General features: G+C 56.5%; 104 protein-coding genes and 1 tRNA gene (1 of these 105 running past the window's edge). 52 read left to right on the forward strand and 53 right to left on the reverse strand.

Features of this window, described 5'->3' with window-relative positions:
- On the forward strand, positions 1-319 hold the end of the coding sequence (locus GOX75_RS17760; RefSeq protein WP_171125324.1) for a hypothetical protein. Its footprint begins 356 nt before the window's first position; 319 of the gene's 675 nt are visible here — the last part of the coding sequence; the start codon falls outside the window, past its left edge; the stop codon is at positions 317-319.
- 83 nt (positions 320-402) lie between these two features.
- Here the strand turns inward: GOX75_RS17760 and GOX75_RS17765 are convergent, their stop codons facing one another.
- From GOX75_RS17765 to GOX75_RS17785, 5 genes are all read right to left on the reverse strand, one after another.
- Entirely contained in the window at positions 403-963 is a 561-nt protein-coding gene (locus GOX75_RS17765) for a F0F1 ATP synthase subunit B (RefSeq protein ID WP_171125325.1), read from the reverse strand.
- Between the two features lie 5 nt (positions 964-968).
- Complete coding sequence (locus GOX75_RS17770; protein WP_171125327.1) at positions 969-1,520, reverse strand: F0F1 ATP synthase subunit B'; 552 nt, start codon at positions 1,518-1,520, stop codon at positions 969-971.
- Positions 1,521-1,606: 86 nt separating this feature from the next.
- Positions 1,607-1,831, reverse strand: a complete 225-nt coding sequence (locus tag GOX75_RS17775; RefSeq protein WP_005981269.1) for a F0F1 ATP synthase subunit C — start codon at positions 1,829-1,831, stop codon at positions 1,607-1,609.
- Between the two features lie 48 nt (positions 1,832-1,879).
- Positions 1,880-2,638, reverse strand: a complete 759-nt coding sequence (locus tag GOX75_RS17780) for a F0F1 ATP synthase subunit A (RefSeq protein WP_171125329.1) — start codon at positions 2,636-2,638, stop codon at positions 1,880-1,882.
- Positions 2,639-2,640: 2 nt separating this feature from the next.
- The gene (locus GOX75_RS17785) at positions 2,641-2,973 is read right to left on the reverse strand and encodes an AtpZ/AtpI family protein (protein ID WP_171125331.1); all 333 of its coding nucleotides are present in this window, start codon (positions 2,971-2,973) and stop codon (positions 2,641-2,643) included.
- 231 nt (positions 2,974-3,204) lie between these two features.
- Here GOX75_RS17785 and GOX75_RS17790 point away from each other — a divergent pair, with 231 nt between their 5' ends.
- Positions 3,205-3,537 carry a metalloregulator ArsR/SmtB family transcription factor gene (locus GOX75_RS17790; RefSeq protein WP_171125509.1) on the forward strand — a complete coding sequence of 111 codons (333 nt, stop codon included), beginning with the start codon at positions 3,205-3,207 and terminating at the stop codon, positions 3,535-3,537.
- Between the two features lie 5 nt (positions 3,538-3,542).
- Here GOX75_RS17790 and GOX75_RS17795 read toward each other — a convergent pair whose 3' ends face one another.
- The 3 genes from GOX75_RS17795 to GOX75_RS17805 are packed head-to-tail and all read right to left on the reverse strand — an operon-like array spanning position 3,543 to position 5,795.
- On the reverse strand, positions 3,543-3,956 hold the full coding sequence (locus GOX75_RS17795; protein ID WP_171125333.1) for a universal stress protein: 414 nt from the start codon (positions 3,954-3,956) through the stop codon (positions 3,543-3,545).
- 43 nt (positions 3,957-3,999) lie between these two features.
- A complete protein-coding gene (locus GOX75_RS17800) occupies positions 4,000-4,920 on the reverse strand; it encodes a DMT family transporter (protein WP_171125335.1) in 921 nt (306 codons plus the stop codon).
- Positions 4,917-5,795, reverse strand: a complete 879-nt coding sequence (locus GOX75_RS17805; protein ID WP_171125337.1) for a LysR family transcriptional regulator — start codon at positions 5,793-5,795, stop codon at positions 4,917-4,919. The genes GOX75_RS17800 and GOX75_RS17805 overlap by 4 nt, the downstream gene beginning before the upstream one ends.
- A gap of 121 nt (positions 5,796-5,916) precedes the next feature.
- Between GOX75_RS17805 and GOX75_RS17810 the strand changes: the two genes are divergently transcribed.
- Positions 5,917-6,498, forward strand: coding sequence for an FMN-dependent NADH-azoreductase (locus GOX75_RS17810; RefSeq protein WP_171125338.1), 582 nt, complete (start codon positions 5,917-5,919; stop codon positions 6,496-6,498).
- 73 nt (positions 6,499-6,571) lie between these two features.
- Positions 6,572-7,312, forward strand: a complete 741-nt coding sequence (locus GOX75_RS17815; protein WP_171125340.1) for an aspartate/glutamate racemase family protein — start codon at positions 6,572-6,574, stop codon at positions 7,310-7,312.
- Here GOX75_RS17815 and GOX75_RS17820 read toward each other — a convergent pair whose 3' ends face one another.
- Positions 7,313-7,843 (reverse strand): prolyl-tRNA synthetase associated domain-containing protein, encoded by a 531-nt coding sequence (locus GOX75_RS17820; RefSeq protein ID WP_171125342.1) that lies wholly within the window; start codon positions 7,841-7,843, stop codon positions 7,313-7,315. It lies immediately after the preceding gene.
- Positions 7,844-7,933: 90 nt separating this feature from the next.
- Here GOX75_RS17820 and GOX75_RS17825 point away from each other — a divergent pair, with 90 nt between their 5' ends.
- The 11 genes from GOX75_RS17825 (at position 7,934) to trmD (ending at position 14,926) form a co-directional block, all read left to right on the forward strand.
- Entirely contained in the window at positions 7,934-8,443 is a 510-nt protein-coding gene (locus GOX75_RS17825) for a hypothetical protein (protein ID WP_171125344.1), read from the forward strand.
- A gap of 208 nt (positions 8,444-8,651) precedes the next feature.
- Positions 8,652-10,157, forward strand: coding sequence for a signal recognition particle protein (gene ffh, locus GOX75_RS17830; protein ID WP_170418150.1), 1,506 nt, complete (start codon positions 8,652-8,654; stop codon positions 10,155-10,157).
- Positions 10,158-10,160: 3 nt separating this feature from the next.
- On the forward strand, positions 10,161-10,697 hold the full coding sequence (locus tag GOX75_RS17835; RefSeq protein WP_171125346.1) for a GNAT family N-acetyltransferase: 537 nt from the start codon (positions 10,161-10,163) through the stop codon (positions 10,695-10,697).
- Positions 10,694-11,245, forward strand: coding sequence for a GNAT family N-acetyltransferase (locus tag GOX75_RS17840; RefSeq protein ID WP_171125348.1), 552 nt, complete (start codon positions 10,694-10,696; stop codon positions 11,243-11,245). Before GOX75_RS17835 ends, GOX75_RS17840 begins: the two co-directional genes overlap by 4 nt.
- A complete protein-coding gene (locus GOX75_RS17845) occupies positions 11,242-11,538 on the forward strand; it encodes a chorismate mutase (RefSeq protein WP_170380494.1) in 297 nt (98 codons plus the stop codon). Before GOX75_RS17840 ends, GOX75_RS17845 begins: the two co-directional genes overlap by 4 nt.
- Before the next feature lie 94 nt (positions 11,539-11,632).
- The gene (gene rpsP, locus GOX75_RS17850; RefSeq protein WP_170350323.1) at positions 11,633-12,022 is read left to right on the forward strand and encodes a 30S ribosomal protein S16; all 390 of its coding nucleotides are present in this window, start codon (positions 11,633-11,635) and stop codon (positions 12,020-12,022) included.
- A 12-nt stretch (positions 12,023-12,034) separates the two neighbouring features.
- Positions 12,035-12,670 carry a 5,6-dimethylbenzimidazole synthase gene (gene bluB, locus GOX75_RS17855; RefSeq protein ID WP_171125350.1) on the forward strand — a complete coding sequence of 212 codons (636 nt, stop codon included), beginning with the start codon at positions 12,035-12,037 and terminating at the stop codon, positions 12,668-12,670.
- Positions 12,671-12,674: 4 nt separating this feature from the next.
- A complete protein-coding gene (locus GOX75_RS17860; protein WP_171125351.1) occupies positions 12,675-12,821 on the forward strand; it encodes a hypothetical protein in 147 nt (48 codons plus the stop codon).
- Positions 12,814-13,317 (forward strand): ribosome maturation factor RimM, encoded by a 504-nt coding sequence (rimM, locus tag GOX75_RS17865; RefSeq protein WP_171125353.1) that lies wholly within the window; start codon positions 12,814-12,816, stop codon positions 13,315-13,317. Before GOX75_RS17860 ends, rimM begins: the two co-directional genes overlap by 8 nt.
- Positions 13,317-14,132: a hypothetical protein gene (locus GOX75_RS17870; RefSeq protein ID WP_171125355.1), complete on the forward strand. Its 816-nt coding sequence runs from the start codon at positions 13,317-13,319 to the stop codon at positions 14,130-14,132. The genes rimM and GOX75_RS17870 overlap by 1 nt, the downstream gene beginning before the upstream one ends.
- Positions 14,129-14,926, forward strand: coding sequence for a tRNA (guanosine(37)-N1)-methyltransferase TrmD (gene trmD, locus GOX75_RS17875; protein WP_171125357.1), 798 nt, complete (start codon positions 14,129-14,131; stop codon positions 14,924-14,926). The genes GOX75_RS17870 and trmD overlap by 4 nt, the downstream gene beginning before the upstream one ends.
- Here the strand turns inward: trmD and GOX75_RS17880 are convergent.
- Positions 14,923-15,720 carry a GH25 family lysozyme gene (locus GOX75_RS17880; RefSeq protein ID WP_171125359.1) on the reverse strand — a complete coding sequence of 266 codons (798 nt, stop codon included), beginning with the start codon at positions 15,718-15,720 and terminating at the stop codon, positions 14,923-14,925. The two genes, trmD and GOX75_RS17880, sit on opposite strands and share 4 nt — an antisense overlap.
- Before the next feature lie 380 nt (positions 15,721-16,100).
- On the opposite strand from GOX75_RS17880, the gene rplS reads away from it, so the two are divergent.
- Both rplS and rpmE read left to right on the forward strand, forming a co-directional pair.
- Positions 16,101-16,484, forward strand: a complete 384-nt coding sequence (rplS, locus tag GOX75_RS17885) for a 50S ribosomal protein L19 (protein WP_039541573.1) — start codon at positions 16,101-16,103, stop codon at positions 16,482-16,484.
- A gap of 11 nt (positions 16,485-16,495) precedes the next feature.
- Complete coding sequence (gene rpmE / locus GOX75_RS17890; RefSeq protein ID WP_170388151.1) at positions 16,496-16,717, forward strand: 50S ribosomal protein L31; 222 nt, start codon at positions 16,496-16,498, stop codon at positions 16,715-16,717.
- 152 nt (positions 16,718-16,869) lie between these two features.
- Here the strand turns inward: rpmE and GOX75_RS17895 are convergent, their stop codons facing one another.
- Complete coding sequence (locus GOX75_RS17895) at positions 16,870-18,453, reverse strand: MFS transporter (RefSeq protein WP_171125361.1); 1,584 nt, start codon at positions 18,451-18,453, stop codon at positions 16,870-16,872.
- Between the two features lie 78 nt (positions 18,454-18,531).
- The gene (locus GOX75_RS17900) at positions 18,532-19,419 is read right to left on the reverse strand and encodes an AEC family transporter (protein ID WP_171125362.1); all 888 of its coding nucleotides are present in this window, start codon (positions 19,417-19,419) and stop codon (positions 18,532-18,534) included.
- A gap of 210 nt (positions 19,420-19,629) precedes the next feature.
- Here GOX75_RS17900 and GOX75_RS17905 point away from each other — a divergent pair, with 210 nt between their 5' ends.
- Complete coding sequence (locus GOX75_RS17905) at positions 19,630-20,439, forward strand: division plane positioning ATPase MipZ (protein WP_171125364.1); 810 nt, start codon at positions 19,630-19,632, stop codon at positions 20,437-20,439.
- Here the strand turns inward: GOX75_RS17905 and GOX75_RS17910 are convergent.
- Both GOX75_RS17910 and GOX75_RS17915 read right to left on the reverse strand, forming a co-directional pair.
- Positions 20,436-21,665, reverse strand: coding sequence for an adenylate/guanylate cyclase domain-containing protein (locus tag GOX75_RS17910; RefSeq protein WP_171125366.1), 1,230 nt, complete (start codon positions 21,663-21,665; stop codon positions 20,436-20,438). The two genes, GOX75_RS17905 and GOX75_RS17910, sit on opposite strands and share 4 nt — an antisense overlap.
- Before the next feature lie 61 nt (positions 21,666-21,726).
- Entirely contained in the window at positions 21,727-22,179 is a 453-nt protein-coding gene (locus GOX75_RS17915) for a MarR family winged helix-turn-helix transcriptional regulator (protein WP_171125368.1), read from the reverse strand.
- Between the two features lie 57 nt (positions 22,180-22,236).
- On the opposite strand from GOX75_RS17915, the gene hmgA reads away from it, so the two are divergent.
- The 9 genes from hmgA (at position 22,237) to GOX75_RS17960 (ending at position 30,020) form a co-directional block, all read left to right on the forward strand.
- Complete coding sequence (hmgA, locus tag GOX75_RS17920; protein WP_171125370.1) at positions 22,237-23,592, forward strand: homogentisate 1,2-dioxygenase; 1,356 nt, start codon at positions 22,237-22,239, stop codon at positions 23,590-23,592.
- Entirely contained in the window at positions 23,592-24,212 is a 621-nt protein-coding gene (locus GOX75_RS17925) for a LysE family translocator (RefSeq protein ID WP_171125372.1), read from the forward strand. The genes hmgA and GOX75_RS17925 overlap by 1 nt, the downstream gene beginning before the upstream one ends.
- 24 nt (positions 24,213-24,236) lie before the next feature.
- Positions 24,237-25,493 (forward strand): fumarylacetoacetase, encoded by a 1,257-nt coding sequence (gene fahA, locus GOX75_RS17930; protein ID WP_171125374.1) that lies wholly within the window; start codon positions 24,237-24,239, stop codon positions 25,491-25,493.
- A gap of 3 nt (positions 25,494-25,496) precedes the next feature.
- Positions 25,497-26,033, forward strand: a complete 537-nt coding sequence (locus tag GOX75_RS17935) for a dihydrofolate reductase family protein (protein ID WP_171125376.1) — start codon at positions 25,497-25,499, stop codon at positions 26,031-26,033.
- Positions 26,034-26,036: 3 nt separating this feature from the next.
- Complete coding sequence (locus GOX75_RS17940) at positions 26,037-26,987, forward strand: MBL fold metallo-hydrolase (RefSeq protein WP_171125378.1); 951 nt, start codon at positions 26,037-26,039, stop codon at positions 26,985-26,987.
- A gap of 136 nt (positions 26,988-27,123) precedes the next feature.
- Positions 27,124-28,734, forward strand: a complete 1,611-nt coding sequence (locus GOX75_RS17945; RefSeq protein WP_171125380.1) for an FAD-dependent oxidoreductase — start codon at positions 27,124-27,126, stop codon at positions 28,732-28,734.
- A gap of 5 nt (positions 28,735-28,739) precedes the next feature.
- The gene (locus tag GOX75_RS17950; protein WP_171125382.1) at positions 28,740-28,937 is read left to right on the forward strand and encodes a DUF2783 domain-containing protein; all 198 of its coding nucleotides are present in this window, start codon (positions 28,740-28,742) and stop codon (positions 28,935-28,937) included.
- Between the two features lie 18 nt (positions 28,938-28,955).
- Entirely contained in the window at positions 28,956-29,591 is a 636-nt protein-coding gene (gene maiA / locus GOX75_RS17955) for a maleylacetoacetate isomerase (RefSeq protein WP_171125383.1), read from the forward strand.
- A gap of 87 nt (positions 29,592-29,678) precedes the next feature.
- Positions 29,679-30,020, forward strand: coding sequence for a DOPA 4,5-dioxygenase family protein (locus GOX75_RS17960; protein ID WP_171125385.1), 342 nt, complete (start codon positions 29,679-29,681; stop codon positions 30,018-30,020).
- On the opposite strand, the gene GOX75_RS17965 is transcribed toward GOX75_RS17960, so the two are convergent.
- Positions 30,017-31,645 carry an acyl-CoA synthetase gene (locus GOX75_RS17965; RefSeq protein WP_171125387.1) on the reverse strand — a complete coding sequence of 543 codons (1,629 nt, stop codon included), beginning with the start codon at positions 31,643-31,645 and terminating at the stop codon, positions 30,017-30,019. The two genes, GOX75_RS17960 and GOX75_RS17965, sit on opposite strands and share 4 nt — an antisense overlap.
- Before the next feature lie 221 nt (positions 31,646-31,866).
- Here GOX75_RS17965 and GOX75_RS17970 point away from each other — a divergent pair, with 221 nt between their 5' ends.
- Both GOX75_RS17970 and GOX75_RS17975 read left to right on the forward strand, forming a co-directional pair.
- A complete protein-coding gene (locus GOX75_RS17970; protein WP_171125388.1) occupies positions 31,867-33,258 on the forward strand; it encodes an aspartate aminotransferase family protein in 1,392 nt (463 codons plus the stop codon).
- A gap of 181 nt (positions 33,259-33,439) precedes the next feature.
- Entirely contained in the window at positions 33,440-34,213 is a 774-nt protein-coding gene (locus GOX75_RS17975; RefSeq protein ID WP_171125390.1) for an ankyrin repeat domain-containing protein, read from the forward strand.
- A 116-nt stretch (positions 34,214-34,329) separates the two neighbouring features.
- On the opposite strand, the gene rplT is transcribed toward GOX75_RS17975, so the two are convergent.
- The 5 genes from rplT to pyk form a co-directional block, all read right to left on the reverse strand.
- Complete coding sequence (gene rplT / locus GOX75_RS17980) at positions 34,330-34,695, reverse strand: 50S ribosomal protein L20 (protein ID WP_008756009.1); 366 nt, start codon at positions 34,693-34,695, stop codon at positions 34,330-34,332.
- Between the two features lie 14 nt (positions 34,696-34,709).
- A complete protein-coding gene (gene rpmI / locus GOX75_RS17985) occupies positions 34,710-34,910 on the reverse strand; it encodes a 50S ribosomal protein L35 (RefSeq protein WP_010443552.1) in 201 nt (66 codons plus the stop codon).
- Between the two features lie 182 nt (positions 34,911-35,092).
- On the reverse strand, positions 35,093-36,643 hold the full coding sequence (locus tag GOX75_RS17990) for a sodium:alanine symporter family protein (protein WP_171125392.1): 1,551 nt from the start codon (positions 36,641-36,643) through the stop codon (positions 35,093-35,095).
- 13 nt (positions 36,644-36,656) lie between these two features.
- On the reverse strand, positions 36,657-37,094 hold the full coding sequence (locus tag GOX75_RS17995) for a universal stress protein (protein WP_171125394.1): 438 nt from the start codon (positions 37,092-37,094) through the stop codon (positions 36,657-36,659).
- 234 nt (positions 37,095-37,328) lie between these two features.
- Positions 37,329-38,774, reverse strand: a complete 1,446-nt coding sequence (gene pyk, locus GOX75_RS18000; RefSeq protein WP_171125396.1) for a pyruvate kinase — start codon at positions 38,772-38,774, stop codon at positions 37,329-37,331.
- Positions 38,775-38,907: 133 nt separating this feature from the next.
- On the opposite strand from pyk, the gene GOX75_RS18005 reads away from it, so the two are divergent.
- The 3 genes from GOX75_RS18005 to GOX75_RS18015 all read left to right on the forward strand — a co-directional run bounded on the left by GOX75_RS18005 (position 38,908) and on the right by GOX75_RS18015 (position 40,333).
- Positions 38,908-39,645, forward strand: coding sequence for an N-formylglutamate amidohydrolase (locus GOX75_RS18005; protein WP_171125398.1), 738 nt, complete (start codon positions 38,908-38,910; stop codon positions 39,643-39,645).
- A 59-nt stretch (positions 39,646-39,704) separates the two neighbouring features.
- Complete coding sequence (locus tag GOX75_RS18010; protein WP_171125401.1) at positions 39,705-39,944, forward strand: DUF6868 family protein; 240 nt, start codon at positions 39,705-39,707, stop codon at positions 39,942-39,944.
- Positions 39,945-40,018: 74 nt separating this feature from the next.
- Entirely contained in the window at positions 40,019-40,333 is a 315-nt protein-coding gene (locus GOX75_RS18015) for a DUF1244 domain-containing protein (protein ID WP_171125403.1), read from the forward strand.
- A 44-nt stretch (positions 40,334-40,377) separates the two neighbouring features.
- On the opposite strand, the gene GOX75_RS18020 is transcribed toward GOX75_RS18015, so the two are convergent.
- The 3 genes from GOX75_RS18020 to dgcN all read right to left on the reverse strand — a co-directional run bounded on the left by GOX75_RS18020 (position 40,378) and on the right by dgcN (position 43,281).
- A complete protein-coding gene (locus GOX75_RS18020) occupies positions 40,378-41,238 on the reverse strand; it encodes a D-amino-acid transaminase (protein ID WP_171125405.1) in 861 nt (286 codons plus the stop codon).
- Positions 41,239-41,248: 10 nt separating this feature from the next.
- Positions 41,249-42,214, reverse strand: a complete 966-nt coding sequence (dgcA, locus tag GOX75_RS18025) for an N-acetyl-D-Glu racemase DgcA (protein ID WP_171125407.1) — start codon at positions 42,212-42,214, stop codon at positions 41,249-41,251.
- 65 nt (positions 42,215-42,279) lie between these two features.
- Positions 42,280-43,281: an N-acetyltransferase DgcN gene (gene dgcN / locus GOX75_RS18030; protein WP_171125408.1), complete on the reverse strand. Its 1,002-nt coding sequence runs from the start codon at positions 43,279-43,281 to the stop codon at positions 42,280-42,282.
- 295 nt (positions 43,282-43,576) lie between these two features.
- On the opposite strand from dgcN, the gene GOX75_RS18035 reads away from it, so the two are divergent.
- On the forward strand, positions 43,577-44,539 hold the full coding sequence (locus GOX75_RS18035) for an L-malyl-CoA/beta-methylmalyl-CoA lyase (RefSeq protein ID WP_171125410.1): 963 nt from the start codon (positions 43,577-43,579) through the stop codon (positions 44,537-44,539).
- 33 nt (positions 44,540-44,572) lie between these two features.
- Here the strand turns inward: GOX75_RS18035 and GOX75_RS18040 are convergent, their stop codons facing one another.
- Together GOX75_RS18040 and GOX75_RS18045 are read right to left on the reverse strand one after the other, a co-directional pair.
- Positions 44,573-45,151, reverse strand: a complete 579-nt coding sequence (locus tag GOX75_RS18040; protein WP_171125412.1) for a PA14 domain-containing protein — start codon at positions 45,149-45,151, stop codon at positions 44,573-44,575.
- Between the two features lie 116 nt (positions 45,152-45,267).
- Entirely contained in the window at positions 45,268-45,720 is a 453-nt protein-coding gene (locus GOX75_RS18045) for an Lrp/AsnC family transcriptional regulator (protein ID WP_171125414.1), read from the reverse strand.
- Positions 45,721-45,793: 73 nt separating this feature from the next.
- Between GOX75_RS18045 and GOX75_RS18050 the strand changes: the two genes are divergently transcribed.
- Both GOX75_RS18050 and GOX75_RS18055 read left to right on the forward strand, forming a co-directional pair.
- A complete protein-coding gene (locus GOX75_RS18050; protein WP_171125416.1) occupies positions 45,794-46,390 on the forward strand; it encodes a LysE family translocator in 597 nt (198 codons plus the stop codon).
- A 112-nt stretch (positions 46,391-46,502) separates the two neighbouring features.
- Complete coding sequence (locus GOX75_RS18055) at positions 46,503-47,465, forward strand: acetyl-CoA carboxylase carboxyltransferase subunit alpha (protein ID WP_171125418.1); 963 nt, start codon at positions 46,503-46,505, stop codon at positions 47,463-47,465.
- Between the two features lie 5 nt (positions 47,466-47,470).
- On the opposite strand, the gene GOX75_RS18060 is transcribed toward GOX75_RS18055, so the two are convergent.
- From GOX75_RS18060 to GOX75_RS18070, 3 genes are all read right to left on the reverse strand, one after another.
- Entirely contained in the window at positions 47,471-48,598 is a 1,128-nt protein-coding gene (locus GOX75_RS18060) for a lytic murein transglycosylase (RefSeq protein WP_171125420.1), read from the reverse strand.
- Positions 48,599-48,709: 111 nt separating this feature from the next.
- On the reverse strand, positions 48,710-49,357 hold the full coding sequence (locus tag GOX75_RS18065) for a GntR family transcriptional regulator (protein ID WP_171125422.1): 648 nt from the start codon (positions 49,355-49,357) through the stop codon (positions 48,710-48,712).
- A gap of 30 nt (positions 49,358-49,387) precedes the next feature.
- Positions 49,388-50,083, reverse strand: coding sequence for a M48 family metallopeptidase (locus GOX75_RS18070; protein WP_171125423.1), 696 nt, complete (start codon positions 50,081-50,083; stop codon positions 49,388-49,390).
- A 100-nt stretch (positions 50,084-50,183) separates the two neighbouring features.
- Between GOX75_RS18070 and GOX75_RS18075 the strand changes: the two genes are divergently transcribed.
- Both GOX75_RS18075 and GOX75_RS18080 read left to right on the forward strand, forming a co-directional pair.
- Entirely contained in the window at positions 50,184-50,510 is a 327-nt protein-coding gene (locus tag GOX75_RS18075; RefSeq protein ID WP_170350278.1) for a TIGR02300 family protein, read from the forward strand.
- Between the two features lie 143 nt (positions 50,511-50,653).
- A tRNA-Ala gene (locus GOX75_RS18080) sits at positions 50,654-50,729 on the forward strand.
- 220 nt (positions 50,730-50,949) lie between these two features.
- Here the strand turns inward: GOX75_RS18080 and GOX75_RS18085 are convergent.
- Both GOX75_RS18085 and GOX75_RS18090 read right to left on the reverse strand, forming a co-directional pair.
- Complete coding sequence (locus GOX75_RS18085; protein ID WP_058283652.1) at positions 50,950-51,153, reverse strand: hypothetical protein; 204 nt, start codon at positions 51,151-51,153, stop codon at positions 50,950-50,952.
- A 236-nt stretch (positions 51,154-51,389) separates the two neighbouring features.
- Positions 51,390-52,157 carry a helix-turn-helix transcriptional regulator gene (locus GOX75_RS18090; RefSeq protein WP_371808137.1) on the reverse strand — a complete coding sequence of 256 codons (768 nt, stop codon included), beginning with the start codon at positions 52,155-52,157 and terminating at the stop codon, positions 51,390-51,392.
- 153 nt (positions 52,158-52,310) lie between these two features.
- Between GOX75_RS18090 and GOX75_RS18095 the strand changes: the two genes are divergently transcribed.
- From GOX75_RS18095 to GOX75_RS18120, 6 genes are all read left to right on the forward strand, one after another.
- Positions 52,311-53,411 (forward strand): ABC transporter ATP-binding protein, encoded by a 1,101-nt coding sequence (locus tag GOX75_RS18095; RefSeq protein WP_254428694.1) that lies wholly within the window; start codon positions 52,311-52,313, stop codon positions 53,409-53,411.
- 34 nt (positions 53,412-53,445) lie between these two features.
- Positions 53,446-54,609: a PotD/PotF family extracellular solute-binding protein gene (locus tag GOX75_RS18100; protein WP_171125426.1), complete on the forward strand. Its 1,164-nt coding sequence runs from the start codon at positions 53,446-53,448 to the stop codon at positions 54,607-54,609.
- A gap of 38 nt (positions 54,610-54,647) precedes the next feature.
- Positions 54,648-55,499, forward strand: a complete 852-nt coding sequence (locus GOX75_RS18105; protein WP_171125429.1) for an ABC transporter permease — start codon at positions 54,648-54,650, stop codon at positions 55,497-55,499.
- Between the two features lie 7 nt (positions 55,500-55,506).
- Positions 55,507-56,328 (forward strand): ABC transporter permease, encoded by an 822-nt coding sequence (locus GOX75_RS18110; RefSeq protein WP_171125431.1) that lies wholly within the window; start codon positions 55,507-55,509, stop codon positions 56,326-56,328.
- Between the two features lie 18 nt (positions 56,329-56,346).
- On the forward strand, positions 56,347-57,105 hold the full coding sequence (locus GOX75_RS18115; RefSeq protein ID WP_171125433.1) for an SDR family NAD(P)-dependent oxidoreductase: 759 nt from the start codon (positions 56,347-56,349) through the stop codon (positions 57,103-57,105).
- Positions 57,106-57,702: 597 nt separating this feature from the next.
- Positions 57,703-58,701, forward strand: a complete 999-nt coding sequence (locus tag GOX75_RS18120) for a LacI family DNA-binding transcriptional regulator (RefSeq protein WP_171125435.1) — start codon at positions 57,703-57,705, stop codon at positions 58,699-58,701.
- On the opposite strand, the gene GOX75_RS18125 is transcribed toward GOX75_RS18120, so the two are convergent.
- Both GOX75_RS18125 and GOX75_RS18130 read right to left on the reverse strand, forming a co-directional pair.
- On the reverse strand, positions 58,702-59,835 hold the full coding sequence (locus GOX75_RS18125) for a Gfo/Idh/MocA family protein (protein WP_171125436.1): 1,134 nt from the start codon (positions 59,833-59,835) through the stop codon (positions 58,702-58,704).
- Between the two features lie 40 nt (positions 59,836-59,875).
- Positions 59,876-60,979, reverse strand: a complete 1,104-nt coding sequence (locus tag GOX75_RS18130) for a Gfo/Idh/MocA family protein (RefSeq protein ID WP_171125438.1) — start codon at positions 60,977-60,979, stop codon at positions 59,876-59,878.
- Positions 60,980-61,094: 115 nt separating this feature from the next.
- Between GOX75_RS18130 and iolC the strand changes: the two genes are divergently transcribed.
- The 3 genes from iolC to GOX75_RS18145 are packed head-to-tail and all read left to right on the forward strand — an operon-like array spanning position 61,095 to position 63,757.
- Positions 61,095-62,075, forward strand: coding sequence for a 5-dehydro-2-deoxygluconokinase (gene iolC / locus GOX75_RS18135; RefSeq protein ID WP_171125440.1), 981 nt, complete (start codon positions 61,095-61,097; stop codon positions 62,073-62,075).
- 9 nt (positions 62,076-62,084) lie between these two features.
- Positions 62,085-62,921: a 5-deoxy-glucuronate isomerase gene (locus tag GOX75_RS18140; protein WP_171125442.1), complete on the forward strand. Its 837-nt coding sequence runs from the start codon at positions 62,085-62,087 to the stop codon at positions 62,919-62,921.
- A complete protein-coding gene (locus GOX75_RS18145) occupies positions 62,918-63,757 on the forward strand; it encodes a class II fructose-bisphosphate aldolase (RefSeq protein ID WP_171125444.1) in 840 nt (279 codons plus the stop codon). The genes GOX75_RS18140 and GOX75_RS18145 overlap by 4 nt, the downstream gene beginning before the upstream one ends.
- 24 nt (positions 63,758-63,781) lie before the next feature.
- Here GOX75_RS18145 and iolB read toward each other — a convergent pair whose 3' ends face one another.
- From iolB to iolG, 8 genes are all read right to left on the reverse strand, one after another.
- Entirely contained in the window at positions 63,782-64,588 is an 807-nt protein-coding gene (iolB, locus tag GOX75_RS18150) for a 5-deoxy-glucuronate isomerase (RefSeq protein ID WP_171125446.1), read from the reverse strand.
- Positions 64,589-64,635: 47 nt separating this feature from the next.
- A complete protein-coding gene (locus GOX75_RS18155; protein WP_171125448.1) occupies positions 64,636-65,817 on the reverse strand; it encodes a phytanoyl-CoA dioxygenase family protein in 1,182 nt (393 codons plus the stop codon).
- A 50-nt stretch (positions 65,818-65,867) separates the two neighbouring features.
- Positions 65,868-66,767, reverse strand: a complete 900-nt coding sequence (gene iolE / locus GOX75_RS18160) for a myo-inosose-2 dehydratase (RefSeq protein WP_171125449.1) — start codon at positions 66,765-66,767, stop codon at positions 65,868-65,870.
- A complete protein-coding gene (gene iolD / locus GOX75_RS18165) occupies positions 66,764-68,596 on the reverse strand; it encodes a 3D-(3,5/4)-trihydroxycyclohexane-1,2-dione acylhydrolase (decyclizing) (protein ID WP_171125451.1) in 1,833 nt (610 codons plus the stop codon). Before iolD ends, iolE begins: the two co-directional genes overlap by 4 nt.
- Positions 68,597-68,680: 84 nt before the next feature.
- Entirely contained in the window at positions 68,681-69,499 is an 819-nt protein-coding gene (locus GOX75_RS18170) for an ATP-binding cassette domain-containing protein (RefSeq protein ID WP_171125453.1), read from the reverse strand.
- A 1-nt stretch (position 69,500) separates the two neighbouring features.
- Positions 69,501-70,625, reverse strand: a complete 1,125-nt coding sequence (locus GOX75_RS18175) for an ABC transporter permease (RefSeq protein ID WP_171125455.1) — start codon at positions 70,623-70,625, stop codon at positions 69,501-69,503.
- An 81-nt stretch (positions 70,626-70,706) separates the two neighbouring features.
- On the reverse strand, positions 70,707-71,648 hold the full coding sequence (locus GOX75_RS18180; RefSeq protein WP_170427125.1) for a sugar ABC transporter substrate-binding protein: 942 nt from the start codon (positions 71,646-71,648) through the stop codon (positions 70,707-70,709).
- 124 nt (positions 71,649-71,772) lie between these two features.
- Positions 71,773-72,786 (reverse strand): inositol 2-dehydrogenase, encoded by a 1,014-nt coding sequence (gene iolG / locus GOX75_RS18185; protein ID WP_171125457.1) that lies wholly within the window; start codon positions 72,784-72,786, stop codon positions 71,773-71,775.
- Between the two features lie 379 nt (positions 72,787-73,165).
- Here iolG and GOX75_RS18190 point away from each other — a divergent pair, with 379 nt between their 5' ends.
- The 4 genes from GOX75_RS18190 (at position 73,166) to GOX75_RS18205 (ending at position 76,400) form a co-directional block, all read left to right on the forward strand.
- Positions 73,166-73,756: a hypothetical protein gene (locus GOX75_RS18190; RefSeq protein ID WP_217354448.1), complete on the forward strand. Its 591-nt coding sequence runs from the start codon at positions 73,166-73,168 to the stop codon at positions 73,754-73,756.
- Positions 73,757-73,934: 178 nt separating this feature from the next.
- The gene (locus GOX75_RS18195) at positions 73,935-74,201 is read left to right on the forward strand and encodes a hypothetical protein (protein ID WP_171125461.1); all 267 of its coding nucleotides are present in this window, start codon (positions 73,935-73,937) and stop codon (positions 74,199-74,201) included.
- A 194-nt stretch (positions 74,202-74,395) separates the two neighbouring features.
- Positions 74,396-75,742, forward strand: coding sequence for a guanitoxin biosynthesis MBL fold metallo-hydrolase GntH (gntH, locus tag GOX75_RS18200; protein WP_171125467.1), 1,347 nt, complete (start codon positions 74,396-74,398; stop codon positions 75,740-75,742).
- A gap of 28 nt (positions 75,743-75,770) precedes the next feature.
- Positions 75,771-76,400: a DUF3299 domain-containing protein gene (locus GOX75_RS18205; protein ID WP_217354449.1), complete on the forward strand. Its 630-nt coding sequence runs from the start codon at positions 75,771-75,773 to the stop codon at positions 76,398-76,400.
- Positions 76,401-76,558: 158 nt separating this feature from the next.
- Here GOX75_RS18205 and GOX75_RS18210 read toward each other — a convergent pair whose 3' ends face one another.
- From GOX75_RS18210 to GOX75_RS18240, 7 genes are all read right to left on the reverse strand, one after another.
- Positions 76,559-78,070: a mannitol dehydrogenase family protein gene (locus GOX75_RS18210; RefSeq protein WP_171125472.1), complete on the reverse strand. Its 1,512-nt coding sequence runs from the start codon at positions 78,068-78,070 to the stop codon at positions 76,559-76,561.
- A complete protein-coding gene (locus GOX75_RS18215; RefSeq protein WP_171125475.1) occupies positions 78,070-78,843 on the reverse strand; it encodes an L-iditol 2-dehydrogenase in 774 nt (257 codons plus the stop codon). The genes GOX75_RS18210 and GOX75_RS18215 overlap by 1 nt, the downstream gene beginning before the upstream one ends.
- Entirely contained in the window at positions 78,840-79,844 is a 1,005-nt protein-coding gene (locus GOX75_RS18220; protein WP_171125477.1) for an ABC transporter ATP-binding protein, read from the reverse strand. The genes GOX75_RS18215 and GOX75_RS18220 overlap by 4 nt, the downstream gene beginning before the upstream one ends.
- A gap of 12 nt (positions 79,845-79,856) precedes the next feature.
- Positions 79,857-80,687, reverse strand: a complete 831-nt coding sequence (locus tag GOX75_RS18225) for a carbohydrate ABC transporter permease (RefSeq protein ID WP_170448185.1) — start codon at positions 80,685-80,687, stop codon at positions 79,857-79,859.
- A gap of 12 nt (positions 80,688-80,699) precedes the next feature.
- Positions 80,700-81,566 carry a carbohydrate ABC transporter permease gene (locus GOX75_RS18230; protein WP_171125479.1) on the reverse strand — a complete coding sequence of 289 codons (867 nt, stop codon included), beginning with the start codon at positions 81,564-81,566 and terminating at the stop codon, positions 80,700-80,702.
- 108 nt (positions 81,567-81,674) lie between these two features.
- Positions 81,675-82,976 (reverse strand): sugar ABC transporter substrate-binding protein, encoded by a 1,302-nt coding sequence (locus tag GOX75_RS18235; RefSeq protein ID WP_171125480.1) that lies wholly within the window; start codon positions 82,974-82,976, stop codon positions 81,675-81,677.
- Between the two features lie 95 nt (positions 82,977-83,071).
- On the reverse strand, positions 83,072-84,097 hold the full coding sequence (locus GOX75_RS18240) for a LacI family DNA-binding transcriptional regulator (protein ID WP_171125482.1): 1,026 nt from the start codon (positions 84,095-84,097) through the stop codon (positions 83,072-83,074).
- Between the two features lie 121 nt (positions 84,098-84,218).
- Between GOX75_RS18240 and xylB the strand changes: the two genes are divergently transcribed.
- The gene (xylB, locus tag GOX75_RS18245; protein WP_171125484.1) at positions 84,219-85,655 is read left to right on the forward strand and encodes a xylulokinase; all 1,437 of its coding nucleotides are present in this window, start codon (positions 84,219-84,221) and stop codon (positions 85,653-85,655) included.
- A gap of 278 nt (positions 85,656-85,933) precedes the next feature.
- Here the strand turns inward: xylB and GOX75_RS18250 are convergent, their stop codons facing one another.
- The 5 genes from GOX75_RS18250 to GOX75_RS18270 all read right to left on the reverse strand — a co-directional run bounded on the left by GOX75_RS18250 (position 85,934) and on the right by GOX75_RS18270 (position 95,466).
- The gene (locus tag GOX75_RS18250; RefSeq protein ID WP_171125486.1) at positions 85,934-87,706 is read right to left on the reverse strand and encodes a DUF4422 domain-containing protein; all 1,773 of its coding nucleotides are present in this window, start codon (positions 87,704-87,706) and stop codon (positions 85,934-85,936) included.
- A 179-nt stretch (positions 87,707-87,885) separates the two neighbouring features.
- The gene (locus GOX75_RS18255; RefSeq protein ID WP_171125488.1) at positions 87,886-88,467 is read right to left on the reverse strand and encodes a sulfotransferase family 2 domain-containing protein; all 582 of its coding nucleotides are present in this window, start codon (positions 88,465-88,467) and stop codon (positions 87,886-87,888) included.
- Positions 88,468-88,677: 210 nt separating this feature from the next.
- Positions 88,678-89,757, reverse strand: coding sequence for a hypothetical protein (locus GOX75_RS18260; protein WP_171125490.1), 1,080 nt, complete (start codon positions 89,755-89,757; stop codon positions 88,678-88,680).
- Between the two features lie 2 nt (positions 89,758-89,759).
- Positions 89,760-93,548: a glycosyltransferase gene (locus GOX75_RS18265; RefSeq protein ID WP_371808332.1), complete on the reverse strand. Its 3,789-nt coding sequence runs from the start codon at positions 93,546-93,548 to the stop codon at positions 89,760-89,762.
- A 31-nt stretch (positions 93,549-93,579) separates the two neighbouring features.
- The gene (locus GOX75_RS18270) at positions 93,580-95,466 is read right to left on the reverse strand and encodes a glycosyltransferase (protein ID WP_171125494.1); all 1,887 of its coding nucleotides are present in this window, start codon (positions 95,464-95,466) and stop codon (positions 93,580-93,582) included.
- Between the two features lie 383 nt (positions 95,467-95,849).
- On the opposite strand from GOX75_RS18270, the gene GOX75_RS18275 reads away from it, so the two are divergent.
- The gene (locus GOX75_RS18275; RefSeq protein ID WP_171125495.1) at positions 95,850-97,190 is read left to right on the forward strand and encodes an amidohydrolase family protein; all 1,341 of its coding nucleotides are present in this window, start codon (positions 95,850-95,852) and stop codon (positions 97,188-97,190) included.
- Between the two features lie 126 nt (positions 97,191-97,316).
- On the opposite strand, the gene GOX75_RS18280 is transcribed toward GOX75_RS18275, so the two are convergent.
- Complete coding sequence (locus GOX75_RS18280; protein WP_171125497.1) at positions 97,317-99,230, reverse strand: DUF3604 domain-containing protein; 1,914 nt, start codon at positions 99,228-99,230, stop codon at positions 97,317-97,319.
- Positions 99,231-99,782: the final 552 nt, after the last annotated feature.

Here is a 99,782-nt window from a genome sequence, read left to right on the forward strand (position 1 = left end):
GACATTCGATGATCTGTTCGAATTTGATGTTCTCAATCAGGTCGAACAGATGAGGCGATGGGGCACGTTTCAGGATGTCCCTGTTCTGTGCATCAGCTACGATGCGATCTGGCGCAGACAAGAAGATGTCCAAGATTTTCTGGGATTGAAGTTCACTTTGCCAGAGCGGGCTGAACGGGCGCGCAAGTCTATCCCTGACGAAGTTTTGGCGAAGGCTGCTCAGGTTTATGACCCCATCGACAGGGCACTGGCGGATTTGCCGGAATTGTTTGTGGCCTCGCCGGATTACGAAAGCGCCCTCAGCAGGTTGCCGGGGTAATGAGTGGCAATACCCCATCCGAACTGTGACAAACAAAAAACCCGGCTCAACGGCCGGGTTTCTTGTTCGGATTGCGCAACAGCTTAGTGCAGCTTTTCGCCCACATCGGCGATTGCCGCGTCGATAAGCTTGTTGGCTTGCGTGGCAGTCATCTGTTTGGCCAGAACCGTGTTTGCTGCGGAAACTGCAACGGTGATGGCCTGATCACGGACTTCTTTCACAGCCGAAGCCTCAGCCGATGCAATCTGATCCTGCGCAGCCGCCAGGCGGCGTGCGATGGATTTTTCCAGATCGACCTTGGCTTGTTCAGCAGCCAGAGCCGCGTCGTCCTTGGCCGCCGCAACGATAGCGTCTGCCTGCGTTTGCACTTCACGCTGCTTACGCTCATACGAGGCAAGCAGGCTGCGCGCTTCTTCATGCAGGGCGCGGGCTTCGTCCAGTTCGGACTTGATGCCCTCGGCACGGTTGTCCAACGCGCCACCGATCATGCCGGGGACCTTGAAATAGAACAGGACCGCGATGAACACGATGAAGCCCAGAAGGACCACAAAATCCGTGTTGCCAAGCGAGAAGAACGGACCTTTGGCCGCAAACGCCGGGCTAGCTGCACCGACGGTCAGGATAAGGGCAAGAGTATTCCGCATGTCACTTATCCTTTCGTCTGCGCGTCAATTGCACTGTCGATGGCTTTGGCATCCGCCTCGCCGCCCAGTGCAGTAACCAGTTCAGCCGCCGTATCCTTGGCAACCACTTGAATGCTTTCCAGCGCACCTGCACGGATTTCGGCGATTGCCTTTTCCGATTCAGCCGCCTTTGCAGCGATTTCCGCGTCCGCCTTGGCAATCGCGTCATCCAGACCGGACTGAATTTCAGCACGGGCTTCCGCTGCGATACGCTGTGCCTCAGAACGGGCATCGGCCAGCGCCTTGTTATAGGCCTCTTCGGCCTCGACCGCCTTGGCCTTCAGATCTTCGGCCGCAGCCAGGTCATTTGTAATGGTCCCCTGACGTTCAGCCAGGATTGCCGCGATGCGGGGCAGAGCCACGCGAGACAGGACCAGAAAGATGACGACCAGCGTAATGACCAGCCAGAAAATCTGGTTGGGGAACCAATCGAAGCAGAGCTGCGGCATCCCGATGGCAGAGCCATAGGAGTCGACGCACGAGCCAGCTACCTCTTTTGTAAGGGGTTCAGTCGCCATGATATCCTCCGTCGGAAACTTGTCTTTACAACAGGTGGACCGCTATGGCTTGGGCCCACCTGCGCGTAAGGATCAGGTTCCGCAGATTATACGGCGAACATCAGCAGCAGCGAGACCAGGAATGCGAAGATCCCCAGGGCTTCTGCGAATGCGATACCGATGAAGAGGGTTGCGGTCTGCGAAGCAGCCGCCGAAGGGTTGCGCAGGGCGCCGGCCAGGAAGTTGCCTGCTACGTTGCCCACCCCGATTGCGGCTGCGCCGGAACCGATTGCTGCCAGGCCTGCGCCGATGTGTGCGAGATCGCCTTCCATGATGTATCTCCTTACGAATTGGAAGTTTCGATGTTGGGTGTTCGGACCTTAGTGCGACGGATGCAGCGCATCTTTCAGATAAACACAGGTCAGAATGGTGAAAACGTAGGCCTGAATGAAGGCCACCAGGACCTCGAGGCCATACATTGCGGTGATCGCCAGAACGGACACGGGTGAGATCACGGTGACCGCAGCGAAGCCTGCGAACACCTTGATCACCGCGTGGCCTGCCATGACGTTACCGGCAAGACGAATGGAGTGGCTGACGGGGCGCACGAAGTACGAGATCAGCTCGATGATCGCCAGGATCGGGCGCAGCGCCAGAGGCGCACTGGAGACCCAGAACAGGCCCAGGAACGCGGCACCGTTTTTGACAAAGCCCAGAACGGTCACGGTCAGGAACACGGCCAGCGCCAGCGGGATAGTGACCGCGAAATGCGAGGTTGTGGTGAACGAGGTCGGGATCAGGCCCAGGAAGTTGGCGCAGACAATGAACATGAACAGGGTCATGACATAAGGGAAGAACTTGACGCCTTCCTTGCCGCAGATGTCTTCCAGCATCTTGTAGACGAAACCGTAGGTCAATTCTGCGACTGACTGCATACGTGTCGGAACAATCGCGCGCTTTGATGTCGGCAGAACCAGCAGCAGAACAACCGCGGCGATCGCAAAGAACAGCCACAGGGTCACGTTGGTGATCGTGAACATACCAACAGCGCCATCGCCAAACAGCGGTTTGACGATGAACTGATCCATCGGGTGGAATACCAGGCTGCTGCCTTCTGCTGCGGTGGTCTCAGTTGCCACGTTCAGTCCCTCTCGTCCTTCTCGGCAGCCGTCGCCGCCGCTTGTTTCTCTTGGACCTCTTTCGCGCTGCGGAGCATAACCTTCACGCCCGCGACAAGGCCCAGCAATGTGAACAGCACCAGAAAGATCGGGATCGTCCCGAGCAGGCTGTCCAGCCCGTATCCGATGCCAAATCCGATCCCCAGACCGGATACCATTTCGATGACCATCCTCCAGGCAAGCTCGCCGCCGGATATGTCACTGTCTGCGCGCTTGGGTGGCTCTTTGGCCTTTTTCGCCGCTTCGATCTTGGCCTCAAGCTGCGCCATACGCTGCTTTTGGTCATCATCAGTCACGGGCGTTTCCTTCGCACAGTCTTGGGTAGGGTGCTAAGGGGCACGGCGCGCAGAGTCAACGGCATTGAACGCTCGGATAAGATCAATTTAAGTATTTGTTTTTAATTCATTTTCCTTCACGCCACCAGCCTGACACGTCAGCCGCACCGGACGACTTGCGCTCAAAACCGCTGAAATCGCATATTCAACCAAATGGTTGACCAAACCCGGGCGCTGTGGTTCAGCGGAACCATGTCCAACGATCTCGATACAGTCTTTGCCGCCCTCGCCGACCCCACCCGCCGCACCATCCTTGCGATGTTGCTTGAGGACGACATGGCCGTGACCGACGTAGCCGAACCGTTCGAGATGTCCTTAGCGGCGATCTCGAAACATCTGGTGATCCTGACCAAGGCCGGGTTGATCAGTCAGGAAAAACGCGGGCGGGTAAAGTGGTGTAAGCTTGAGCCCGACGCGCTGAGGGCCGCGTCGGTCTGGATGCAAGGGTTTGGACAGTTCGAGCCGGTAAACCTAGACGCGTTCGAACGGTTCCTCGAAGTCGAGCTACCGACTGCAGAAGAATAACGCAGTCACCGCACGACAAAGACGGAAACGCGGGCGTGCTTGGCCAGATACCCGGCGTGGCTTGATAGGATATAATCCATGATACGGGGCGCATGTGTGCCGACCACGATCAGGTCCGCACCGATGTCTTCCGCTGCCTTGGCCAGATCTGCGTCCACCTCGACCGCGACGTCAACCGAATGGATATTTTGAAAGGCGACTTCTGTGCCGCTGTTCTTGGCCAGATGATCCGCAAATTCCCGTAGGTTATCGCCGATTGTGGCGTCTGTTTGGACGGGGTCACCGGGCTGGGTTCCCGTGACGCTCACAACTGTGATCTTGGCACCTTGCCACTTGGCAATTTCGGCGGCGACATTTGCGGCCTTGCGAACCTCGGGCGGCAAATGCAGGTCAACCGGAAACATGATGTGGTTATACATGGTGCAACCCTCCTTGGCCCGAGCATAGGAAAACCCGCATGTATCAGCTTTGATCTGCCTCAAGAGCGGGCTTTGCATCAGGTACCTCGTCCGGACGCAACAGCATGAGCAACGCGGCACAGGTCAGAACGACACCAACCAGGATCAATGCAGCCGGGACACCATTTCCAAGCGCAATTTCCCACAGGATCACCCAACTGGGCAAAAGATACGTGTAGGCCATCACTTTAGCGGACGGCAGGCGCAGGGCCGAGAACTGAACCAGCACAAAACTAGCCGCCGTGGCAAAAATCGAGACGTACAGCAATCCGGCCCAAACGATCATTGGCAGGTTTGCCCAATCGGTTGCACGAATGTCGGACCAGCCATACAGCGCCAGCATCAGGCACCCTGCCAATATCGTACCAAATGCAAACACGACCGCCGGTTCACCGCGGTTGAGCTTGCGCACCATAGGTGTGTAGATCGCATGCGCGACGCACCCCCAGAAATAGATGATTTCTCCGGTCCCGATCTGGAAGGCCGTAAATGCCTGCCAATCCGCCCTGAAAATAACCCACAGCGCGCCGACTGCCCCGATGGTAAGCGCCAACGCCATTCGGGGTGTGGTCACTTGTCGAAGCAAAACCCAGCCCGCCACGGCGGACAGAACCGGCGTCAGGGTAAAGACGGCTGCGGCACTGACAGGTGGGGCTGTTTTCAGGCCATGGAACATAAGAACGAAATAGGTGGCAAATAGCCCGCCCAGCACCAGATAGCGCCAGGGCGCTCGTGCTGCGCTGCGCGGCAGACCGGTTGTCAAAAGCGCAGCAACCCCGATCACTACCGCAGCAATTGCGAACCGTGCCGCCGTAACCACCTCGGGGGCAATTTTGTTGGCGATCATGGAACCCAATGAGAAACTGCCCGCCACCAACGCTGAAAAAATAAGCATGGCCAAATGGCCACGGGCTTGCGGGCTCATGGCAACCAACTTTTGGATTGTTCTTTCAAAAAGGTCAGGAACGCCTGCACCTTGGTCGTGCGATGCAGGTCAACATGAGTGACTAGCCACAAATTGCCGAACCATTCCGGCATCGGCTTAATGACCTCGACCAGACTCGGATCGCGGGCGGCCTCCCACCGGGCCATGAAACCTATACCTGCGCCGGACAGCACTGCCTCGCGAATGCAAAAGTTGTTCGTGCAGCGGAACGTGATCCGTTCGACCGGCACTGTCTGACGTAACCAGCGTGAAAACGGAGCGCGGCTGTTTTCATCATCCGTGCTGACGAAGTAGTGGTTTGCAAATTCCTCGATGGTCGCCGGCTTGCCGTACCGGTCAATATAATCCCTACTGGCATAGAGACCGACTTCTTGCGTGATGAAAGGTTGCACAACATTGTCTGGCTGATCAGGGGCCGATCCCGCACGGATGGCCACATGCGCCTCGCCGTATTCCAATCGAAACAACCTGTCGCCCGTCAGGTAGCGTACGATCAGGTCCGGGTGCACGCGTTGAAACTCGCTCAGGACCGGAACGACCAAGGGTGCCAAAGAAGACAGTGACGTTACAACCAACTCGCCCGACACATCATCCCCGCGACCTTTCATGCGCCCGACCAGTTGGTTGAACTGATCTTCGGTTGCCTGCGCGACGCGCAGCAGGTCTTCCCCGGCCTCAGTGGGGGTGTAGCCGCGCGCATGACGCTGGAACAGTTTGACCCCCAACCGCGCCTCGATTGCATCGATATGCCGGATGACCGTGGCATGATGCACACCCAGTATTTCGGCCGCGCCGCTGACCGTACCCATTCGCGCGACCTGATAGGCGGTTCTCACCTCATCCCAATTGTCCATTGCATCGGTTCCATTGTGCAAATTTCAACATTCACTGTTGGAGTATCAGAGTTTTGTTCGTAGACGCAACAATCATATTGGGATCAGAGCGAAAAACCTTACTCAATCAGGACTGAACCCAATGACCAAGACCATCCTGCATATAGACGCCTCGGCCCGCCGCGAAGGATCTACCACCCGTGACTTGTCCGACCGGATCGTGAAACACCTGAACGCCGGACGTATCATTCGCCGTGATCTGGCGACTCCGCTGCCGCTTTTGACCGAGGACTGGATTGCTGCGAACTTTACCCCAGCCGATCAGCGCGACGAAGTTCAGCGTGACCAACTTTCCCTGTCTGACGAACTGGTAGCAGAGTTGCAGCAGGCGGATACGATCGTCATCGGCCTACCGATCTATAACTTCTCGGTCCCGGCGGCCTTCAAAGCTTGGATAGACCTTGTTGCCAGGGTTGGATTGACCTTTTCCTATACCGAGAACGGCCCCAAAGGCCTATTGGAAGGCAAACGCGCTGTACTGGCCATCGCGTCGGGCGGAACGGCTGTGGGGTCAGACATAGACTTTGCCACTGACTATGCCAAACACGTGCTGGGCTTTATCGGCATTCACACTGTCGATGTTATTGCCGCTGATCAGATGGCACTGGACGCCGAAGCCACGCTGGACAACGCGCGTCAGGCTGTTTCAGAACTGGCCGCCTGATTGACCTCTGGTCTTTGCATATTCAAACGTCCAGTCTGCAATTGAACACGATTGCGCAGACTGGACGTTTATTATGAAGAAAATCGGAATTTTGGGCGGTGTGGGCTGGGCCTCAACCGTTGATTATTACAGGGCCATCGCGCAAGGCGCCGGGCAGTATTTTGCAGAGCGTGGTCATGGATCCCCCCTGCCGATCCCGCCCATGACAATCGAATCTGTCACACAGGCCAAGACCCGCTCATTGAGAGGCGTCGCCGGGGATGAGGAAAGCTGGGCCACCTTTGACGCCGTCTTTCGCGATGCCTTGCTGACACTGGAACATGCGGGTTGCGATTTCGGCATTATCGCCTCCAACACGCCGCACATGCGCCTGCACGCGATCCGGCAGGGCGTTTCCATGCCGATCCTCAGTATCTTCGACGCCGCAGCCGAAGCAACCGCCGCAACCGAAGCCACGCAGGCCCTGGTTCTGGGCACGACTGTTACGATGCAGGCATCGAACTATGCCGATAGGTTGGCCAAGGCCCAGATTAATGCCAACGCGCCCCTGCCGGACGCCGAGATTGCCGAGATGCAGAATATGATCGACACTGTTTTCTACGGCGGCGCATCAGAAACGGCGCGGGCCCGGCTGGTGGCCTATTGCAACAAACACGCCAAGCCCGGAACCGCGATCCTACTGGCCTGCACCGAACTGCCGCTGGCCTTCCCCGACAATCTGGACGACGCCGTGTTCGAGGCGGACGGGCATCTATTCGTCAATCCCTCGGCAGCGCATGTCGCAGCAGCGTTAAAAGAGGCACTTGAATCCTGATCAGGGCAGCCAAGTCACGTCACAGCCGATCCGGTCGAAAAACGCCATCAGGTCCCCGCGCGCCATTGCGATGGTGCGGTCGTTGACCAGCGGGTGCATATAGATCACGTCGGCCTGCTGCCCCGCTGCATCCATAAAGAACCGGACGTTGTTTTCCACACCGTTTATCATCGCCAGCGGGCTGACCGCGCCGGGCCGAATTCCAAGGTTCTGCATCAGCCGATCCGCCGAACCGAACGAAAGGTTCCCGACGCCCAGTTCCGCGCCCAACGCCTTAAGGTCTATGTCTCGGCTTTGTTCCAACGTCACCAGATAGTTCCGCTTTTTCTTATCGCGCAGATAAAGGTTTTTCAGGCGCAGCGCGTTCTCACCGGGGACCATGAACTGATCTTCAACCGCCTTTGACTCCTCCACCGTGCGCAGAGGGACATGGGTGTGCAGCCTGTAGGCCAGCCCCCACTCATCCAATTTGGCCAGCAACGCGTCAGAGCTGAGCGGCAATGTATCCTGAAAGGCAGATGAGGCGTCCATGATACTCTCCTGAATTTTTTGCGCTCATCGCGTACCGTGGCGGTAATTTCAAGCCACGACAGCATGGGATTTCAATGTTAGCGTCCGGCCATGAAAGTGACGCGCAAGACACCAAACCAACTGATCCTGTCCAACAGGCCGTGGCTGATTGGCATTATGCTGGCCTTCTTCATTCTCTGCTTTGTCGGGGCTGGCCTGTCGATGATTGCCGAAGGCGACTGGTCCGGCATTTTCGTCGCGCTGTTTGGCGGCGGCTTGGGATTTATTGCGTTCTGCGTATTTGTTCGCCGCGTGCAGGTCATTCTGGACCGCAACACCGACAGCATTCTGATCCGACGGCAATCCATCTTTGGCTATGAAACGGTCCGGCATGTTTTGTCCAACCTTTCACATGCCGAGGTCGAGACCACTACGTCGAACGGCAACAACGGCTCCAGCACGATGCACCGGCCCGTCTTGATCCTCGACCAAGGCATGAGCGCGGGACGCCACCCCATCGTCAGCGCCTATGTCAGCGGGCACGGGTCTCATCGGATGGTCGATGCCGTCAATGATTGGCTTCCAGCACGCGCGGTTGACTCTGACGATCAATCGGCCTAAAGCCCCATCCAAACATCCGGAAGCGTCTGACCTTCCGGTCCCTTGAGTCGTTCAGGGATCGCCCCCCACCAGCGAGTTTCGCCCGTGGGGGCAATGCCATTTGGCATTACCCCCACGTCTAATTCAGTGGGAGGGGGCAATTGTGCATTTAACCCGTGCTTCTTATCTGAGAAGCGCCACCAGATAACCGGCTAAGGAGGCCGAAGGCATGTTTGAAAATCTATCCGAACGCCTTTCTGGCGTCTTTGACCGGCTGACCAAACAGGGCGCGCTGTCTGAAGAAGACGTCAAGACCGCCCTGCGCGAAGTTCGCGTTGCGCTTCTTGAGGCCGATGTCTCGCTGCCGGTTGCACGTGAATTCGTCAAGAAGGTACAGGAACAGGCAACCGGTCAGGCCGTCACCAAGTCGATCACCCCCGGTCAGCAGGTCGTCAAGATCGTACATGACGCGCTGGTCGATACCCTGCGTGGCGAAGAAGACCCCGGCAAACTGAAGATCGACAACCCGCCCGCCCCGATCCTGATGGTCGGCCTGCAAGGCTCGGGTAAGACGACCACCACCGGTAAGCTGGCCAAGCGCCTGAAAGAGAAAGAGGGCAAGAAGGTCCTGATGGCCTCGCTCGACGTCTATCGCCCGGCGGCGATGGATCAGTTGGCCGTTCTGGGCACGCAGGTCGGCGTCGATACCCTGCCAATCGTGCCGGGCCAGAAACCCGTCGACATTGCCAAGCGTGCCAAACAGCAGGCGACGCTGGGCGGCTATGACGTCTACATGCTGGACACCGCGGGTCGACTGCATATCGACGAAGTCCTGATGGACGAGGTCGAGCAGGTCCGCAACGCGGTCGATCCGCGCGAGACCTTGCTGGTCGTCGACGGTCTGACCGGTCAGGTCGCCGTTGAAGTCGCCGAAGAGTTCGACGCCAAGGTCGGCATCTCGGGCGTGGTCCTGACCCGTATGGACGGCGACGGGCGCGGTGGTGCGGCGCTGTCGATGCGCGCGGTCACTGGCAAGCCCATTCGCTTTGTCGGCCTGGGCGAAAAAATGGACGCGCTCGAAACCTTCGAGCCGGACCGGATCGCCGGTCGTATTCTGGGCATGGGCGACATCGTTGCCTTGGTCGAAAAGGCCCAGGAAACGATGGAGATGGAACAGACCGAGCGCATGATGAAGCGCATGGTCAAGGGTCAGTTCAACATGAACGACCTGAAAATGCAGCTAGAGCAGATGATCCAGATGGGCGGCATGCAGGGAATGATGGGCATGATGCCGGGCATGGGCAAAATGGCCAAGCAGGTCGAAGAAGCAGGCATGGACGACAAGGTGCTCAAGCGCCAGATCGCCATGATCCAGTCGATGACCAAACGCGAGCGCGCCAATCCGCAGCTATTGCAGGCCAGCCGCAAAAAGCGGATCGCGGCGGGTTCGGGGATGGAAGTCAGCGACCTCAACAAGCTGCTCAAGATGCACCGGCAGATGTCGGACATGATGAAAAAGATGGGCAAGATGGGCAAAGGCAAGATGCTGAAACAGGCCATGAAAGGCATGTTCGGCAAAGGCGGCCCGTCGCCCGAGGAAATGGCTGCGGGCATGGACCCCAAGGCACTGGAACAGGCGGCAAAGGCGATGGGCAAGATGCCCGGCGGCATGCCCGGAATGGGTGGCGGCATGGCGCTGCCTCCGGGCCTCAGCGGCTTTGGGAAGAAGAAGTAAACTGTGACCGTCGCCCCCACGATAACCACTGCGCGCCTGACGCTGCGCCATCATCGGCTTGAGGATTTCAAACCAATGGCTGCGCTATTCGCGTCGGAGTGGGCAAAGTATATGGGTGGGCCCATTTCAGATGACGAATTGTGGCGTTGGCTGGGTGCGGAAGTCACCAGTTGGCAATGGCTGGGCTATGGCAGTTGGGCCGTAGATCTGACCGAAACTGGCGAACTCATTGGGCAGGTTGGCGTCAACAAACCGCCGCGTTTCCCCGAAGTGGAATTGGGGTGGTGCATCTTCCCAGGCTTTGAGGGTCAAGGACTAGCGTTTGAGGCGGCTTGCGCGGCACGCGATTGGGCCTTTGAAACTACAGGGCTTAGCACGTTGGTCAGCTATATCGACTACGACAACGCGCGCTCGATTGCTTTGGCAAAACGTTTGGGTGCGATCGAAGACAAATCCTCAGCGCGCCCGGACCCTGCGGATGTTGTGTATCGCCATCCTCACCCGGATGAGCTGCAAGGCGGGATGGAGGCTTACGCATGACCTCTTTCACCATCCCCACTGTCGAGACCGATAATCTGATCCTGCGCGCCCCTCATCAAGACGATTTGCCTGCGATGACAGCATTCTTTGCATCCGAACGCAGCCGCATGGTCGGCGGCCCCAAAACGGCGCTGGAAACATGGCGTTCGTTCATGGGGCGGTTCGGGCACTGGGCGGTGCTGGGTTATGGCGGCTGGCATATCGTCGAGAAGGCCAGCAACGCGTTTGCGGGCTGGACCGGTATGATCAACGCGCCGGGCTGGGACGAACCCGAACTGGGTTGGGTCGTCATGGACGGGTTCGAAGGCAAAGGCATCGCTTTTGAAGCCGCAAAAGCAGCCCGCGCCTATGCCGCACGCCATCAGGGTTTGAACGCTCCGATCTCGTATATCGCTCATGACAATGACCGCTCGCGCGCGCTTGCGGAACGTCTTGGTGCCACGTACGAGCGCGAAGGCGAGGTTGTCGGCACCCCTTGCCAGGTTTGGCGGCACCCTAAACTCGATATTTCCGACCCTGCTTTGACGCCTGAGAGGACCGCCCAATGACCAACCCCGTGACACAGGCTGCCACGCTGTTGAAAGAGCATCGCGAAAGCATCGACCGGCTGGATGCGATCCTTGTCTATACGCTGGGCGAGCGGTTCAAGCACACGCAGGCCGTTGGCAAGCTCAAGGCCGAACACGACCTTCCCCCGTCCGATCCTACGCGCGAAGCCGCGCAGATCGCTCGGTTAGAAGACCTGGCGAAAGAGGCCGATCTGGACCCTGACTTCGCCAAGGCTTTTCTGAATTTCATCATTCAGGAAGTCATCCGACACCACCGGAAACATCAGGAATAACCCGTTTCCACAAATACCAAGAATAGCCGGAAAAGACCCCGGTCTTTAAAAAATACACGCCTCTGGCGTGATGCCATTCAAAGGAGATACCACCATGGCAATGAAAATTCGTCTCGCCCGCGGCGGCTCGAAAAAGCGTCCTTTCTACCGCATCGTGGCAGCCGACAGCCGTATGCCCCGCGACGGCCGTTTCATCGAGAAGCTGGGCACTTACAACCCGCTGCTGCCCAAAGACAGCGAAGAGCGCGTGAAAATGAACATGGAGCGCATCCAGTACTGGCTGGATCAGGGCGCCCAGCCCACCGACCGGATCGCACGTATGCTGGAAGCTGCCGGCACCCGTGACAAAGCCGAGCGCAACAACCCCAACAAGGGTACCCCGGGCAAGAAAGCCCAAGAGCGCGCCGAAGAAAAAGCGGCCAAGGCTGCTGAAGCGGCAGAAGCTGCTGCTGCACCGGCTGAAGAAGCGGCTGCAGAAGAATAAGCAGGCGGGCGCGTGCGGGATCAGACGTTCACCGACGATTTTCGCACGCAGTTTGACCTGTTGCTGCGGCTCCGGCGTGATGTGCGCCGGTTCCGCACCGACGCCATTGACGAGGCAGTGCTGACGCGCTGCCTCGACGCGTTTCGGTTGGCCCCTTCGGTGGGGCTGAGCGAACCCTGGCGCGTGATCCGCGTCGAAAGTCAGCCCGCGCGCGACGCGGCGCTGCGAAATTTTCAAACCGCCAACGCACAGGCGTTAGAAGGCTATTCTGGCGAAAAGGCGCAGCTATACAGCCGCCTGAAACTGTCGGGGATGCAAGAGGCCCCGGTGCAACTGGCCGTGTTCTGCGACGACGCCACCGACAAGGGGCAAGGTCTGGGCGCAGGCACAATGCCCGAGATGCGGCGCTATTCCGTAGTTTCAGCCATAACCCTGTTCTGGCTGGCTTTGCGGGCTGAGGGGCTGGGGCTGGGCTGGGTGTCCATTCTTGACCCTGACCAGATGGCGCGCGATCTGGATGTGCCTGATGATTGGCGGCTGATCGGTTATTTCTGCGTTGGATATCCCAAAGACGTATCGGACACGCCCGAACTGGAGCAAGTCGGATGGGAAAACCGCAACGACAGCCTGCCTGTCGAGGTGCGCTAAGCAGATGTTCGGATTGTTACGCCTTCCCATTCTGATGATGATCGCCTTTATTGTCGGCGTGTTCTTCGAACGCTCGAACCAGCGCGAGGTGTGCGAAACACGCGGGCAATGGGAAGACGGGCTATGTGTGACGGATGGGACAAATGAGTGATCTGATCTGCGTCGGCAGTATTGCCGGGTCGTATGGCGTGCGCGGCGAGGTGCGGCTGAAAAGCTACTGCGCCGTCCCCGAAGATATCGAAGCCTATTCGCCCCTGACCAACGAGGCGGGCGACGAGCGGTACCCTCTGGTCCTGACCCGTTCGATCAAGAATGGTTTCGCTGCCCGGTTGGGCGGCATCGAGACCAAGGAACAGGCTGATGCGCTGAAGGGTCTGCGCCTGTTTGCGCGCCGTTATCAATTGCCTTCATTGCCGGATGATGAGTTCTATCATACCGACCTGATCGGGCTTGAGGTCTATGACACCGGCGGCACCCTGCTGGGCCGGGTAAAGTCGGTGCAAAACCACGGCGCCGCTGATTTGTTGGAATTGCACGGGTCGGGGCTGAAATCCACCGTCCTGCTGCCTTTCACGCTTGAGGCCGTTCCGACCGTTGACCTTGAAAAAGGCCGTATCGTCGCCGATCCCCCTGAAGGTTTGATCTGATGCGGCGAATCCTGCTGCATTTGGGTTTACATAAAACAGGCACTACAGCTGCACAGTCTTTTCTTTTCGAAAACCGCGAACTGATCTGGCCCCACTTTGCGCTGGTGCTTCCTTACCGCACGCGCAATTCCGGTCTTTCACGGGCCGCCACCAATCATTCTGTCTATGGGCTGGCCGGGACTCTTTCAGAGTTCGAACGCCAGATATCGGCCTTTCTGGATACGCTCGATTTCGGTGAAAAGCGCGGGTTGATTGTCAGCGAAGAGAATTTCGCGGGCCTCCGTCCCAGCCGTAATCTGGAACAAGGTTACGCCGCCGCGCCCGAGCTTGCGGCCAGCCTTGTGAACGCTGTCCGGCATAGGTTTTCCGGGCAAGAGGTCGAGATTACCGTCTACCTGTCCCTTCGGCAGCGCGGAAGCTGGCTGCGCAGCCTTTGGGCGCACGATCTGCAACGTATGCGTCAAGTGCAGGATTTCGAAACATATTGCGAAAGCATGGAACCCCTCGCCCCGCTGCAAGCCACAGTGGACCGTATTAGCGAAGCGCTTCCGAATGTCACGGTTCTGTCCGAGTGGCTGGAAGATTTGCAAAAGCTGCGGTTTGGCCCGGGTGCGCCTTTTGCAGATTTTCTGGACCTGCACCAAGAAAAAGCCAACCTGCTGGCCCCGCCTGCACACTCCAACCCCAGACTGCCAAAGGACGTTCTGGCAGAATTGCTGGACCTGAATCGTTCTCGTCTGGACGAGGCCGCTCTGGTCGCGCAAAAGAAGGCCATCGTCGAACACGCGCAAAAGGCTCTGATTGGCACGATATGACTGACAAACCTTCAAAGTCCCACGGTCGCAAGGCGATCCGACCGACCCTGATACCGCGTGAACTGCTGACCCCAACACCGGACCTGCACGGCGTGTGGAAAGCAAAGATCATCACGCTGTTCCCGTCGGCCTTTCCCGGTGTGCTGGGCGAAAGTCTGACTGGCAAAGCATTGCAAGAAGGGTTGTGGCAGCTAGAGACAATCGACCTGCGTCAGTTCGGCGTTGGCAAGCACCGCAATGTGGACGACACCCCAGCCGGAGGCGGCGCAGGAATGGTTCTGCGCGCCGATGTTTTGGGCGAGGCGATTGAACATACGATGGCGGGGGTGCGTGGGAATTGGCCGTTGATCTATCTCAGCCCGCGCGGACGCCGGATGGACCAGCGCATGATGCAGAACCTTGCGCGTTGTGACGGCATGACCCTGCTTTGCGGTCGGTTTGAGGGCGTGGATGAGCGTGTGCTTGAGCATTACGGCGTTCAGGAGGTCTCGTTGGGCGATTTTGTCATGACAGGCGGCGAAATCGCCGCTCAGGCGCTGATTGACGCAACGGTGCGTCTGATCCCCGGCGTTTTGGGCAACCAAGCCTCAGCCGAGGAGGAAAGCTTTTCTTCCGGGCTGTTGGAACACCCGCAATATACCCGCCCTGCCGAATGGAAGGGGCGTCCGATCCCCGATATCCTGATGTCCGGTCACCACGGTCGCATCGCTGAATGGCGGCACGACATGTCCGAGCAGATCACCCGCGAACGCCGGCCCGACCTGTGGGACGCCTATCGCAAGTCGCGCGACTAACCTGCTTTCCACCGCGTCCAGATATCGGGCGGGCCATTGAACGTATTGATATCCACCGGCCCATCTACGCCGGGAACCAGCCCGGTTCCGGTGTACTGCCAAAACCGCCAGACCGCTTTGGGATAAACGGTGCGCGGATGCCCCGCGACAGACCGCAGCCAGAATTCGGTCTTTGGCAGGCGGCCGATTTCTGTATCGCCATAGAAATCCACGGTCGTATAGACGATCGGACGGCGCCCATAGTGACGTTCCAAAATATCAAGGAACCGCTGTGCCTCGGCCCGAACGGTTGCGCCATCGGGGCGCAAAGTGCAGGTCTTGGAATGCGGCGTCCACTCCATGTCCAGCACATGCGGCAGGTCTGATCCTCGGGGCACGTTCTGGATGAACCAGCGTGCCTGCTCATGGGCGGGGCGGCAGAAATAGTAATAGTGATACGCGCCCCATGGCACCCCAGCCGCGCGCGCGCCGACGCGATGCGCTTCAAACATTGGGTCTGCGACGTCTCCGCCCTCGGTGGCCTTGATGAATACGAAACTGACACCTGACGCCTTGGCACGCCGCCAGTCGATTGGCCCCTGCCACCGCGACACGTCCAGCCCGTGCACCGGGTATTGACCGGGATGCCGCCCCTCCCAGTCATGGGGGTCGGCATCGCCAAAGGATGGGAAGACCACCGAAGGCGACGTTGTATCCAGAAAGGCTTTGGCCTCGACCTGCTGCGGCGGAGGGCTGTTGCGACCGCAAGACAGGGTCGCAAAGGCAATGAATGCCAGCATCAGAGCTGTGCGCATGATCTGTTCCTGTATAAATTTCTGCTCGTATAATTGCCTTCCAGAATGCCTGATCGACCCCGTAAGGCAACGGTGTTGTTTTCGGGCGGCGAAAACTCACCAACCGGCCCTGTAAAATATGACGATTTGGGCTTGATCCCTGCGTTCAAAGCCCTTAAACGACCGCAATCCGGTGCCGCATTTGCGCGACTCCGGTGTTTTGGTTTGGTCCATGTCGTGACGCCCGGCTTTCTTCGGCCCCGGCGCGGCGGAACAAACCGCACCAAGGAACATTCGATCTGACCTCTGGCGGGCTGTACGCAGGACCCGGTGAAGACCAAGAGCTCTCAGCCCGTGCCCAAACTTCGTGGACCAACCACGAGCAGATAGGAGTGAATGCGATGGACTTGATCGCACAGCTTGAGGCGGAACAGATTGCCGCCCTGGGGAAAGATATCCCCGATTTCAAAGCCGGTGACACCATCCGTGTCGGCTTTAAAGTGACCGAAGGGTCGCGTACCCGTGTGCAGAACTACGAAGGTGTCTGCATCGCGCGCAAAGGTGGCAGCGGCATCGCCGGTTCGTTCACCGTCCGCAAAATTTCGTTCGGCGAAGGCGTGGAGCGTGTGTTCCCGCTGCATTCGACCAACATCGACAGCATCACCGTTGTCCGCCGCGGTCGCGTCCGTCGCGCCAAACTGTACTATCTGCGCACCCGTCGCGGTAAATCCGCACGTATCGCAGAGGTCACCAACTACAAGCCCAAGGCTGGCGCCGAGGCGTAAGGAGCGGAAAGATGAAAAAAGACATCCATCCCGACTACCACATCATCGACGTCAAACTGACCGATGGCACCGTGGTTCAGATGAAATCCACCTGGGGCGCCGAAGGCGACCAGTTGGCCTTGGAAATCGACCCCTCCGTGCACCCCGCATGGACCGGTGGCGGCGCGCGCCTGATGGACGCCGGCGGCCGCGTGTCGAAGTTCAAGAAGAAATACGAAGGTCTGGGCTTCTAAGCCTAACCCGGTTCAATTGCAAAAGGCCGTCCCTTCGGGCGGCCTTTTTCTTTTTCCGACACAGCAAGGGTCTTTGGACGCTGCTATCTGCACAAAGAACTTTAGTGTCAGCGCAGGCGACGAAAAAACCCGAGGAGGCATCCAGAGCCTGCTTACTGCGCCTTACGCGTTAACTCGGCCGCGCTGTGCAATGGCGGCACCGGCCCACGCAGCAGCAGCAGCGCCAGCACCATTCCAATCAGTGCAGCAATGGCCGTGATCATCATCGCGCTGTCAAAGGCGTTGTCCTGCAAATCCCGCAAGGCTTTGGCCAATGCCGTTCCACTTTGCGAATCCATCCCGGCGATCAACTGCTGAATCTGGTTGGGCGTACCGTGCGTCAGCGCATGGGCCAGATCTTCGCGCTGCGTCGAGCCTGCGGGCAAGGCGTTAATCACCTCAGACAGGCCGCGACGGGTGGTGATCGCTTCGGCAAGTCCGCACACGACCGCCCCCAGAGTTGCCCCAAAATAGAGACATGCGTTTATCACGCCCGACCCCTGCCCCACATGCTCTTCCGGCAGCAGTCGCAGGCCGAGGCGCGGCAAAAGCGAGAAACAGATGCCCAGCCCGATCCCAACGACCATTAGCTTCCACCAGATTTCGCCATACTGCGTGTTATTCGTTGTGGCCATCAGCAACAGGAACCCGCACGCCATCGCCCCCAATCCGATGACAACGGGCCACCGGAAGCTGTAGGGGGCCAGAAACCGCGGTGCCGTGACCGAAATCACGAACATGCTAAGGCTGAGCGGCATGATCGCAAGCCCGGCGCCTACGGAGGAATACCCAAAGGCGTCCGGCGACTGTACGAAAGTGTTAAAATAGACAAAGAACCCAAACAGCGTGAAGCCGGTGAAAAACATCCCTGCCGCGGCCATGAAATAGCGTGGATGGCGAAAATACCTCAGCTCGATCAGCGGATCATCACTGCGGCGCGCTGCGAGAACAATACCGACAGTTGCCAGCGCTGCGACGGCCAGCGGCACCAGCGTCATGGGCGTGCCCCAACCGTTGCTTTCCCCGTTGCTGAGCGCAAAAGACAACGGCCCCAGAAACAGCAGGATTGCAATGGCCCCCAGAAAATCGAACCGCGCCCCGGCCAGACGCGTATCCGGGACATATTTTTGCTTGCTGACGTTCAAACCGATGACAAACGCGATCACCAAAAGGATCAGATCGGTTGCAAACACGGCGCGCCAACTGACGTAATGGGCAAAGGCACCACCAACAATTGGACCAACGCCAATTGCCAAGCCTACGATGGCGCCCCAGGCTCCGGTCACGCTGGCGCGTTGTTCCTCGGGCGTCGCCGCAGTCAACAACGACAGAGAAGTGCCAAACAACGCCGCAGCGCCCGCCCCTTGTGCGCCGCGCCCAAGCAAAAGCATCGTGCCATCTTGGGCGAAAAGAACAAGAGAGGACCCAACCGCGAAGACGACCATGCCAAAGAAGAACACGCCCATCTTGCCCGTGATATCCCCCAACCGACTGACGATAGTCACCAAGGTGGCGCTGGCGACGGTGTAAGTCGCCATAACCCATTGCAGGCCCGACGGGGTCAGGTCGAACTCGGCCTTGAGGTTGGGCAGGATGGTCGCGACTGCCGTGGTGTTGAACCCAACAACCATCATGCAGATCGCGGTCATAGCCAGAACAACCCGTGCGCCATTGGGATGTGAATTCGTCTGTGACATCGCTCCGCCCTCAAACCCACCTGACGTCTTTGGGACGCCACATCAACACCTTAGCAGGTTTCTGCCCAGCGCACAGCCTCAGATCCAATAGGACAGGGCCAACGGCAAAACGACGATCGTTGCCAGTGTGGATACCAGAATAAATCCGGCCACGTCCGGGCCGTATTCCGGCATGTGCTGATCAATAAACAGGTAGGTCGCCACCGATGACGGCATCAGACAGCAAAGGATAACCGCCCCGCGCTCTGCCCCGGTAAAGCCGAATGCCCAAACCAAAGCGGTTGCTATCACAGTCGCCATAATTAGGTGCAACACGGTCAGGATCACAGCGCGGCCGAGGCGGTGCACCTGAAGGCTTGCCAGCGTGTGACCAAGTGTCAAAAGCATCAGCGGGATGGAAAGACCGCCGAGAATATCAAACGACTTGGCCACAGGTTGCGGCAGGCTGTACCCCGTCGCCATCAGCGCCAGTGAAACAATAACCGCGTAGATGATCGGGGACGTGGCCAGTTTCTTCGCGGAAAATTCACCTGCTGGAATCCACATACCCACGGTGAAGATGCTGATCAGGACGACCACCACAAATCCCATCGAATAGGCCATCCCAGCGTCGCCTAGCGCCAAAAGCGTAATCGGCAGACCGATATTGCCGACATTGCCGTGCATCAAGGGCGTCAGAAACGCGCGAACCGGCAGGCGAATGGCCTTGAGCGCCACAAACCCCAATGCGCCAAAGCCTGCAATCGCCAGCGCCGCCGCAGCCATCACGTCCAAGAACGTGGCCACTGCGATCTTTGTCGTAGAAAGGTGCGAGATGATCAGCGTCGGATACCCGACCCGAGACACAATCCCACCGATGACCTTGTTGTCGAACGGGGCTTTGAACAACGCCAGGCTGTACCCGATCCCGGTGCAGATCAGCACGGGAAGGACCACGTTCAGCACATTCAGAAACAGATGGTCCACTGCAAGCCCCTGATCCAAATTCGTAATTTCGACAGTGGAACAGGTGGCAATGTTTGGCAAGCGCGCGACCAAATCCACCCTGAGATTTCAGCAACAGCGAATTTTATTGCGCGCTGACAGTGTTTCGGGTTCTTCCCTTCCCCGTTTCCACAACATATAGTGGTTTTCAACAACGTGTGGTCAAACACGGCGGGATGTGGGAATACAGGCATGGCACATATCATCGTAGTGGGGAACGAAAAGGGCGGCGCAGGCAAGTCGACCGTTTCGATGCACGTCGCCACAGCACTGGCACGGTTGGGCCATAAGGTCAGCACGCTAGACCTTGATCTTCGGCAGCGCAGCCTGGGGCGTTATTTCGAAAATCGCTCTAATTTCCTTAAAAATTCGGACCTGACCCTGCCGACACCGCGTCACCACGACCTGCCCGAGATCGACGCGACCAAATTGAAGCCGGGCGAGAACATCTATGACCACCGCCTGTCTGCCGCAGTTGCCGAGTTGGAAAGCGACAGCGATTTCATCCTGATTGACTGCCCCGGCTCGCATACACGTCTTAGCCAAGTGGCGCATTCGCTGGCCGATACGCTGATCACGCCGCTGAATGACAGCTTCATCGACTTTGACCTGCTGGCGCGGATTGATTCAAAGGGCGAGAAAATCCTCGGCCCGTCGGTCTATTCCGAGATGGTCTGGAACGCACGTCAGTTGCGCGCGCAGGCGGGTTTGAAACCGATCGACTGGGTTGTTGTGCGCAACCGTGTGGGCACGCAGCGAATGGTCAACAAGGAAAAGATGCAACGCGCGATCGAGATGCTATCGCAGCGCATTGGCTTTCGCGTCGCCTCGGGCTTTTCCGAACGCGTGATTTTCCGCGAGTTGTTCCCACGTGGCCTGACCTTGCTGGACCTCAAGGATATCGGGGTCAAGCAGCTCAACATCTCGAACATCGCCGCGCGTCAGGAACTGCGTGACATGATGAAAGAGCTGAACCTGCCGGGCGTCGAGATCGACTTTTAACCGTTGTACACGGTAAACAGCTCTTTTGGTTCCGCCACGCCGCGCAGCATGTAACGCCCGACCGAGATCAAATCCTGACTGCAGGGCATCGCCGCTTGCGCCACATCGTCAGAAATCAGAATGCGCTGACCCAGCGAACGGTGCATACCTGCGATCCTTGCCGTCTGATTTACCGCAGGCCCGATCACAGTGAAATCAAGGCGGCTTTCCGACCCGATGTTGCCGTACAAAATCTCACCCGCGTGAAGGGCCAGCGTGAAATTGGCAACCGGAAGGCCAGCGGCGCTGCGCTCTTCGTTCAGCGTCCTGATGCGTTCCTGCAGCATAGGCACGGCCTTCAAGGCCGCACGGGCGTCTTCGTCAATTTCGCCCACGTCGAACATGGCCATCAGCCCGTCGCCCATAAACTTCAGGATGTTTCCGTCATTGTCATGCACCACTCCGACGGCCACAGCCAGGTAGTCATTCAGCATGTCGATAATTTCGCTGCCCGGCAATTCTTCGGACAGGCTGGTGAACCCCTCCAGATCAAAGTTCCAGATCACGGCATCAATCTGCTGCAAAGACCCTCGCCGTATTTCGCCCGAAAGAACACGACGACCGGCTTCGCGCCCCAGATAGACACGCATCAGGTCCTTTGGTACCCGCGCATTCGACGCCGATTTCAGGGCCAACCCCAAATGGGGCAACGCGGTATTTATCAACTCCAGATCGCCGTCACGGAACCCTTCTGGAGCGTTGGACGTCCAGGACAGCAACACCCCATCCACAGGCTTCTTGGCGTCCCGCGGCGCGTTATGGGTCGGGACATCAAACGTCACCCCACGCGCGTAATATTCGGTCGCCCCACTCTCTCTGAGATCATTGATCAGGGGAAACCGGCTGGGTTCGTTCTGATCCACCATGCGTTCATGCACAACCTCGACATCTTCGTTGAGAATGGCAAAAAGCGGGCTTTGCTGCCAATCCTCGCTGACATCTTCCGAGTACTCGAACTTTTGATAATCCCCGCCGCGCCCCTGGTACCAGCTATAGCCTGTACCGCCATAAACCGGGTGCAACGCGGATTGCGCCGCGTGAAACCGCATCAGCGGCACTCCCATATCGACAAGGCGCGTACAGTACCCGTCCAGAAGCTCTTCCTTTTCGGCACCAGCTAGGCCGCGCGATACCAGCCAATTGATAAGATCGTTCGTTTTCGCCGCGTTGGGGTCCGGGGCTGTCATGTCTAAATCCTGCGTCCACTCAGGGTTTCATCTGGGGTCATCACGAACAGATTACCAGTCCTCACATCATATCCGCCAGTCGCTGCAGCATTTGGCGCAACAGGGTAACCTCGTCCGCACTGAACATCCCCGCCAGCTTTGCGTCGTATCGCTGGGCAATATCGCATAATTCGCGATAAACCGTTTGCCCGGCGGCTGTCAGCGTCAGTATTTCAACCCTGCGATCTGTGTCGCTTCGTTTGCGTACCAGATATCTGCGCTGTTCAAGCCTGCTGACCGCACGACTGATCTTAGTCTTGTGGATCCGCGCGCGCTCACCAATCTCTTTCGCGGTCATTTCGCCGTAATTGCCCAGATGGAACAAAACGCGCCACTCGGTTCGCAACATCCCATACCGGTCCTTATAGGCGCGCTGAAACTCCAACGAACTTTCCTCGGCCGCCCGGTTCAGCAGATAGGGCAGGAAAACCCGCAGATCAAATTCATCTTTTTTGTCGGAATCCGCGCTAGTCATGCTTGTTAGTTACAAAATCAACTATTATCGGACAAGTAGCAAATGGAGGAACACGGGATGAATCGTCCGACTGATCCGCACAGCCTGACACAAGCCAGCAGCCCGGTAGGGACGCACGAAGGCTATATGCCCGGCTTTGGCAACGACTTCGAAACCGAGGCCCTGCCCGGCGCTTTGCCCCAAGGGATGAACAGCCCGCAGCGCTGCAATTACGGATTGTATGGTGAGCAACTCAGCGGCACCGCCTTTACGGCCAACCCGCCCGAGCGGACGTGGTGCTATCGTATCCGGCCTTCGGTAAAACATTCGCATCGCTACGAAAAGATCGACCTGCCCTATTGGAAATCTGCACCTTCTGTTGATCCGGATGTGATCAGTCTGGGCCAGTACCGCTGGGACGCGGTGGCCCACTCGGACGAAGGGCTGACATGGCTGACTGGGATGCGCACCATGACCACGGCTGGCGACGTGAACACGCAGGTGGGCATGGCCAGCCATATCTATCTGGTCACCGAATCCATGGTGGATGACTACTTCTTCTCAGCCGATTCCGAGCTGCTGGTTGTGCCGCAGGAAGGCCGCCTGCGCTTTGCGACCGAATTGGGGATCATCGACCTCGAGCCGAAAGAGATCGCCATCATCCCGCGCGGTCTGGTGTACCGGGTGGAGGTTCTGGAAGGTCCCGCGCGCGGGTTTGTCTGCGAAAACTACGGACAAAAGTTCGAATTGCCCGGCCGCGGTCCAATCGGGGCCAATTGCATGGCCAATCCGCGCGACTTCAAAGCCCCTGTCGCTGCGTTTGAGGACCGTGAAGTTCCCTCGACCGTCACTGTCAAATGGTGTGGTCAGTTCCATACGACGAAGATCGGTCAAAGCCCGCTGGACGTGGTGGCATGGCACGGCAATTACGCGCCCTATAAATACGACCTACGCACGTATTGCCCGGTCGGAGCGATCCTGTTCGATCACCCCGATCCGTCAATCTTTACCGTGCTGACAGCCCCATCAGGTCAGCCGGGTACGGCCAATATCGACTTTGTCCTATTCCGAGAACGCTGGATGGTGGCCGAAGACACGTTCCGTCCGCCGTGGTACCATAAGAACATCATGTCCGAGCTGATGGGCAACATCTACGGCCAGTACGACGCCAAACCTCAGGGCTTTGTTCCCGGTGGAATGAGCCTACACAACATGATGCTGCCGCACGGCCCCGACCGCGAGGCGTTCGACAACGCGTCAAACTCCAACCTTGGGCCGGACAAGCTGGACAACACCATGTCCTTCATGTTCGAAACCCGGTTCCCTCAGCATTTGACCCGATTTGCAGCAAGTGAAGCCCCGCTGCAGGATGACTACATTGACTGCTGGACCTCTCTTGAGAAAAAGTTTGACGGTACGCCGGGGAAAAAGTGATGAGCTTCGATATCTGGATCACCTATATCGCAACAGTGCTGCTGTTGATGAGTACACCGGGCCCCAGCCAGTTGCTGATGCTGTCGAATTCGGCGGCCAACGGGTTGAAGCGCGGCCTATTCACAGCGACAGGCGATCTGACGGCGAACCTGCTGCAGATGCTGGCGGCTGGACTGGGCCTTGCCGCAATCATCGCAGCGTCGGGCACAGCGCTGGCGGTGATCAAATGGCTGGGCGTTGCTTATCTGGTTTATCTTGGACTTCGCATGATTGTGAAAACCGGAGGGAAGCAGACCCAATCGGCGCGACCTGCCAGTCGCAAAGCGCTCTGGACGCAGGGCTTTGTCACCTCGGCCGCGAACCCCAAGGCCGTGGTTTTTTTCGCGGCGCTGTTTCCCCTGTTCATCGACGGGGCGCTTCCGTTCTGGCCACAATTCGCAATCCTCTCGGCCACATACCTGACACTCGATGGGCTATTCCTGACCGCATATGGCGGCAGCGCCAGTTGGCTGGCCACGCGCTTGAGAGGGTCCGCCCGGCTGTGGTTGGATCGGGCCGGTGGCAGCTTCATGATATTGGCGGCCCTTCTGCTGGGCCTGAAATCCCTGCGAGATGCTTAAAAAATCAGAAAACAAGGATCACAGATGCCTTTAAAGACATCCTGGGTGGCTTCGGCCAATGACGCCCACCACCCATTTCCGCTGAACAACCTGCCTTATGGCGTATTCTCGACCGAAGGCGATGAACCGCGCTGCGGCGTGGCGATCGGTGACATGATCTTTGATGTCACCGCCGCCGAAGCCGAAGGTTTGATCCAATTGGCGGACGAGCCGCTGTTCGACCTGCCCTTCTGGAACCCGCTGATGGAACAAGGCCCAGCGGTCTGGGCTGCGCTGCGGGACCGGCTGACAGACCTTCTGGCCGAGGGCAGCGAGACACGGTCCGACATTGAACACCTGCTGGTCGCCCAAAGCGACGCCGAGATGCACATGCCTGTCGCGGTCAGCGAATACACCGATTTTTACGCCGGACGGCATCACGCGCAGAATGTCGGCACCATGTTCCGTGGCCCCGATAACGCCCTGCCGCCGAACTGGTTGCACATTCCGATTGGCTATAACGGTCGCGCGTCTTCGGTGGTGGTTTCCGGCACCGATATTCGCCGCCCTTGGGGTCAGTTGAAATCGCCCGACCACGACCGCCCGGCCTTTTTGCCCAGCCGTCGTTTCGACATAGAACTGGAAATGGGCGCGCTCGTGGGCACGCCTTCGGATGGGCCCATCACGGTGCAAGAAGCCGACAATAATATCTTTGGCTATGTCCTGCTGAACGATTGGTCCGCGCGTGACATTCAGGCGTGGGAATATCAGCCGCTTGGACCCTTTCAAGCCAAGGCCACAGCGACATCCATCAGCCCCTGGATTGTCACCAAGGCGGCACTGGAACCGTTCCGATGCGACACCCCTGCGCGCGAATTCGAGTTGCTGGATCACCTGAAAGACTGCGGCCCGATGCTTTATGACATTGATCTGTCGGTAACAATGGCACCCGAAGGGAAGCCCGCCACAACAATCGCCAGAACGAATTACAAAGAGATGTACTATTCCTCGGCGCAGCAACTGGCCCATCACTCGACCTCGGGCTGCCCGATGAACACAGGCGATCTGCTGGGGTCCGGCACAATATCGGGGCCAACAAAGCCCGAGCGCGGCTCGCTTCTGGAACTGAGCTGGGGCGGGAAAGAACCGCTTACTCTGGACACGGGCGAATCCCGTACCTTTATCGAAGACGGCGATACCCTGACCCTGACCGGTGAGGCGAAGGGCGAAGGCTACACAATCGGGTTTGGTGACTGCGTGGGCACGGTCCTGCCTGCCCTGCAAGACCCTTACGGGCGCTAACCCATGACGGCGAACCCCACGTATGTCGGATACATCGCGATGAGCCTGGACGGATTCATCGCTGATCCCGACGGCAGTGTCGATTGGCTGAACCCGTTCAACGAAGCCCTGGCCTCGGACGGGGGCGACGGGGGCTATGGAGAATTCATATCGTCCATCGACGCGCTGATCATGGGTCGCGCGACTTATGATCAGGTTCTTGGATGGGGCTGGCCATATGGCGAACGGCCCGCCTATGTGTTGACCCGGCAGACCAAGATCAAAGGCGCACACATCGCCGCTGCGGGCAGCATAGAGTCCCTGAAAACTGCCATTTTGGAAGCCGGGCATAAGAAGGTCTGGATTCTTGGCGGTGGCAAAACACAGCGCGCAGCGATTGACGCCGGTATGTTCGACACGCTTCGTGTTTTTATCATGCCAACCCTGCTTGGTCAGGGACTGCCCTGTTTTGCCCCCGGAAAACAGCACGATCTGACGCTGCTGGACGTTACGAAACAGCCGGGCGGCATACTGCAAAACGACTACAAAATAAAAGGTTGAACGATGGCAAAAGCTTTCGCGTCCCAAGGGGATATGTCTGAAAAGAACATCTCGTTTACTGAGGTAGGCGAAGGACTATACGCCTTCACCGCCGAAGGGGATCCGAATTCTGGTGTCATCATCGGCGACGACAGCGTGATGATTGTCGAGGCACAGGCAACGCCGCGTCTGGCAAACAAGGTCATCGAATGCGTGCGTTCGGTTACGGACAAACCAATTACCCACGTCGCGCTGACCCACTATCACGCTGTACGGGTGCTGGGTGCCAGCGCCTTTGGTGCGCAACAGATCATAATGTCCGACATGGCCCGAGCCATGGTCGCGGAACGCGGGCAGGAAGACTGGGACAGCGAATTCCAACGCTTCCCTCGGCTGTTCGAAGGACACGAAAGCATCCCCGGCCTGACATGGCCCACCTCCACCTTCAGCGACACAATGACCGTCTATCTAGGCAACCGCCGGGTTGATCTGATGCATCTGGGCCGCGCGCACACGGCAGGCGATATCGTGATCCACGTGCCCGATCAGAACGTTATGTTTACCGGTGACATCGTCGAATATCACTCGGCCTGCTACTGCGGTGATGGTCATTTCAGCGATTGGGGCGACACGCTGGACGAAATCAAGTGGTTCGATGTCGATGCAATTGCACCGGGACGCGGGGACGCGTTGGTTGGCAAAAGCATGGTGAATGCCGCGATTGAAAACACACGCGACTTTGTGGAAAGCACCTATCGTCCGGCGGCCAGGGTTGCCGCACGTGGCGGTTCATTGAAACAAGCTTGGGATGCCGTTCGCGCCGAATGCGATTCCAAATTCTCGGGCTACGCAATCTACGAACATTGCCTGCCATTCAACGTCGCCCGCGCCTATGACGAAGCGCGCGGCATCGACACTCCGCGCATTTGGACCGCGCAGCGCGATCTTGAAATGTGGGAGGCATTGCAGGGCTAGGGACATACCGTCGCATTTGATCCAGATCGTTTTGCGCCGGAAAAATCAGTGAAATCATCGTGTATGACCTCCGGCATGGCAATGCCCAGGGACCAGAGTTTTGCGCCAATCGCGCTAAAGCATCGGGGGAGAACCCATGAACAAGATTTTCGAAACGCCGCTTTACGCCTATGACCGCAGCCCCGATCAGGATGCGTCTACCCCGGTGCGCCACAAGGTAATCGTCATCGGGGCCGGACCCATCGGGCTTGCCGCGGCAATCGACCTTGCGCAACAAGGGGTTGAGGTCGTGGTGCTGGACGAAAACGACAAGGTCAGTTTTGGCAGTCGGGCCATCTGTTTCTCGCAGCGCACGCTGGACATTGCCGATCGCTTGGGCGGCGGCAAACCCATGGTTGATACCGGCGTCCAGTGGGACGCGGGCAAAGTGTTCTTTGACAATCGCAAGGTATACGAGTTCAACCTTCAACCTGAGAAAGGCTATGGAAACCCTGCCTTCATCAACCTTCAGCAATATCATCTGGAGCGCATACTGGTCGATCGCATCCGAGATCTTCAGGCTGAGGGTGCGCCCGTGGAAATTCGTGGCCGCAACAAGGTCGAGGCCATCGGCACCCATGACGACCACGTCAAGCTTGAGGTTGAAACGCCGGAAGGTCCCTACAATTTCGAAGCCGACTGGCTGATCGCCTGTGACGGTGCGCACTCTCCGACCCGCCGGATGCTGGGGCTGGACTTTGACGGGCGTGTGTTCGAGGACAATTTCCTGATCGCCGATGTGGTGATGGAGGCCGATTTTCCGACCGAACGCTGGTTCTGGTTCGACCCACCCTTCAACCGCGGCCAATCCGCATTGCTGCACAAACAGCCAGACAATGTCTGGCGTATTGACCTGCAACTGGGTTGGGACATCGACAAAGAGCGTGAGAAACGGCCGGAAAACGTTATCCCGCGCCTCAAACAAATGCTGGGTGAAGATGTTGAGTTCGATCTGGAATGGGTCTCTATCTACACCTTCCAATGCCGCCGGATGGAGCGTTTCCGCTATGGTCGCGTCCTCTTTGCCGGGGACAGCGCCCATCAGGTCAGCCCGTTTGGTGCGCGTGGTGCCAATTCCGGCATTCAGGACACGGACAACCTGTGCTGGAAACTGAAGCTGGTGATTGACGGGCAGGCACCCGAATTGCTGCTGGACAGCTACAGCCGCGAACGCGTGCAGGCAGCGGATGAGAATATCAGCATGTCCACGCGCTCAACCGATTTCATCACGCCCAAGTCCGAGATGTCGCGCCTGTTGCGAGATGCGGTTCTGGACCTCAGCGAACACTATGACTTTGCCCGCCCGCTGGTAAATTCCGGACGTCTGAGCACCCCTTGCACCTACACGGGGTCTTCCCTGAACTCGGCTGATGCCCTGAACGGGCCTGACATCACACGACCCGGCTCGGCCTGTCCCGATGCACCGCTGGGCGATGCGTTCCTGCTGCCCAAGCTTGCGGGCAAGTTCACCCTGCTGACGATTGATGCCGACGCACCGGACAGCCTGGAAGAAGACGGCGTCGTGGCCACGCGGCTTGCGTTGTCTGTAAAGGATGATCCGACACTGGATTTGAAACGCCGATATCTGGGTGACGCGACCAGCGGCGTCTACTTGATCCGTCCGGACCAGCATGTCGCGGCCCGGCGCGACAACTTCGAAGAAAACGCTTTCCGCCAGGCAATCCGCCGGGCAACCGGTAAGGAGTAAGCGAAATGACCGATTTGATCCTCACCCCCAATCTGGACAGTGCCGATGATTTCTATGCGAGTCTGTTGACGGCCCATGAAGAGTTAGACAGGGCCGAAAGCGACGCCCTGAACGCGCGGCTGGTTTTGGTACTGGCCAATCATATCGGGGATGCCCAAGTGTTGTCCCAAGCGTTGAAAGCCGCCAGACTGCAAGGCAACTGACCCGGACAGGAGGTCCGAATGAGCGCGGTTCTGTATGATTATTGGCGGTCTTCAGCCAGCTACCGGGTGCGGATCGCGTTGAATCTAGCCGGGATCGCCTATCAGCCGGTTTCCATTGATCTGGTCGCAGGTGATCACAAATCCGGCGATCATCTGGCGCGCAATCCACAGGGTCTGGTGCCGGTCCTCGAGATTGACGGCCTACGGCTAACACAATCACTGGCAATAATTGACTATCTGGATCAGACGCGCGGCATGGGCCTGCTGCCAGCGGAACCCGCCGCCCGCGCTCGGGCACTTGCGCTGGCGCATTCCATCGCCATCGACTTGCACCCGGTCTGCAACCTTTCGGTCGCGCGCCATGCAACAGAACTGAGCGGAAATGCCGAAGGGATGCCGGACGATTGGATGCGCCACTTCATCCGCCCCGGCCTGTTGGCGTTCGAGGCGCTTTTGGGCGGATTCGAACAGGTCCCTTATTGCACCGGGCCGCAACCAGGCCTGGCCGATCTGTGCCTGATGCCGCAGATGTATAACGCGCGTCGCTGGGGCGTTGATCTGACCGACCTGCCCCGCATTCTGAGCGTCGAGGCCGCCTGCGCGGTACACCCCGCCTTTGCCGAGGCTCACCCCGACCGGCATGTACCCGCCTGATCTGCTGCACAGGGTCTGTGTGCACATGGCCATAGGCATCCGGGCGGCACAGACCTACCTTCACCATACCAAATGATGGAGGCCCCCATGCCCGAGATCACCGGCTATCACGCCCATGTCTATTTCAACGCCGACACGCAAGAGACCGCCCAGCAGCTCTGTAAAGACGCCGCGCGCCTGTACCCAGTTGAGATGGGTCGGATGCATGCAAAGAATGTCGGTCCCCATCCGCGTTGGAGTTGCCAGTTAGCCTTTGCTGCAGACGCCTTTGATCAGGTCATCCCCTGGCTAATGCTGAACCGGCAGGGGCTTACCATCTTCACCCACCCCGAAACCGGGCAACATCTTGAGGATCATCGAGACCGCGCCATCTGGATGGGCGAGACGCTTGCGCTGGACCTGTCAATCTTTGACAGGATGGGGCGCTAGCCCAGTTCCCGTGCCTGATCCCGCAGTTTGAACTTCTGAATCTTGCCGGTTGATGTCTTGGGCAACGGGCCAAACACCACAGTCTTGGGCGCCTTGAAATGCGCCATATTATCCCGGCAGAAGGCTATGATCTCGGCGTCTGTCGCCTGCGCATCCGGCTTTAGCTCGACAAAGGCGCAGGGCGTCTCGCCCCATTTCTCATCCGGGCGGGCAACGACTGCGGCCTCCATCACGGCCGGGTGCTTATAAAGGATATTTTCCACCTCGACCGACGAGATATTCTCGCCGCCCGAGATGATAATGTCCTTTGACCGATCCTTTAGCGCGACATAGCCGTCCGGGTGCATGACCCCCAGATCGCCAGAGGCGAACCAACCGCCTTTGAACGCCTTGTCCGTGGCATCCGGGTTCTTGAGATACCCTTTCATCACCACATTACCCTGCATGAAAATCTCGCCCATCGTCTTACCATCGGCGGGCACCGGTTCCAGCGTTTCTGGATCGGCCACCATCAAACCCGACAAAGCGGTATAGCGAACCCCCTGCCGGACCTTCAGCGCGGCGCGATCATCAGCGGGTTTGTCATTCCATTCGTCCTTCCATGCACAGACAACCGATGGGCCGTAGGTTTCGGTCAGACCGTATACATGAGTGACCTCGATCCCCATCCCCTCCATATTCGCGATCACGGCGGCTGGTGGCGGGGCACCTGCAGTCATCACTTTGATCTGGTGATCGAAATCCTTGAGGTGATCCGGCGCGTTCGCCAGCATGTTCAGGACAATCGGCGCGCCACAGAAATGCGTGACCTTTTCGTCGCTGAAGGCGGCATAGATCGGTTCCGCCCGCACGGCGCGCAGGCAGACCGACACCCCGGCATTCGCCGCCATCGCCCATGGGAAACACCAGCCATTGCAGTGGAACATCGGCAAGGTCCACAGATAGACCGAGTGTTTGGGCATATCCCAGTCCAACAGGTCCGACTGCGCATTCAGCGCGGCACCTCGGTGATGATACACAACGCCCTTGGGATTGCCGGTCGTGCCCGAGGTATAGTTCAGCGTAATCGCGTCCCACTCGTCATCCGGCAAAGACCAAGAATGGTCTGGATCGCCCTCGGACAGAAGCGCTTCGTAGGTCAGGGACCCCAGCTTTTCCCCGCCATCAAAACTGGCATCTTCAATATCTATGACCAGCAGATCATGATCGACCTGCTTCAATGCCTCTTTCACCGCGCCCGAAAACTCAGGGTCGACAAGCAGTATCTTGGATTCAGCGTGGTTGAGGATGAAGGCAATGATCGGCGCATCCAGCCGTGTGTTGATCGCGTTCAACACCGCACCGGTCATCGGGACACCAAAATGGGCCTCGTACATCTCAGGGATATTGGCGGCGATGATCGAGACCGTGTCGCCTTTGCCAATGCCACGCGCAGCAAGTGCCCCCGCCAGACGCCGACACCGGGCATATGTTTCGGCCCAGGTATATCTGCGTTCGCCATACACGACGGACGGGTAATCGGGGTAAACCTGCGCCGTCCGCTCAAGGAAACTGAGCGGTGATAGCGGCGTATGGTTCGCGCGGCATTGATCCAGATGACGTTCATAAATGTTGGCGACAGTCATCGGTTTCCCCTCCCTTTGTCTGATCGCGCGACTTGATCACAAAGTTGCCCGGCTGACAAACCCGTAGAAATACGGCGCAGGTCTGGACTGGCAATATGCGATGATGCAATCTGGCCCTATCTACCGATGGTCTTTCGCGGTGATCTGAGCCATCTAAAACACACGGGCCGGGATTAAGCTCCGGCATCCTGCGCACCCAAGAAATTCTGAAAGGACATGTCATGGACGGCACGTTCAACGAAAACGATCTTTCCCGCGTGGTCGAGGCAGACCGCGCCCATATCTGGCATCACCTGATCCAACATAAACCCTTTGAAACCAACGACCCGCGCATCATTGTCGAAGGCAAAGGCATGCGCGTCTGGGATCAGAACGGCAAGGAACATCTGGATGCGGTCTCGGGCGGGGTCTGGACTGTCAACGTGGGCTATGGCCGCGAATCGATCTGCAAGGCTGTCTATGACCAGTTGATGAAGCTGTGCTATTTCGCAAACTCGGCCGGGTCCATTCCGGGCTCGATCTTTGCGGAAAAGCTGATCAGCAAGATGCCGGGGATGAGCCGCGTCTATTATATGAACTCGGGCTCTGAGGCGAATGAGAAAGCCTTTAAGATGGTCCGCCAGATCGCCCACAAGAAATACGGCGGCAAGAAGACCAAGATCCTGTATCGCGACCGCGATTATCACGGATCAACTCTGGCGGCGATGTCGGCGGGTGGTCAGGACGAGCGCAACGCGCAATACGGCCCATTCGCACCCGATTTCGTGCGCGTCCCGCATTGCATGGACTACCGCAAGCATGAGCTGGACGGCGCCCCCGAAGAGAATTTCGGCGAATGGGCGGCTGATCAAATCGAAGAAGTCATCCTGCGTGAAGGCCCCGACACCGTGGGCGCCCTGTGCCTTGAGCCTGTGACCGCAGGTGGCGGCGTGATTGAAGCCCCTGAGGGCTACTGGCAGCGCGTGCAGGAGATTTGCGACAAATACGACATCCTTCTGCATATTGATGAGGTCGTCTGTGGTGTCGGCCGCACCGGCACTTGGTTTGGCTATCAGCAATACGGGGTGAAGCCTGATTTCGTGACCATGGCCAAGGGTGTCGCCTCGGGCTATGCGGCGATTGCCTGCATGGTCACGACCGAGGAAATCTTTGACATGTTCAAGGACAACGCGGACGACCCGATGAACTATTTCCGCGATATCTCGACCTTTGGTGGCTGCACCGCTGGTCCGGCGGCGGCGATCGAAAACATGCGGATCATCGAGGATGAGAACCTGCTGCAGAACTGCACCGACATGGGCGCGCGCATGATGGGCAACCTGCAAGAGCTGATGGAGAAGCACAAGGTCATCGGTGACGTGCGCGGCAAGGGTCTGTTTCTTGGGGCCGAGCTGGTGTCGGACCGCTCAAGCCGTGAGCCTGTGAATGAGAAACTGGCACAGGCCGTTGTGGCGGACTGTATGGCGCAGGGGGTTATCATCGGCGTGACCAACCGTTCGGTGCCAGGCAAGAATAACACGCTGTGCTTCTCGCCCGCACTGATCGCGACAGCGGACGATATCGACCAGATCACCGACGCGGTCGACGGTGCGCTGGGGCGTGTGTTTGGTTGATCCTTACCGCGGTGAAGTAACAAAACCGGCGCTTCATTGCGCCGGTTTTCTTGTGTTTTGACTATATTTCGTAGCACCGGGAACAATTCTACCGAAAATGCACAATCGAATAAGAGCGCAAATATAAGCGCTTTGTTTTTCCCCCTTAAATTCGCCATACTCCGCGCTAGACTGCCGCACCATGGATATCCTTTCTATTCAGCAGCGAATTTCCGACTTTCTCATTAGCCAAATCACCGACGGATCAGGCAACACCGAGGACGCAAAGGCTTTACGGGCGGAACTTGACGCGGCGATTGCCAAATATGGTGACACCATTCCAGAGTTAGGGCAGTTGGCCGCTCAGTTTGACTTGCTAAACGAGAAATCGTTCAGCCAAGACCTCGCAAACCAATTCGCTGAAAAAGCAGTAAAAGAGCATGTACCGGAGCCACTGATTTTTGATGCAATCAGCGACGGCGATCTCGGGGCCGTCGCGGACGCATTGGACCATTGGGAAATCAACGCGACCCACGGAGAATTAGAAGCAACAGCGCTTTATATGGCGATGTCTTGCATGTTTGGCGTGTCGCTGGAGGTCGTTCGCCTTCTTCTGGATCGGGGCGCTGATCCGAAGCTCGGGTTGGGGTCGGACTACAATGTTCTGCACGGACTTGGTTTCGGCAATTGTGACGCAATCGAACCGAATGAACTGACTGAAGTGATCAAACGATGCATGGCCTTGGGCGCAGATATCGAGCAGCGGTCAAAAAATCTGCAATGGACGCCTCTGATCACAGCCGCCTCGGAATGGAACCCGGTGGTCGTCGAAGCACTTATCTTGGCCGGCGCTGACATTCATTCCCGCTCAGGCAAGGTTTCAGATGTTTGCCTGGCGGGTGAAACCGGGCGGTCCTTCGCTGAAGGGCATGCTCCAACACTGGCCGTCTTTGACCGCTACATGACCGAGACCTGATACTCGACGAGCACTGCAACCTTATTTCTCTCAAACCCGCCCGACACGCTAATGCCCCCAAGAAAAAAGCCGCCCCAAATGGGACGGCCTTTCTTTCACTGTCTCTTTTCAGAGGATCAGGCAGCCAGAGCGGCCTGAGCTTTGGCGACGATCGCACCGAACGCTTCCGGTTCGTGTACGGCCAGATCAGCCAGAACTTTGCGGTCCACTTCGATACCGGCCAGGTTCAGACCGTTGATGAAGCGGGAATATGTCAGTGCCTCGTCATGCGAACGGACAGCGGCGTTGATACGCTGGATCCACAGCGCGCGGAAGTTGCGCTTGCGGTTCTTACGGTCGCGGGTTGCATACTGGTTGGCCTTGTCGACGGCCTGACGTGCAACTTTGAAGGTGCTTTTGCGGCGGCCATAGTAACCTTTGGCGGCCTTGATGACCTTCTTGTGACGGGCGTGAGTTACGGTTCCACCTTTAACGCGGGACATCTCTTAATCTCCTCTTAGCGGTCGTAGGGCATGTAGCCCTTGACGATCTTGGCGTCGGGGGCGGACAGGGTGGTGTTGCCACGGGCGTCGCGGATAAACTTTTTGGTCCGCTTAATCATGCCGTGCCGTTTGCCGGCCTGGCCAGCAAGGACCTTACCGGTCGCAGTCACCTTAAAGCGCTTCTTGGCGCTCGACTTGGTCTTCATCTTAGGCATTTCCGTCTCCTTTTTCGGGTTCGGTACAAAACGCGACTCGGCATGCCATCCGGCCGGTCACGCGATCAGAAGCGCCGTTTACGCAAGTTCGATCATACTGGCAAGGGGGTTTTGACCAGAATCTGCGCTTTTCGGAGGGCGGTCAGGTACCGGGGCGACACGCGCCGCCCCGGTAGAAAGGCTTAATGGCCGAATTTGCGGATTTCGCCGCTCTTCAACCGGGCTGCGTAGCTAGCCAGTTCCTCGCGCACCACTTTCATCAGGAAGTAGAGCGCAAAGACGTTCACAACCGCCATTGCAAAGATCGCTGCATCCGAGAAGTCGATAACCGGGCCAAGGTTGGCCGCCGCACCGATAACCACGAAGACGCAGAAGATGATCTTGAAGATCAGCTCTTTGGTGTGACCTTCGCCGAACAGGTAGGTCCAGGCCTTGAGGCCGTAGTAGGACCAACTGATCATGGTCGAGAAGGCGAACAGAACCACAGCGATGGCCAACACATAGGGGAACCACCCAAAGGCGCTGGCAAAGGCCGCCGAGGTCAGGCTGACGCCCGAGTTTCCATCGACCGTCGCAATGGCGTTGCCCGCTTCGTTCAGCATGTAGTTGCCGGTTGCCGGATCAATGATCAGCTGCTGGGTGATGATGATCACCAGCGCGGTCATCGTACAGATCACAACGGTGTCGATGAACGGCTCCAGCAGGGACACAAAGCCCTCGGTGATCGGCTCTTTCGTCCGCACCGCCGAGTGCGCAATCGCCGCAGAACCAACGCCCGCTTCGTTCGAGAACGCCGCGCGGCGGAAGCCCTGGATCAGCGCGCCGACCATACCGCCAGCAACGCCAAGACCGGTAAAGGCACCCGCGAAGATCTGACCAAAGGCCCATCCGATCTGATCTGCGTGCATGATGATGATGACCAGCGCGGCCAATACATACATGACGCCCATGAAAGGTACGACCTTTTCAGTCACACGCGCGATGGACTTCAGGCCACCGACGATCACAGCAAACACGATACCCGCAAAGACCAGACCAGTGATCCACCCCGGATAGTCGCCGACGATGCCCGCGATCTGCTGATGCGCCTGGTTCGCCTGGAACATATTGCCACCGCCCAGCGCACCAAGGATACAGAAGATCGAGAACAAAACCGCAAGGATTTTACCACCGGGCAGACCCAATTCGGCAAAGCCCTTGGACATGTAGTACATCGGACCACCCGAAACCGTGCCGTCCTCGTATTCATTGCGGTATTTGACGCCCAGCGTACATTCGGTGAATTTCGACGCCATACCCAAAAGGCCCGCAACGATCATCCAGAATGTGGCTCCCGGTCCGCCGATCCCGACAGCCACCGCCACACCAGCGATGTTACCAAGACCAACCGTCCCGGACAGAGCCGTTGCCAGCGCTTGAAAGTGGCTGACCTCACCCGCGTCGTTGGGGTCGGAATAGTCGCCTTTGACCAGGCTGATCGAATGGCCGAAGAACCGAAGCTGAACAAAGGCAAAATACAGCGTGAAAACCGTTGCCGCGACGACCAGCCACCCCACGATCCAAGGGAACCCGGTGCCCGGGAAGGGCGCAAAGATAAAGCTGACAAACGGCCCGGTGAAATCGGCGAAAGCCTGGTTGATTTTGTCGTCCAGCCCCGGTGCATCTTGCGCCAGAGCGGGGCTAGCAAGGAACATGGCAGCTATGGCCAGACCCAAGTGTTTCAACATGTTCATAATCGTCACCCCCTCAATTCACTACAGTGACCGGAACATCGGCATGCATCACAAGGTTCTGCGTTGAACTGCCAAACAGCCGTTTCTTGAACCCATCAGCCGACGCGCGGCCAACGATGATCTGCGTCCCGCCATTTTCAACTGTGATTGCATTCAGCGTTTCTGCCACATCGCCGTGACGCACGATGCCATGCGCCGAGAATCCGGCAGCGGTCAGTGCATCCACGGCCGGACTTACGATCCGCGTCGTCGCCAAGTCGACCTCTTCTTCGCGCCGCTTGTGCCGCAACGCGTTTTCTTCAGGTGTTTGGAAAGTGAAAGGGGACCATTCGATAACGTAAACCACCAGCAACTCACACGTTCCGATCCGTTCAGCCAAATCCTTGGCAAAAGCGATCGCACGCTCTCCGGTTTCTGTCCCGTCCAGTCCAATGACAATTTTGGTTGTCATGACGTTCCTCCGATTTTGTTGATTATACCGGGGCCCGTGCCCCCGGCCGGGCAGCCGGAACCTGGAACTTATTGAGTAGACCGCCCTTGCGGATCAGTATCCAAGAAAAACACCAAAAAATAGAGGGGAAACTGAAAGATTCACCCTCCATTTAGATATACTGTTGCTTTATATATACTTTTTTTGCCCACTTTTTAGGCTATGGGCATTGACTGGGGATCGCTCCCGCTTGGTTCAACCCGGATCAGTGTTGTAGATCAACCGCTCGTCGCAGGGCGCGATACGCAAGATGTTGGTCGTACCCGGCACGTTGAAGGGCACACCCGCCGTGACAACGATCTGGTCCGCTTCGGCTGCAAACCCCCCGGAACGGGCGGCTCGGGCTGCGTTCACCACCGCGCCCTTGAACCGCTCAAGCTCGGGCGTCATCACGCAATGACACCCCCATGTCAGGCACAGGCGGCGGGCCGTACCCGTAGCTGGTGTCAACGCAAGGATCGGAACGGCCGGACGCTCGCGTGCGGTCAGCAAGGCGGTCGTTCCACTTTGCGTAAAGCAGCAGATCGCCTTGATTTCAGTTTTTTCTGCGATCTCTCGCGCGGCGGCAACAATGCCGTCGGCCACAGACGTACCCTTGGCCGAGCGCGAAGACGCTATGATCTGAGAATAAGTTGGGTCTGCCTCAACCTCGATGGCGACTTTATTCATCGTCTGAACCGCCTCGATCGGGTAAGAGCCCGCAGCGGATTCAGCGCTGAGCATGATAGCGTCGGTGCCCTCGTAAATTGCGGTGGCCACGTCCGACACCTCGGCGCGCGTTGGCATTGGGCTTTCGATCATGCTCTCCAGCATTTGCGTCGCCACAATTACCGGCTTGGCCGCACCACGGCATTTCCGAACCAGACGTTTTTGGATCGGCGGCACGGCTGACACCGGCAGCTCGACGCCCAGATCACCCCGCGCGACCATGATACCGTCAGACGCATCAAGGATATCGTCAAATGCTTCAACCGCCGCCGGTTTTTCGATCTTGGACAGGATAGACGCGCGGCCATCAGCCAATGCGCGAGCCTCAAACACGTCCTTCGCGCGCTGCACAAAGCTCAGCGCCAGCCAGTCGACACCCAACTGGCAGACAAATTCCAAATCGTCGCGATCTTTGGCGGACAATGCCGCAAGCGGCAGCACGACGTCGGGTACGTTCACACCCTTGCGGTTTGAAATCGTCCCGCCCACTTCGACAGAGCAGTTAGCGAAGTCCTGCCCACAATCCTGCACGACCAGACGGATTTTACCGTCGTTCACCAAAAGACGCGCACCTGGCTCCAGCGCGGCAAAAATCTCGGGATGAGGCAAGCATACGCGGCTGATATCCCCAGGCTTTGGATCAAGGTCCAGCCGGAAAGCTGCTCCCTCAACCAGTTCTTCCGCATCGTTGGCAAAGACGCCCACGCGCAGTTTCGGGCCCTGAAGGTCGGCAAGGATCGCAATCGGGCTGTCCAGATCCTTCTCTACCTGCCGAATGATTTGATGACGTTCGCGAATTTCATCATGACTGCCATGGCTCATGTTCAGGCGGAACACATCCGCCCCGGCCTCGTGCAGGGCACGAATGGTATTATAATCGTTGGACGCCGGTCCCAGCGTCGCCACGATCTTTACACTTCTCAGGCGTCGCATTGGTCTTGCTCTCCTCACGTCGTCTTTTGGCTTCGCGAAAATGTTATCGCAAACATTGCCGCAGGCTGCTTATTGCGCAATTCCCTTTTCAAAGCAACTGCCCTACACCTGCGACAAACTAGATGACAGGCTTATGACGTATTCTCCGTTTTTTATCCACGGCGCTGATCGCCCGTCGCGCTGGCTGATCACATGCGACCACGCAACCAACATCGTTCCGCCCGATATCAACGGCGGGGACCTCGGCCTGCCGCGCGAGGATATGGAACGTCACATCGCCTATGACGTTGGCGCCTATGAGGTGTCCAAGCATCTGGGCGAGATCCTAAACGCACCCGTCATTGCCGCCAATTTCTCGCGCCTTGTGATCGACCCCAACCGGGGTGAGGATGACCCGACCTTGCTGATGAAGCTCTATGATGGCTCGATCATTCCCAGCAACCGCCACGCCGACAACGCCGAGCGCGAACGCCGCTTGAACATGTGCTATCGCCCATATCACAATGCGCTGGCTGAATTAGCCGCCCTGCCCCACGCGGTGATTGTGTCGATGCATTCATTCACCCGGCAGCTTCGCGGCCGTGATCCGCGCCCGTGGCATGTGGGCGTCCTGCACACCCCGGACGAACGTTTTGCGCGCCCGTTGATCAACCGACTGCAGTCCGAGGACGATCTGTGCGTTGGCATCAACGAACCCTATACCGGAGTGCTGCCCGGTGACGCGATCGACAAGCACTGCACGGGATTTGGCCGCCCTAATGCGTTGATCGAATTACGCAACGACCTGATCGCCGATCACACAGGGCAGCGCACATGGGCTGAACGGTTGGCAGTCGTCCTGAAGGACGCTTTGGAGGACAGCGACCTTTAAGCGCACGACATTGTGAGGTTCGCCGCCAACCCATATATATCGTGGGAAAGGGGGCGACTATGACTCAGGAATTTCTCACCTCCGTCTTTGGTTGGATGGCCGTGCTCAATATCGCGGTATTGCTGTTTACCACAGCAATGGTCCTGCTTTTGCAGGACTGGATTGCCGGTATCCACGGCAGGATGTTCCAGATGGAACGCCCGGACGTGAAACGGGCCTATTTCAGATATCTCGCCAACTACAAGATGCTGACATTAATCTTCTGCATCGTCCCGTGGCTGGCGTTGAAGCTGGCGTGACGTCCTGTTTGTTGAAACATCGCCACCGGACCGCTAGGTCATAGAAAACAAGAGTGTTTACCCGGAGCCAGACCATGGACAAGCAAACCGAAATCGAACTTCAGGCCGCCGCTTTCCGCCGCTTGCAAAAGCACCTGATGGAAGACCGTACCGACGTCCAGAACATCGACATGATGAATCTGGCCGGGTTCTGCCGCAACTGCCTGTCGCGGTGGTATCAGGAAGCCGCCAATGAAAAAGGCATTGAGATGGGCAAGGACGAGGCCCGCCAGATTTTCTACGGTATGACAATGGATGAATGGAAAGCCAATTATCAGACCGGGGCCAGCCCTCAAAAACAGGCCGCCTTCGAGGTCGCCTTCGAAGAAAACGTCGGCAAGAAAGGCTGAGGACATATAGCTAAAAGGCCCGCCATTCCAGCGAGCCTTTTAAATCAGATCGCCGCTTTGCGGCTTTCGTCCAAGTAGATCTCGCGCAGACGCTTTGCAATCGGCCCCGGCGTGCCATCGCCCAGAGCAATCCCGTCGATCTCAACCACTGGCATCACGAAAGCGCTGGCCGAAGTGGTAAAGGCCTCATTTGCCTCTTTCGCCTCGTCAATGGTGAACAGACGTTCCTCGACCTCCATCTGCGCCTCAGCCGCCATGCGCAGCACGGCCTTGCGGGTGATGCCGTGCAGGATGTCGTTGGACAAAGGGCGGGTGACGATCTTACCGTTTTTCACGAAGTAAGCATTGTTGCTGGTTCCTTCGGTAACATACCCATCTTCGACCATCCACGCATCATCGCATCCAGCGGCCTTGGCCATCATCTTGCCCAAGGACGGATACAGCAATTGCGTTGTCTTGATGTCGCGACGGCCCCAACGGATATCATCGATCGAGATGATCTTGGCCCCCTTCTGCGCCGCAGGGCTGTCAGCCAGTCCCGGCTTGTTCTGCGTGAACAGAACCAGCGTTGGTTTGGTGTCGGCCGCAGGGAACACAAAATCCCGGTCGCCATCGCTGCCGCGTGTGACCTGTAAATAGACCAAACCCTCAACGATCCCGTTCAGCTCGACCAGCTTGCGGTGAATTTCCAGCAATTCATCTTTGCTGCATGGCTCGGCCATCTGCAATTCGTCCAGCGACCGTTTCAGACGCACCGCATGGCCTTCAAAGTCGATCAGCTTGCCATCCAGCACGCTGGTCACCTCGTAAACAGCGTCGGCCATCAGGAAACCACGGTCAAAGATCGAGACTTTGGCCTCGGTCTCGGGCAGGTATTCTCCGTTCACGTAAACGGTGCGGGTCATGTTGTTCTCCTCAGCCCCAGAGCGCGCTTGAAGGCGGATGCACTCCGGCGTCATCAAAAATCAGCGGGTTGGTTCGGTCTTCGGCCAGAAGAAGCGGGCCGTCAAGGTCCGTTACCATCGCACCCCGCGCCAATAAGGTCGCAGGGGCCATCGCAAGCGAGCTGCCGACCATACAACCAACCATGACCTTATAGCCTTGGGCCAGCGCCTGATCACGCAGGGCCAGCGCCTCGGTCAGGCCGCCGCTTTTGTCGAGCTTTATGTTGACCACGTCGTATTTACCCTTAAGGCCGGGCAGGCTGGCGCGGTCATGACAGGATTCGTCAGCACAGACCGGCACCGGACGCTCCATCCCGATCAACGCGTCATCTTCACCTGCGGGCAAGGGCTGCTCGACCAACGCAACACCCAGACGCACCAGATGCGGGGCCAGATCGGCATAGACGGTGGCAGACCAGCCCTCATTCGCGTCGACAATGATCTGCGCGCCAGGCGCGCCTGCGCGAACAGCCTCCAGCCGGGGCATGTCGTCCGGCGTGCCCAGCTTTATCTTCAGCAACGGGCGATGCGCGTTTTGCGCCGCTTGCGCCTGCATCGCCTCGGGCGTGTCCAGCGAAAGGGTATAGGCGGTAATCTCTGGCCCCGGAACCGGCAGACCAGCAAGGTCCCAGGCACGTCTCCCTGCGCGTTTGCATTCCAGATCCCACAGAGCGCAATCCACAGCATTTCGTGCAGCCCCGGCGGGCAACAAGTCCATCAGCGACTGGCGTGTAAATTCGGCTGGCAGGCCCGCAATCTCGGCCTCGACGGACTCCAGCGTTTCGTCATAACGCGCGTAAGGAACACATTCGCCCCAGCCCTGATGCACGCCATCCGACAACCGGACCGTCAGAACCTTCGCCTCGGTCCGCGACCCGCGCGAAATGGTGAACACCTGCGCCAGCCGAAACACATCACGAGAGACCTCTATCTGCACGCGCCTACCCTTTCAGTTTAGTGTCGAAAAGGCCGGCAACAAACGCCACCGGCCCAGCGCTTAGATCACAGCGCGGCTAGCGCATCCACCAATTTACCCGCACCAAACCGATAGGGATCAGTGGCGGACAGGCCCATCTCGGCCTCAACCTCGGCGATATAGGCCAAAGCGTCCTCTTCGCTTAGGTTCTGCGTGTTGATCGACACCCCGACAACCTGACAGGCCGGATTCGCGATCCGGGCCATCGGAAGGGCGGCGTCGCGCAGTTCAGGCAGCGTCGGCAAAGAATATTCCGGCAAGCCGCGCATATGGGTCCGGGTGGGTTCGTGGCACAGGATCAGCGCATCCGGTTGGCCGCCATGGATCAGCGCCATGGTCACGCCGGAATAAGATACATGATAAAGCGAACCCTGCCCTTCGATGTGATCCCAGTGATCTGCGTCATTCTCGGGCGTTAGGTATTCAACCGCACCCGCCATGAAATCGGCCACGACCGCGTCCAGTGGAACGCCCTGCCCGGTGATCAGAATGCCCGTCTGCCCCGTGGCACGGAAGGTCGACTTCATCCCCCGCTTGCGCATCTCGGCATCCATCGACATGGCGGTATACATCTTGCCCGCGGAACAATCGGTGCCCACGGCCAGACAGCGCTTGCCTGCGCGCTTACGACCATTTGCAATCGGATACCCAACGGTCGGCACCCGCACATCATGCAACGTGCAACCATGAGTCTGAGCAGCCGCGACCAGATCGCCCTCATCACGCAGCAGGTTGTGCAGGCCGGACGCCAGATCATAGCCCATCTCCAGCGCTTCGATCAGCACCTTCTTCCACGCTGCGCTGATCACACCGCCGCGATTGGCAACGCCGATCACCAACGTCTTTGCCCCGGCGGCCTTGGCTTCGGCAAGCGTCATATCCGTCATGCCAAGATCGGCCTTACAGCCGTCCATGCGGTATTGACCCACGGCGTTTTCCGGTCGCCAGTCGCGGATTCCGATGGCAACCTTTGCCGCCAACTGGTCGGGCGCATCGCCCAAAAACAACAGATACGGTGTCTCGATCATTGCGGTGCACTCCTTTGATTCCGGCGCAGATTATTGAAGCACCCGAACGAGTGTTTCGCGTTTTCCCGCAAGGACGCCGGGTCGCGAGGGATAATTTTGCGTAATTTTTACCTGACGCGCAAAATTATCCCAAGTTTTCAAAGCGATTAAACTTTAACCTCCAGCGACGCAGCGTATTACGGTGAATGCTGCGATTGCATTGCCGCATCTGCACAAAGACGCTTGCGCAGCACCGCGCAATTTAATACCTCAAGAAGCAAGAAAATCGCAATTTCCTTTCTCGCACGAGGTCCAGATGAGCTTTCGCATCCAACCCGCCGCCCCCGCGCGCCCCAACCGCTGCCAATTGTTCGGGCCGGGATCAAACACCAAACTGTTCCCGAAAATGGCCGCGTCTGCAGCCGATGTGATCAATCTGGACCTTGAGGACTCGGTCGCACCTAGTGACAAGGGTGCAGCCCGCGCCAATGTAATCGAAGCGCTGAACACCATCGACTGGGGCGGCAAGTATATGTCCGTCCGCATCAACGGGCTGGACACACCTTACTGGTACCGTGACGTGGTTGATCTGCTGGAACAGGCAGGCGATCGTCTGGACCAGATCATGATCCCTAAAGTCGGATGCGCAGCAGATGTCTACGCTGTAGACGCGCTGGTCACAGCGATCGAGCGCGCCAAGGGCCGCGCCAAGCCCGTCAGCTTTGAGGTGATCATCGAATCCGCCGCAGGCATCGCCCATGTCGAGGAAATTGCGGCCTCTTCGCCCCGAATGCAGGCCATGAGCCTTGGTGCTGCGGACTTTGCCGCCTCGATGGGGATGCAGACCACCGGCATCGGTGGCACGCAGGAAAACTATTACATGCTGCGCGAGGGCGAAAAGCACTGGTCTGATCCGTGGCACTGGGCGCAGGCCGCCATCGTCGCCGCTTGCCGCACCCATGGCGTGTTGCCCGTGGATGGGCCGTTCGGCGATTTCTCGGATGACGAAGGCTATATCGCGCAGGCCAAACGCTCGGCCACTTTGGGCATGGTCGGCAAATGGGCGATCCATCCCAAGCAGATCGCGCTGGCCAATCAGGTCTTCACCCCGTCGGAAGAGGCCGTGTCCGAGGCCCGCGAAATCCTTGCTGCGATGGAACAGGCAAAGGCCAACGGCGAAGGCGCAACGGTTTACAAGGGGCGTCTGGTAGACATCGCGTCGATCAAACAGGCCGAGGTCATCGTGGCGCAGGCTGAATTGATCGCCGCAAACGGTTGAAACTGAAAAGGCGCCCCGAAGGGCGCCTTTTTCTTAACGGCCAAAGACGTCGTTGGGGGTCCAGGTGAACCGCTCGCCTTTCTTGCCCCATTTCATCATCAGGCAAGACGTTCCGTATTTCTGAAAATACTTGATCTTCAGGGGGTACCATCCAGCCTGCGGGACTTCGACCTCGGTCCTCTGGTTTGCATCGCAACCCTGACGACCATTGAAATACCCGATCTGCTGCCCGCCGACCCAAGCGTCGATCCCGTCATTGGACCATGTCTCAAGCTCGTAGACACCGGGCGCGTTGAACTTGATATAACCGGTGATCTCAGCCGCGACGTTGAACGCTTCGTTGAACGTCAGCACCGGGTCGCCTTCTGACGTATCGCGGTAGTCCAACCCGCGCAACGGCTGACCCGGCTTGGCCTTTTTCAGCAAAAAATCGACCTTGGACAGGTTCTGGATCTTGCGTGGAGGATTACCCTCCCATGCATACTTCACGTTAAGCCCCGCTTTTGGACTGGGCTGGGGGCTGGCAGGTTGCAGCTTGAGCGGCGCTGTCATGGCCGCACCGGCAATCATCGCGAATACTGCGACGAGCGCCCCTGTTCTGAAGAGTTTCATTTTCTCCTCCCTGAGAGTCATCCCGCGGGGTATGTTCCCCGTCAAATTAGGTCATTAACTGACACTAGGGTGTGAAAATTAACCCCGCAAGACGGTTAAACATCACAATCGCAAGGCTAAGCACGCATATCTTTGGGCGAATCCATGACGACATAAGACGTAATCGACGTGACATGGGGCAGCGTTCCCAGCACATCCGTATGAAAGGTCTTATATGCCGGAAGGTCTGCGCATTCGACGCGCAGCAGGTATTCTATGGTGCCAGTGATGTTGTGACACTCAACCACTTCGGGGGCACGCTGAAGGGCGCGCTCGAACCCTTCCTGCGCGGCTTTGGTATGTTCACCCAGCCCCACGCCGATATAGGCCACAAACCCCACACCAACCGCCGCCGGGTTCAACACCGCGCGATATCCGGCGATCACCCCTGAACGCTCCAGCTCTTGCACACGGCGCAGGCAGGCAGACGGGGAAAGCCCGACACGTTCGGCCAGATCCAGATTGCTGATCCGTCCATCACGCGAAAGCTCGTGCAATATTTGCTGATTTATTTGATCTATCTTGGTCATTGATTGCAAAACTATGACAATCACGCACAAAAACGCAATTTCATTTGCCCTATGCGCAGTAATTATCCCATTCATGACATATGAGATTCTTCTGGCCCTGATCACGTTTGCCTTTGTTTCGTCCATTACACCGGGACCAAACAACCTGATGCTGATGGCATCGGGTGCGAACTTTGGCTTTCGCCGGACAGTCCCGCACATGTTGGGGATCGGATTGGGCTTTACGGTGATGGTTCTGCTTGTCGGGGCCGGTTTGGTGCAGGTCTTTGATCGGTTCCCAATCAGCTATACGATCCTGAAAACCGCCTCGGTCCTTTATCTGCTGTTTCTTGCCTGGAAAGTCGCTCATGCGGCGCCGGCCAAGGCGGGGGCGACCTCGGGCACGCCGATGACCTTTTTACAGGCCGCAGCTTTTCAATGGGTCAACCCTAAGGCATGGGTCATGGCACTGACCGCCACAACCGCCTACACGCCCGAGCAGACTCTGAACGCCATCGTTGTCGTTGCGTTGGTCTTTGGCGCGGTGAACCTGCCCTCGGTCAGTACGTGGACGGTTCTGGGGCAGCAGATGGCGCGCGTGTTGACTAACCCGAAACGGTTGTCGGTGTTCAACTGGACCATGGCGATATTGCTGGTGGCCTCGCTGTACCCCGTTCTATGGCCGACGTAACCGGCTTCTTGGCGAAGAAATCTGACGGCAACAAAGGCCGATCGCATTGCCCGAGTTGCATCCGGCGCGACGTCAGGTCATATAGCAGGGAAATTCCGCGTTGAGAGGCGTCATGACCCAGTATCTGGATTTCGAAAAACCCCTGGCCGAGATTGAAGGCAAGGCCGAGGAATTGCGCGCGCTGGCCCGCGCCAACGAAGAGATGGACGTGGCCGAAGAAGCCGCCGCACTGGACGCCAAGGCCGCCAAGCTGCTGGACGAGCTTTACGCGGATCTGACCCCGTGGCGCAAATGTCAGGTGGCACGGCACCCTGAACGCCCACATTGTCAAGACTACGTCAAGGAACTGTTCACCGAATTCACTCCGCTGGCCGGGGACAGAAACTTTGCCGACGATCTGGCCGTGATAGGTGGTCTAGCGCGCTTCAACGACCAGCCGGTCATGGTGATCGGGCACGAAAAAGGCTCGGACACCAAGTCACGGATCGAGCGGAATTTCGGCATGGCGCGGCCCGAAGGATACCGCAAAGCCGTCCGACTGATGGAAATGGCAGGGCGGTTTGGGCTGCCGGTCATCACCCTTATCGACACGGCTGGGGCCTACCCCGGCAAAGGCGCGGAAGAGCGCGGCCAGTCCGAAGCGATCGCCCGCTCAACCGAGATGTGCCTGAAAATCGGCGTACCTTTGGTTTCGGTCATCATAGGCGAAGGCGGCTCGGGCGGGGCGGTGGCGTTTGCCACGGCAAACCGCGTGGCGATGCTGGAGCATTCGGTTTACTCGGTCATCTCGCCCGAAGGCTGCGCGTCGATTCTGTGGAAAGATTCGGAAAAGATGCGCGAAGCGGCAGAGGCCCTGCGCCTGACCGCGCAAGACCTTTACAAACTGGGCGTCTGCGACCGTATCATTACCGAACCTAAAGGTGGCGCTCATCGTGATCGCGCCTCTGCGGTTGACTCGGTTCGCGCAGCGATTGCCGCAATGCTGAACGAACTGGACGGCAAAGACGCGGCCGCTCTGATCCGCGACCGCCGTCAAAAATTCCTCGATATCGGTTCCAAAGGGCTGGCCGCGTAACGCGCCTAGCCCCCCAACTGCCGCAACAGCGCCACCGAGGGTTCGCCCGTCACTGGCAGGCCCTTGGCGCCCTGATAGGCGCTGATGGCGGATTTCGTGTTATTCCCGATCACACCGTCTGCGCCCTGCGTATCATACCCGGCGGCAGTCAATCGGCGTTGCAGTTCCTTGCGATCTTCCAGCGTCAAACCCGTGGCATCCGGCCCGAACGATGCCTGGAACGGCGCACCGCCAGCGATCCGGTCGGACAAGTGCCCGACGCCAATCGCATAGCTGTCCGAATTATTATACCGCTTGATCACCTGAAAATTGCGGAAAACAGCAATACTTGGCCCCGGCTTTTGCGGCTGCAGAACCGCGACCGGCGTGCCCGAGACTGTTCCAACCTCGCCACCCCAAGGCTGCCCGCGCACCCATCCCGCGCGGGCCAGATATGCCGCTGTAGACGCAAGTGAATCTGTTGGGTCATCAGACCAGATATCACGCCGTCCATCGCCGGTGAAATCCACCGCATAGGCAAGGTACGAGGTCGGAATGAACTGGGTGTGGCCCATTGCGCCTGCCCAGCTTCCAGTCATCTTGTCGGGCGTCGTGTCGCCCTCCTGAATGATCTGCAGGGCCGCAATCAATTGCTTTTCAAAGAATGCACCCCGCCGCCCGTCATAAGCCAGTGTCGAGGTCGCCGAGATCACGGGCACATCACCACGGCGGGCACCATAGCGGCTTTCAAGTCCCCAGACCGCAACGATAACCTCTTTGTCGACACCGTATTGCGCTTCAATCTTGGACAACGTCGCGGCGTGGCGGACCATCATCTGTTGACCCGTCTCAATCCGCTCATCCGAGGCGGCGATAGCCAGATAGTCTTCGAGCGAGCGCTTGAACTCAACCTGATTGCGATCGCGTTCGATCACGTCAGGCAAATAACCCGCCCCCTGAAGGGCCCGATTGATTGTGGATTGCGAAATGCCCTGCGCGGCCGCGCGGCCTTTGAAACCGGCCACCCAGGCATCCCAGCCCGAGTTCGGAACGGCACGCATTCGCGATGCAGGTGCATTGGACTGCGTCCCTGCGGAACATGCAGTCAAAAGGGCGGACCCGAGGCCGACAGAAAATACTCGACGATTGATCATGGCTGAAATCTGCTCTTGTTGTGATTTGGTCCAGAGTACAACAGAGCCGCGCCCTAAACCAGAACGACGAACCAGGTCAGAGCAGACGCAGGGCGCTCGGCGACAAGTCGCCTAGCTGACCAGCATCCTCAGACCCTGCGTGACATCCGAACGCACCGCGAGACGCAAACCGGGTTCATCCCCGGCCTTGAGCGCGGCAATGATCAACTTGTGGTAATGCGGTGGCTCGGTCCGACGCAGACGGCCATACAAAGCGCGCATCGTCGGTCCCAATTGCAGCCAGACGGTTTCGGCTATGGCCAGCATCGCGGGTGCCTGCGCCCTCAGGTAAAGGGTCCGGTGAAACTCAAGATTGGTCCGGATATAGCCGACAGCATCGCGTTTGGTGACCATTTCAGCCACGTTCATGTTGATGCTTTGAAGCCGGTCGATCAAAGCCATATGCGCCCGAGGCAAAGCGCGGCTTGCCAGTTCAACCTCAAGCAGGGCGCGCAGGGCCGCCAGCTCTTCGATCCGGTCATTCGTCAACTCGGGCGTCGAGACACGGCCGGATGAGGACAGAAACAGCGCGCCTTCGGCTGCCAGACGCCGCACCGCTTCGCGCGCCGGGGTCATCGAAACACCAAACTCTTTGCCGATCCCGCGCAAAGTCAGGGCCTGACCCGGCGAAATCTCACCGTGCATGATACGGGCGCGCAGGGCACGGTAAACCCGGTCATGTGTTGCTGTTTGGGTTTCTGAAGGACGAGCGCTTAACATGCCCCCATGTGATCACAAACTGACCTGCGGTCAACTCATGGCAGTATCGAATCTATACTGATGAAGCTGCGCCCCGTTGTCGCGCAGCCACCGTCTTTGGTCTTTGTAGTCCCCGAAAATGCGCTCAACCTGCGCCCAAAACGCGGGCGAGTGGTTCATTTCTGCCAAATGCGCAACCTCATGCGCCGCGACGTAATGCAGGATATCGGACGGGGCCAATATCAACCGCCAAGAAAACATCAAACCACCTGTCGAACTGCACGACCCCCAGCGAGACCGCGTATCCCGGATCGTCAGGCTGGAATACGGACGTCCCAACATGGCCGCATAATCATCGCACGCCCCGGTAAGACGATCCCGCGCCAGTTCCTTGAGAAATCTGCCCAAACGTCGCGCCTCGGCGCCCTTTGGGACTGCGATTTCATCAGTGCCCATCTGCACACGACGTCCGCTGGCGGGAACGATTCGCCGTGCGACGCCCTCGACCGGGATACTTTGACCAAACTGGACAACCGACAGCTCCGGTCTGTCCTCAAGATGTTGCCGGATCCAGTCTTCTTTCATACGTGCAAAGTTCAGCGCCTCGGCCTCAGGCACGCCTTGCGGGTAAGTCAGTGTAACGCGCCCGTCCAATTGGGAAATTCGCAGGCTGATCCGTCGCGCCCGTGCTGACTTGCGCAATGTCAGCGGCACCGGAGGCGTCCCGGGCAGTGCGTGTTCTCCCATATGCCTGTTTCTCCTGCTCAAAGGCTTTGACAGTACCCGCCGCATGTGGCACGTGACCTGAATCGTTGATACAACTCACCTGATATCAAGGGGAATTGACATGCCCAAGGAAGAATGGGGTGTAAAGCGCGTTTGCCCGACAACCGGTAAGCGGTTTTATGACCTGAACAAGGACCCGATCGTTAGCCCCTATACCGGCGAGATCGTGGAGCTTGAAACCGGCAAAAGCCGGATGATCGCCGCAGATGCGGAAGACGCAGCATCGGCCAAAGCGCGTGAGAACGCGTCGGATGAAGATATTGTTCTGGATGATGACGACAACGTCGACGTTGAACTGGACGACGATCTGCTGGACGATGATGACGACGACAATGATAACGTCTCGCTGGACGACATCACTGACATGTCGTCTGAGGACGAAAACTAATTCCGGTCAGAGGCGGCCCCGCGCCGCCTCGAACCGTCCCGGACGGCGGGCTGAAAGTTTTTGGTCACTCAGCCTGTTTTTGGACTTGCGCTAACCGCCACTGTCTCATAAACGTCCGTCCACTGCTTCGGCAGTACTTGTATGGGGCCTTAGCTCAGTTGGGAGAGCGCTTGCATGGCATGCAAGAGGTCAGGGGTTCGACTCCCCTAGGCTCCACCAAAACCTAACAATACAACTGGATAGTATGCACTAGAGCGGTGTGACACACAGGTGTGACACAAAATGAAGCTGTATGCGAAAGAATAGTTGTCTTCACTTACGGAAGCATAGTGTCTCAATTGGCACCCTTATTACACGCTAAGCAGGACGTTATGGCTCACGGGCGTCCAGATACTCTCGGGTTAAGCCCTTTTGAGTGTCAGATGGTATCGTCCCAAAATTAGGTTGTTGGTTGTTCGGGTGCGTCACCCAGAGCCAGCAGCAAAAGAATAGCCAAAAGGGGTGATCCAACCAGACCGATCAGGAACCAGATCAAACCAGACCGGTTGCGCCGCCCTGCCATCGTGATCGGCAGGATATAAAGCCAGATCACGACAACCAGCAAGATGAGCATAAAAATCAACTGGATAACTGGTGCGTCCATGAAATTTTGCCTTTCGTATCTTGACGCCATTTTTAAAACGGCTGATCCGGCAAGATAGACAATGGCCCGAAAGCGTTTTCGGGTATTAATTTAGCTCGACATGGGTCCCGGGCGTCCCAACCCTCTCCCTTTGGGTTCCTTGGCTATCAGACAGTGCCGTCCAAATGGTTGGTGCTTTCCGGGTCACAAGGTAGCAAGGTCGGCAAAACGGATAAAGTGGGTGTTTAAGGAAACTTTTAAAGCGCCTTTTCAATGAACTTTGAAAAAAGCTCACCCTGCGAGTTGATCCTAAGTTTCGCGTAAATGTTGCGTCTGTGGATGCGGACTGTGCCTGGAGAGATGCCGAGAATTGTGCCAACAGCTTCTGCCGAATGGCCCTTCAATGTGAACTCAACGACTTCTCGTTCTCGTGGCGTCAGAACGCCATCGCCAAATGCCTGGAATGCTAGATCGACGCGACGACTAACGCCATTCGCGGCGGCGCCGCGGGCCATCGTTGGAAAGTCACGCCAATGTTTGCAACAGGCTGCCCGAACGAGCGGCCATAGAGCGTGCAAATGACGAATTTCCTTGGCGGAAAAAGGCTTCTCTGCTCGCATGAGCGAGACCACAACCATCCCAGTGCTCGGGATATCGATAAAGTAGCCAATCTCCTCCGCTAACCCAGTCCTTTTGTAATAGCTGCGATAGTATTCGCCCTGATAGAACCTGTCCGGTGCGATATCGCGCATGCGGTACAGACCCGGTGTAATTGGTTTTGTCGCGGCCAAAAAAAATGGATCAAGTACGTACGGCCCGGCTTGGTAGTCCTCAACAAAAATACGCCGTTTGCCTTTGGGGAAATCGTCGTGAAGGTCTATTGGTGCTTCGGTTCCGACATGACCAAACACCACCGTAAAATCGAATGGTGCGACCTGCCGTAAGCCATCTGCCAAAGCACATGGAAATTCTGGGGTTCCGATCTTCTCCACGACCCTGCCGGCCTCTTCCATCCAATCGTACACACGCCGCTCCAGATTTTCGAAAAGCACCTCTATACCCCAATTGTGGTATATACAGTTATTCCGAGTTATTGTTACTTTTTCCTTGTTTGAGTGGTATGCCAACAAATGCCAAAAAATCAAGCAAAAGGAAAACGGCAGTATATGAGCTTTGACATGAGCGTCACCATGCAGACGATTGCGGAACTCCGAGGAGTGACCAAGACCTTCGGGAATGTGGTCGCCGCCAAAGACCTGAATCTTTCCATTGGGAAAGGAGAGTTCCTGTCGTTTTTAGGCCCATCTGGTTGCGGCAAAACCACTGCGCTTAGAATGTTGGCAGGTTTCGAGAAGCCAACCGAAGGTCGGGTGTTGCTCGATGGAGAAGTCGTCAACGACTTGGATGCGCACCATCGCCCAGTCAACATGGTGTTTCAGCACTATGCTCTTTTTCCTCACCTAAGCGTGTTCGACAACATCGCGTACGGCCTGCGCCAACAACGACCACGCGTAGACAAACAAACAATCACGACAAAGGTTGAGCAAGCGCTGGAAACTGTCCGTCTTGGCGGGTTTGGCCCACGTCGCATCTGGGAGATGTCTGGTGGTCAGCAGCAACGCGTCGCTTTGGCGCGTGCGATCGTAAACGAGCCCAAGCTTTTGCTGCTTGATGAACCAATGGCTGCTCTGGATCGAAAGCTTCGAAAAGAAATGCAGTTTGAACTGCAGAACCTGCAACGACAACTGGGAATAACTTTTGTCCTCGTCACGCACGACCAAGAAGAAGCGCTTTCAATGTCCGACCGAATTTGTGTGATGGAAGGCGGCAGTATTGTGCAGGTTGGCAGCCCACGCGAACTCTATGACATGCCCCGCAGCCGCTACGTGGCTGGATTTGTAGGCACCTCAAATTTCTTTGATGCAACTGTGACTGACTCAGCAGCCGACCAAATCACCGTGCGTTTAGCGAGTGGCCAAAGGGTGCACGGAACTCCGGAGATTCCAATAGATGCAGGGCAGGAAGTGTGCGTTAGTATCCGCCCTGAACAGATCACGCTGACCCGCGAGCTACCCGCAGCTGAAATCGCTCTGCCAGTTACCATTCAAAATCGGATCTTCCTTGGGGAGCACACAGAATACCTTGCGCGCAACGAAGCACTGGGTGATTTCCACGTACTTGTGCCAAGGCAAGCGGAATTGAACGAGGGGACGTTCAATGCAGGAGAGCAGGCCTTTGTTTCATGGGGCGAAGGCGCACTGCTGATCCTGGAAAAATAACAAATCCCGCAATCCAACAACAGAGAGGTTCACAATGACCAAGGATAATGGGACTATTTCCAAGCAAAAGTTCATGGAAGAGCTTCGCCGGTACCAAAAGGGTTCGGTTACACGGCGACATTTCTTAGGCGTGACAGGTCTTGGGATGGCAACGGCCGTTCTGGGCACGGCCATGCCTGGGTTGCGTCCACGCCCGGCATTTGCTGCCGGAGACATTGGCGACCGAGTGATCCTCGCCACGTGGCCGAACTATCATGACGAGATGAACTTCGAAGCCTTCACGGAAGCCACTGGCGCCCATGTTCAGGTCAATGTTTTTGGCTCGAACGAAGAGATGTTGGCAAAACTACAGGCTGGAGGGTCTGGCTGGGACGTTTTCGTTCCAACTAACTACACGATCACTACGTATGTGGGTGAAGATCTGATCATCCCGCTCGATACGTCCAAACTGCCAAACTACGACGCAGGTTCATTCGAACAGCGCTTTTCGGATGCCGGTTCTGTCGATGGCCAGCTTTACGCGGTGCCAAAAAACTGGGGCACAACTGGCTTTGCAGTGAATACCAGCAAGCTTGACGGCGCTCCGACTCCGACCACATGGAAAGAGTTCTGGGACCTGACTATGGCGGGTTACTCAGGCCGGACAATGGTGCATGATTACCAACTAACCACCATCGGTAATGCCCTGAAATACTTCGGCTACTCCTTCAACTCGGTCGATGAGAAGGAACTGGCGGATGCCGAGAAATTGTTGCTGGATGCCAAACCACATCTGTTTGCAATCTCGTCGGATTATCAGCCACCGATGCGTAACGGTGACGCCTGGATGACGATGTGCTGGACAGGTGACGGTAAGCAGATGAATGTCGACATGCCTGAAATCGCCTACGTTCTGGGAACTGAGGGCGGTGAACTCTGGTCCGACTACTACGCTATTCCTAAGGGTGCACCCCATATGGATGCCGCTTATGCCTTGATCGACTTCCTGCTGAACCCGGAAGTTAATGCGAAGGAAGTCCTCGCTCATGGCTATCCATCGGCTGATGCTCGCACCAATGCGTTGCTGCCGAAGGAACTGCTGGAAGATCCGATCCTTTATCCGGCAGCTGACCTTCTGAATGCGCTCGAGTTCGGCGCAGCGGCTACGCTGACCGATCCAAACCGTGCCGAGTTGCTCGCCCGCTTCAAGTCGGCCTAAGCGGCAAGGCCGCCAATATCGGAAAAGACGAGGACAATATGACCGAACGAGGCAGAAAAGCACTGTTGCTGGCTCCAGCAGGAATATGGCTTTTGGTAATGCTTGCCCTTCCTCTGCTGGTCGTCTTCGTCTTTTCCTTTGGCGAACGGGGTGCCGCCGGAGGCTACGTACCAGCGTTTACGTTGGAACAATATGCCAACCTTCCTGCGCGATGGACGGCGTTTAAGAACACTTTGATCCTTGCACCTCTGGGAACCATCGCTGCGTTGGTAATTGCCTACCCGCTCGCCTACTTTCTTGCGGTGCGTTGTTCACCAAAGTGGAGAACTTCACTGTTGATCCTGGTGATCGTGCCGTTCTGGACATCGATCCTGATCCGGTCATACGCCTGGATTTTCATCCTTGGGGGGCGTGGCTTGCCCGCTTTACTGGAGTCGATCGGCATCGACGATGTGCGCCTGATAAATACGCCGTTCGCTGTGCTTGTGGGAATTGTCTATGGGTATCTACCTCTGATGGTTTTCCCGATTTTTGTAAGCTTGGACAAACTGGATAAACGCCTTCTGGAAGCATCGGCTGATCTCGGCTCTTCCCCATGGCGTACGTTCCGTCAGGTGACACTTCCTTTGTCGGTACCTGGTATCGCAACTGGCTGCATGCTGGTCTTCATCTTGCTGATGGGCGAGTTTCTGATCCCAGCGATCTTGGGCGGCGGAAAGGTCTTTTTCGTCGGAAATGCGCTGGTGGACCTGTTCCTGCAGTCTCGGAACTGGGCGTACGGATCGGCGGTCGCAATGACTCTGGTTGTCGTGATGCTTGTCACTGTCTCAATTTACATGAAATTCATCTCGCGCCTGGGTGGCCAGCGCGAAGATGTCTCGCTGATGTGAGGGTCCGATGCGCTTATACGCGATTTGCGTCTACCTTTTTCTCTATATTCCAATCGGCATCATCGCGCTTTTCAGCTTTAATGCCGGACGACACGCAAGCCAGTTTATGGGGTTCTCGACCCAATGGTATGGTAAAGCGCTTAACAACCCATTTGTTATGGACGCGCTCGAGACCAGTCTGCTTGCGGCATTCATAACTGCGTGCCTCGCATCCACTCTCGGAACCATGGCGGCCATCGCTTTACAAGGGGTTACGGGATGGCTCCGAACTTTGTTTGATGCGATGATTTATATTGCGATAATGATACCTGGTATCGTCATCGGCATCGCGACACTCATTGCCCTCGTCACCGTATTCGGTTGGCTAAACCCGCTTCTTGCAAGCCTATGGCCCGATGGAGCAAATCCCCCGCAACTTTCCATGGGGATGCCCACGCTTGTCGCCGCACACACCATGTTCACAATGGCGCTGGTCATAATCATCGTACGTGCAAGGCTATCGGGTATGGACCGCGCGCTCATGGAAGCTTCGGCTGACCTCTTTGCGACGCCCTGGGGCACCTTTCGACAGGTGACCCTGCCGTTGATAGCACCGGCAATTTTGGCAGGCTTCCTGCTCAGCTTCACTTTCTCATTTGATGATTTCATCATCGCGTTCTTCGTAGCTGGCTCAGAAACAACCCTGCCAATCTACATATTCTCATCCATCCGGCGCGGCGTAACGCCCGAGATCAATGCCATCGGCACTATGGTTATGGGCGCGTCGCTCTTGTTGCTCATTGCAGCGCAGCTGCTTTTGCGCCGAGGCGCCTCAAAATCGAATGATTAAATAAAGGAGCCAAGTGACATGCGGCTTGCAGGTAAGGTCGCGCTCGTGACGGGCGCGGGATCAGGAATTGGTCGGGCGGGTTCAATGGCAATGGCACAAGAGGGTGCGCATGTTGTGGTAACCGATCGCGATGCAACACTTGCTGAAGCCACTGTGGCCGCGATCGTTGCACAGGGAAATCAAGCATCTGCCATACAGCTTGATGTGACCGACGACGATGCCCTTACCAGAACCATAGACGAAGCAGTTAAAAACTTCGGTCGTCTTGACGTGTTGCACTCTCACGCTGGGTTGCAGATCGAAGGAACGCTGGAAGAAGTGGAACCAGATGGAATGGATGCTTCTTGGGCATTGAATGTCCGCGCTCACTTCATTGCCGCGCGTGCAGCCGTCCCCCATATGAAATCACACGGTGGAGGCAGCGTGATCGTCACGGCCTCCAATTCTGGGGTTCAATATGACCGGGGTATGATCGCCTATGCGACTACAAAGCACGCTGCTGTTGCGATGGTCCGGCAGATGGCAGCCGACTACGCTGCCCATGCAATCCGTTTCAATGCCCTATGTCCAGGATTTGTAGACACCCCTTTCAATGCAGGCTTCGAAAAGCAGATGGGTGGCCGGGCCAAACTGGAAAGCTACATCGAGCAGGCGATCCCCATGAGTCGATGGGCGACAGTTGAAGAGATTGGCCATGGGATCGTCTATTTAGCTTCAGATGAATCCGCTTTTATGACGGGGCAAGCCCTGGTTATCGATGGCGGTGAATGCATTTAGTGATGGTTTAGACCGCTCAAGAGAATGTCTATCGCCGCAATTCATTTTGGCGAGCACATTTCAGTCCGCTTTGGGCTCGGTGCGGTCATTCGATGCGGATCATACAAAAGCCCGCTTAGATCTAACGTAGATTTGCAGCACATTTTTTTGGGACGGTATCTAAACGCACTTTGTAACCAGTTGCCACCATACCCCCGTCAGCGGGTAGCGACCGCTGCGCCTCCGCTGCAAACGCTACTGCATTTTCTGAATTACAGGGTTTAATTTGGGGCAAAACACACTTGCAGCGTTGCAGGACCTTATCGACTGTGTGAGTGTCAAGCTACTGGCAACGCAAGACATCTTTCAAAAGGATGGTGGCGGCGGCAGTGGAATACAACACCTTGATGTACGAGCGGGTTGGAATAGATCGCATCGTTTGCAACTAAGATGTCGGGAGTTCGAGTCTTTCATCACCCACCTGTCTCCCAATGAACAACGGTACCCAGCGTCATTGCGCCAACGCATTGCAACCGATTGCAAGTCCGATGCAATAGTGCATAGTGCTTTCACCATGAATTCACGAGTTAGCCTTACCCTGAACCGAGGGTGCCAATCATGGCTGTGACCCTAAAGGACGTGGCCGCATTGGCCGGTGTTTCGCGGTCCGCCGTTTCCAGAACATTCACTGAAGGTGCGTCCGTTTCCGCCAAGACACGCAGCAAGGTTGAAAAGGCCGCGAATGAGCTGGGGTACAGCCCAAATGCGCTGGCCTCCTCGCTCACGACTGGGCGCACTAAACTGATCGGCTTGATTTCCAATAACTTTCACAACCCGATCTTCCTTGAAGTGTTCGACCAGTTCACGCGTGCTTTGCAGGAACGAGGTCTGCGCCCCCTCATCGTGAATTTGACCGATGAAACGGAACCGGCCAATTCGGTCCGGATGCTGCGGCAATATTCGGTCGATGCCGCGATCGTTGCTTCGTCCACTTTGCCTCCCAGTTTTGCCAAGGCCTTTCACGACGCCGGAGTTCCCGTCGTCCACACATTTGGGCGCTCGGCGACCTCACCCGAGGTGCATGTGGTTGGGATCGACAACGTCGAATGCGGTCGTATGGCTGCCCGCGAACTGCGCGCGCGCGGCTACAAGCGGATCGGATATCTGGGCGGACCCAAAGATGCGACCTCGGCGATGGACCGATTTCGCGGCTTCATGGAAGAGGTCGAGAGACACCCTGTTCTGGAAGTATCTCACTCGTTCGCAGGCGCATATTCATTTGAGGCCGGACGTGAGGAGATGCTGAAGCTGTTGAAGGATGATCCGGCAGAAGGGTACTTCTGCGGTGATGACATTCTGTCCATCGGCGCCTTGTCCGCATTGTCGGATCATGGCCTGAAGCCCGGCAAGGACGTCGGAATAATCGGCTTGAACGACATGGAGATGTCCCGATGGGAAAGCGTGAACCTGACGACGATTCACCAGCCGATCAAACAAATCATCACATCGTCGGTCGATCTGGTCGAAGAGATGCTGAAAGACCCACAGCGCTATCCCGAGGCGCGGATTTTTCCCTGTCGTTTGATCGAGCGAGGCACTCTGCGGCCCCGCCTCTGATCAACGGAATATCGGCGGGCGGGCGTCCGTCCAGGCTCCGTCTGCCTTGGACGAGGCGACCGCGGCATGGACCGCCGCAATGGAACGAACCCCATCGGACGGCGTGGGCAGACTGTCCCGGACCTTTCCCACAATCGCGTCGGCCAAATCGCAATAGATATTTGCAACCGCCAGAGGGAACCCTTCAGGATGCGCGATAGCGACCCGGGACAGGCGCTGCGCTTCGTCATGCAACCCGCCTTCGCCTTTTTCGATGATCTGCGTTCGGCCACCCACCGGGGTATAGATCAACTGATTGGGCTGCTCGGACGCCCAGCGAAGGCCGCCGATTTCACCAAACACCTGAATGTCAAAGCCGTGCTGGCGGCCGATAGCCACTGACGAAGTCCACAACCGTCCCACCGCGCCGCCTTCGGTGCGGAAGTTGACCATCGCGTCATCTTCCAGTTCGCGGCTTGAGATTGTCGATGCCATGTCGGCGGACAGGCTTTTGACTTCGTCATCACTGATAAAGCTCGCCATGTGCAGCGCGTGAATACCGCAATCGGCGAACTGTCCCGACACGCCCGCCATGGCGGGATCGTAGCGCCAACGGACACGAGGATTGTCCGCATCGGTGGCGTCGCCGTGATGGCCGTGGCTGAAATTGGTCACGACCAGTCGGACTTTACCGATATCCCCTGCTCGCACCATTGCTCGGGCCTGTCGGACCATCGGATAAGCGGAATAGCAGTAGTTCACCGCGCAAATCTTGCCTGAGGTTTCTGCCACGCGCACGATCTCTTCCCCCTCTTCTACCGTCATGGTCATGGGTTTTTCGCACAGGACGTTGAACCCGGCTTCAAGAAACGCCTTTGTGATTTCGAAATGGGTCGAATTCGGCGTGGCGATCGTCACCAGATCAATTCGGTCCGCCCGGTCCTTTTCACCCACCAGCATTTCTTGCCAGTCGCCATAGGCACGATCCGCAGCGACGCCTAGCCTTTGGGCGTATTCGCGACCGACATCGGGCCGATGATCCAGCGCGCCAGCAGCGAATTCGAACATCCCATCGGCCAGTGCGCCCAAACGGTGCGCAGGTCCGATCTGGCTGCCTTCGCCACCACCAATCATTCCCCATTTCAGCTTTGCCATGGTTCTCATCTCTCTTTGGTGTTTTTGTAGTTTTCAGCGCTCAGAAGTCGCCGATTTGTTTCCATTGCCGCTGCTCGGATGATGCCAAAGCCGCGGCCAGAACGCGGTTGACCTCATGCCCGTCGCGGAACGTTGGCCAAATAGCTTTTCCGGTATGAATTGCCTCAAGGAAATCCTTGGCCTCGATGATGATCTGGTCCTGATACCCGGTTCCATGTCCAGGTCCTTGACAGAACGGCTCATAGTCCGGATGGGCGGGGCCTGTCAGGATCTTGGTAAAACCTCTTTCCGCCTCAGGCCCTTCTCGACGATAGAGCCACAGGGCATTCTGATCCTCCTGATCGAACCGGATAGCTCCTTTTGTACCTGATATTTCATAGGCATAGCCCATCTTGCGGCCCGTTGAAATCCGACTGACGTAAATATTCCCCATCGCGCCATTTGCGAAACGGCACATGATCTGAGCGTGGTCATCATTTGTCACAAGACCGCCAGGACGCTCGTGGTGAACGGTTTCGACCTCGGCCATAACCTCGACAATCGGCCCGATCAGGGCCATGGTGCCGTTGACCATGTGAGGGGCCAAATCGCCGATTGTTCCGTTGGCCATTCCGGTCGTGCGCCACGTCGCCGGAGCCTCGGGATCGGCATAAAAATCCTCGGTATGCTCGCCGCGGAACCAGGTGATGTCCCCCAGCTCTCCCTGCGCAATCAGCTGGCGCGCGAACTGAGTTGCCGGGGTCCGGACATAGTTGAACCCGACCATGTTGGTGACACCTGCTGCCTCGGCCGCTGCGACCATGGCTTGACCATCTTCCAGCGACGAGCCAAGTGGTTTTTCACACAGAACCGGCTTGCCCAATGCGAACGCCGCCTCGGCAATCTGACGATGCGTCGTTTGCGGCGAGGCAATCACGACGGCCTCGACCGCCGGGTCATTGACCAGCGTGCGCCAATCCTCGGTCGACCGTCGGAAACCATAGGCTGTACGATACCGCTCGGCGCTTTCCGGGCTGGACGCGCAAATCATCTCAAGGCGCGGTCGAAGCGCAGTGTTGAACACTGCGCCGACGGCAGACATCGCGACCGAATGAGCCTTGCCCATATAGCCGCCACCAACGATTCCAATTCCGATTTCAGGCATCCGTCACGGCTCCGAACAATGTATTTGCAACCGGTTGCAAAATCAGTATCGTGTGAATCGATTCAACGCAAGGACCAACGATCCTCGCCAGCCCCTTTTTGCCGGAGGTAACGACGTGAACGCTTTGATAGACGGTATCAAAGGAAACCGGTTTGCGGTCTTTGGCCGTGCTGGCATGGACCTTTATGCCGATCCTGTTGGCGTCAAAAGCGAAGACGCGAACACGTTTCACGCGGATCTGGGCGGGTCATCGGCGAACATCTGCGCCGGGCTGGTCAAACTGGGCAGCCAGGCGTCGCTGATCACGTCGGTCTCAGATGATGCCGTGGGCCGGTTCTGTTTGAACAAGCTGGCGCATTACGGCGTCGATACGTCCTACATCCGGGTCGTAGGTGGCGAATACCGCATGTCGCTGGCCGTCTACGAAAGCCGGATCGAGAATTTCCAGAATGTCATCTACCGAAACGGTGCCGTCGACTTTCAGGTGACCGAAGATGATATGGATGAGGTCGACTACGGTAAGTTCTCGGCGGTGATCTCTGCCGGAACGGTGTTCGCCTCGGAACCGTCGCGCAGCGCCACGTTTCGCGCGTTCGACAATGCTCGCAAGGCAGATTTGCCGGTCATTTTCGACATTGACTACCGCCCGTATAGCTGGCCATCCCCGGAGGTCGCCGCTGAGGTTCTATCGCGCGCAGGTGAAGCCAGCGACCTGATCGTCGGTAATGACGAAGAGTTCGGGTTCATGGCCGGAGGCATCGACAAGGGCTTGGACAAGGCAAAGGAACTGGCCGCAAAACCGGGCCGGATCGTCATTTACAAGATGGGCGAAAAAGGCGCAGTCACATTTGCTGACGGGCAAGAAATCGAAACCGGCATCTATCCGGTTACGGCCGTGAAACCCAATGGCGCAGGTGACAGCTTTATGGCTGGCTTGTTGGCCTCAATTGCAGCGGGCAGCGAGCTGGAAGAAGCCGTTATGCGCGGCTCGGCCTGTGCATCAATCGTCGTATCAAAACCCGGGTGTGCCCCGGCTATGCCAACATCGCCGGAACTGGACGCGTTTCTCGCCTCTCACCCCGGCCCTACGACATAGGAGACTTCCATGCATATCGCGCCCTATGACAATCAGAACAAACCCATCGTCGACGCCGATGACCCTACTGTACCGCTGAATTACTTTAACATCGTCAAACTGAGAAACGGCGAGGCGTTCGAGTATCAGGTGCCGGGCTATGAGACCTGCATCGTTCCAGCCACCGGCAGTGTCGACGTTGACGTTGAGGGCGTACAATTCGCCAAGCTGGGCAACCGGGGCGAAGACGTTTGGGACGGTGAGCCGGAAGGCGTTTACGTTCCTGTCGGTGCCAAGGTCCAATTGGTCTGCGTGTCGGACGAGACTGAAGTGTTCGTTGCAGGAGCCAAATACGACAAGGTGCTGGACCCTTTCGACGTGCGCGAACATGACTTGGTTCAATACGGCAGCGACGACACTAAAACTCATCGAAAGATCAAGCACATCCTCGGCCAGAAACAGCACGACAAGGTTGGCCGTCTACTGGTCAGTGAACTCTTCACCGTTGGCCAAGGCGGCTGGTCCGGCTTCCCCAGCCATAAGCACGACACCAATCGTCTGCCGGACGAGACCCGGCACGACGAGACATACAACTTCCGCTTCAAACCCAACTGGGGCTCGGGCCTGCAAATGTTGCAACGCGAGGACAACGAGCCGGGTGACGCCTATCACATCGTCGACGGCTCAACGATCTGCATCGACAAGGGCTACCACCCCTGCTGCGTGCTACCCGGGTACGAGATGTATTATTTCACCATTCTCGGCGGTCTGACACAACGTTCTCTGGTCCAGTTTTTTCAACCCACCCATGCCTATCAGATCGAAACGATCCCGGGCATCAAAGACATGATTGCCAAGTTCAAATGACACTGGCCACCCTGAAAGACGTTCTGATCCCGGCGTATGAACAAGGTTATGCTGTGGGTGGCCTTGTCACCCTTGGGTGGGAAGACATGCGCGCCTATGTGGCCGCAGCTGAAGCCGAAAACGCGCCGGTGATCCTGCAGGCGGGCCCAAGCTGCCGCGAGCATTCTCCGCTGCCCATTCTGGGTAAGATGTTCCGCCACCTGGCCGAGAACGCTTCGGTCCCGGTCGTAGCGCATCTGGATCATGGTTACACGTTCGAGGAGTGCAAGATCGCGTTGGACAGCGGATTTACGTCGCTGATGTTCGACGGCTCGCGCAAGCCCCTGCAACAGAATATCGACGAAACCACCGCAATAGCCGAGATGGCGCATGCGGCCGGTATATCTTGTGAGGGCGAGATCGGGTTCGTGGGCTATTCCGGTGGCGAAGGGTCGAACGGCACAGACCCGGCCGAGGCCGCAAATTTCGCCCGCGAAAGTGGTGTGGACGCGATGGCAATCTCGGTCGGCAACGTCCACCTGCAGCAAAACAAAGAGGGCGGGTTGGACGAAGAGCGCATTGCGGAAATCGACGCCGCGACCGAGGTACCTTTGGTCATTCACGGCGGCTCAGGCGTGCCGGTCGAACAGCGCAGCCGGTTGGCGCGAGAAACGTCGATCTGCAAGTTCAACATCGGAACAGAACTGCGTATGGCATTCGGCCACGCCTTGCGCGAGGCGATTAATCGCGACCCGGAACGGTTCGATCGCGTGACGATTCTGAAAGAAACCCATGACCCGGTCGAGGCCGCAGCGAGAATGGTGATCCGCGCCTTCGGAGCCCCGCCGCAAAGGTAAAGCCCGGGGCGGGGTTGGTACAGATTATCCGTCCCGCTCCATGATCCATTCGACCTCAGGGGCCGGGACGAACCGCCATTTCCGCAGCGGTCCCGCCATGACGTTCAGATAGTACATCTCGAACCCATAAGGCGCGCCGCAGGGATGATGGCCGCGCGGGACGGTCACAACATCCCCGTCCGAAACGGCCATGGTTTCATCCAACTGACCGTCATCGGTATAGACCCGCTGAATGCCAAAACCGTTGGCCGGATTCAGTCGGTGGTAATAGGTCTCTTCCAGATAGGTGATACGTGGATAGTCGTCCTCGTCATGGCGGTGGCTGGGGTAAGACGACCAGTGGCCGTTGGGTGTGAAAACTTCGGTCACCAGCAGACTGTCGGCGTAATCCTCGGTCTCCATCGCGATGTTGTTGATATAGCGCGTATTCACGCCCTTTCCCCGTTCCGTCAGGGTGATACCGTCCGGCCCGATCCGGCGCGCTTCGTGACCACCTTTGCCTGGCGCGGAACACGCAGCGATTACGCAATCGGTTTCAGCCACAGCCGCCCAATCAGTACCATTCGGAAGGTACAGGCAATGCGGCGGCGTCTTCTCGAACACGTTCATCCGATCGCCCAGTACACCCCAATCCTGCCCTGCCCCAGTAATGCTGGCCTTGCCCTCAACCATGACCAGAATGACCTCACGATCGCCGGTTGCCTCGCTGACCCTATCCCCTGCCCGCAGATGGTAAAGACCAAACCCGACATAGCGCCACCCGGCACTGGCCGGAGTTATGTCATGCACTTTTCCTCTGCGCCCAAAGGGCTTTTTCAGCAGGTCCGACATGTGTTCTCTCCGTATTAGGCGGGCTTGACGGGCCCGCCTGTAGTTCCTCAGGCAGCTTGCCTTGTTTGTAGGGCCGAGAACGCCTCGGCCAGTTGTCCTTCGCTCCATCCTTCTGCCACCGCACGACGTAGAATATCGGCCTGACTTTCCGGAGCGTTGCCATTGATTGGTGGATCTGTGTCCAGATTGGTCGGGAATGGATAGCCCTCTGCCGTGGCTGCAATAGTAGCGTCCAGCGCGCGACCACTCAGTTCACCACGTTGTTTCAAGGCGACAAGCGAGGGGAACACCGCCTCGGACATGGATCGCCGATCGATGGCCTCCATCGCGCGTCCAAAAGCGGATGAGATTTGCAACAGGTTGGCCATCCGGTCGATATCCGCACTGCGGTTTTCGCCCGCCGCGTGAAACAGCGCGGGGTTGAAGAATACGGCATCTCCCTTGTCCAGCGGCAACTGAATGCAGGTTTCCTCGAAATGGGTCCGGTGGCTCTCGTCGTGGAACGCAAGATAGCCCGGCGGATACAACTGGGAAAAGGGCAACAGCTTGGTTGGTCCGCTTTCCACCGGCATATCGCAATGGGCGACCGCGCCCTGCAATGTCAGCGATGCCGCGACCAGATGAGCGTGCGCGGGATAATTCGCTGCTCTTTCCGCGCTCTGAAACCCCAGGTGGTAGTCCCTATGCGCCTGTTGTGCCTTGCCGCCCGGACGCACCTGATTGATCTGAGCGGTAACCTGAAAATTTGGTCCCAACCACGCCTCGCACGCCGCCGCAATCGCCGTATTCCTGAAATAGAGCGCAAAACCTTCAGGGTCGCGCAGGCACTGTTTTTGCAGAGCGTTCCAGATCCGGTCATTCGCGCCAGAGGCGGCGAAGTGATCACCTTCGCCAGCACCGCTTTGACGTTCCTCTACGATGATCTGGCGGAAAACATCGCTGGCACGGTCGATGACGGATGTATCAGCGAACGCTCCTTTCAGAGCGATCACTCCGGCCGATTTACCCAAAACATAGCCCCACTCGGCCAACAGAGCTTTGCGCTTGCCTGCGTTCTCCAGCACCGGGCGCAATGCGTGCATGTCGTAGATCGGAACATTCTTTTTAATCGAGGCGGCATGGGGCACCGCGTCGGCTGCCAGACTCTGCGAGGTCAACAACTTGAATTCATCCAGATCACAGGATTCACGGTCGAAGTAACCAACAAAACCCAGTTCCTGATTTACCATGAGACATCTCCCTTTTTCATGGCTTCGGTGTCGCCCCGCGGGGTCGATCGTTACGCTTGGACCTCCAATCCTGCTTTCGCGCAGACCTTGAGAATATGCTCGTAGCCCTTCTTAGAGTATTCGTAGGGCGGTGCCTTGGCCGGGTCTTGCTCGGCCTCGACCACGATCCAGCCGTCGTAGTCCATGGATTTCAAAGCGTTCGCCACCGCCTGAAAATCGATGCACCCGTCACCCGGGACAGTGAACGCACCGGCAACAACGGCATCCAGAAAACTGCGGTCGTTTTCACGCACATCCTGAACAACCGTTGGACGGATGTCCTTAAAATGAACATGATGGACCCGGTCCCCCCAACGGTTCAAGGTCGCCATGACATCGCCACCGCCGAACAGCAGGTGGCCAGTGTCAAAGCACAGTTTTACCTCAGGTCCTGATCCTTCCATAAGCCAGTTCACGTCATCCTCGGTCTCGATGATCGTGCCCATGTGGTGGTGGTAGGCCATCGGCATCCCCTGATCGCCCATCCATTTGGCCAGTTCGGTGATCTTGTCGGCATAGACCAGAACCTCGTCCTTGGACAGTTTGGGTCGGTTATTGACCGGGATCTCAGCCTGCCCCTGAACGGTGTTCGAACACTCGGCATAGACGATGCACGGGCTATTCAGGGCAACAAACTGCTCAACCTGTTCGCGCACCGCTTCGCGCTCTGTCGCGAAATCGTTGACCAGCGACGCGCCCGAGCACCACCCGCCGCACAGCGCGATGTTATTGCCTTCGAGATAGGCGCGTAACCCTCCGGTATCACTGGGCATACGCTGGCCGCGTTCGACACCGACATAACCGATCTCACGCGCTTCCTTCAGTGCTTGTTCCATCGTGTAAGCCGCCGTCAGGTCCGGCAAATCATCATTCTGCCAGGCGATCGGAGAAATCCCGATTTTCACGCTCATTTCGTGTTTCTTTCCTTAATCGCCAGCTCATAGGCTGCGCGTTTTTCGTTCACTTCGGGGCGGATGCTGACTTCCGGAACTGCCACTTCCCACCACGTACCGCCGTATTCGGTCGAGGGGTACGGATCAGTGTCGATGACAACCACATAGGGCCCTTTGACATCGCCCCGTTTGGCAAGCGCGCCTTCCAGTTCAGCAACCGAGCTAACCTTTACGGATGTCGCCCCCATCGCCGCCGCGTGGGCCGCGAAATCAATGGCCGAGGGGTTCTCATGCGCTGCATGGTCCAGAAGGTTGTTAAACTCGGCTCCGCCAGTGCCCATCTGAAGACGGTTGATGCAGCCAAAGCCACGGTTGTCGGTAATGACTACGGTGAACGAGACACCCATCATCGCCGCCGTCGCCATTTCCGAATTCGCCATCATGTAGGTGCCGTCGCCGGTAAAGCAGATCACATCGCGATCCGGTTGAGCCATTTTAATTCCCATTGCGCCGGCAATCTCATAGCCCATGCAGCTAAAGCCGTACTCCATGTGATAGGCACCAGGGCGCGGCGCTTTCCAGAGTTTGTGGAGTTCTCCCGGCATGGTTCCCGCCGCGCACATGACAACTGTATCGTCATGTGACGCCCGCTGAACCGCGCCAACAACCTGCATATCTGTTGGAAGCGCGTTTCCGTCGCCCGGCGCGTCAGTCAGCTTGTCGACCTTGCCGTACCATTCGGCCTTCAGCGAGGCCGTCACAGGATCGGCGCGGTATCCCTGCAATGCTGCGCCCAATTCCTCCAGCCCAACACGCGCGTCCGATTGCAACGGCATAGCGCCGTGTTTTTCCGCGTCATAGGCAGCCGTATTCAGGCAGATCATCTCGCGTTCCGGGTTGGAAAACAGGCCCCAAGACCCGGTGGTGAAGTCTTGCAGGCGAGAGCCAACGGCCAGCACAAGATCCGCCTCGGCGCAGACCGAGTTAGCCGGTTCGCCACCGGTCACGCCTACGGGTCCAAGGTTCAACGGGTGATCCCATGCCAAGGCGGACTTACCAGCCTGCGTTTCCGTAATCGGGATGTTGTGCGTTTCCACGAAACTCTGCAGCGCATCCGTCGCGCCCGAATAGTGCACCCCACCCCCTGCGACGATGACCGGACGTTTGGCCACCTTGATGGCCGCGACAGCGCGGGCCAGTTCGCCTTCATCCGGACGGATGCGGCGCTGATACCAGACACGCGGTTCAAAGAAGCTTTCCGGATAATCGTACGCCTCGGCCTGAACGTCCTGACAGAAAGCCAAAGTCGCCGGCCCACATTCAGCTGGGTCCGTCATCGTGCGGAACGCGCGCGGCAACGCGGTCAGCAAGTGTTCCGGCCGTGAGATGCGATCAAAGTACCGGCTGACTGGTTTGAAGCAATCATTGGCGCTGACCGTACCGTCGCCAAAACTCTCGATTTGTTGCAGCACAGGATCGGGACCTCGTGTCGCGAAGACATCGCCGGGAATGATCAGAACCGGCAACCGGTTCACATGGGCCAGCGCGGCCGCCGTCACCATATTGGTTGCACCCGGCCCGATGGACGAGGTTACAGCCATGGCCCTCGTACGTCGCATTTGCTTGGCATAGGCGATGGCACAATGCGCCATGGTTTGTTCATTGTGGCCGCGATAGGTCGGCAGGCTGTCCTTTACGGCATGCAACGCCTCACCCAGCCCGGCCACATTGCCGTGACCAAAAATAGCCCAGACACCTGCTATGAATGGCTCTCCGGCCTCATTCATCTGCGCGCCCAGATAGCGGACCAAAGCTTGCGCTGCGGTCAGTCTGATTGTCTTGCCCATTGTGATCCCTTTCAACTTAAGGCCACCCCGGCCAGTCGGTTGAATTCCAGTTTCTCAAATATGTACAGTCCAAGCGGGAACGCGTCAGACCGTGCCGCCCAAAGACCCTTCCAGCTCGGCCAGCTCCTGACCACCTGCCATCAGGTCCTGCAGTTCCTCGGGTGAAATATCGCCCCGTTTCGCGGTGCCCAGCGTCTGGCCCCTGTTCAACACGGTAAAGCGATCGCCGACGGCCAGAGCGTGACGCACGTTGTGGCTGATGAAAACCACACCCACACCCTGACTGCGCACCTTGTCGATGGTCGCCAGAACATTGGACGTCTGGCGCACGCCCAACGCCGAAGTTGGTTCGTCCAGGATCAGGATCTTTGCGCCGAAATGCACCGCACGAGCAATTGCAACTGTCTGACGCTCACCACCGGACAAAGTACCTACGGCCTGGTCCGGCCCACGCAGGTTGATGCCCATCTTGCGCATCTCTTCCATGGTGATTTCATCGGCCAGCTTCTTGTCGAAGAAGTTGATCCCGGCGACTTTGCGCGTGGGTTCGTTGCCCATGAAGAAATTCCGACTGACACTCATCAGCGGGATCATCGCCAGGTGCTGGTGTACCGTCGCGATCCCGGCTGCAATGGCGTCACGCGGGTCTTCGAAATGCATGGGCTTATCTTCGAAGAAGATCTCACCCGCTGTTGGTTTGTGGACTCCGGACATGGTCTTGATGAAGGTCGATTTGCCCGCACCATTGTCGCCCAGCAGACAGTGACACTCCCCAGGTTTCAGATCAAAGCTGACACCGGCAAGGGCGATCACAGAGCCAAAGTGTTTCTGAATGTCTACCATCCGAATGATTGGTTTCTGGTCCTGGGCGTCGCCGTGATGGAATTTGGTATCTTCGGTCATCTCAGCGTTCTCCCGTGATGATGCGACGGATGTAGGTGTTCAGGATTACGGCGCCCAGCAGGATCACGCCAAGGAACACCCGGAACAGCGAGCTTTCGACCCCTGCAAAGAACAACCCCTGCTGAACCACACCAAAGATCAGCGCCCCGAGAGCCGCACCCAGAACCGAGCCATAGCCGCCGGTCAGCAACGCGCCACCGATCACCACCGCGATAATGGCCTCGAACTCTTTGAGCAGGCCCCGGTCCGCACCGGCCGAGCCGAACTCCATCACCTGACAGGTCGCAAAGACGGTCGCACAGAAGGCGGTAAACATGAACATCAGAACTTTGACCCGGTTCACAGGAACACCCGAGTTCCTTGCGGCCTCGGCGTCTCCGCCCGAGGCAAAGATCCAGTTTCCGAATTTGGTTTTGGTCAGCAGCACATGGCCAAAGATGATGATCACCAGTGCCCAAATCAGCAGCATCGGAACACCGTCGACCACAGGCTGACCTTGACGCGTGCCGCGTTCAAAGGTTTCGATCAGGCCGTTGTCACCGAGCCAGACGAAAAAGCCCTGCCCAACTTTGCCGCCGAACACCGACGCCAGCCAGTCGCCCTCGGCCACGTCGCGGATACCGCCGATGATGGTTTTCCGCTCGATGGTCTGAGGCAGGTAGATGGTGAAGCCGCGCAGAATGAACAGGAATGCCAACGTCACGATAAAACTGGGCAGGCCGGTACGCACGACAATGTACCCGTTGACCGCCCCGATCGATACGCAAAGCGCGAAGGTTACAATAATGGCCATCCAGACCGGCCAGCTGAGCGTGACGGAAAAGATCGCGATCATCATGCCTGCAAAGCCGATCATCGAACCAACGGACAAATCAAATTCGCCCGCGATCATCAACAAACACGCACCTACGGCAATGATCATGAACTGAGCAGAGACCACGGACCAGTTCATCACGCCCTGAGCGGTGAACATGCCGCTATCAAAGGCGAACAGCAGGAAAAACGTGAACACTGCCACCGTGCCGACCATGCCACCCAATTCCGGGCGGATCAGGGCTCGGCGCAGGGGTGAGATCTCTTTGATCCGCTCGTCGCCGCCGCTTACGGTTTGCGCTGACTCAGCCATTGTTGCCTCCTTCGCGCTTCGTTCTGAATGCTTTTATAATGGGGTGCGGACACACATCTGGCGTCCGCACCGTTTCAAAAATCAGCGGTATTCGCCCGCGAATTCTTCGATCTTTTCCAACCCGTCTGCGGTCACGAAACCGGGACCCGAGTTGATGTTGTTGCCCGGCAAAACGCCGTAACGGTGGTAGTTGGCCATCACGACAACCGGCAGGTAAGCCTGCAGGAAGGGCTGCTGGTCGATGCCCCACTGGATCACGCCGCTTTTGATGCCTTTGACGATCTCGCCACCCAAGTCAAAGGTGCCAAAGTAGATGTCGCCGGCCATGCCGTTTTCTTCCAGCGCCAGAATGGTCGGGTCCGCCGAGGTCGGGCCAAGCGTCAGAACTGCTTCTGTTTCAGGGTTGGCCGACAGATACGCCAGAACACGATTCTTAATCTCGGCCGGGTCCTGACCCGCGTCGATCATCTGCTCGCCCAACTCGATACCCAGACCGTCGGCAAAGCCCTGGCAACGTTCCTGGCTGGACGGCTGCACGATGTAATGGTTCACACACAGGAAGGATCCGATGCCATCGTCTTTGGCCCGTTGGCCTGCAGCGAAACCGGCGTCATATTCCGGCTGACCCACATACATCAGCGCGCCAACTTCACGCGCCTTTTCCGGTGTCCCGGTGTTCATGATGATGACGTCGATACCAGAATCCACGGCCGCCTTGATCGGGCCTTCCAGAATGTCCGGGTCAGCCAGGGTAGTGATGATGCCGTTTGGTCCCGATGCTGCGGCCTGATCAATGATCCGCGCCATGTCTGCAAGGTCACCGGTCGGCGGGTTGCGGTATTCAACCTCAACGCCCATTTGCTCGCCCGCCAAGGCGATGCCGTTTTTGATGGTGTTCCACCAGCTGTCACTGTCCGGGGCGTGGCTGATCAGAATGTACTTCTCGCCCTCCGCTGCCGCGCCTGTGGCACCGGCGAATGCGACGGCGCTGGCCATCAGAACCCCTTTTACGAACGTTTTCATTTCCATTCCTCCCAATAGAACTGTCAATCGTATTGTCTGGGCTTCAGCCCCAGTCATTCGGCATTGGCCGAATCTCCTCCGCCCCCAAGTGAACCGGGGCTGTGTCCAGTTTCAGGAAATCCAATCATTTTGCAACCGGTTTCAAAACATCACTCAGCATGACCGGCATTCCGGAACGCGCCGAACGGGTCGCAGCTTCGGCCATCGCCAGTGCTGCGACGCCGTCTTCCAGAGTAACCGGCATATCCGACCCGGCTTGTACGGCGTCAACAAATGCGCCCCATTCTGTCCGGTAAGCAGTCATGTAACGTTCCAGGAAAAAGTAGGTCGGCTTGGCACCGACAACACCATCCGCCGTCGACTTCACCACCGAGTTTTCCAGGATGTTGTGCGCCTGAAGCAGCCCCTTCGACCCCAACAGCTCAACCCGCTGGTCATAACCATACACGGCGCGTCTAGAATTCTTGATTGCAGCGACCCGACCATCTGCGTAAGTCATTGTAACAACAGCGGTATCATAGTCCCCCGCCAGACCAATCTCAGGGTCGACAACTGATGTTCCGACAGCTGAAATCACTGTGGGCAACTGCCCCATCAAATAGTTTGCCATGTCGAAATCGTGGATCATCATATCCCGGAACAAACCGCCCGAGACTTTGACGTAGCTGACAGGTGGCGGGGCCGGGTCAAAGGACGTGATCGACAGCAGTTCCGCCTTGCCAATCTCTCCTGCCTCGAACGAGGCTTTTAGTGCCGAGAAATTGGGATCAAACCGGCGGTTGAACCCGACCATAACCGGCTGACCGGTTTCCGATGCGTTTGTCTGGCACGCAATAGCCCGATTCAGGTCCAGATCGACAGGTTTCTCGCAAAGTACGGCTTTTCCCGTTCGAGTCGCCGCCTCGATGAGGTCGGAATGCGTGTCGGTGGGCGTGGCAATCAGAACCGCATCAATGGACGCATCCGCGATGATGTCTTCCGAACTGCGTGTTTCGGCCTGATATTCTCCCGCCAGACTTTCTGCCGCTTTGGGAACGGCATCTGACACCGCAGCCAATACGCTTTTAGGATGCTCACTGATGGCTTGCGCATGTACACGACCAATCCGTCCGGCCCCTAACAATCCGATCTTGAGCATGCAGCTTCTCCGAATCCAGTCTTCGCGCGCAGCATGTTTCTCTTTGCAACCGGTTGCAAGATGTTTTTTCATCAACTTGGGAAAGTTGCGAGGGATCGCCTTGTCCTCAGCGGCCTTCAACAGTTGGGCAGGCACGCAGCCCGCGCTTGATTTTGTTGTGTCTTGGGGAATTTGAACGCGGAACGAAGCCGAAATCTCCTTCGGCTTTATCATCCTGTCGTTGATTTACTTGCGCCCGCCATACGCAAGATTAAACGGCGTCCGCCTCAACACGGGTAACGAAGAAGACAACATCTTCGAAATCAAAGCCCCCGGCAACGGTCAGATCTTCGAATCCGATGATCATTGCCTCACCGCCCCTGGCGGTTCTGGGCACCGCGTGTTGCTAATCATCGGCGTTCAATGTCGCCTTTTCCGAGTGGAAAGTGGTAACGCCCGCCGAATCCCCGTTCACCGTCAATACAAAGTCGAACTCATCATCCACATCGGCCAAGCCGCCGTTGCTGGCGATGAAACCAAAATCATCGGCATCAAGCAGATCTGCCGCCCGCGCGGCCTCGTCTTGAACAACGAAAAACCCAAGACGATCCTGTTGACCGCACTATCCGCAATACGGAATCCGGGCGCAAGGCCCGGCAGGATTGTCAAATCCGTACCGCCATCGCCATCTGCGTTAATTTCCAAGTCCGAGTTGCGGTTGAACCGAATGTTCGAGCGGCTGACCTCGACCCCTTCGATGACAAGCGATTTGCCAGCCTCAAACCCTGTGACGACATCCCGATCCAACTCTTACGGGGTCACGCTGACCGTTTCTGAGTCGTCAAAGAACACGGTCTCTAGCGACGATGTCGATCCGGGACCATCCGCTGGGTTTGTCGGTTCAGGTGCGACGACCACTGGTTCTGATAGTGTCTCTGATACCCCGACCGTATCAAGCTGCATCGCAGCCGAGGTTCGCGCAAAATTCTAAGTGACGATGATGGCGGGAACGCCGCCGAATGAACCGGACAAAACAAAGCCTGTGTCGCGCATTCGCCGAGTAGCCGAACTGCCGTCCTCCCGTTTGAGCGAAATTCCCAGTCGCTAACATCCATTGGCTGTGCTTTTCCGCCGAAGCACATGATGTTAGCGATAGAGCGCATGACCGCGTGGACGATGGGGGGGATCGGGTTGATGGGGATCGGATTCACGGCGATGCGCGCGACGCTGTGAAGGACACAGACGAGAAAGTGGGCGGTGAAGTTCGAGAGGAATTGGAGGGCGAAGCTGAAGAAGTTCGCGACGAGGCCGACGACGATCGCGCATATCTAGAAGAAGAAGTCGATGAAGCGTGCATAGATTTGAAGCAGGAAACCGGAAAGGACTGCGATTGGTCGGGCTGTAAGTCCAGTCCACCTTTCGCGCTGTCCTATTAAGACCTGACTAGTTATTTTGATCTCTAGCCAGTCGTTCGCATATGGCATCTTGTCCATGACGCTTCACCGACTGCTTTGAGCTATGCCTCGGGAAGCCCTACTTTCAGCAGCCGCAACGGAAGCACGTTTTGAAAATCCGTTATCCTCGGTTAACCTCCCAAAGCAATCTGCACGGGACAAGAGGGGCACTTATCATGAACGGATTGAAGGCAGTCTGCGCCGCGGGTTTTCTGACTTTTTCCCAGTCAATCGAAGCGCTTGCTCAGGAGCAGCCAACCCCAGAGATGCAGAAAGCAATCGAGTTCTTCAACCAAGCGGGAAATCCTGAAGGACGATGGATTGAAGGCGAGACGATGGTTCCTTACGTCGAGGCTGCATCCCACTTTAATGCAGCCATGCTTTACTATCCCGGAACTGAAGAATTGCAGGACAATGAGATCCGCGTGAGCTTCATGGGTTCGACATACTACCCATCACAGGATCAATCCGGGATGAGCATTTATGTCGAGCTCGGAAATGGTGATCGTTTCGTTTTTGACATGGGGATTGGTTCACTGCGGAACTACAACAGCTTCTCCGTTCCCTTCAATACAATCAATCACGTCTTCATTTCCCACCTTCATATGGATCACGTGAGCGACCTGCCCTACTTCACGATGTTCCGTCCCATTCAAGGTGGTTACACACCATTGAATATTTACGGCCCGAGCGGGTCCGAACCTCAGTATGGAACGCAGCATTTCGTCGACAGCATGATGGCCATGACATCGTGGCACCAAGATAGCTTTAATGCCTGGCCCGTCGGCGAAGGCTATAACCCTAATGTAGTGGAATTCGACTACATGGATGAGGGTGGGACGGTGTACGAAGCCAACGGGGTCAAAGTCACCCATTGGCCAACATCGCACACCAAAGATGGCGCGACGAGCTACAGATTGGATTGGAATGGTAAAAGCCTTTGCTACACAGGTGACAACCGTCCGAACAGCTTGACGATAAAGTATTGTGGAGGCGTGGACATGCTGATCAGCGAAGTTCAAACCGCCACTGTCTCTGTTACCTCTCGTGCACTGGGAATGCCGGCTGCAATGGCGGCGTACACAATCGACACATCGCACACGCCAGCCTATGGCCTAGGTTATATCTGTGAGCAGACTCAGCCTAAAGTCTGTGTCGCCTCGCACTACAGCTATGACGATGTTTTCAACAACGAAACGGTTGCCGAGGTGCGCTACCATTATAAAGGAGCGTTTGCGTTCGGTGCGCCTGACCTCGTCGTTTTCAACTTGCACGGTGACGGAAAAGTATGGTGGCGCGAGGGGGTCACAGGTGAATCCAATCAGGTGCCACGACCAGTGTATACAGATGATGAGATCACGTTCCCCGCTCCAAAACATCAAGTTTACGATGTGATTAACGAAACGATTGAGGCCAACGAGATAGACCCAGAACTCTGGTATCCACCTGAGAAGAAGCCAGAGCTTGTACGCGAGTGGCCTTTAACCGAAGACATCACAATACCAAACCCGTTTGCCAATTAAAGCGGAGCCAATGCGAATTCCGTCAATAATGCTGATCCTCACGTTGCTAGGTTCAGCAAGTTTCGCCGGGCCTGCTCGACCGGTCGATTGGAGTGATTTAGGTAACAACTTATCTTCGCAGAAGAACCCGTATTACGGCCTAACCGCAGACGAAGCCAGACTGGTGGGAGTTCTTGTGCATACAGCAGAGATGCGGGAAGCCGGTAAAGCTCTTTCCCCGCATGTGCTACAGGGCGAAAAAATAGCACTGTCGGCGCTAAACAGTGTTGGCATCGACGGCGCTGCCAAAGTTACTGATGTAGCAGCGTTCGGCAAAATGATGGACTCCAGTCGCAATGACCTGAATAATCGTCTTCTGGGTCAATCTATTGAAATTTCCGGCTTCGTTTTACCTCTGAACTTCACCGACACAAAGATAACTGAGTTTGTTTTGGTTCCTTTTGCAGGAGCATGTGTTCACACACCCCCTCCGTCGCGAAATCAAATGATAGTGGTCAATTATCCGGAAGGTTTTTTGGTAAACGGCTTATTCCAGGCGGTGGCTATTTCTGGGCAATTGGTTAGGGGTGATACGGTACGCTCGATTGGATTTTCCGATGGTATTTCATCACTTGATATCGGGTATCAGATGGAGGCGGTTTTTGTTGATCCATTGTGAGAACCAGCAAGGCTGCTGTGTCCTGTTGGGCGATCATTCGCAAAATTCCGCTAACGTTCGCAGCGAGCCCTTGGTGACCAATGCCGCTCCATACCACAACCGCTGAAAGGTGCGAAAATCAATGTATTCCGCGGTTGCATGTTAGAAGTTCCAGGAAGCTAGTACGAAAAAGAGTTATGGGAGACATATTGGGCAAGAACTGCTCTGCTCCCACTTTTCCAAATCTCGCTTAACCACCCGGAAAAGGCTGCAATAAACTGTGCACCATGGCCAAATTCGCCACAATACAGGTCCTGCTCAAGCCAAAGACCTGGATCAGCTTTGGCCGCCAGCGCCGTTTTTCTCAGATCCTCCCAAACGGGATCATTGGGGGCGATCTCTGAGCCGTCTTCGCGAATCCCTGCGCACATCCTGCACCAAAAAGCTTCTGCTAGAGCGAGTCCGTTTATAGAAGAGCCTGAAGCAATTGCATCACGCACCGAGGGCAGAACAAACCCAGGGTGTCGCGCCGATCCGTCGAACGCGACTCGGCGCGTTGTGTCGTGAATTGCAGTGTTTTCAAACCGACGTTCAACCAGCCCAAGGTACTCTTGCGGGGTCGTTCCAGGAACAGCGTCGACCTGAGGTAGAATTTCTTCGATTTGAACTTTTCTGAAAAACGCCGCTATGTCGGGGTCTTGCATACAGGCCGAAATCGTGGGGACAGTCAGTATCTCCCCGACATTCGCGAGCAGTTGGTGGCCCCCGTTCAATATGCGAAGCTTCAATGCCTCATACGCGTGAACATCCTGGGTCAGTGTGACACCTACATGTTCAAGCGACGGTCGTCCGGCACAGAAGTCATCCTCGATGACCCATTGACGAAAGTTCTCGTGTGAAACCGGAGCGTGATCATCAACACCAATCGCTTGGCATTGCGCAATCACCTGATCAGTCGTTGCCGGCACGATGCAGTCCACCATCGAATTGGGAAAAGCACCGTTCCGGTCGATCCAATCGGCTAGATCAGGGTCCGAGAGGCGAGCCAGTCCTACAATACAATTTCGAAGGATAGTGCCATTACCCTTGAGATTATCACAACTCAGCGCGGTGAAGGGGGACAAGCCGTTCGTGCGGCGTATCCCGAGCGCTGCGACCATTGCACCAAAAACCGTTCGCGGATGGTTTGGGTTTGCGGCATCATAGCGGATATCATCGTGATCCGTGTCCAAACCGCCGGTGCTTGCACTAAGGAAATAACCGCCCTCGGTCACAGTCAGGGACACAATCCGGATAGACGGATCAGCCATCGCCCGGATAAGCGCGGCGTTGTCTTCTTCGATCGGCAGGTAATCAATCAACGGGCCTATGACCTCTGCAGATACTCCTTTGGGATCCAGCTCAATCAGGGTGGTCAGACAATCTTGCGCCTGCAACTTCTCGCGCATCTTGGCATCATAACTGCGTACGCCTGCTCCAATGATGGCCCAATCGCGGGCCTGGCCCTGCTGCAAAAGCTGATGAATGTACCAAGCCTGATGGGCGCGGTGGAAATTGCCAAGCCCGATATGGACGATGCCCGGCGTCAGGTCCGAACGTTGATAAGCAGGGGTTCTGACAGTCGCTGGCAGGTCTGCAAGCCTGTCGCGCCTTAGCTGGATGGGAGGGGTTGAATCTGCCACAGAGGTCATCAGCTCATCCAATTTCCGCCATCAACATTGTAGGTCTGGGCGACGATGTACTTGGCCTCGTCCGAGGCTAGAAACACTGCCATCCCGGTTAGGTCTTCAGCCCGGCCCATGCGGCCATAGGGAACGGCCGCCGCCACTTCGCGTTTCTTCTGCCCCGAAGGTTTGTCTTCGTGTTTGGCAAAGAACGCATCGACACCGTCCCAGTGTTCGCCATCCACCACACCCGGAGCTATCGCGTTCACATTTATCCCGTTTGAGATCAGGTTCAGGCCCGCAGATTGAGTCAGGGAAATGATCGCAGCCTTGCTGGCGCAATAAACGGCGACCAGAGGCTCACCGCGCCGCCCGGCTTGCGACGCCATGTTGATGATCCTGCCTTTGGTGCCATGCGCAATCATGTGGCGCGCGACGGCCTGCATGGTGAACAAGGCACCGGCGACGTTGATGTCGAAGACACGCTGGTAGTCGGCGCGCTCAATCTCAACAATCGGAGCGGCAGTGAAGATCGCCGCGTTGTTGATCAATATGTCGATCGGGCCGAAATGGGATGCCGTGCGGGTGATGGCGTCGTCGATACTTTGCTGGTTTGTCACGTCCATCTCGATTGCTAAAGCCGTCACGCCGATCTCGGTCGCGGCCTGCTGCGCGCGCTGGATGTCGATATCGGTGATCGCGACACGGGCGCCTTCAGCAACATAGGCTTTGGCAAAGGCCAGCCCTATGCCGCGCGCAGCCCCTGTTATCAGGGCGGTTTTACCAGCCAGACGTGTCATTCGATCCGCAAGCCTTTCGCATCGAACCGGTGGATCACATCGGCGCGTGGTGTCAGGTGAATGCGGTCGCCATGTCGGAAACCGACCTCGCCATCTGCGCGGACAGTGATCGTATCGGCCAGCCCGGTTTCGTGGACATGGAAAAATGTATCCGAGCCCAGATGTTCCGAAACGCTCACCACCCCGGACCAGTCCCCTTCGGCTTCTGAAACTGTGATATGCTCAGGCCGTATTCCGATGGTCTGAGCGCCGTGTTTCGCGGCCACTTCGCCCTCAATGAAGTTCATTTTGGGGGAGCCGATGAAGCCCGCAACAAACAGGTTGCGCGGTGTCCGGTACAGGTCTAGCGGGCTCCCGACCTGTTCGATAACGCCAGCCTGAAGGACGACAATCTTGTCGGCCATAGTCATGGCTTCGACCTGATCGTGTGTTACGTAGATCATCGTGGTCGCCAGGCGTTCGTGCAATTCGCTGATCTCTAGCCGCATTCCGACCCGCAGCGCCGCGTCGAGGTTGGACAGAGGTTCGTCGAACAGAAATGCCGCCGGTTCGCGCACAATCGCGCGCCCGATGGCAACCCGCTGGCGTTGGCCGCCCGATAGCTGTCCTGGGCGGCGGTCCAGATAGTCGGTCAGGTTCAGGACGCTGGCGGCACCTTCGACGCGTTTGTCGATCTCGGCCTGATCCAGTTTTGCCATCCGAAGGGGAAAAGCGATGTTCTTACGCACCGTCATATGCGGATACAAAGCATAGGATTGGAACACCATCGCCAGCCCTCGTTTCGCCGGCGGGACATCGGTGGCATCAGAACCGTCGATGTCGATGGAGCCCGAGGTAATGTCCTCCAGCCCCGCGATCAGACGCAGCAGGGTTGATTTGCCGCAACCCGAGGGGCCGACGAAGACTGTGAACTCGCCATCTTCAATGGTCAGGTCCAGTGGCGGAATGACCTGCACATCGCCGAAGCTTTTGGTCACGGACTTGAGTTGGATGCGTCCCATGTGTCGTGTTCCTTATTTCACAGCGCCGAAGGTCAGGCCGCGGACAAGTTGTTTCTGGCTGAACCAGCCAAGGATCAGGATTGGTGCAATTGCCATTGTCGAGGCCGCGCTAAGTTTGGCAAAGAACAGGCCCTCGGGGCTGGAATAGCTGGCGATAAAGGCCGTCAATGGCGCCGCGTCGACGGCGGTCAGGTTGAGGGTCCAGAACGCCTCGTTCCAGGCTAGTATGAAGTTCAGCAAGACGGTCGAGGCGATGCCGGGGATAGCCATGGGGGTCAAGACGTAGAGGATTTCCTCTTTCAAGGTCGCCCCGTCCATCCGCGCAGCTTCCAGAATTTCCCCAGGAATTTCGCGGAAATAAGTGTACAGCATCCAGACAATGATCGGCAGGTTGATCAGCATCAGGACGACGACCAGCCCTCCGCGCGTGTCCAGCAGTCCCAGCCGAATGAACAGCAGGTAGATCGGATAGAGAACGCCAACCGCTGGCAGCATCTTCGTGGACAGCATCCACAGTAGGATGTCTTTGGTGCGTTTCGAGGGCACGAAGGCCATGGCCCATGCGGCGGGGACGGCGATGATCACACCCAGAACAGTCGAGCCCCCGGCGATAATGACCGAATTCCACAAGAACCGCATATAGTCCGAGCGTTCCTGCACGATGGCATAGTTTTCCAACGTCCAATTGAAGTTCAAGAACAGCGGTGGGCTGGCAATCGCCTGTGCCTCGGTCTTGAAGCTGGTCAGGATGGTCCAGAGGATCGGGAAAAAGATCAGCAAACCAACGGCCCAAGCGAGAGCGGTATTCAGCGATTTACGGCGGGTGGTGACAGCGCGGGCCATGGTCTTACCTCCTCACGCGTCCAGGTTCTTGCCGACGATACGCATCAGGAAGATCGCAACGATGTTGGCTAAGATGATTGCGTAGACACCTCCGGCTGATCCGAGGCCAACGTTCTGGCTTTCCAGCACACGCTGGAAGATCAGGTAGGTGAGTGTGCGGGTGCCGAATGCGCCGCCGGTGGTCACGAAGATTTCGGCAAAGATCGACAGAAGAAAGATTGTCTGGATCAGGATCACGATGGTGATCGCCCGGCTCAGATGCGGCAGGATGATGTGGTAGAAGCGCTTCAGTACCGGCGCACCATCCATCTCGGCTGCTTCCAACTGCTCGCTGTCCAGCGATTGGATCGCGGTTAGCAGGATGAGCGTGGCAAAGGGCAACCACTGCCAGGACACGATCATGATGATCGAGGTCATGGATGCCTCGGACAACCACGAGATCGGCTCGGCCCCAAAAAAGCGCCACAGGTGGGCCAACAGACCGTTGACCGGGTCCATGAACATGTTCTTCCAGACCAGCGCGGATACCGTTGGCATAACGAAGAAGGGCGCGATCACGAGGATGCGGACAATACCTTGGCCCCACATCGGTTGATCCAGAAGCATTGCCAGTAGGATGCCCAGGATAACAGTAATGATCAGAACGCCTCCGACGATCACCAGCGTTGCCTGAACTGCGGGCCAGAAGGAGCTGGACGACACGAACCGAACGTAGTTGTCAATTCCAACCCAGCCCAGATCACCACCGCGCAGAGGCAGATATTTCTTGAAGGAGAAATAAAGCGTCATCGTCAGCGGCACGAGCATCCAGCCAAGCAGCAGGACCACTGCAGGTGCCATCATCAGGCGAGCAACCGAGCGGGAATGTTGAGTTGCCATAACGCAAACCCTCTATTTTCAGGCGTAGCGTAGCCTGCGAGAAAAACGCGAGTCGTGGAAGAGAATTGCGGGGGGCATCAATGCTGCCCGCCCGCCGGGGAGGAGGCCTCAGTACCCTGCGGCTTCCATTTCTTCGGCTGTGAAAGCCTGCGCTTTGGCCAGCGCTTCCTCAACCGTTTGCTGTCCGGCATAGACGGCTGAGAACTCCTGACTGACTTGCGTCGCAATACCTGCAAATTCCGGGATCGCCGCAAACTGAATGCCGACATATGGCACCGGCTTGACCGTCGGGTTGTTCGGATCAGCCGACAGGATCGAGTCCAATGTCATCTTGGCAAATGGAACCTTCTGGTATTCCGGGTTCTCATACAAAGAAGATCGCGCGCCCGGTGGGACATTTGCCCAGCCTTCGTTTTCTGCGACCAACTCGATGTAGTCTTTTGAAGTGGCCCATTCGATGAATTGCTTGGCCGCGTCTTCTTGCTGTGTACCGGCCGGAATGGCCAGTGCCCAAGCCCAAAGCCAGTTGGAGCGCTTGCCCAATCCGGTGTCGGGTGCCAGAGCAAAACCAACGCTGTCCGCAACGGTCGAGTCATTGGGGTTGGTCACGAAGGACGCCGCAACGGTGGCGTCGATCCACATGCCGCATTTGCCTTGTTGGAACAGCGACAGGTTCTCGTTGAACCCGTTGGTGGCATAGCCCGCCGGACCGGATTCCGTCATCATTTCAACGTAGAAATTCAGCGTGTCAGACCATTCGGGCTGATCGAATTGGGGCTTCCAGTCTTCGTCGAACCAGCGCGCGCCGAACGAGTTGGACATCGCCGTGATGAACGCGCCGCCTTCACCCCAACCGGCTTTGCCGCGCAGGCAGATGCCGTTGATGTCGGCGTCCCGGTCAGTCATGGCCGCAGCGGCCTCTTTGATGAATTGCCAACTTGGCGCTTCGGGCATTTCCATGCCTGCTTTTTCCATCAAGTCGGTACGATACATGATCATCGAGCTTTCGCCGTAAAACGGCGCAGCAAAAAGTGTTCCGTCATGGCTCAGACCGCCCGACATAGCAGGCAGGATGTCACCGACGTCATATTCCTCTGACAAACCATCCAGCGGAACCAGCCAGCCGTTCGCACCCCAGATCGGGGTTTCGTACATGCCGATTGTCATGATGTCGAACTGACCACCCTTGGTGGTGATGTCGGTGGTCACGCGCTGGCGCAAAACGTTCTCTTCCAGCGTCACCCATTCGACTTCAACGCCCGTCGCTTCGGTGAATTTGTCGGTATAGCCCTGCATCCGGATCATATCGCCGTTGTTTACGGTTGCGATCGTTATGGATTGTGCGTGGGCCGCTGCCGTTGCGACGAAAGTCAGCGCAGTCGCCGCACGAAGTGCGTGTTTCAAGTACATCCCTGTCCTCCCTGAGCTTGGATGCTGTGCAGAGAGCCTAGTTCAAGATTTGTCGCGCCGTCAATAAAAACTTTACGCGCGTTAATTTTTGTTCATCACGCAGATTCCCTCAGGACCAATCGCGCCGGGAAAAGGGTTTCTGTCCGCTTCTCAAATTTTCCACCGTTTTCAATAAGTTCAAAAAGCGTTTCGACGCTTCGCGCCGCCACATTATCATAGTCATGCGCGGCGGTTGTCAGCGACGGACATGTGAATTTTGCGAACGGATGATCGTCGTTCGACGCCACCCGCAATGCACAATCGTCTTTCCGCCCAACGCGAATCCCCTGCTCGAAACACGCCGCCAGAAAACCGATGGCCAATCGGTCATTGCTACACAGAACCGAATCCGTGCGCAGCTTGCGTTCATCCAAAGCCTTGAGCGCACCCTTTCGGCCAATCTCTTCAAAGGCCCAACCTGTGCCTTCGATTTTGATCACATGCGGCTCAAAACCCAGCCGATCCATTACGTCGACATAAGCCTTGCGTCGCTTGTTGGCATTGGGGTTCGCAGGTGTCCGCATTTCGAAAAACGAAGGCGGCTCGCCGGTGCGAGTCATGTATTCTACGGTCTGAGACACAAAGCTGAAATTATCGGACCCGATAAACGCTGCGCCCAATCCATCGAGGTTACTGTCGAACAGAACCGTTGGCACACTGGCGCAGAATTTCTCAATAGCGGACTTGTCTGAGATACGTCCCAAAGGCGCCAACAAAACGCCCGCGGGTTTCAAGGATTGTAAGCCGTCCAGGATTTCGTTTTCCAGTTTTTGTTCGCCATGAGAGCTGAACAGAAACGGGCGGTACCCGGCTGCGATACAGCTTTGTTCTAGATACCGCGCGATTTCAGCGAAAAACGGATCGGCCAGGTAGGGCACGACGATGCCGATATTCTTGGTCAGCTTGCGGTTCTGGTTCACAGCATAGATGTTCGGGCGATAGTCGAACTGTTCCAGTGCTTCTTCTATGCGTGCCCGTGTAGTTGGGCGAACGCTGTCTGGGTCGTGAAAGTACTTGGACACCGTGGGGCGCGAGATCCCGCTAAGGGCTGCGAACTCTTCCATGTTCTTTATCTTGGTCATACCTGTCTGCCTGCCGACCTGAGCCGCCTTGATCTTATCCTATTTTTACATATTCTTTGCGCGCGGCAAAAAGATCAATAGCAAGACAAGTTCCGAACTTTAGTGCAGGTAAGGGGTTTGAATGTATCTCGGGATCGACATCGGAACGTCTGCGGTCAAACTTGTCTGTGCAGACACTGATCGAATTCTGACGACGTCTTCTGTAGGGATAAAAACGTCCTCACCGCAGACCGGTTGGTCAGAGCAGCATCCGGATCTTTGGTGGCAGGCGACACGCGACGCCTTGGACCAACTATCTGGGCAAATCACGCTGTCCGAGGTGAAAGCGATCGGGTTGTCAGGCCAGATGCACGGAGCCGTTTTGCTGAACCGTGATTTGCGCCCAATCCGCCCGGCAATCCTGTGGAATGACAGCAGGGCAGTACAGGAATGTGAGGACCTACGCGCGGCCCAGCCGGAGATTGGTCATATTGCCGGCGTCCCTCCCTTGCCGGGCTTTACCGCGCCCAAAATTGCTTGGTTGAAAAAACATGAGCCTGCCAACTATGCAAAGCTTTCCCATATTCTGCTGCCCAAGGACTATGTTGGGTTGCGCCTGCATGGAGAGTTGGCAACCGACGCATCCGATGCCGCCGGAACATTGTGGCTCGATCAAGCGTCGCGCGACTGGCACGCCGGTATCGTCGAAGCCACTGATGTTGCAGGGGACTGGCTTCCGCAGATATTCGATGGCCACAATTGCGTTGGGGCTGTGTCAGCGCAAGCGGCAACTGAGACGGGCTTGAAACCCGGCACGCCAGTCGTTGCAGGAGGTGGAGATGCAGCAACCGGGGCAGTGTCTTTGGGCGCCACCGAACCGGGGCGAGGTTTCATCTCTTTAGGAACTTCCGGCCAGTTGTTCGTGGCGGACCGGGCTTACAAACCCAATCCCGAACGTTATGTACATGCTTTTGCGCACACTTTGCCCGACCGGTGGTATCAAATGGCAGCGATGCTGAATGGCGCAAGACCTATTTCATGGATTGGCGGTCAACTGGGACTGTCCGCAGCCGAAGTTGTTGCGCTTGCCGAAACGGTCAGCGGGGACCGTGTACCAATTTTTCTGCCCTATCTAACGGGGGAACGTAGCCCGCATGGCGACCCGCATATCCGAGCCTGTTTCTTTGGCCTGGAGGATTCCACAACACGCGCAGACATCTGCCGTTCCGTGGTGGAAGCGATTGCCTTCTGCTTTGCCGATGCGGCACAGAGTTTCGGTGACAGTATTAAAGAATTGCCGGAACTCGCAGCAATCGGAGGAGGCAGCAGATCAGAACTGCTGTTGAGACTGATCGCGACAGTGACCGAAAAACCGGTTGTGAGGTCGGATGGGGCAGATTCCGGTCCGGCATATGGCGCCGCCCGGCTGGCGGCTTTTGGAGAAGGTGCATTGGACAGAGCTGACCTTGCACTTCAACCACCAACAACAGACATGTTTGAACCGGCGGATATGGCACCATTGTTCGAACGGTTGGCGCGGTTTCGGAAGCTTTATACAGCAGTCAGTCTGGCTGAATAATTACCCGGCACGGTCAACCAAATTTACGCCGCCTGCCCTTCCCACGGTGGGTTTGTTGCTATCTCAACGATCCGGATATCCGCAAACACGCTCACCTTGACCGACAGAACATTCGATTTCGAATAGATGCGCTACGGAACCACTTCTTCCTCTGTTTTCTAGTCCGGAAAAACCTGACGAAGTTTGCCCAACAAAGGCTCCCCCTGAACGCTGCACAGCGAGTTTACAGAGATGCCGCGCCGGTAACGGCGATGAGCTTTTGGGATCAATTCTGTAGGTTATCGCTGGCGCGCCTTTCGGTTTTTTGCGACGGCCCAACTCCGAACCCAGCCTAGAACGTGCCTTTGGACGGACTGATACCGCGTTTCTCGCCAAACAGTTTGATTCCTGTGCAACCAATACAGTGGTGCCAACGGATGTAGACACTTCACGTCCCACGGTTTGTGCCGATCGGTGAAGTGAATGATCTTGGGATGGTTGGCCGCCGCCTGCGCCTCTTGTTCAGTATAAGCAGGCTCCAGTAAGTTGCCGTTGTAAATCCGAGTGTTCACATTCCACTCCAGCGGCAACTTTTGCGTTTTTTCTGCAAAGATGATGTTCAACAGGTCTTGGTCCTGAAGCGTTATCAATTCACCAAACTTTCGACAGGCTAGCAAAACTCCTTCGTGAAGGTTCACGCTGCGCAGTGCATCAAGATCCAGCACACAGACCCCTGCGTTGAAGTAATCATGTGTCAGGGGCAGTTGCAGGCGGCGCGCTTGCAAACGCCCGCCTTCGTCCGGAGCCGCAGCAATCGGGCTTCCCTCCATCGGATGATCCCAAAGTTCTTTAAGGTCAGCGGTCACAATGATGTCGGCGTCCAGATAAACTACTTTCTGAACGTCTGGTAGAACCTCTGCAGCAAGTAGTCTGTAATAGGTCTGCAGCGAAATATGCGCGCGATTCAGAGGAAGCCAACGCAAGCTGTCGTCGTCAATATTTACAACTCGCAACTCGGCACCAAACTGAACAACTAAGGCTTGAAGGTTGGTTATATCGTCTTCGGTCAACGATCCGTTGTCCAGAAAGTGAAAGCAAAAACTCTGCGGTTCAGACGCTCGGGTCAGGGCTGAATGAATCGTCGCTGCTGCGTGCGGAACATAAGCACTGTCTACGGCCATCAGAATATTGATGATTTCCCCGCCACCTCGTTGCCCGACCTTGTTTGGCGAAGAGATCGCTGCAGCAGCCCCAGCAAGCTGGGACTTCGCGTCAATTTTGGCAGGTGGGATCGGTCGAAACACCAAGGGAAGCGTGCGACGTGACGCACCACGAACAGTCATGGCATAATCGACGAAAGCAACGGTCATGCGTTCTGCCAGAAACCCCCAGATGCGTTTTTGATACGCATCATAGCCCGAGATATCGATCCGCTTTTCCGCTTCAAACAGAACCTGAAACAGCCATTCGCAGTACTCATGAAACAGCGCTTTTTTCATCACTGTGACATTGCCGAAGAAAGCCGTTTTCGAGTTCAGCATCTTGATGAAAAATGGGCGAATATGCGGGCTTAGTTCAGCGACGATCTTCTCGACGACGTCTAAGTCTTTTGCATAATGCTCCCACTCATAAAACTCGTAGTTCGTCATTATTGAGTCCGGCGCCTCAACAGGATGAACCGGATAGATAGGAGCCGTCAAAATGTCCGCCGACGAACAGGCGTGACGTACGGTGGTATCATCCCAGCCAAACTTGAAAATTTCGCGCTCGGATATCTCTTCAAAAACTTTGGTACGGCCCGATGCTCTTTGATTGAAATTCAAGAGCCTGCGATAGTGCATCAACCCATAATGCTCTGCGTCGACGTTCTTCCACATCCAATACAAACCTGTAAGTTCGCACCAGTTTGGATTGCGCTCAGATATCGAATCTCCTGTGTCGTCACGCACCGCAAACTCCAGCCTTTCAGACGAGAGTGCAGCGCCAACGTGGATAGGCGTAAAGCACTGCGAACGGATTGCGGGCGAATTTTTATGGTAACAAACGCCGATGAATACGTCTTTGTGTTTCATTTTCTTTTAGGCTTTCAACAGCCATTCACTTTCGGGCAAGTGGAAAAGCAAAATCTAGCGACATGCGACTTCAGTTGGCAATGAACTCATACTGCTCATTATGAAGTGCAGTTTCCCTCTTTTTTGAACAAGTGGAAGATGCTTTCTCGGCCATGCAACCAAGTTTTGTATTCCCGTTTTCACGAAAGTGAGTAGTTTAACGCATCATAGTCTTCCCGGTAAAAGTCGAAAATCAAATCAAGCAACTCCCTATCCTCTTCCGGAAAAAAGGAAACAGATTTTCGCTTGTGTGGCATGTTTGGTAGCTCCTGACAAACAAGGTCACACACTTCGGACACAGGTGCAGACAACCCTTCTTCGAACTTAAAGACCTTTGTGTATTTCGTGACAAATTCAACCTGTGGCTTGATATGGTTGTCATAAACGTAAGGGTTTTTGTGATACCTTCCGAAGGTCGAAACAACCCACTCTTTGAACGGCAACTGCGCCTTGTTCTTGCGCATTTTGTACTCGCTTATCAGTCTCTCACGTGGGTCACGCACCAGGGCAAACGTAAAGTCACAGAAGTCGTGGGAAACAAACGCTTCTAATAACTCGGCGTGCATATGCTGCGGTGTGCACTTGGCGTAGCCAAGCGGCGACCTATGTATCAGAGCGCTCTTCCCCCCCAGACCGCGAAGCGCATGCTCTATACTGCTGCCGCCTGTTTTGGGAATATGAACAAATTGCACTAGTTTGGTTTCAAACCGGAAAATCGGCATCGACAGTCCTGTAACTTCAAGCGGTTGTAAGTCCCCAATGGCTTTGACTTGGGCTTACCCATTAGGTCCCAAAATGGTTAACACTATTACCATCCTGATCCGAAGACCTTTTCACCATTAAACTATGAAAGAATAATGGCCCGCTCATTGTTTTTCCGACTGGCGGCATAATTCTCGTTTCGATAGCCAAAACTTCAACCAAGCTCAGACCTAAGTCGACTGACCATCGGCAAAAAGTATGTCGCCACGCCGCTGCATTTCAGAACTTGCATAACGCTCGAAAAGGTTCTGCTGTTCCGAATTTACCTGCCGCGTGGGAATATCCAACTGAACTAGAACTTCGGAAATCCGGGCTCTTATTTCTGGTACGCCATCCGCCTGCACACAGTATCTTGTCAGATACCACGTCACAAACTTTCGCTGGAACACTGGATCAACCTCGCTTGGCCGAACACAGGCCTTTAGCAGGCTGTCAATGTTATTCACATGTGTGGTCGCAAGCGCATAGTCAGACTTGGCGAATGAAACCACATGTGCGCCTTGCACCAAGGCTTCGAACAACACGCCTGAGTTTCCACCGACAACGCATGAAGCTCCGCGGATCAATCCATGAATCGAGCCGTCAGAAATTTGGACGCTTTCGAACCTCCGTTGCAGATCGCTCAACAAAGACGTCACTGCCCCCGCTTTACAGGATGGATGACGCTTGATGACGAGGGTTTGACCCAGCTTGTCACAAAGTTCAGCCAAAGCAAAAGCGACTTCGCCTGGCTCTAAGTGATTGAGTTCGGCAACGGTATCATCAATCGTCTGTAGAGGTAGAAACACATATCTGCCTTGCGGACGTCCGGTATGGCTCGGTTGTTTGTATTTTGAGGAATTGCTTTCCGCTTGCGACTTGGCCAGCCGATCTACAAAGCTGTCAGCCTCCTGCGGTGCAATCGCTTCAATACTTTCCAGAAATTTTGACGGCGTTTTGGCAAGCTCAGAAAACCCCGAATACCCAAGTCTGTCCAATGTGTAATAGGGAGAGATGTAGCTCTCTTTGAACCGCAGAATGTTACCTTCGGGACCAATGGAGTGAAAACTGATAACCAACTGATTTGGCTTATAAACACGAGGACTTTTGTCAGCCCCAAACGGCAACCTGTTCGGTTGAACGCGAACCGAAAGATCACTGAGCGCCAGCATGAGTGACGTGTAGAACATCCTATGCCGATCGCCATCTCCCTCGTTGAACAGATGGCCCTCCGACAGCTCAAGAATGACTTCTACAGCGGTATCTGGCACGGTTAATCCCTCAACTCGCCCATCGGGTATAACAATCGTCCAATGACACGGCGAAACTTCTTGTCTTGGCTTCGTGCAAACTTAACTGGGTCAGAGTCAAATTGTTCGACCCAACCGGCCCGACGTTTGGACTTAATAATCGGACGAAGGATCGGGCGCCAAATGCGCAGCACCCCGAACGGGCCCAGTACATCCCAATCTGGAAAGCACATTTTTACAATTCGGCGATCACGCCTTTTTTTTGTCCAGTGAGAGCGGGCAAATTTAGCTGGGTTTCGCTTGTATTGCGCCTTGGTTTCAGGCGTAAGTCGGCGCTTCCAGACTTTTCTGAGAATTGGCGCCAAAAGCCAAAGCCTCCAACCGAAGATACCATAATTTACAATGATCTTCGGCGGCTTCCTAACAGCCTGGGGTTGCTTGTCGGGTACATCCTCGATCGGCTTATATCGGTCATACACTTCGGCGACCATCGCGATTTCTTCTTGATACAACGAGGTGCTTTCAGGCTGTTTACGCTCGCCTTCAAACAGGGAGTTGGACGTCAATCCCAACCAGTCCTTCGCAATTTCCGCGTTTGCGTCACGGGTCAACGCCTTGATGTGGTCCTCGTCCTCTATAGACAATTGCCAAGGTTTAGGCATTGGAAGGCCGCGCGACTTTCGCCAATTGCTTAGCTTCGTTGTGATTTCTTCGATGAAATCCAGGTAGGATTCCCGCGTGCGGAAAGATCGGGAATTGTAACTGCGGATGAGTTCCACATGTGGGCCCGACAATTGAACCGAATTTGCCTGAGACTGCGAGGGGCGCGGAAGTTCAGCCAACAGCTCCAGGTTCGTTGAATGAGCAAAGTCAAAAATCAGGTCGTTGTTCAGAATTTTCGAGCTCTGGAATAGCCTGACCTTGATGTTGTCCCGGCCAATTTTACCGGCCCAGGCGTTAAGGACGTTCCGGTAATCCAAAAACCCTGCGACCTCGGGCCGTTCCAGCCACTGGGAAATCGGGACGTCTACGCGCCCCATTGCGCCGCCTGCGACGAACTCGCAGTATTGCGCATTCGCCCATTCGACCTGATCGCGAAGGTAAACGATCATTTCAACTTCGTAGCCGTCGAAATAATCAGGAATCCTGTGCGCGTTTTTCTGCAGAAAATAGGCTTCGCTCGAGAGAACAATAGTGTGCACTCGATCTTCCATCAATTGCAGGCCGCGCTCTATGTATTGCCTGAAATACCGGTTGTCCGCGACAACATAAGGCACTACTTCGGCGTGCCCTGCTTGTTTGTGTGGTCGGGTTTTCTGCCAGAACAGCCCAATTTCCGGATACCAGACGCCATTGCGCATTAACTCTGGCCTGTTCTGTTCCAACAGGTGTTGAATGAACGTGCTGCCCGTTTTGGTCGAACCTATATGAACAACGATTCTAGGTTTCTTGAACGACGCTTTGCTTTTCTTCTCGGCCAAGGTCACGCGTTCATTGCGCGCGTAGGTATTGAGCAAAACCTGAAGGTCATGTTCGGAAGAGCCCGCAGGAGCTTCCTTGAGCGTTACCTTGTAGAGTTCGTCTTGTGGTATCGGCTTTCGCGAAATCACGTATTCAAGAATATCCTGGCGATCTGCGAGAATACTGGCCGCAATCAACGGATACCCGGACGTACGTGATAGTTCCTTGTTACTGTGAACAAATTCAGACGGAATCTCATTTGCCGACAATTGGCAGAATTCCAGCAACTCTTTGACACGCTGCAAGAACGTGCTCCGTTCGCCCTGCCCAGCAGACGCCGCAAATGTGTACGCATCTCCGTCAACCATCGACGCTAGAAATTGCGCGGCATTATAGGCCAAATGCTCTCGCAACGGGCTGTTCGGATCGTTGGCTCCAGCCGCAACCAGAGTTTCGAATGTTGATCGGAAGTTTCTGAACATCAGTTCGAAGTCACGCGCGTTGCGTGCTCGACGTGCTGTTGAACCGACGCGAACGCGATAGGCTGTCGCATCGACATTGCACAAGCTGACATCACCCGCATTCACCAGGGCATTGACAAGAAATGCCCTTTCTTCCCACTGCGGCGTCTGAAAGCGGATTTCTTTCTGCAGCAAAAAGTCACGCCGGTATAACCATACCCAAAAATGCCTGTTGTTCAGAATGATTGGGTCGGACACGAAACTGGTCCGGGGAACATCTTCGGTGAAAAACCTCTCACTTCGATCAGGTCGCTTTTCCACAAGATCGTCACCGACGAAGATCGCTTCATAGGCTTTACGGCCACGCACCATATCAAACTTGCCAGAGTCCGCACGCTCATACAGCTTGGCAAGCGCACTTGGATCTTCCAGCCAATCGTCGCCGTCAAGAAACCAAATGTACTCACCTCGCGCCGCTTCAATTGCCTTGTTACGCGCGAATCCCTGTCCAACATTCTTTTCCAGGACAATTGGGCGAATTCTCTCGTCTTCGGTTGCCAGACGATCAATGATGTCCTGACTTGAATCTGGCGAGCAATCGTTGACCGGAATTATTTCGATCTCGCGCAAAGTCTGATTTTGAACAGAGGATATGCATTGTTCAATATAAGCCTCGACGCCATGGACGGGGATTATGACTGATACCTTGGGCGGCTGATCGGCTTGACTGGAATGACAAGGAAGTTCGTAGGGCCGATTTTCCTCGATAAAATCCAAAACGTCTTCAATTTCGCTCGGCGCTTCTTTCCCTGGCACGTTGTAGATCGTGTACCAAAGGTAGAAATAGTGGAACAACTCTTCGAGACTACGTTCCCGACTGCGATGAGGAATGTGCTTCCGATCATCCGTCAGCCCCCACCCGGCATAGAACGGCGCGCCGAAGCAAACGACCTCTTTCCCGGCAAACAAAGCTTCCAGCCCCATCTGGCTGGTGCCCACATATACTTTGTCGACCTGATCAAATATCGCGAACGGGTTGACCGGCTCTCGGATCAGACGGACCCGGCCTGTGGATGTGAGATGAGAATAGTATCCGCTTCGGGTTCCCTTTTCCCAAGCTGTGTCGGGGTGCGTTTTAACCAAAACCTCAGCATCCGGGTTTTCGTTAAGCGCAGCCACCAGCATATTCTGGAAGTCAGCCTTATCGACCTTCCCATAAATGGTGGATGCATCTGCATACGCCTGATCGCATACCAGAACACGTCGCTTATAAGCCGGGTTTGCAGCAGGCGCCCGCATGGGTTGTGCGTTGTACTTGCTGATCCGCTGACCTGCGATGCGCTGAATAAGTACTTTCGCACGTGAAAGTTCCGCCTCGGACAGCGTGTCTTGACTGTTTAGCTTTTGGTTCAGACGGTTTGGGAAATCGGCCATAAAGTAATGAGCAATGTCGTCATAGACATATCCCAGACAAGCATAGCGGGGATTATTCTCGCGAAAGGCGTGTGACCAACTATGGGTGCTTGCCAGGAAACCCTGCTCTATCAGCAGCAACTCGGCGTCTACCGGCAGGATATCGAGCAACCCCAGCAACCCCTTATTTGAGGTCTTTTCATCTTGGGTTATTGCGCCAGACCCTAAAAACACCGCGGCCTGCCCCGCATCGTGCTGATTGAACGGTCGGATGTTTGGAAACAGGTTTCTAAGGTTGGCCGCATAACCTGTTTCAATCGTGTTAGCTACATACCCGAAAGTTGCCGGTTCATTTTTCTTTGAAAGAACATATTCGCGAATATCTCGGCCAGGCACATGACTAGATTGCCGAAGCGCCAAAAACTCCAAAAAGCTGGTTTTCTTTTGCGTAAAGTTTCTTTTCATTTGTGGCGCCATTCGGCCTTTCTCAGGGCATCATAATTCGGGGTCATTTGGTCAATTCGGACACAGCTACCCGCAATTTTGTTTCAAGGTTTGAACCTGTATTTGGCAAACCGCGCTCGACCGCTTCGGCAAACATTTCTTCCCATTGCGCGAATATTTGCTCTTCAGAATAATGCGAGTCGAACCGCTTTAGCGACGCTTGACCCATCTCTTCCCGTAGTTTCGCATCAGCCATTACGCGCTGGATCGCAGCGGCCAAGCTTTCGGACGGACTGCTCGCGTCGCACAAAATACCGTTGTCCTCTGTGATCTGTTCATTCACTCCGCTGCAATTTGCGAAGCCTATCAAAGGCAACCCGTGTGCCATAGCCTCGAGCGTGGATAACGGAAAACCTTCGAAGAAGGACGACAGGACAAAAGCATCCGCGTCCCTGTAACATGCATATGGGTCGCTGGTTTCACCTACGAATTCAACGCTATCGGCAATCTTCAGATCAGAAACCTGTTCTTCAAGGTTTTGACGCTCTGGCCCGTCTCCGACGATCCGTAGAACCCATTCCTCAGCTTCCGGCAAGCTTTTTGCGAACGCCTCAATCGTCAGGTGAACATTCTTTCTGGGAACAAGCCTGGCTACAGTCAGCAAAACCTTTTTTTGCTTGGTCGCATCCCCGGGGCAAGCCGCTTGCTCTGGCGCCTTAACCGTATTTGGTATGACGCGAATACGTTCACGCATAAACCCCGGCAATGTTGACCGGAACCCCTCGGTCAGCAAGTGAATGAGACTGGCTCCATAAAAAGCCACTTGTCTCTCATGCATGGTATTTGTGCCGATCCAGCGTGGAAAGCGAGGATCAATATGTTCGGACAACACCAACGGCACGCCGGCGCGATGCGCGCATCGCACATAGCGTTTGAATGTGCGGTTCATATGCAAACCAACAAGCAAATCCAGTGTTCGGCTTGCGATCGCCAATAACATCTGGTCATCGGTGCGCTCATTCCCTGCCTCGCTCAAGCGAACTAGGTCAATGGTTTCGTCAAGGGGCCACTGCGACGGCACATCCTCGTCTTCAAAGGTGAAAACCGTCACATCGTGACCTCGTTTGGCCATCGAATTCGCCATCATCTGACCGACGTTTTCAGTGCCCCCTCTTCCCTTTGTGATAAAGGGAATGAAAAATCCAATTTTCATCTTTTGGATGGGCGGCGGGGACATCAACATCTTTCTGGCAACTGGGACTTGCTCAGGCGTCGTGTTCCACATCCAGTTGACTTGCTTCAGTTGGCCATTGAACCCTTGCTCGGCAGCGAACCCTGCGGGGAAACGCCCGTCGTTTTTTAGCGTTTCAATGTCCCCGTTCGCCCGTCGCAAAGCCCCTGTTGGCAAGGGGCCTTTTCCACGTCTGGCAATTCCGAACAGGTTGTAACCGTGATGGATAAACCTGCCATCCGAAAGATCGAACCCGGCGTCGGCCAGAACATACATCAGCGTCCCAAGGTTCCAACCCGAGTTTACATGCCCGCCAACAACATTGTGCTTGAAGGGCGGGACAGCAATGAACAAGCGTCCATCCGGCTTCAGCACCCTGCGAATTTCACTGAGCGCGCGTCCCGTATCAGACACATGCTCTAACACATGCGCACACCAGACACAGTCAAGGCTGGCATCCACGAGCGGGTGCATGTCGCAAATGTCTAGGTCTGGCAACAACTCGATACCCGGCGGAAAGCCGGCGTTGTCGGCATCAAGATAGGCATCCATATCCATGCCAGATGCCACGACTTCCCAACCCGCATTGAAAAAGCTTCGCGCCGCCAGCCCCGAACCTGTCCCAATGTCAATAATGCGCCCTTTTTCCGGAAAACTGGCAATGACTTCATCTACTAGGTCTTTTTGACCGTTAATCGACTTGGTGACTTCGATGCTCATTCGGCTCACTGAAACTGAAATCCCTTAGACAATTCTTCCGGCCCGACCTGAAGAAGATGCCCTGAATTGACAATATTTAGTGTCTACCATCTTTGTGCATGGGTGCAACGCCGTTTACGAACCCGACTGCAAGCAAGAGAGAGAGCAAAATCTCGAAGTGCCGGGATCGGCAATTACTAAACAGTACCAATTCGATTGCAGACGAACGACGGCGCACCGTGCCGAGATCACTCAGCAAGCACGGCGCAGCGATGTAAATTACGGAACAGGAACTCAAGCCGGGGCATCAAAACAGGCGGCCAAGTTGACTTGAATACCCTCGCAAGCAATGTTGGATTGCGGTCCAAAAAATACGAATGGGTTGAACAATGACGATGGTCCCAATGCGGGTAATTCTCTCGGCTACAATAGCAATTCTATTAGCCGTAGGAGCGAATGCCCAAGAAACCTTGCCGCGCACCCTCTTTATCAATGTCGATGTTTTCGACAGCGAGAATGCGGTGGTTATCGAAAACGCCAATGTTCTTGTCGAGGACAATCTGATTGCCAAGGTTTCGACAGACCCGATCGAACCGGATGGCGCTGTTGTTATTGATGGCCAAGGGCGGACCTTGATCCCGGGCTTGATAGACGGGCACAACCACATCATGCTGCCGACTTCACCGCTGGCATTGGCGTACAACCTTCACTGGACATACACCGGTGCCCTCGTCACGCGCGAAGCGGAGCGCATGCTGATGCGGGGCTTCACGACCCTGCGGGATGCGGGCGGCCCGTCCTACGGTATAGCAAAGGCCATTGACGAAGGTATCGTTCCCGGACCGCGTATCTTTAGTTCAGGACACTGGATCGGCCAGACATCCGGTCACTTCGATTTCCGTCTGTACAACGACACCCACCATCGGCAGCGCATTGAACGCACTGTCTTTGAGCGCGAATGGTCGTTCATTGCGGACGGAGTATCCGAAGTGCGGGCCGCCACCCGCGAGGTTCTGCGTCTTGGGGCCACGCAGGTGAAGATCAGTCTGGGCGGAGGCAACTCCACTCCGTACGACCCATTGGACACAACTCATTACAGCCTCGAAGAAATCCGCGCCGCGGTGGAGGCCGCCGAGGATTGGAACACCTATGTTATCGTTCATGCCTACACGGATGAATCTGTCATCAGATCGCTTGCAGGCGGTGTAAAGAGCATCGACCACGGCAACATGATATTCGAGGAAGAGACCATGCGGGCCATCCGCGATGCCGGGGCCATTCTGAATCCTCAGTTCCTCATTTTCACGCCGGACGAGAATATGTTGGCAGCAGGTGATCCCGCGACCATCGAGAAAGGTGCGCCACTGCGCGACAATGTCGAAAATTATGTTGCCTTGATCAAAAAGTACGACCTTCCCATTGCCTTTGGCGTAGACCTGTTTGGGGCGCCCGAACTTATGGCAATGCAGAACCTCGAGTTCGAGCGCCGTGGTCGTTGGTGGTCAGGCGCAGAAGTTTTGCAACAGGCCACATATAACACCGCAAAACTGGTCGAGATGTCCGGGCCGCGAAACCCATATCAGGAAGGCCCGCTTGGCGTGATCAAGGCAGGGGCATATGCCGATTTGATCCTTGTCGACGGTGATCCGGTCGAAAACATCAATCTGCTTGTAGACCCCGAAGAGAACTTTCTGATCATCATGAAAGACGGCGTGATCTACAAAAACACACTTGAGAACGAATAAGCGACATCATGCGCCTGCTTGTCCGAAGCTTACGTCGATGCGGCGGCCGTGGAGTTTGACAGATACGTTTCACGGTGTTTTGTCGTGACTAAAGACGAGGGCGCGCGGTTCACCTGCAAAAGTCCGCTATTCGGCGTTGTACCAAATTGGTGACGTATAAGCGCGGTCCTGAACTTCCGCGGGAACAGCCTCGGGCAGCGGGATATCGTAAAAAGCGGCGTCGATAGTCGTCCAACGTGGCTTTGGAATTTCGATCACCCTCACGTAATAAAACGCGTTGTTATCCGGATCAAACTCTGGGTCTTGCCAATACGCGGCAAGCTCTACGGAACCGATTGAGTTGCTGTACGTGGCGTTTTCAATATCTACGGTCGAGCCCACGGGTTCGCGTGCGCGACCATCCTCTCCGATCTCACGATTATCGGAAACCGCCACGTCAAAAATTCGCTCGTGGGTCTCGCCACTCTGGTCGATCCAGCCTTTTATGATCTGGACACGGTCGAGGTTTGCACCATCCGGATCGCGCAGCGCGCGGACCAGAAAGTCGGGGGCTGCCCCATCAGGCGCGTTCTTCAGGTCACCGCCCATTGGCACGCCATTCTGATACCCGTTGGAAACAAAGTCCGACGCGTACAGATCATCGGCATCGAAGTCCCAACCGCCAAAGACGCGGACCCGCATTCTCGGCCCGGTTGTGGCATAAGCTTCCTTGCGCTTTATGGCACCGTGGACTTCTTCGCGCGTGTTGTCCCGGGCCCAAACAGCCGTAAGACCCGCAGCCGACTCCTGCGCCGTAATGATACGCAATGCCGGATCTTCCGCCGGGATTACATCAAAGTTGTGACGGCTCGCCGAAGGCTCCGTGTGTTGGTACTTGCCAAAGTAGTTGTCCTCGCGCGTGGTCGGCAGGGCCGTGTGCGTGTCCGTCGTACCGTAGAAGCCGAATTTGAACGGGTTAACGCCTGTCTCGCGCTGCACCTCAAGCCCGACCTTCAAGGCGGAACGCCCATATTCATAGCGCAGCATTTCAGGTGTCTTTGCAACGGTGCCCGAAATGTTTGCGACGTCCCAGGTTTCAAAATCCGCAAACTCATCATCTGGTGACAGGTAGGGATGCGTTTCCTCGTCCCCCTTGATCTGGGTCACTTCATGCATCGGCTCCCAACGAATACGTTTGGCGGCGTATTCCGCATCCATGGGTGACCCGTCAAACTTGGTCGGCGCAAACATTATTCCGTTGGATATGTTGCCGTTATGAGGAACGGATACGGCGCTTCCACCTGTTTCTTTTTCGTAGGCATCCAGATAGTCCCACAGCCGCTCAGGGTCCTCACTTTCAAAAAAGGGCAATGGGCGCGTCCGGCTAGTCTTTTCGGCGCCGTCCCCAAAGATCACGACGCGATGAAGATTGTCACCGCGTGGTGTCGACGTCCATTCGTATCCCGCCAACGATGTAAAAACGCCGGGTTCGTAATACTCGTCGACAGTTTCCACAATCTGTTGCCAGAGATCGCCGTCCAAACCCAAACCTGCCGTTGGGTCCCGGCCTTCGATTGATGCGATTTCGATGATGTCGGCAAACGCTTCCATCCGGCCTTCCTGCCCAGAATTGAACCGTTCATAAGTCAGGCGGCCCCAGTCGTCGGCCAAAAGCCGAGGGTCTGCCGCGCGAATGGCAGTCGCGAGCCCCAACATTTCCGCGTGTTCGGTGATTGCAAGGAAATCGAGGGGCCTGATGAGCTGAACAGGCTGCCCGGTGTTCGAGGTTATTCTCTCTCCTCGCGCAATGCGAAAGGCGTCGTGAATGTTCAGCGATGTTCCCACCAGCCCTGCGTCGAACGAAATTTCAGTGTGAAAATGCAAATCTCCAAAGAGAACTTGATCGGGGAAAGACCGATCAACAAACGGAGAGTAGGTCTGCGCAGGGACCGCAGCTTCAGGAGGAACTTCGCCTTCAAAGCCAAGAACTTGTGTCCCCAATGAAAGCGCCAAGGCTGTTGTGGCATGCAATAATGTCGTGGGTCCAAAATGAGCTCTCATGACTGCTCCCCCAAACTAAAATAAAGTAAAATTGTAGCGAAAAACATGCAAATAATCAAATATTCATGCGGATTTGGTGCACCACCTCAAAGCCGCACTTGAGGGGTAGATTAGAGGATATTGCACAGCGGTTGGCTTGGCGTCGCAACGCCCGAACTTTGGATCGCAGACCTTTCGGGGATTCTCAGGGTCAGTAGTTGATCGGCCACCTGGAAAAGACGGATGCAGCTATCCTTGTATGGTAACCCTAATTGAAGAAAAGTTGCCACGTGCAAGGTTGGCGCGTAGAATCTGTTCGGCACTTTGTTTGAGCCAAGTGATCTTGGGATTAGGCTTTTCACCTTTGGTCCGGCGCGTTGCGCGTTCGTCGGGTGATCGATCCACTGGATGGATCACTATTCCTCCTCACACTTGAGGTTATGAGGCTGACGCGGTTTGATCGTCAAGCAAACATTTTGGTGGACTGTTTGTAGATCGAACGGTCTGGTTTGGAATATTGGTTGCGGGAGCAGGATTTGAACCTGCGACCTTCAGGTTATGAGCCTGACGAGC

Source organism: Ruegeria sp. HKCCD7251, assembly GCF_013031165.1.
Taxonomy (GTDB): domain Bacteria; phylum Pseudomonadota; class Alphaproteobacteria; order Rhodobacterales; family Rhodobacteraceae; genus Ruegeria.

Excerpts from the sequence above, each read along its gene's own strand:
- GOX75_RS18275 (WP_171125495.1), top strand. The coding sequence starts at position 95,850 with ATGCGGGTAATTCTCTCGGCTACAATAGCAATTCTATTAGCCGTAGGA.
- fahA (WP_171125374.1), top strand. The coding sequence starts at position 24,237 with ATGCCTTTAAAGACATCCTGGGTGGCTTCGGCCAATGACGCCCACCAC.
- GOX75_RS17910 (WP_171125366.1), bottom strand. The coding sequence starts at position 21,665 with ATGACAGCCCCGGACCCCAACGCGGCGAAAACGAACGATCTTATCAAT.
- GOX75_RS18255 (WP_171125488.1), bottom strand. The coding sequence starts at position 88,467 with ATGCCGATTTTCCGGTTTGAAACCAAACTAGTGCAATTTGTTCATATT.
- GOX75_RS18235 (WP_171125480.1), bottom strand. The coding sequence starts at position 82,976 with ATGTACTTGAAACACGCACTTCGTGCGGCGACTGCGCTGACTTTCGTC.
- GOX75_RS17770 (WP_171125327.1), bottom strand. The coding sequence starts at position 1,520 with ATGGCGACTGAACCCCTTACAAAAGAGGTAGCTGGCTCGTGCGTCGAC.
- gntH (WP_171125467.1), top strand. The coding sequence starts at position 74,396 with ATGAACGGATTGAAGGCAGTCTGCGCCGCGGGTTTTCTGACTTTTTCC.
- trmD (WP_171125357.1), top strand. The coding sequence starts at position 14,129 with ATGACTGACAAACCTTCAAAGTCCCACGGTCGCAAGGCGATCCGACCG.
- GOX75_RS18125 (WP_171125436.1), bottom strand. The coding sequence starts at position 59,835 with ATGGCAAAGCTGAAATGGGGAATGATTGGTGGTGGCGAAGGCAGCCAG.
- GOX75_RS18140 (WP_171125442.1), top strand. The coding sequence starts at position 62,085 with ATGCATATCGCGCCCTATGACAATCAGAACAAACCCATCGTCGACGCC.
- GOX75_RS17990 (WP_171125392.1), bottom strand. The coding sequence starts at position 36,643 with ATGAACATGTTGAAACACTTGGGTCTGGCCATAGCTGCCATGTTCCTT.
- GOX75_RS18205 (WP_217354449.1), top strand. The coding sequence starts at position 75,771 with ATGCTGATCCTCACGTTGCTAGGTTCAGCAAGTTTCGCCGGGCCTGCT.
- GOX75_RS17815 (WP_171125340.1), top strand. The coding sequence starts at position 6,572 with ATGAAGAAAATCGGAATTTTGGGCGGTGTGGGCTGGGCCTCAACCGTT.
- GOX75_RS18180 (WP_170427125.1), bottom strand. The coding sequence starts at position 71,648 with ATGAAAACGTTCGTAAAAGGGGTTCTGATGGCCAGCGCCGTCGCATTC.
- GOX75_RS18115 (WP_171125433.1), top strand. The coding sequence starts at position 56,347 with ATGCGGCTTGCAGGTAAGGTCGCGCTCGTGACGGGCGCGGGATCAGGA.
- ffh (WP_170418150.1), top strand. The coding sequence starts at position 8,652 with ATGTTTGAAAATCTATCCGAACGCCTTTCTGGCGTCTTTGACCGGCTG.
- GOX75_RS18155 (WP_171125448.1), bottom strand. The coding sequence starts at position 65,817 with ATGGTAAATCAGGAACTGGGTTTTGTTGGTTACTTCGACCGTGAATCC.
- GOX75_RS17870 (WP_171125355.1), top strand. The coding sequence starts at position 13,317 with ATGCGGCGAATCCTGCTGCATTTGGGTTTACATAAAACAGGCACTACA.
- GOX75_RS17800 (WP_171125335.1), bottom strand. The coding sequence starts at position 4,920 with ATGAGCCCGCAAGCCCGTGGCCATTTGGCCATGCTTATTTTTTCAGCG.
- GOX75_RS18105 (WP_171125429.1), top strand. The coding sequence starts at position 54,648 with ATGACCGAACGAGGCAGAAAAGCACTGTTGCTGGCTCCAGCAGGAATA.
- GOX75_RS17960 (WP_171125385.1), top strand. The coding sequence starts at position 29,679 with ATGCCCGAGATCACCGGCTATCACGCCCATGTCTATTTCAACGCCGAC.
- GOX75_RS17795 (WP_171125333.1), bottom strand. The coding sequence starts at position 3,956 with ATGTATAACCACATCATGTTTCCGGTTGACCTGCATTTGCCGCCCGAG.
- GOX75_RS17975 (WP_171125390.1), top strand. The coding sequence starts at position 33,440 with ATGGATATCCTTTCTATTCAGCAGCGAATTTCCGACTTTCTCATTAGC.
- iolG (WP_171125457.1), bottom strand. The coding sequence starts at position 72,786 with ATGCTCAAGATCGGATTGTTAGGGGCCGGACGGATTGGTCGTGTACAT.
- GOX75_RS18265 (WP_371808332.1), bottom strand. The coding sequence starts at position 93,548 with ATGGCGCCACAAATGAAAAGAAACTTTACGCAAAAGAAAACCAGCTTT.
- rpmE (WP_170388151.1), top strand. The coding sequence starts at position 16,496 with ATGAAAAAAGACATCCATCCCGACTACCACATCATCGACGTCAAACTG.
- GOX75_RS17950 (WP_171125382.1), top strand. The coding sequence starts at position 28,740 with ATGACCGATTTGATCCTCACCCCCAATCTGGACAGTGCCGATGATTTC.
- GOX75_RS17880 (WP_171125359.1), bottom strand. The coding sequence starts at position 15,720 with ATGCGCACAGCTCTGATGCTGGCATTCATTGCCTTTGCGACCCTGTCT.
- GOX75_RS18120 (WP_171125435.1), top strand. The coding sequence starts at position 57,703 with ATGGCTGTGACCCTAAAGGACGTGGCCGCATTGGCCGGTGTTTCGCGG.
- GOX75_RS18220 (WP_171125477.1), bottom strand. The coding sequence starts at position 79,844 with ATGGGACGCATCCAACTCAAGTCCGTGACCAAAAGCTTCGGCGATGTG.
- GOX75_RS17845 (WP_170380494.1), top strand. The coding sequence starts at position 11,242 with ATGACCAACCCCGTGACACAGGCTGCCACGCTGTTGAAAGAGCATCGC.
- GOX75_RS18050 (WP_171125416.1), top strand. The coding sequence starts at position 45,794 with ATGACATATGAGATTCTTCTGGCCCTGATCACGTTTGCCTTTGTTTCG.
- iolB (WP_171125446.1), bottom strand. The coding sequence starts at position 64,588 with ATGTCGGACCTGCTGAAAAAGCCCTTTGGGCGCAGAGGAAAAGTGCAT.
- GOX75_RS17820 (WP_171125342.1), bottom strand. The coding sequence starts at position 7,843 with ATGGACGCCTCATCTGCCTTTCAGGATACATTGCCGCTCAGCTCTGAC.
- GOX75_RS18055 (WP_171125418.1), top strand. The coding sequence starts at position 46,503 with ATGACCCAGTATCTGGATTTCGAAAAACCCCTGGCCGAGATTGAAGGC.
- hmgA (WP_171125370.1), top strand. The coding sequence starts at position 22,237 with ATGAATCGTCCGACTGATCCGCACAGCCTGACACAAGCCAGCAGCCCG.
- GOX75_RS17935 (WP_171125376.1), top strand. The coding sequence starts at position 25,497 with ATGACGGCGAACCCCACGTATGTCGGATACATCGCGATGAGCCTGGAC.
- GOX75_RS18175 (WP_171125455.1), bottom strand. The coding sequence starts at position 70,625 with ATGGCTGAGTCAGCGCAAACCGTAAGCGGCGGCGACGAGCGGATCAAA.
- GOX75_RS17940 (WP_171125378.1), top strand. The coding sequence starts at position 26,037 with ATGGCAAAAGCTTTCGCGTCCCAAGGGGATATGTCTGAAAAGAACATC.
- GOX75_RS18145 (WP_171125444.1), top strand. The coding sequence starts at position 62,918 with ATGACACTGGCCACCCTGAAAGACGTTCTGATCCCGGCGTATGAACAA.
- GOX75_RS17825 (WP_171125344.1), top strand. The coding sequence starts at position 7,934 with ATGAAAGTGACGCGCAAGACACCAAACCAACTGATCCTGTCCAACAGG.
- GOX75_RS18280 (WP_171125497.1), bottom strand. The coding sequence starts at position 99,230 with ATGAGAGCTCATTTTGGACCCACGACATTATTGCATGCCACAACAGCC.
- GOX75_RS18225 (WP_170448185.1), bottom strand. The coding sequence starts at position 80,687 with ATGGCCCGCGCTGTCACCACCCGCCGTAAATCGCTGAATACCGCTCTC.
- GOX75_RS18070 (WP_171125423.1), bottom strand. The coding sequence starts at position 50,083 with ATGGGAGAACACGCACTGCCCGGGACGCCTCCGGTGCCGCTGACATTG.
- GOX75_RS18085 (WP_058283652.1), bottom strand. The coding sequence starts at position 51,153 with ATGGACGCACCAGTTATCCAGTTGATTTTTATGCTCATCTTGCTGGTT.
- GOX75_RS17965 (WP_171125387.1), bottom strand. The coding sequence starts at position 31,645 with ATGACTGTCGCCAACATTTATGAACGTCATCTGGATCAATGCCGCGCG.
- GOX75_RS17775 (WP_005981269.1), bottom strand. The coding sequence starts at position 1,831 with ATGGAAGGCGATCTCGCACACATCGGCGCAGGCCTGGCAGCAATCGGT.
- GOX75_RS17970 (WP_171125388.1), top strand. The coding sequence starts at position 31,867 with ATGGACGGCACGTTCAACGAAAACGATCTTTCCCGCGTGGTCGAGGCA.
- GOX75_RS18060 (WP_171125420.1), bottom strand. The coding sequence starts at position 48,598 with ATGATCAATCGTCGAGTATTTTCTGTCGGCCTCGGGTCCGCCCTTTTG.
- GOX75_RS18015 (WP_171125403.1), top strand. The coding sequence starts at position 40,019 with ATGGACAAGCAAACCGAAATCGAACTTCAGGCCGCCGCTTTCCGCCGC.
- GOX75_RS18230 (WP_171125479.1), bottom strand. The coding sequence starts at position 81,566 with ATGGCAACTCAACATTCCCGCTCGGTTGCTCGCCTGATGATGGCACCT.
- GOX75_RS18100 (WP_171125426.1), top strand. The coding sequence starts at position 53,446 with ATGACCAAGGATAATGGGACTATTTCCAAGCAAAAGTTCATGGAAGAG.
- GOX75_RS18215 (WP_171125475.1), bottom strand. The coding sequence starts at position 78,843 with ATGACACGTCTGGCTGGTAAAACCGCCCTGATAACAGGGGCTGCGCGC.
- GOX75_RS18020 (WP_171125405.1), bottom strand. The coding sequence starts at position 41,238 with ATGACCCGCACCGTTTACGTGAACGGAGAATACCTGCCCGAGACCGAG.
- rimM (WP_171125353.1), top strand. The coding sequence starts at position 12,814 with ATGAGTGATCTGATCTGCGTCGGCAGTATTGCCGGGTCGTATGGCGTG.
- GOX75_RS17840 (WP_171125348.1), top strand. The coding sequence starts at position 10,694 with ATGACCTCTTTCACCATCCCCACTGTCGAGACCGATAATCTGATCCTG.
- GOX75_RS17945 (WP_171125380.1), top strand. The coding sequence starts at position 27,124 with ATGAACAAGATTTTCGAAACGCCGCTTTACGCCTATGACCGCAGCCCC.
- iolE (WP_171125449.1), bottom strand. The coding sequence starts at position 66,767 with ATGAGCGTGAAAATCGGGATTTCTCCGATCGCCTGGCAGAATGATGAT.
- GOX75_RS18045 (WP_171125414.1), bottom strand. The coding sequence starts at position 45,720 with ATGACCAAGATAGATCAAATAAATCAGCAAATATTGCACGAGCTTTCG.
- dgcN (WP_171125408.1), bottom strand. The coding sequence starts at position 43,281 with ATGATCGAGACACCGTATCTGTTGTTTTTGGGCGATGCGCCCGACCAG.
- rplT (WP_008756009.1), bottom strand. The coding sequence starts at position 34,695 with ATGTCCCGCGTTAAAGGTGGAACCGTAACTCACGCCCGTCACAAGAAG.
- GOX75_RS18210 (WP_171125472.1), bottom strand. The coding sequence starts at position 78,070 with ATGACCTCTGTGGCAGATTCAACCCCTCCCATCCAGCTAAGGCGCGAC.
- GOX75_RS18250 (WP_171125486.1), bottom strand. The coding sequence starts at position 87,706 with ATGAAACACAAAGACGTATTCATCGGCGTTTGTTACCATAAAAATTCG.
- GOX75_RS17860 (WP_171125351.1), top strand. The coding sequence starts at position 12,675 with ATGTTCGGATTGTTACGCCTTCCCATTCTGATGATGATCGCCTTTATT.
- GOX75_RS17995 (WP_171125394.1), bottom strand. The coding sequence starts at position 37,094 with ATGACAACCAAAATTGTCATTGGACTGGACGGGACAGAAACCGGAGAG.
- rplS (WP_039541573.1), top strand. The coding sequence starts at position 16,101 with ATGGACTTGATCGCACAGCTTGAGGCGGAACAGATTGCCGCCCTGGGG.
- GOX75_RS17810 (WP_171125338.1), top strand. The coding sequence starts at position 5,917 with ATGACCAAGACCATCCTGCATATAGACGCCTCGGCCCGCCGCGAAGGA.
- iolD (WP_171125451.1), bottom strand. The coding sequence starts at position 68,596 with ATGGGCAAGACAATCAGACTGACCGCAGCGCAAGCTTTGGTCCGCTAT.
- GOX75_RS18270 (WP_171125494.1), bottom strand. The coding sequence starts at position 95,466 with ATGAGCATCGAAGTCACCAAGTCGATTAACGGTCAAAAAGACCTAGTA.
- GOX75_RS18075 (WP_170350278.1), top strand. The coding sequence starts at position 50,184 with ATGCCCAAGGAAGAATGGGGTGTAAAGCGCGTTTGCCCGACAACCGGT.
- GOX75_RS18040 (WP_171125412.1), bottom strand. The coding sequence starts at position 45,151 with ATGAAACTCTTCAGAACAGGGGCGCTCGTCGCAGTATTCGCGATGATT.
- GOX75_RS17925 (WP_171125372.1), top strand. The coding sequence starts at position 23,592 with ATGAGCTTCGATATCTGGATCACCTATATCGCAACAGTGCTGCTGTTG.
- GOX75_RS18240 (WP_171125482.1), bottom strand. The coding sequence starts at position 84,097 with ATGACCAAGATAAAGAACATGGAAGAGTTCGCAGCCCTTAGCGGGATC.
- GOX75_RS17895 (WP_171125361.1), bottom strand. The coding sequence starts at position 18,453 with ATGTCACAGACGAATTCACATCCCAATGGCGCACGGGTTGTTCTGGCT.
- GOX75_RS17790 (WP_171125509.1), top strand. The coding sequence starts at position 3,205 with ATGTCCAACGATCTCGATACAGTCTTTGCCGCCCTCGCCGACCCCACC.
- GOX75_RS17915 (WP_171125368.1), bottom strand. The coding sequence starts at position 22,179 with ATGACTAGCGCGGATTCCGACAAAAAAGATGAATTTGATCTGCGGGTT.
- rpmI (WP_010443552.1), bottom strand. The coding sequence starts at position 34,910 with ATGCCTAAGATGAAGACCAAGTCGAGCGCCAAGAAGCGCTTTAAGGTG.
- GOX75_RS17765 (WP_171125325.1), bottom strand. The coding sequence starts at position 963 with ATGCGGAATACTCTTGCCCTTATCCTGACCGTCGGTGCAGCTAGCCCG.
- GOX75_RS18110 (WP_171125431.1), top strand. The coding sequence starts at position 55,507 with ATGCGCTTATACGCGATTTGCGTCTACCTTTTTCTCTATATTCCAATC.
- GOX75_RS17805 (WP_171125337.1), bottom strand. The coding sequence starts at position 5,795 with ATGGACAATTGGGATGAGGTGAGAACCGCCTATCAGGTCGCGCGAATG.
- GOX75_RS18095 (WP_254428694.1), top strand. The coding sequence starts at position 52,311 with ATGAGCGTCACCATGCAGACGATTGCGGAACTCCGAGGAGTGACCAAG.
- maiA (WP_171125383.1), top strand. The coding sequence starts at position 28,956 with ATGAGCGCGGTTCTGTATGATTATTGGCGGTCTTCAGCCAGCTACCGG.
- GOX75_RS18035 (WP_171125410.1), top strand. The coding sequence starts at position 43,577 with ATGAGCTTTCGCATCCAACCCGCCGCCCCCGCGCGCCCCAACCGCTGC.
- rpsP (WP_170350323.1), top strand. The coding sequence starts at position 11,633 with ATGGCAATGAAAATTCGTCTCGCCCGCGGCGGCTCGAAAAAGCGTCCT.
- pyk (WP_171125396.1), bottom strand. The coding sequence starts at position 38,774 with ATGCGACGCCTGAGAAGTGTAAAGATCGTGGCGACGCTGGGACCGGCG.
- GOX75_RS18170 (WP_171125453.1), bottom strand. The coding sequence starts at position 69,499 with ATGACCGAAGATACCAAATTCCATCACGGCGACGCCCAGGACCAGAAA.
- GOX75_RS18005 (WP_171125398.1), top strand. The coding sequence starts at position 38,908 with ATGACGTATTCTCCGTTTTTTATCCACGGCGCTGATCGCCCGTCGCGC.
- GOX75_RS17905 (WP_171125364.1), top strand. The coding sequence starts at position 19,630 with ATGGCACATATCATCGTAGTGGGGAACGAAAAGGGCGGCGCAGGCAAG.
- GOX75_RS18065 (WP_171125422.1), bottom strand. The coding sequence starts at position 49,357 with ATGTTAAGCGCTCGTCCTTCAGAAACCCAAACAGCAACACATGACCGG.
- GOX75_RS18010 (WP_171125401.1), top strand. The coding sequence starts at position 39,705 with ATGACTCAGGAATTTCTCACCTCCGTCTTTGGTTGGATGGCCGTGCTC.
- xylB (WP_171125484.1), top strand. The coding sequence starts at position 84,219 with ATGTATCTCGGGATCGACATCGGAACGTCTGCGGTCAAACTTGTCTGT.
- GOX75_RS18130 (WP_171125438.1), bottom strand. The coding sequence starts at position 60,979 with ATGCCTGAAATCGGAATTGGAATCGTTGGTGGCGGCTATATGGGCAAG.